Source organism: Bradyrhizobium sp. CAR08 (genome assembly GCF_052871955.1).
This window is the reverse complement of the sequence record NZ_JBIXJX010000009.1, coordinates 57,672-169,697: the sequence shown is the minus strand read 5'-3', so window position 1 is coordinate 169,697 and position 112,026 is coordinate 57,672. Positions and strand designations below refer to the sequence as shown.

The following is a 112,026-nucleotide window of genomic DNA, read 5'->3' as shown; positions in this document are numbered from 1 at the left end:
AACCTGCTGCATCTTATGTTCGATCCGGAGGGCATGCGCCCTTTTATCGCGAACTGGCCGCAGACCGCACGCGGGCTGCTGGCGCGGGTGTATCGCGAGGCAGTCGGACACGTGGTTGACATCAGGACGAAGGCGTTGCTGGAGGAGCTGTCGCAATACCCCGGGGTGAAGCCGGAATGGCGTGCGCCGTCGGCATCCGATGCGATGCCGATGATCCCGTTGTCCTTCGTCAAGGACGGTGTGACGCTGGACTACTTCTCCCTGATCACGACGGTTGGAACGCCGCAGACGGTGACGGCGGAGGAGCTGCGGCTCGAGTGCATGTTCCCCGCCAACGAGGGGACCGAAGCCGAGCACGGCAGGTTCTTGCGCGCGCACGCCGGTTGAGGAGACGTCGCGAGGCTCATCTGTTATTGTTTCTGCGAAAGCGGTCACTCCGCAATGGGAGTTCGAATGAGAGTGCTTGTGATCGGCGCGGGAGCGCTCGGAGGCTACTACGGAGCGCGCCTGGTCCGAGCCGGCGGCGACGTGAACTTTCTGGTGCGGGCCGGGCGTGCGGAGCAATTGCGGCGGAATGGATTGCAGGTCGTGAGCCCGCAGGGCGATTTCGCCGTGCAGCCGAAGATCATCCTGGCCAACGACCTCAAGGAAACGTTCGACGTCGTGCTCGTCGGGGTGAAATCCTACTCGCTCGACGATGCGATGGCCCAGTTTGCCCCGGCCGTTGGCGCCCACACGATGATTTTGCCGATCCTCAACGGGCTGAAACATGTCGACGCCCTGACGGCGCGGTTCGGCGCCGCTCAGGTTCTCGGCGGGCTCGCGAACGTCAGTGCCGGGCTCGATGCGGATGGCCGCGTCGTTCAGTTCATGGCCAATCAGACCATCGTCTTCGGCGAAATCGGGGGGTCGTTGAGCGAGCGTGTGCTCGCCCTGGAGACGCTGCTGCACGTGCCCGGTATCGACGTGCGCGCCAGCGAAGCGATCATGCAGGACATGTGGGAGAAATTCGTCCAGCTCTCGACGCTCGCCGGCATCACCTGCCTGATGCGTGCAAGCATCGGAGACATTCTGGCCGTTCCGAACGGCGAGCAATCCATCTTCCGCCTGTTTGCCGAATGCTGCGCCGTCGCCACGGCCTCGGGTTTTGAGCCGCGAGCGCCTTTCATCGAGTTTGACCGGAAGCTGTTCACGACCCCGGATTCCCCGCTCAAGGCCTCGATGCTGCGTGATATCGAGCGCGGCTCGGTCACCGAGGCGGAGCATATCCTCGGCGATATGGCCAACCGGGCTCGTGCACTCGGCATCGACACGCCCCTGCTGGATCTCGCCCGGGCGCATGTGGCGGCTTATGAGATTGGGCGGCAACGAGCGGCCAGCTAACCCGCTCCGATCAGCGGGATCGCTTCATCCCGCTCATACAGATACAGCAGGCAGCGCAGTGCCTCGCCGCGCTCGCCCTTGAGTTTTGGATCGTCCTTCAGGATGCGCAGCGCCTCGTCGCGGGCCTGCGTGATGAGCTGGCCGTGCACCTCCGAGCGGGCGATGCGGTAGCCGGGCAGGCCGCTCTGGCGCACGCCGAGCACATCGCCTTCGCCGCGCAGCTTCAGATCTTCCTCGGCGATCCGAAAGCCGTCGGTGGTCTCGCGGATCACCTTCAGCCGTGCTTTCGACATCTCGCCGAGCGGCTCGGAGTAGAGCAGCAGACAGGTCGAGGCCTCCGAGCCGCGCCCGATGCGGCCGCGCAATTGATGAAGCTGGGCGAGGCCAAAGCGTTCGGCGTTCTCGATCACCATGATGGTCGCCGCCGGCACGTCGACACCGACCTCGACCACGGTGGTCGCGACCAGCAGACCGATCTCGTGGGCGGCGAACTGGCCCATGACGCGGTCCTTCTCGGTGCCCTTCATCTGGCCGTGGACGAGGCCGACACGGTCGCCGAAACGCTTTTGCAGGGTTTCGAAGCGCTTGGTCGCATTGGTCAGGTGCTCGGTACCCTCGGCCTCGGATTCCTCGACCAGCGGGCAGATCCAGTAGACCAGCTTGCCGGATTCGAGCGCGCGGCCGATGCTGTCGGTGACCTCGCCGAGGCGGCTCATCGATATGGTGCGAGTTTCGATCGGCTGGCGGCCGGCCGGCTTCTCCCTGAGCTCGCTGATGTCCATGTCGCCGAAATAGGTCAGCACCAGCGTGCGCGGAATCGGCGTGGCGCTCAGCACCAGCACGTCGACGGCCTCGCCCTTTGCCGTCAGCGCCAGCCGCTCGCGCACGCCAAAACGATGCTGCTCGTCGACGACGGCGAGGGCGAGATCGCTAAAGATCACGTCGTCCTGGATCAGCGCATGGGTGCCGACGAGCAGGTCGATCTCGCCGGCTTCGAGTTGTGCCAGCAGGTCACGCCGCTCCTTGCCCTTTTCGCGGCCGGTGAGGATCGCGACCCGCATGCCCGCGCGCTCGGCGAGCGGCGCGATGGTCTTGATATGCTGACGAGCCAGAATTTCGGTCGGCGCCATCAAGGCGGCCTGCTTGCCGACCTCAGTGACGGCAGCGGCGGTCAGCAGCGCGACCACGGTCTTGCCGGAGCCGACGTCGCCCTGGAGCAGGCGCAACATGCGCACCGGCTGTTGTAGATCATTGGCGATGGCGGCTACTGCGTCGCGCTGGGAGGTTGTCAGCGCATAGGGCAGGGCATCGATGATTTTGTTGCGGAGGTGCCCGTCGCCGGCGTTGCGCACACCGGCCGGGCGTCGCAATTGGGCGCGGATCAGGGCAAGCGCAAGTTGCCCGGCCAGGAGTTCGTCGAAGGCGAGGCGCGACCAGAACGGCTGGTCGGGCAGAATGTCGGTGAGCTCGACCGGCTGGTGCACGCGGGTGAGCGCCTCGGCGATCGGCGGGAAGCCGCAGCGGCGCAGCACCTCCGGGCTGATCCATTCCGGCAGTGCCGGGAGCTTCTGCAGCGCCTGCGCGACCGCACGGCGCAGCGAGCCGAGTGCAAGGCCCTCGGTCAAGGGATAGACGGGATCGATGCCGGAGAGTTTGGAAATCGCCTCCTCGTCCAGCACCCGGTCGGGATGCACGATCTGCGGGATGGCGTCGTACATCTGGAGCGTGCCGGAGACGAAGCGCTTCTCGCCGATCGGCAGCAGCTTCTCGACATAGCCGGGCTTTGCGCGGAAGAACGTCAGCACGACGTCGCCGGTGTCGTCGCTGGCGTAAACGAGGTAGGGCGCGCGCGCATTGCGCGGCGGGGGCGGGCGGTGGCGGTCGACCGTGACCTCCAGCGTCACCATGGTTCCCTGCACGGCGTCGCGGATCTTCGGCCGGGCGCGACGGTCGATCACCTGGCTCGGCAAATGCAGCAACAGATCGACCAGCCGCGGCGTCTCATTGCGGCTGAGCAGATATTGCAGCAGCTTGTCCTGCTTCGGACCGACGCCGGGCAGGCTGGTCACGGGGGCAAACAGCGGGTTGAGCAGGCTGGGGCGCATCAGGCGAATCTAGGACCGTTTTCGCTCGTCATGCCCGGCTTTATGCTTGGCATCCACGTGTTTTTTCGTGCCCCTGCGGCGGCAGCGGGCCATGACAAATCGAGGGCTGACAGGGCCCGCCCGAGTGGCTATATCACCCCGGCCCGGCACGTCCGGGCTTTTGGCGTTTGACTGGAATTGAGACATGACGGGAACGACACGATCGAGCAACGGGCTGGACGACCGCCGCAAGCGGCTTCTGTTCCGCTGCTGGCACCGCGGCACGCGCGAGATGGACCTGATCCTCGGCCGGTTCGCGGATGCCGAGATTGGCAATCTGTCCGATGACGAGCTGACGCAGCTCGAGACCCTGCTCGAAGAGGCCGATCCCGACCTCTATGCCGCCATCACCGGCGACAAGGTGCTTGCCGCCGACGTCATTGGCCCGCTGTTTGCGCGCATCAAGGGGTTTCCGATCGCGGACCGCGACGTATGAAGCAGGGGATGAAATCGCCGGCCGAGCTGCTCACGCCCGGCCGCGCGCTCACGCTTGCCAATGTTGCCGAGGGTGCCGAGGGCCTCGTCATCTCTGATCTCGCGCGCGCCATCGCGGCGCGGCCGAAGAAGCCGGCTGTCAGCCTCACGGTGATCTGTCGCGACGGGCCGCGGATGCAGCAGCTCGAACGTGCTCTGCAATTCTTCGCGCCCGATTTGCCCGTGCTGACCTTCCCGGCCTGGGACTGCCAGCCCTATGACCGCGTCTCGCCGCATGGTGGCGTCCTCGCCCAGCGCCTGACGACGCTGGCGCGGCTGGCGTCACTGACCGGTAGCGACAAGCCGCTGATCGTGCTGACCACGGTGAACGCCGTGGTACAGCGCGTGCCGGCGCGCGAGCTCGTCGCGGCGCAGGCGCTGTCGGTCGCGCCCGGCAACGTCGTGCCGATGGATACCATCATCGCCTGGCTCGAGCACAACGGCTACAACCGCTCCTCGACCGTGCGCGAGCCCGGCGAATACGCGGTGCGCGGCGGCATTCTGGACCTGTTTCCGGCCGGCCTGGACCAGCCCGTCCGTTTCGATTTCTTCGGCGACAGCCTGGAATCGATCCGCACCTTCGATGCCGAGACCCAGCGCACGCTGCTCGACATGCGCGCGCTCGATCTCGTGCCGATCTCCGAATTCCAGCTCGTCACCGAGACCATCCGCCGCTTTCGCATGGGCTACGTCGCTGAGTTCGGCGCGCCCGAGCGCGACGATGCGCTCTACGAGGCCGTCAGCGAGGGCCGCCGCCATCCCGGCATGGAGCATTGGCTGCCGCTGTTCCAGGACCGGATGGACACGCTGTTCGACTATCTGCAAGGAGCTTGCGTCGCGATCGAGCCGCAGGCCGAGGACGCCATCCGCGAGCGTTTCAAGCAGATCCTCGATTATTACCAGGCCCGCCACGACGCCATGGAGCATCCGGGCGGCGGTGCCATCTACAAGCCGCTGCCGCCTGACAGGCTCTACCTGACCGAGGAGGAGTGGGGCAAGCGTGAGAGCGGGATGCCGTTGGTGCGGCTGACCCAGTTTTCGGTGCCTGCCGATGGTACCAGCGTGGTCGATGCCGGCGCGCGCAAGGGACGAGACTTCGCCCCGGAGCGCAACGATAACAAGATCAATGTCTTCGAAGCCGTCGTCGCACATGTGCATGGGCTGCTGACAAACCGCAAGAAGGTGGTCATCGCGCTCTGGACGGAGGGCTCGAGGGACCGCATGACCTCGATGCTGCGCGATCACAAGCTCACCCCCGTGACCAGCGTCAATAGCTGGCGCACGGTGCAGGCGACCCCGCGCAACGAGACCATGCTGGCCGTGCTCGGCCTCGAAAGCGGATTCGAGACCGACGAGATCGCTGTCATCAGCGAGCAGGATATCCTTGGCGATCGCCTGGTCCGACCGCGCAAGGCGAGCCGCAAGCTCGACAATTTCATCTCGGAGGTGACGAGCCTCGCCGCCGGCGATATCGTGGTCCATGTCGATCACGGCATCGGCCGCTTCATCGGCCTGCAGACGCTGGACGTCGCCGGCGCGCCCCATGACTGCCTCGAGCTGCATTATGCCGCCGAGACCAAGCTGTTCCTGCCGGTCGAGAACATCGAGCTGCTGTCGCGCTATGGCTCCGACCAGACCACGGTCGAACTTGATCGTCTCGGCGGTTCGGGCTGGCAGACGCGCAAGGCCAAACTCAAGAACCGCATCCGTGAGATCGCGGGCGAGCTGATCAAGATCGCCGCCGAGCGCCACCTCCATGAGGCGCCGAAGCTGCCGGTGCAGCCGGGCCTCTACGACGAGTTCTGCGCGCGCTTCCCCTATGACGAGACCGAGGATCAGCTTGGTGCGATCGAGTCCACGCTGAAGGACCTCGAGCTCGGCCGTCCCATGGACCGGCTGATCTGCGGCGACGTCGGCTTCGGCAAGACCGAGGTGGCGCTGCGCGCCGCCTTCGCGGTGGCGCTCGAAGGCAAGCAGGTCGCGGTCGTGGTGCCGACCACGCTGCTCGCCCGTCAGCATCACAAGACGTTCACCGACCGTTTCAAGGGTTTCCCGGTCCAGGTCGCCCAGGCCTCCCGGCTGGTGCCCGCCAAGCAGCTCAATCTGGTCAAGAAGGGCCTCGCCGACGGCTCGGTCGACATCGTCGTCGGCACCCATGCGCTGCTCAGCAAGTCGATCAAGTTCCGGGATCTCGGCCTGCTGATCGTCGACGAGGAGCAGCATTTTGGCGTGACCCACAAGGAGCGGCTGAAGCAGCTCCGCGCCGAGGTGCACGTGCTGACGCTGTCGGCCACGCCGATTCCACGCACACTTCAATTGGCGCTCACCGGCGTGCGCGAGCTCTCGATCATTGCCTCGCCCCCGGTCGACCGCCTCGCGGTCCGCACCTTCGTCGCCCCGCACGACCCCTTGATGATCCGCGAGGCGCTGCTGCGCGAGCGCTATCGCGGCGGCCAGGCGTTCTACGTGGTGCCGCGCATCGACGACCTCGCCGAGGTCAGGGATTTCCTCGACAAGAACGTGCCGGAGATGAAGGTTGCGGTTGCGCACGGGCAGATGCCGCCCGCCGTGATCGAGGATATCATGACGGCGTTCTACGACGGCAAGTTCGATATCCTGCTGTCGACCACGATCGTGGAATCCGGCCTCGACATCCCCAACGCCAACACGCTGATCGTGCATCGCGCCGACATGTTCGGCCTTGCCCAACTGTATCAGCTCCGCGGCCGCGTCGGCCGGTCCAAGCTGCGGGCCTATGCGCTGTTCACGCTGCCGGCGCAGCAGAAGATCACGGCGCAGGCCGAGCGCCGGCTCACCGTGCTGCAATCGCTGGAGACGCTGGGCGCGGGCTTCCAGCTCGCCTCGCACGATCTCGACATCCGCGGCGCGGGCAATATCCTGGGCGAGCAGCAGTCCGGCCATATCAAGGAGGTCGGCTTCGAGCTCTATCAATCGATGCTGGAGGAGGCGATCGTCAACCTCAAGGCTGGTGTGTCCGAGCCCGCGGCCGACCGCTGGTCGCCGACGATCACCATCGGCATGCCCGTGCTGATTCCGGAGGATTATGTCGGCGATCTCTCGGTGCGGCTGTCACTCTACCGCCGGCTCGCCGACCTCGACAGCGAGGAGGAGATCGAGAACTTCGGCGCCGAGATGCGCGACCGGTTCGGCGTGTTGCCGGACGAGGTCCGCTATTTGTTCAAGGTCGCCGCGATCAAGGCGTTCTGCCGCCAAGCCAATGTCGGCAAGATCGATGCCGGTCCGAAGGGCGCCGTCATCGCCTTCCGCGACAATTCCTTCGCCCATCCCGACCGGCTGGTGAGCTTCATCCGCAGCCACGGCCAGGCCGCGAAGGTGCGGCCCGACATGAAGGTGGTGTTCCTGCAGGACTGGGAGACGCCGGAAGAGCGTCTGGCCGGCACCACCGAGATCATGCGCCAGCTGGCGCAGCTCGCGCAGAGCAAGAAGGCGGCGTAGAGGTTTCTGGAGGCGGCGCGAAACGACGCGCCGCACTCGGATCTCGGAACAGCGACATATGATCACTTGCGCAATGATCGAACAGTTGCTAGGTTCGGTCTATCGAGTTTCGGCCGAACGACTTGGCCTCGCCGCTGAAAAGCGCGCCTGACTGACGACCCTCCCTCCAGATCTCGACGACACCCACCGCGCTTCTGAGCGCGGCTAAACGTTTATCTATCTTAAAGGACGATCCCCATGACGACGGGAACTGTGAAGTGGTTTAACAGCCAAAAGGGCTTCGGATTCATTCAGCCGGACGAGGGCAGCCAGGATGTCTTCGTTCACATCAGCGCCGTTGAACGCGCCGGCATGAATACCCTCAACGAAGGGCAGAAGGTTTCTTTTGAAATCGTTGCAGATCGCAAGACCGGCAAGTCTGCTGCTGAAGATCTGCGCGCCGCATAGGCTGTCGCAATCCCAATGACGTTGCTTTGACCACGGATGTACTGGCAGAGCTTCTGATTTTTTGACCCGCGACCGTTTACCGGCCGCGGGTTTTTTGCGCCAGCGGCCGGCCCTCGCGAATGAGAATGCGAACGGTGCGTTTCGCGTAAAGCTTCCACAATGAGCAGTCGAGCTCCGACGGCAGCGAGCGCTCGCGGATGATTACGACGCCGCCCGCGATGCCTCGGCCGACAGCCGCCCAAGCAGCGACCTTGCCGTATCCGAGGGCGACAGCGAATCCACCGAAACGACGGGATCGCTGCGCATCTCGTGCTTGCCGTTCGACGTGTGCCGCATCACCGCGGAGAGGCGGCGGGCGATCATGTGCGCAGTGCGGAAGTCGGTCTCCGCGAACACGACGACGACCGAGCCGTCCTTCTGCGCCACGCCAAAATCCATCTGCCGCATCAGCCGGCTGAGAATGCGCGCGGCATCGAGCTGGGCTCGGGAATTGCCGGGATCGAAGGCGAAGCGTGCGACCGAGAGGCCGCCGCCGCGGGCCAGCGTCTGCTCGACCGCCTTGGCAAAATCGCGCGCAAAAGCTTCCGCCGTGAGCAGGCCGCTGCGCGGGTCGAGCCAGCCGCCGGCATCGATCGAGCGCAGCGTACGGCTCAGCTGGGCTTCCATGGCGTGCTGGCGGATCAGGGGCAGCGCGTTGGCGGCGACCTTCGCCGGCTCGCCCGGGATCAGCTCGAGATTGGGCAGGTCGTAAGTCTGCGTCAACTGATGCGCAGTGACGACCACGGGCAGGCTGCGGAAGCGGGTGTCCTCGGCGAGCACCGTGAGAAAGGCATCGGTCACGCGGGGGGTAAAACCTTCGGCGAGCACGACGCCATCGAGGTCGCGGGTGTTGAGATGCTTGGCCGCTGCCTCGATCGAGAGCGCCCCGATGACGCCGACGCGCTCGCCGAGCGCGACGGAAAGCGCGGGGTAAGCCGCGCCGCGGCCGATCAGAAGCACCGTGGCATCGCGAACGGGATCAGCCTCCGGCAGCGCGACTTTGACCTCGGGCAGCCGGCGCAGCACCGTGGCGTGAAGGGTACGAATCCGTAGAGCGGCGCGAAGCCGCGCGATCAGGCGTTCGGAATGGCCGGCGCGCGAGGAAGAGAAGGGCAGGACGTTGTGCGGGAGCGCGCCCGCCGCATCCAATGCCACGAAGGGAAGGTAAGGGGATTGCTCCGCAATCTTGCTGGCGAGCGGCGCCAGATGCGGCTCGTGCCCGGCATGCATCGCGGCGAGAACCACGGCCGGCTGCACCTCTTCGACCGCGCGCACCGCGCCGGCCCAGCCGGTGTCGATCACGGGAAAGAAGCGCGCCTCGTCCAGCGCCGCAATGAAGGCCGGCCGCTCGCCATTGGACACAAACAGGATCGGGCCGGCCTGGGACATCGAGAGACTCTGATCACGCGACAGGTGCCGCGCAATCTAGTCCGGCCGCCTTAATGCAGCGTCAATGGAACGGTCGAAACTACGCTTAGACCGGCCCGGAGCGGTCGCGAAAAGCTTCGACCATCAGGGGGTTAAGCCCGAGTTCGCTGAGCGCCTCGCGGGCGCGGGCATTGTCCTGGGCGCGGCCCGCGAGCCGGTGACCGGAGAGCCGGTCAGGCAGCGCGGTCAGCAGGGCGCCCTGGCCGAGCCGGCGCGCCCATTCCTGCAGGTCGTTGGAGAGGAAGCGGTAGCCGCCGACGGCCATGATCCCGGAGGGCGGCGCGGTGATGCAGATCGCGCCGCTCGGACGATCGAGCCGCGCGGCATAGCCGGTATCGACATAGTCGCGTGGCGGTTGCGCGATCAGGGTGTCGCCGACCGGCGGCGGCGGCGGGGCGTAGGCCGCGATCGGCACCATAGGGCCGCGCAGCCCGAGCGTGCCCTTCGGCGTCAGCAGAATCTCGCCGGCGATCGACGAACCCGACTGCTCGCGCGGCGCGCCGTGCGGTCCCGGCATCACCGGCACCGGCATGCCGTCCTCGCCACGCCGGGCGCCGAACAATCCGGCCTCGCCGAACAGATAGACGTCCGTGAAAGGCGCATGCGGCGCAATCCATGCCTCGCTCGCCGACACCTGCTCGGGGGCGCGCCACAGGCCGATGACGTTGCGCAAGCTCGGCATCCGCGCCGCCAGCTCGGAATCGCCGAGCCGCTGGGCGAACTGTGCCGGTGCGATCAGCACGTCGCATTCGTGCGCATTGATCTGCTGCTCCAGCACGTCGTTCTCGAAGGGGTGATGCAGCGCCAGCGTGCCGCCGCACAGCAGCCACACCGCGAGCGAGGAGGCGAGCCCTGCGAACGACATCGGCGTGAACGCCGCCATCACGGTTGCGCCTTGCCTGATGTCGGCTTCCAGCGACATCGCGAGCCCCCCGGCGATCAGGCTGAAATGCGGCCGCGGCACGGGACGAAAGCCTTCCGCGGTGACGTCGAAGGAGATCATCGCCGCCTTGCGGCCATCCTGAATCACGGCGCGCGCTGTGCCGGGCGGACGGGCCTGCACGTCGTCGAGCGAGGCCATGCCTTCGGGCAGGTTGGTGCCGAAGCCGCAGACATGGCGAATCGAGAAGGCTTCCGCGGCCGCGTGCATGGCGAGATCGGCATAGCTGACGCCGTCGACCGTGCTCATGGTGACGATGGCGCGCGCCGCGGTACGATTGAGAGCGGCGGTCAGTTCGGCATGGCGCCAGAGCAGCGGCAGCACGGCGACGACAAGACCGGCGCGATGGGCGGCGAGAACGGTGAGCACGAACTCGACCGTATTCGGCAGTTGGATGGCGATGACGGAATTGGCCGGCAGGCCTGATTCGACGAAATAGGCGGACAGCGCCTCGATGGCGGTGTCAGCCTCGGCATAGCTCATCCGCCGCGGCTCGTGCCCGGTCACGCGGAACTTGTTCAGGGGGTCGAGCAGAGCGGTCGCGTGCGGCTGCCGCATCAGCGTGCGCTGAAACAGTGTGTCGAGCGTCGGCGATACGGCTGGCTGGTTCACGGCGTCACTTTGCTTGATGAGCTTGCGGCTGCCCCTTCGACCACCAGGTCTCCGGCAAATAGCCGGACAGCGAGGTGGCCTCTGGCCGTTCTATCCGATTCCAGCGCGCGATCCATTGCTCGGATACGTTAAACAGGGGGATTGTATAGAAACCGGAGATCAAAGCGCGGTCGAGCGCCCGCACCGCGGATACGAAATCCGTGTGTTCACGGGCTTCCAGCAGTGCGGCGATCATCGCATCGACCGCGGGATCCCGGGCCCCCATGTAGTTGCGGGTGCCCGGACTGTCGGCGGCAGCGCTCCCCCAGTAGAAATATTGCTCGTTGCCGGGCGACAGGGACTGGTCCCAGCGGTTCTGGATCATGTCGAATTCGTAGGCGAGCCGGCGCTGGTCGAACTGCACGGGATCGACCGATCGCACGCTGGGCTCGATGCCGGCGCGCCTGAGGTCGCGCTGAAAGGCAAGCGCGACGCGTTCGTGGTCGCGGGTCGTGACCAGGATCTCGAAGGTGAAGGGCGCCTTGGTCGCACGGTTGCGCAGCACGGTGCCGTCGAGATCGTAGCCGGCCTCCGACAACAGCTTCAGCGCCGCGCGCAGCGTGGTCCGGTCGCGGCCCGAACCGTCGGTCACCGGCAGGCGGTAGCTGCCGTCCATGATGTCAGGCGGGATCTGCGCGGCGAACGGCTTGAGCAACTCGCGCTCGCGCGCATCCGCAGGCTTGCCATACGCTGAGAGGTCCGAGCCGGCAAAATAGCCGGCGACGCGCGAGTAGAGGTTGAAGAAGTAGTTGCGGTTCACCAGCTCGAAATCGAACAGCAGCGTCAAGGCCTGGCGCACGCGGATGTCGGCGAATATGGGACGCCTCGTGTTGAACACCAGAAATTCGGAAGGTTGCGGCACGCCCGGCTTGAAGGTGTCGCGGATCACGTCGCCATTCTTCGCCGCGGGAAAGTCGTAGCCGTCGTGCCAGCGCAGCGGCTCGTGCTCGATGCGGAAATCATAGAGGCCGCGCTTGAAAGCTTCGAACTGGCCGTTGGCCTCGCGAAAATAGTCGAGCCTGATCTCCTCGAAATTGTAGAGCCCGCGATTGATGGCGAGGTCACGGCCCCAATAGTCGGGATTGCGGGTGAGCGTCACGCTGGCACCGGGCCTCACGGCGGTGACGCGATAGGGGCCGGAGCCGACCGGGCCCGACAGCGTCGTCTCCTCGAAAGCCGCGACGTCGACCGCATGTTTCGGCAGGATCGGCATCAGGCCGAGGATCAGCGGCAGTTCGCGGTCATTGGCTCCCGCAAGGTCGAAGCGGACGGTGAGGGGATCCGGCGCCTCGGCCCTTGCCACCTTGCCGTAATATTGCCGGTGGTTGGGGCGGCCGTGGTCGCGCAGCAACTGCCAGGAGAACAGCACGTCCTCGGCGCGGACCGGCTTGCCGTCGGAGAAGCGCGCGCGGGGATCGATGTGGAACGTGACAAAGCTGCGCTCGTCATCGGTCTCGACCGATCTGGCGAGCAGTCCGTAGAGCGTGAACGGCTCGTCATTGCCGCGCGCGAGCAGGCTCTCGACCACGTAGTTCCGGACCGGCTGCACGGCCAGTCCCTTGACGATGAAGGGATTGAGGCTGTCGAAGGTGCCGAGAACGCCCCAGGTCAGCCGGCCGCCCTTGGGGGCGTCAGGGTTGACGTAAGGCATGTGGGTGAAACCGGCAGGCATCGCCGGCTTGCCGTGCATGGCGATGGCGTGGGCTTCCTCGGCCTCTGCGCCGCTGGCCGGAAGCCCCAAGGAAAACGGGAGCCCCAAGGCGAAAGCCAGGACACAGAGGCGGACGCAAAGACCTTCAGGACGGCCCTCGAGAAGGCGCTGGAACATGAACATGTGGACACGTTGATTCGAGGACCGCAGGCCTGAATCCTATCACAGGGATTTTCCCGGGGGCGCACGCCGACGCGCGGTCAAAGGCGCTTGTCGGCATTGATCTTTTCGTCGGCCACGTTAAGAAGGCACGCAATCGCGCAAGAGCGCCGAGCCCGTCACTTATCTGCCTCATTTGACGGGGAGAGAGCCGCGCCCAACGCGGCCAGGCTCGGTGCGTCGAAGCGGTTCGGGCACTTCCCGTTCAGAAAGGGTTTTCCGCAATGAATTTCCGTTACTTGGCCGCGTCCGTCCGGCCGCGCGGGCGACTTCTCGCCTTGTTGACGGCGACGGCGTTGGCCGTCCCGTTTGCCGCCGAGGCCCAGGCTCCCGCGCCAGCTCCGGGCACGCCCGCGCCCAAGGCGACCCCGAAGGCCGCTCCGAAGGCTGCCCCCAAGGCTCCGGCGCCGGCCGCTCAGGCACCGGCCCAGCCGGCACCCGCCCAGGGCGCTCCGGCGCAGGGCGCTCCAGCGCAGCAGGGCGCGGCCCAGCCGGCCGATCAGCAAATCCAGCTGATCTACGCCCCCTGGACCAAGTTCTGCCTCAAGGGCCAGGACGCCAATGCCAAGCAGGTCTGCTTCACCGGCAAGGACGGCCGTATCGAGTCGGGCCAGCCGGTCATCGCGGCCGTCATCATCGAGCCAGAAGGCGAGCCGAAAAAGATCCTGCGCGTGACGCTGCCGCTCGGCATGCAGTTGGTGCACGGCACCCGCATCATCGTGGACAACAATCCGCCGTTGCAGAGCCCGTATGTGATCTGCTTCCAGAACGGCTGCATGTCCGACTACGAAGCCACGCCCGAGTTCATCAACAACATGAAGAAGGGCCAGAACCTCGTTGTTCAGGCGATCAATGCCAACGGCGCACCGCTGACGCTGCCGCTGCCGCTCGCCGGCGAATTCCAGAAGGCCTATGACGGCCCGCCGACCGATCCGAAGGTGTTCGAGGAAACCCAGAGGAAGCTGCAGGAAGAGCTCCAGAAGAAGGCTGAAGAGCTGCAGAAGAAGCAGCAGCAAGCGCCTGGCGCCGCTCCGGCCGGACAGAAGTAATCAGGGATCAATCCCGCACATGAAAAAGGCGCTCGGTTCGGGCGCCTTTTTTGCTGGCCAGTTGATGGCTTCGAAACTCAGTTCAGCGAAGGATTGCGCGGGCGATAGCCGGTCTTGTCCTTGACGAAGATCTCGGCGACCTGGGAATGCCGGACCGGCTCGCCGGAATCGTCCGGCACGAGATTCTGCTCGGAGACATAGGCGACGTATTCCGACTCCGAGTTCTCCGCGAGCAGGTGATAGAACGGCTGGTCCTTGTGGGGCCGCACCTCCTCGGGGATCGACAGCCACCACTCTTCGGTGTTGTTGAATTCCGGATCGATGTCGAAGATCACGCCCCGGAACGAGAAGATCCGGTGGCGCACGACCTGTCCGATCTGGAATTTGGCGGTCCGCGCTTTAATCATTCCCCGTCGATAGACCAGGATTGTGGCCGATGCTAGTGCCCTGATCTGGAATTAACCCGCGGTTGCGGGGCAGATAGGCCCCCAATCTTCAGAAAACACTTCATAAATGGTCGATATCCTCAATCTGGCTCTACCATATTTCGGCTTGATCTTCGTTGGATTCGCCTGTGGCAAGGTCAAATCCCTGCCGGAATCGGGCCTCGCCTGGATGAACTTCTTCCTGCTCTATGTGTCGCTGCCGGCGCTGCTGTTTGCGATCATGTCGAAGACGCCGTTTTCGGAATTGAACAACCCGCCGTTCCTGGTCGCGACCACCCTGTCGACCGTTGCGGCGTTCACACTCGCGCTGGTCGTCGGCAAGGTTTTGGGCGGGCTGACGCTGCGCGAGGCGACGCTCGCCGGGCTCTCCGGCGGCTACGGCAATATCGGCTACATGGGACCGGGGCTGGCGCTCGCCGTGCTCGGGCCGAAGGCCTCCGCGCCGACTGCGCTGATCTTCTGCTGCGACAGCATCTTCCTGTTCACGATCGTGCCGTTGCTGATCGAGCTCTCCGACCGCGATCATCCCTCAATCGTGCATGCCTTCGGCGTCGTGCTGAAGCAGATCGTGCTCAACCCGCTGATCATGTCGGCCTGCTTTGGCGCGGCCTTCGCATCGCTGCATATCGAGATGCCCGTCGCACTCGATCGCACCATCACCTTCCTCCAGAACGCAGCCGCTCCGACCGCGCTGTTCGTGCTTGGCGTGACCGTGGCGCTCCGCCCGTTCGATCGGGTCCCGTGGGAGGTGCCGGGCGTGATCGCGATCAAGCTCCTGATCCATCCGCTTGCAGCTTTCGGCCTGATGCTGGCGCTCGGCCCGTTCGCGCAGCCCTGGGCCGCGACCGCCGTGCTGATGGCCTCGCTGCCGCCGGCGCTGAACGTGTTCGTCATCGCCCGGCAGAACGACGCCTGGATCGAGTCTGCCTCCGTCGCGGTGCTGCTCGGGACGTTTGCGTCCGTGGTCACGCTGACCAGCGTGATGTGGGCGATCCAGACTGGCCGGCTGGCGTTTCCTTGAGCGGCGGTTACTTCCGCCAAGTCGGTGTGAGCCCCTCGCGCATCGCAAAACGCCGGAGCGGGCCGATCGCGCCGAGCAGGTGCATGCCGACCGCGCGGACGGGCTGGAGTGGCAGGAAATCGTTGAGCAGCGAGCGGTTGGCAATGTCGATCGCAAAGGTCCGGCTCAGGATGTCCGGACGCCGCGCCCGGTCATAACGCTTGAGCACGTCTGCTGCGCCGGGATCTTGGCCTGATGCGATGGCCTCGCCTGCAAGCCTCGCAATGTCGGCGGCATCGCGGAGGCCGAGATTGAGACCCTGGGCGCCGATCGGGGGAACCACATGGGCGGCTTCGCCGACCAGCGCAATGCGGTCGCCGCCGAAGGATTTGGGACGTTCGATCGCCAGCGGGAACAGATGGCGGCCCGGCTCCACCGTCATGCGCCCGAGGATTGAATGCGACTGCTTCTCGATCGCGGCGGACAATTCCTCATCGCTCAGGCCGCGAAGCCGCTCGGCGTCCGCAGGCGCCGAGACCCAGACGACGCTGGAACGATCGCCGGGCAGGGGCACGAACACGCAAGGACCATGCGGGGTGTGGAACTCGGTCGAGACGTTGCGGTGGGGCCGCGCGTGCCCGACGTTGAAAGTCAGTGCCGTCTGGGTCAGCTCGCGCCGCGTCACCGCGATGCCGGAGGCTTCGCGGCACAGCGAATGCCGGCCGTCGGCCCCGACCACGAGGCGGGCCGAGAGAAATTGCGCAGCGGCCGTGCGGATCGCGACGTCATCGGCTTCGATGACGACAGTTTCGGCCTCGTCGTCGAAACGGACGACATCGGGCAGTTCGGCCGCGCGCGCTTCCAGCGCCAGCATCAGCGAGCGGTTGTCGATGTTGTAGCCGAAGGCATCGAGGCCGATTTCGTGGCAGGAGAACCGGACCTCCGGCGCACGAAACAGCCGGCCGGTGTCGTCGACGAGCCGCATGATTTCGAGCGCGGCCGCCTTGTCCTTGCAGCGCGGCCAGACGTCGAGGCTCTCCAGCAGATCGACGGAGGCACCGAGTAGCGCCGTGGTTCGATTGTCGGCATAAGGCATGCGACGCGCCACCAGCGCGGTCCGTGCGCCCGCCTGCGCCAATGCGATGGCCGCGCTCAGTCCCGCCGGTCCGCCGCCGATCACGGCCGCGTCAAAGAGTGTCGATGCATCTGTCATGGAACGACATTGGACATGCCCCGCGGCAAATTCAAGCCCACTCATATTTCCCTGATTTTATGACGAATTGTGCGACCAGGCGCCGCAATGGCTTATGTGCAAACCGGTGTCATTCTGATAGCAGAAGTCATGGACAGCCAAGAGGATTCCCTGAAGCCCAGGCCCGCGATCCGCGCCGCTGCCTTCTCGGTGCACATCTTCACCGCGTTCGGTGCGGCGATCGCGCTGCTGGCGATGCTTGAGGCCGTGCGTGAGCACTGGGCGGCGATGTTTCAATGGCTGGGCGTCGCCCTCATCATCGACGCGATCGACGGGCCGATCGCGCGCCGGCTCAACGTCAAGGACGTGCAGCCGAACTGGTCGGGCGACGTGCTCGACCTCGTGGTCGATTTCGTCACTTACGTCTTCGTGCCGGCCTATGCGATCGTGGCCAGCGGCTTGCTGCTGCCGGTCGCAGCTCCCCTGCTCGGCGTCGCCATCATCGTCACCAGCGCATTATATTTCGCCGATCTGCGCATGAAAGCGGACGACAATCATTTCCGCGGTTTTCCGGCGCTGTGGAATGCGGCGGCGTTCTATCTGTTTCTGCTGCACTGGCCGCCTCTGCTCTCGACGCTGCTAGTAGCGGCCCTGGTGGTGCTGACCTTCGTGCCGTTCCACGTGCTGCATCCGGTGCGCGTCGTGCGGCTGCGCTGGCTGACGATGTCGCTGATCGCCATCTGGGCTCTGCTCTCCTTCTACACGCTGCAGATGGACTTTCGCGTCGGCACCGGTGTGACTGTCGCGCTCTGCGCGATCGCGCTCTGGATCAGCTTCAGCGACGCATTGATACGGCTGACAAGATCCTTCGCATGATGCACCTGTTGACCAGCCCCGAAGCCTGGGCCGCGCTCCTCACCTTGACCGCGCTCGAGATCGTGCTCGGCATCGACAACGTCATCTTCCTGTCGGTGATCGTCTCGCGCATTCCCGAGAAGCAGGCGCACCGCGCCCGCCAGATCGGGCTCGCGCTGGCGCTGATCTTCCGCATCATCCTGCTCAGCCTCCTGGTCTGGCTGATCGGCCTGACCGCGCCGGTGTTTTCGTTTTCCGGGTACGGCTTCTCCTGGCGCGACCTCATCCTGATCGGCGGCGGTCTGTTCCTGATTGCGAAGGCGACGCACGAGATTCATGGCGAGGTCGAAGCCGATGACGGCGAGGGCGGCGAGAAGTCACCTCGTAACGCTTTCTTCTGGGTCATCGTCCAGATCGTGATCATCGACATCGTGTTCTCGCTGGACTCGATCATCACGGCGATCGGCATGGCGCAGGACCTCGAAATCATGATCGCGGCCGTCGTGATCGCCTGTCTCATCATGTACATTTCGGCCGGACCGGTGTCGCGGTTCGTCGCGGAGCATCCGACCACGAAAATGCTGGCTCTGGCCTTCCTGGTGCTGATCGGCGTCGCGCTGGTTGCGGACGGATTCCAATTCCACATCCCGCGCGGCTACATCTATTTCGCGATTGCGTTCTCGGCAGCGGTCGAGTTTTTCAACGTGCTAGCGAAACGCAACCGCAGGAAGACCGGCAAGCCGTCGGTCTAGGCGTTCCAGCCCGCGTCGAGTTGACAAGGCGGGCGCGATGTCTTTCGCTGGCCCGCGAGAAAAGGAGGTCAGGTGATGACCAAAGCCGTCCGTGTGCACAAGGTCGGAGGCCCCGAAGCCCTGGTCTATGAGAGCGTCGATGTTCCGGCGCCCGGGCCCGGCGAGGTGCGCATCGTCCAGCATGCCGTCGGCCTGAACTTCATCGACGTCTATTACCGCACCGGCCTCTACAAGGCGCCGGGGCTGCCCTTCATCGCCGGCAACGAAGCCTCGGGCGAGGTCGTCGCGGTCGGGCCGGGCGTGACGAATTTCCATCCCGGCGACCGCGTCGCGTACTACCACAATCTCGGCGCCTATACCGGCGAGCGCAACATCCCCTGGGAGCGGCTGGTCAAGCTGCCCGACCACATCACCCACGAGCAGGGCGCCGTGCTGATGCTGAAGGGGCTGACGGTGTGGTATCTCCTGCACAAGACCTTCAAGGTCGAGCCGCATCATCGCGTGCTGATCCATGCCGCGGCCGGCGGCATCGGCCTGCTTGCCTGCCAATGGGCGAGGGCCATGGGTGCCCACGTCATCGGCACCGTCGGCTCGCGCGAGAAGGCTGCGCTTGCCGAGGCCAATGGCTGCGACCATGTGATCCTCTACAACGAGGAAGACTTCGTTGCGCGCGTCAAACAGATCAGCCGCAACGAGGGCTGCGACGTGGTTTATGACGGTGTCGGCAAGGCGACGTTCCCGGGCTCGCTGTCCTGCCTGAAGCCGCGCGGGATGTTCGTCTCCTTCGGCAATGCCTCAGGCCCGGTGCCGCCGTTCTCGATCGCCGAGCTCAACACCCACGGCTCGCTGTTTGCGACCCGGCCCAAGCTCAACGACTATATCGGAACGCGCAAGGAGTTGCTGGAAGGCGCTGACACGCTGTTCGCCGCCGTCATCAACGGCAAGCTGCACGTGCCGATCAACCATGCCTACGCGCTCAAAGACGCCGCCAAGGCGCATATCGATCTCGAAAGCCGCAAGACCACGGGTGCGTCGATCTTGAAGCCGTAAAGAACGTCTTGCCGAAGTCGTCATGCCCGGGCGTGTCCCGGGCATCCACGCTCTTCGTGCCGCGCCTCAAGGCGTAGATGGCCGGGACAAGCCCGGCCATGACGGAGAAGAGAGCGGGCCGTCTACGCCACCCGCCGTGCCGCGCCGGCTCTGGTCAAGATCCCGTCGAGACAATCGATCATCTCGGCGATCTCGGCCCGCGTGACGTTCAGCGCCGGCATGAAGCGCAACGTGTCGACCTGCGGCGCGTTGAGGAGCACGCCGGCCTCGAACGCCTGCGCGACGATGCCGGGCGCGATCGGCAGCTTGAGGTCGAGCGCGAGCAGGAGCCCGCGACCTCGCACTTCGCCGAGCCCATGCCGCGCCGAGACCTTCTGCAGCTCGCTTTCGAGCAGCAGCCCGGTTTCGGTCGCCGTCTTCAGGAACTCCGGCTTGCTGACCTCGTTGAGCACCGCAAGCCCCGCCGCGCACATGATCGGGTTGCCGTTGAACGTGCCGCCCTGGTCGCCGTGCTCGAAGCAGGCCGCGCGTTCGGTCGCGAGCAGCGCCGCGAGCGGCACGCCGCCGCCGATGCCCTTGCCGAGCGTCATGATGTCGGGCGCGATGCCGGTGTGCTCGTAGTGGAAGAGCTTGCCGGTCCGGCCCATCCCGGTCTGGATCTCGTCGAAGATCAGGAGGAGGCCGTGCGCGTCGGTGAGGGCGCGCAACTCCTGCAAGAACTGATCGGTCGCCGGCCATACGCCTGATTCCCCCTGGATCGGCTCGATCATCACAGCGACGGAGTTGTCGTTGATCAGCTTTTCGACCGAGGCGATGTCGTTGAGCTTCGCCTTCTTGAAGCCGGCGACCTTTGGCTCGAACAGCGGCTCAAAGGCCTTCTTGCCCGAGGCCGACATCGTCGCCAAGGTGCGGCCGTGAAAGCCGCCTTCGAAGCTGATGATCTCGTACGCGCCACCTCGATGCAGGCTGCCATATTTGCGCGCGAGCTTGATCGCGCCCTCGTTGGCTTCCGCGCCGGAATTGGCAAAGAACACCTGGTCGAACGCGCTGTCTGCAACCAGCGCCTGCGCGAGCTTCAGGCTTGGCTCGTTGTAGAAGGCGGGGCTTGGCGTCAGCAGCCGCTTGGCCTGCACGGCAAGCGCGTTGGCGATCGCGGGCGGGGAGTGGCCGAGGCAGTTGACCGCCCAGCCCTGTACGAAATCGAGATAGCGCTTGCGGCTGTCGTCCCAGAGGTAGGAGCCGGCGCCGCGAACGAACACGGCCTTGGGCCGAGCGGTGATGTCCATCAACGCGTCATACGGATGGGTGGCGGTGGTCATGTCGAACTCCTCTGGAGGCGGGTGGAAAAGGGGGCGCGAAAAGCAAGAAGGCCGCACCTTGCGGGTGCGGCCTTCTCGAAAACCTACGCTGAATTCAGTGCTTCAGCGGCGTCGTCGGACATGGCGCACCCTCTCATCGTCGCGGAAGCGACGGCGGAGCATTTCGGTGCGCTGATGGGTCCGAGCGTTGATCATGGGGCGCGGCAATACATGCGAATGGCCGGGCTTGTCAAGCGCCGCCTTGCAGACCACACGCCCAGCGTGCATGGGGCAGGAGAGAGATGCGCGCCGGGAAACCATTACGTCTCTAGCGCGTTTGTGATCAGCGAACGCGAATTGGCTCGAACCGAACGCCTGACGGTTCGGACCAAGAGGGGCGGGACCAACCAGATAGTTTTAAGCCTTGTCCGACACGCCTTATTCGATCGACCTCGACAGCATTCGCGGCGCGTTTCCGCCAGGCATGGAGGCGCCGCCGCTGTTACTGGATTTTGCCGGCTGGCTGAAGGGACGGCCCTGGGGCAGTGTCGGGTGTTTCTCGCTGCAGGGCCAGTTTTCGGATCAGGCGCCTATTGTTGACGGCAGTCCCTTGCGCGACAGGTTTTCGCTGTTCATGCGGCTGCCGGATGGCTCGGCTGTTGGCGGCTGGTACGGCGCGGGTCTTGACCGCGACAATCCGCCGATCGTGGGGCTTGGCTCCGAGGGCGATTACGAGCTGCTGGCGCCGAGCCTCGATGGCCTGCTCGCGAGACTGACGTCGCAACAATTCGACAACGCTTGGAGCGATCTGAAGCCGCACGACGAAGTCAAATGTCAGACGGTCGAGCTCGCGCAATGGCTCACCGGACGGCTGGGCAGGGATATGGCGGCGTCCGATGACGATCCGTCGGAGCTGCCCGACTTTCGCGGCTTCATGGAAAGATGGAGCCGGGGTCGCGAAGACTATTGGGCCAATCATCGCCTGATGGCCGAGCTCGGCTGGCGCCTGGCCGCGCATCTCCCCAAGGGCAAGAACGCCTGGGACAAGACGCATTTCGAGGTCGCGATCGTCGGCAAGCAGTACGAGGCGCGCGTCCTCTCGCGCGGGCCGCAGCCGTTCGAGGAAGCCGCCTCGATCGAATCCCTGCTGCGCGATCTGCGTGAGGAGATGCGCCGCGCACAGCCCGAGCTCGGGCTGTGGTACGCCATGAAATTCGATCTCTATGCCGACGGCCGCGTCATGCCGAACTTCGAATATGATGTGCGCCCGACCATCGAGGGCGAGCCCGCGAAGCTGTCGGAGGCGCAAGCCGATCTTGCCCGCGCCCCGCGCCCGGAGCGCTGGGTGCCGAAATGGCTGGCGGAATCTTGAAGCTGGGCATCCAGCGATGCCGCCGCCCAGCCGGCGCCGAAATCTTCCGCTGTCGCGTCATCATGACCTCGCGGGAACGGCACCTTCGATCCCCCTTGACTTAGAGCGCGCTCGAAGGGGTATCTGTACGTGCGTCAGTACGAGAACGGGCACACATGAAGATCGGCGACCTCGCAAAACGGACCGGCCTGTCGACACACACGCTGCGCTACTATGAGCGCATCGGGCTGCTGCCATACGCCGACCGGGATCGCTCCGGCCAGCGCGACTTTGACGCATCGATCCTCACATGGATCGAATTTCTCGGTCGGCTCAAGACCACGGGAATGCCGATCCGGGGCATGTTGCGTTATGCGGCGCTTCGGGATGAAGGCGAAGCCACCGGGCCAGCCCGGCGGCAGATGCTGGAAGTCCACCGGGAACAGGTGCGCACGCAAATTGCCGAACTCCAGGAATGCCTGCTCGTCCTTGATACCAAGATCGCCGGCTATGCCAGCGACGAACAGAGGACGAAGGAAAATGACGCACGCCCAAACACAAGACGAAAGCCGCTTCGATCGCGGCCAGCGGGCCCTGTCGCGCATTGACGGCAGTGCCGGCGAAAAGGTCGTCGCCTCACTCGCCGACATAGCTCCGGATTTCGCACGATACGTGATCGAGTTTCCGTTCGGCGACATTTACTGCCGCCCGGACCTCGGCCTGCGCGATCGAGAGATCGCCACGATCGCCGCGCTGACGGCGCTCGGAAATGCCGCGCCTCAGCTCAAGGTGCATCTCGAGGCGGGTCTGAACGTCGGCCTGTCTCGCGACGAGATCGTGGAGATCATGATGCAGATGGCCGTCTATGCGGGCTTCCCGGCGGCGCTGAACGGGCTGTTCGCAGCCAAGGAAGTGTTCGCCGCACGCGACGAACAGCAGGCGTCGGGAGAAGCGACATGACCTCGTAGTTCGGGCACGCCCAGCCTGAACGCCGGCTGGTGGAAAATGCCTAAGGCGCGCCGGTCTTGCCGGCGTGCCGCGACCGGAATCTCAGAATCCCGCGACGCTGCCGTGGAGGTCGTACTGGTCCGCGCGCTCGATCTTGGCGGTGACGATCTCGCCGACGCGCAAGGGGCGGCGGCTCGACAGGTAGACGGCGCCGTCGATCTCGGGCGCATCAGCCTTGGAGCGGCCCCTTGCGACGGTCGGGCCGACCTCGTCGATGATGATCTGCTGGCGCGTGCCGACCTTGCGCTTCAGCCTGCGCGCAGAGATTTTCTGCTGGCGCGCCATCAGTGCATTGTAGCGCTCCTGCTTGATCTCTTCCGGCACGGGGTTCTCGATCGCATTCGCCGTGGCGCCGGCGACCGGCTCGTACTTGAAGCAGCCGAGCCGATCGATCTCGGCTTCGTCCAGCCAGTCGAGGAGATAGGCAAAGTCCGCATCGGTCTCGCCGGGGAAGCCGACGATGAAGGTCGAGCGCAAAGCGAGATCAGGACATTGCTCGCGCCAGCGCTTGATGCGCGCCAGCGTCTTGTCCTGCGCCGCCGGGCGCTTCATGGCCTTCAGTACTTCGGGGCTCGCATGCTGGAACGGGATGTCGAGATAGGGCAGCACCTTGCCCTCGTTCATCAGCGCGATGACCTCGTCGACATGCGGGTAGGGGTAGACATATTGCAGCCGGACCCAGGCGCCGAGCTCGCCGAGCTCGCGCGCGAGGTCGATGAATTTGGCGCGGACCTGGCGATCCTTCCACGGGCTCTCGGCGTATTTCAGATCGACGCCATAGGCCGAAGTGTCCTGCGAGATCACCAGCAGCTCTTTCACGCCGGCGTCGACCAGGCGCTCGGCCTCGCGCAGCACGTCGTTGGCCGGTCGCGAGACCAGGTCGCCGCGCAGCTTCGGGATGATGCAGAAGGTGCAGCGGTTGTTGCAGCCCTCGGAGATTTTCAGATAGGCGTAGTGCCGCGGCGTCAGCTTGATGCCTTGCGGCGGCACCAGATCGAGATGCGGATTGTGGGCGGGCGGCAGCGCGCGATGCACGGCGTCCAGCACGCTCTCATATTGCTGCGGGCCGGTGATGGAGAGCACGCCGGGATAGGCCTGCTCGATCTGCTCGGGTTCCGCCCCCATGCAACCGGTCACGATCACCTTGCCGTTCTCGGCCATGGCCTCGCCGATCGCCGAGAGCGATTCCTGCTTGGCGCTGTCGAGGAAGCCGCAGGTGTTGACGATGACGATGTCGGCCCCGTCATGCTTGCGGGCGAGCTCGTAGCCCTCGGCGCGCAGACGCGTGATGATGCGCTCGGAATCCACCAAAGCCTTGGGGCACCCGAGCGACACGAAGCTGACCTTCGGCGCAGCCGTCTGATCCATATCCAAATCTGCCTGATTGACAGGGTTGAGCTAGTCCCAATTGCCCATAATTACAACCCTTTGCATGGCTCGCGGGCATGCTATGGATGAATCACTGGTGGTGAGTGAGCAATGAGCGCCGAACAGTCGCCCAAAATCGTGATCGTCGACGAAAGCCCGATCCGGGCTGCGATCCTCGAAGAAGGGTTGCGGGAGGCCGGATTTACGCAGATCGTCCATATCCGCGAGATGCAGAGCCTGCTCGCCCGGATTTATGCGGTCGATCCCGACATCATCCTGATCGATCTGGAAAACCCCAGCCGCGACGTGCTGGAAGCGATGTTCCAGGTCAGCCGCGCCGTGAAACGGCCGATCGCGATGTTCGTCGACCAGAGCGATTCATCCTCGATCCAGGCCTCGGTCGAGGCGGGGGTCTCCGCCTATATCGTCGACGGGCTGAGGAAGGAGCGCATCAAGCCGATCCTCGACCTCTGCGTGTCGCGGTTCAATGCCTTCGCAAAACTCCAGGAGGAACTGGAGCGTACCAAGTCGCAGCTCGAGGATCGCAAGGTCATCGAGAAGGCCAAGGGCATCCTGATGAAGGTGAAAGGCCTCACCGAGGACGAGGCCTATGTGCTGCTGCGCTCCACTGCGATGCGCGAGAAGAAGAAAATCGGCGAGATCGCCCAGTCGATCATCACCGCGTCGGAGATGCTGAAATGACCGCTCCCCTCCGCATCGGGTTCATTCCGCTGGTCGATGCCGCAGCGCTGATCGTTGCCGTCGACAAGGGATTTGCCGCGGCTGAAGGGCTCGAGGTCGAACTGGTCCGCGAGGTCTCCTGGTCCAACGTCCGCGACAAGCTCAATATCGGCTTGTTCGACGCCGCGCATCTGCTCGCTCCCGTCGCGATTGCGTCCTCGCTCGGGCTCGGCCACGTCAAGGTGCCGATCGCGGCGCCCTTCAATCTCGGCATCAACGGCAACGCGATCACGGTCTCGCCGGCGCTTCATACCGCGCTGATGGAGGAGATCGACGGCGACCGCTTCGATCCGCTCGCCACGGCAAAAGCGTTGGCGCGCGTGGTCACCAAGCGGCGCAAGGCTGGGGCCGATCCGTTGACCTTCGGCATGACCTTCCCGTTCTCGACCCACAATTATCAATTGCGGTTCTGGATGGCGGCGGCCGGCGTCGATCCCGACGAGGACGTGCGGCTGGTCGTGCTGCCGCCGCCCTATATGGTCGACAGTCTTGCCAATGGGCATGTCGATGCGTTCTGCGTCGGTGCGCCCTGGAATTCGATCGCGGTCGATCTCGGGATCGGCCACATCCTGCATTTCGTCTCCGACATCCTGGCCCATGCGGCGGAGAAGGTGCTGGCGCTCCGCCAGGTCTGGGCCGACAAGAATCCCGACGTGGTAGCCAGCCTGGTGCGCGCGGCGGTGAAAGCCGCCGAGTTCATCGAGCATCCCGAAAACCGGACGGAAGCGGCGCAGATCCTGGCGCAGCCGGAGCGGATCGGCGTCGATGCCGAAGTCATCCAGCGCACCCTCACGGGGCGCCTCAAGATTTCGCCGGACGGCACCTTTCGCGAGAGCGGCAGCTACCTCCTGGTGGGACGCGAGGAAGCAGGGCGCCCCGATCCGGTCCAGGCCGCCTGGCTCTATGCGCAGATGGTGCGCTGGGGGCAGACGACGCTGACGCCCGATGGCGTCAAGACGGCGATGGCCGTGTTCAGGCCCGATCTCTACGACGGCGCCCTCGGGCGCCGGCCGCCCGCCCAAGCCCCCGCGGCATTCGGCGCATTCGCCGGCCCCGCCTTCGATCCCGCCAATATTCGGCGGCATCTCGAGGCCTTCGAGGTGGGCCGCTGGAAGGTGTGATTCGGGTCTGCATCGTTTTTGAGCGCTGGAGATCCGAGTCTAAATTTTAGGCCGACTGCTCGAATTTCATAAGAGTTCCGGAGCCCAGAGTTCCCCGGCGCGCTCTTAATTACCTGATACCTCACACATTTTCATTTCATCGAAGCTGGCACGCAACTTGAATGTTGCAGTGCGGCCAGCCTGTCACAGATGCCTGCTGCGCCAGTCCCCAGCAACGAAGCTGTTCGGACCGCTGGGTGCGCAGCCGGCTCTCGAGCCAGCCGAGCTCCTCGCGGGTCGTGCACTTTCCGTCGATACCACCCAGGTGGCCGCAGGAGCTTCGTTACTGACCATGAAACTCGACACCGTCTCAGTCGACTTTACCGACGACCAGAAACGCTACCTTGAAGGCTTCACGACCGGTCTGCAGATCAGTCGCGTCGGTCGCGGTCTCGGCGGCGGCGCCGGCAAGGCGAACGCCGAGCCGACCGGTCCCGATGCCGTGCACATCAAGGCGCAGGACAAGGTGATCGCCGCGGGCAAGAAGCTCGCCGACCAGGAGAAGGTCAAGCGCGACGAGCATCCCTTCGATGCCTATCCGCGTCTCCGCCAGCAGGCGCTCGATAATACGCCGCCAAGCCCGGCGGACAATTTCCGCTGGCGCTATTACGGCATCTTCTACGTCGCGCCGACGCAGGACTCCTACATGTGCCGTCTGCGCATTCCGAACGGCATCATGAAGCACTGGCAACTGTCCGGCCTTGCCGACCTCGCCGATGAAACCTGCGGGCCCTACAGCCACGTCACGACGCGTGCCAATCTCCAGCTTCGCGAGATCCCGCCGAAGAACGCCGTGAAGCTGATCGAGGGCATACAGGATCTCGGCCTGTGCTCGCGCGGCTCCGGCGCCGACAACATCCGCAACGTGACGGGAACGCCGACGGCGGGCATCGATCCGCAGGAGCTGATCGACACGCGGCCTTATGCGCGCGAGTGGCACTACCACATCCTGAACGATCGCTCGTTGTATGGCTTGCCGCGCAAGTTCAACGTCGCCTTCGACGGCGCCGGCAAGATCGCGGTGCTCGAGGAGACCAACGACATCGCCTTCACGGCGTATGAGGTGAAGGATGGGTTCGGCGTCGAACCCGGGATCTGGTTCCGCCTCGGCCTCGGCGGCATCACCGGCCACAAGGACTTTGCGAAATATTCCGGCATCGTCGTCAAGCCTGAAGACGCTACCGCCGTTGCCGACGCCATCGTGCGCGTCTTCATCGAGCACGGCGACCGCACCAACCGCAACAAGGCGCGGTTGAAATACGTGCTCGACGCCATGGGCCATAACGGCTTTCTCAAGCTGGTCGAAGAGCGGCTGAAGACGCCGTTCACGCGCGTGACGGAAGAGGCGTTTGCGCCGCGGCCGGCCGCGGACCGCATGGCGCATATCGGCGTGCACAAGCAGAAGCAGGACGGCTTGAACTGGATCGGCGTGTCGCTGACGCTCGGCAAGATCAGCTGCGATCAGATGCGGGGTCTCGCCAAGGTGGCGCTGGACCTCGGTGACGGCGAGATCCGTCTGACCGTCTGGCAGAACCTACTGATATCAGGGGTGCGTGACGAGAATGTCGAGCTTGCCGTTGCGGCGATCAAGCAGATCGGGCTCGCGGCCGAGGCCTCGCACATCCGCGCCGGCCTGATCGCCTGCACCGGCAATGCCGGTTGCCGCTTTGCCGCCTCCAACACCAAGCGTCACGCCGCCGAGATCGGCGAATGGTGCGAGCCGCGCGTCGAGATGGACAAGCCGGTCAACATCCACGTCACCGGCTGCCACCATTCCTGTGCCCAGCACTACATCAGCGACATCGGTCTGATCGGGGCGCGCGTGCCTGTCAACGAGGAGGACACGGTGGAGGGCTATCATCTCTTCACCGGCGGCGGGTTCGGTCCTGACGCCGACGTCGGTCAGGAGGTCTATCACGACCTCAAGGCCGAGGACGCGCCGAAGACGGTCGAAGGGCTGCTCAAGGCCTATATCGCCCATCGCTCGTCTCCTGACGAAACCTTCCTGTCCTTTGCGCGCCGCCACGACGGCGAGACGCTGCGCAAGCTTGCCGATGCCGAGGTGTCCTCATGAACCAGATCAGCCCTCCACCCAAACTCGACATTATTCCCACGAGCGCCCCGTTCTCCGACGCGCAACGCTCCTGGCTGAACGGCTTCTTTGCCGGGCTGCTGTCGCCTGAGGCGGCCACGCCGCTGTCGGCGGAGCAGGGCGCCGCGGTCATGCAGGCTGGTGACGGTGACGACGGTGAAGCGCCGTGGCACGACCAGACCATGCCGATCGCCGATCGGATGAAGCTCGCCGAAGGCCGTCCCGTGCGGCGCAAGATGATGGCGGCGATGGCGCAGCAGGATTGCGGGCAGTGCGGCTACAATTGCCACGACTATTCGGAGGCGATCGCGAGCCGCAGTGAAGCGCGCCTCAACCTCTGCGTCCCCGGTGGCAAGGAAACCGCACGGATGCTGAAGTCGTTGCACGAAGAGCTGGACAAGGCGCCGGCGGCAAAGCCGGCTGACAAGCAAGACGCGGTGGCGGCCCCCGCCGTGACCGTGACGATCGCCGAGCCCGGCCGCTCGCGGGACAACCCCGTTGCGGCGACCTTCCTGTCGCGCCGTCTTCTCAACAAGGGAAAGTCCGAGAAGGAAACCTATCACGTCGAGTTCGATCTCTCCGAGAGCAAACTCGACTACGTCGTCGGTGACAGTTTTGGCGTGTTCGCGCGGAACGAGCTCGGCCTCGTCGACCAGGTCATCGCGTTGCTCGGTGCCTCCCACACCACGAAGGTCAACGGCAAGACGCTGCGCGAGGTGCTGATCGACGACGTCTCGTTGTCGCCGGCGCCCGACACGCTATTCGAACTGCTCTCCTTCATCACCGGCGGCGCGCAGCGCGAGAAGGCGCGGGCGCTGGCACAGGGCGAGGATCCCGATGGCGATGCCGCAACGCTCGACGTCATGGCGGCGCTGCAGAAGTTCTCGGGCACGCGGCCGCATCCCGAAGCCTTCGTGGAGGCGCTCGAGCCGCTGCAGCCGCGGCTCTATTCGATCTCGTCCTCGCACAATGCGACGCCTGGAAAGCTGTCGCTGACGGTCGATTCCGTGCGCTACGTGATCGGCAAACGCAAGCGCATCGGCGTTGCCTCGACCTTCCTCGGCGAGCGCATCGCTGAGGGCGAGAAGCTCAAGGTCTATGTGCAGAAGGCGCACAATTTCGGCCTGCCGCAGGATCCGAAGACGCCGATCATCATGATCGGCCCCGGCACCGGCATTGCGCCGTTCCGCGCCTTCCTGTTCGACCGCAAGGCGACCGGTGCGCCTGGCAAGAACTGGCTGTTCTTCGGCCATCAGCGCAGCGATTGCGACTTCTTCTACCAGGAGGAGCTCAACGCGATGAAGACCTCGGGCCTGCTCACGCGTATGTCGCTGGCCTGGTCGCGCGACGGCGAGAAGAAGTTCTATGTGCAGGACCGCATGCGCGAGGTCGGCCGCGAGGTGTGGACGTGGCTCGCCGAGGGGGCGCATTTCTACATCTGCGGCGATGCCAAACGCATGGCCAAGGACGTCGAGCGTGCACTGGTCGATATCGTCGCCCAATTCGGGGCGCGTTCGACCGACGAAGCCGTCAGTTTTGTCGCAGAACTCAAGAAGACGGGCCGCTTCCAGGCTGACGTCTACTAGATGTCATCCTACGGTCATCCGAGCCGGTTCCAACTGGCTCGGATTTGAGCGAATAAGATTCTCGGAAGTGGCGGGCGAGGAGAATTTGCTCCTGCGATGCGGGGTTTTCAGAGAACCCGCATCGCTATTTCCGCCGGTCTCTTGCCCGCCACCCCGGTTGATCCTTCATAATCGTCCGAATGGGGCGTTGGAGATCGACCATGCGCGAACTATCGGCGGAAGCCAGGCTGCACTTCTACGCACGCTCGCTCTCGCGGCGGACCGGTGCGAGCGTGCATCATGCCGCAATGTACAGCGCCTTCGCCGTCATCGCCGCGATCGTGTTCGGCACGCTGTCGGTACACCCGTTCTGATCACGCTCCGCGCTTGAACGGCGCGACCTCGATCCCTGCATCCTTCAAAGCCTGCCGCAGACCGCGCGCGATGTCGACGGCGCCCGGCGTATCGCCGTGGATGCAGACCGTGTCGGTGCGCATCTTGATGACCTTGCCGGTGACCGAGACCACCGCGCCGTCCTGCACCATGCGCACCACGCGGTCGGCGATGGCCTTGGCGTCATGCAGCACTGCACCGGGCTTCTTGCGCGAGACGAGATTGCCGTCGTCCTCATAGGCGCGGTCGGCGAACACCTCGTGCACCATCGGCAGATTGGCGGCTTCGCCGGCCTTCACCAGCTTGGAATTGGCGAGCACGACGAAAATCAGGCTCGGGTCGACCGCCTTGATGCCGGCGGCGATCGCCTTCGCCGTCATGTCGTCCTCGCAGGCGACGTTGGAGAGCGCGCCATGCGCCTTCACATGCGTTACCTTGTGGCCGGCCGCGGTCGCGATCGCCTGCAGCGCGCCGATCTGGTAGGCGACGAGGTTCTCGATCTCGGAGGCCTTCAGGCCCGCGATCGGATGGCGGCCGAAGCCGTGCAGGTCGCGATAGCCAGGATGCGCGCCGACCGAGACGCCGCGCGCCTTCGCCAGCTCGACCGTTCGGCGCATGATGTCGGGGTCGCCCGCGTGGAAGCCGCAGGCGACGTTGACCGAGCTCGCCAGCTCGATCATGGCGGCATCATTGCCCATCTCCCAAGCGCCAAAACCTTCGCCGAGATCGCAATTCAGATCGATCGTCTTCATGGGTTGCTCTCCGTCTCTGGTCGTCTTGTCGTTTACGGCTCGGCCGCGACCTGCCAGGTCCCGGCGTCGACGGCACTGACAGCATAGCCCGCGACGTTGGCATCGCTGAGCGCTTCGATGTTGAGCGCCACGGTGTCGGCAGAACGCAGGCGATCGGGCAGGTTGCGGATCAGCTGCGCAAATTTCTTCGCCTCGTCCTGCGCCTCGGCCATGCTGACCGCCTTGAAGCGGAACGCCGTTCCCGCTGAGGTCTGCGCGAGACGGCCGACGTCGGCCGTGATCACGGTCGCGATCTTCGGGTAGCCGCCGGAGGTGCCGCGATCCATCATCAGCGCGATCGGCGCGCCGTTGCCGGGCACCTGGATGCTGCCGTTGACCGTGCCGTCGGAGACGATGTTGTGGCCGTGCAGATGCTTGATCGCGGGACCTTCCAGCCGGTAGCCCATGCGATCGGAGGTCGCCGAGATCTTCCACTCGCTGTCGAGGAACAGCGCCTTGTTGGCGTCGTCGAACTCGTCGTCCTGCGGACCCAGCAGGACGCGGATCGGACCGCTCGACGGCTTCGGCAGTTCGATGCGCTGTTCCGGTGCACCGCTTGCGGCATCGACGCTGAATTCGTCGTCGGCCTGCAGCGGGCGCGGGTAGGGGCTGCCGAGACCGGCACGGGCGTTGACTGCGAGACTGCCGAACACCGGCTCGCCCTTGATCCCGCCTTCGATCGCCAGATAGGTGAACGCACCGCCGCGAGCAAAACCCAGCGTCAGCGTCTCGCCGTCTTTCAGCGTCACCGATGTGTCCGTGGCGACCGGACTGCCGGCGATGTCCGCATTGCGCGGCGCGCCTGAGATCGCGACGCGCACGGCACCGTCGCGCGCGGTGAACGCGGCGCCGAACGGGCCGACCTCGACAGCGGCTGCGAACGGTTCGTTGCCGACAAGCGTGTTCGCCGCCGCGAGCGACAGGCGGTCCATCGCTCCGCTGACCGTCAGGCCATAGCGTTGCGCGCCATGGCGTCCGCCGTCCTGGACCGAGCTTGCCGGCCCGATGCTGGCGATCACGAGCCGGCTCATGCCACCACCTGCTCGGCAATGATCTCGCCGGCCTCGGCAGCGCGGTCCTGTTCCTCGAATGTCTTGTGGTCGATCGCGAAAAACGTCACGCGATCGCCGGGTTCGGTGAGGAAGGTCGGATTGCGGTGGAGCTGATAGGTCCGCACCGGCGTGCGGCCGAGCAGGTGCCAGCCGCTCGGGGCCGCCAGGCACTGGATTCCGGCCTGGATGCCGCCGATCGAGATCGTGCCGGCAGGCGTCAGCAGCCGTGGATTCTGCCGCCGCGACATCTGCAGGGATTTGTCGAGGCCGCTGAGATAGGACCAGCCCGGCGTGAAGCCGATCATGGCAACCTTGTAGTCGCCGGCGACGTGGCGCGCGACGATGTCGTCGGGTGTGGTGTTCAGCGCCTTCGCGACGTCCTCGAGGTCGATGCCGTGCTCGCCGCCATAGGCGACGGGAATTCGCCATCGGCGGGCCTTGGTGGCCGGCGGCAGCGGCTGGCTGGCGAGCGCGAGCAGCTTTTCGCCAAGTTCATCGAAGCCGATCTTGCCGGGATCGTAATGCACCAGCAGCGAGCGATAGGTCGGCACGGACTCGGTGATGCCATCGATCGGACTCGCTGCGAGCGCCTTGTCGAGCGCCAGCACGCGCTGGTTGGCGTCGTCGTCGATGGTACGGCTGAACTCGACCGTGACGGCGCTGTCGCCACTGGGCAGCAGGCGGGGCGGGGGAAGCGTCGCGGACATGGGCTGTCGAAATCGGGCTTCTGGAGATACGCGGGCTCGGCCTTGAGCTCCGCTTGTCCCTGCTTCGCGTAAATGCGCCCGCAAGTCCAATAAATTAATGCAGGGGGAGGCGATAAACCCTTGTTATCGCGACGCATAACTGCGCTGCGGCCCTGCATGATTGGTATCCTATTGGCCCTTGACGCAAGGCCCGCACCCCGCAAGATGCGCGCGTTCTTTCCCGCCCATCCGGAGCTCGTCTGTTTCCATGTCGCTGTCCCCCGAAGCCCGCAAGACCCTCGCCGGCATCACCACTGCCACCATCACCACGGTCCTGCTGAAGAAGGGCCTGCGCAACATCTGGATGCGCGGCGCGCGTCCGCTGCGTCCGGGTCTGCCGCGCCTGGTGGGACCGGCCTTCACGCTGCGCTTCGTGCCGGCGCGGGAGGATCTGGCGACGCCGGAGTCATGGTCGTCGCCGATCTCGACCCGCACCGCGATCGAGGCAATGCCGGAGGGCTGCATCGCCGTGGTCGACGCCATGGGCATCACCGACGCCGGCATCTTTGGCGACATCCTATGCGCGCGCATGATGAAACGCGGCGTCACCGCACTCGTCACCGACGGTGTCGTGCGTGACGTCGAGGGCGTGCTCGGCACCAACCTGCCGGTCTGGTGCGACGGCTATGCCGCGCCGCCGTCAGTCGCCGGTCTGACCTTCGTCGGCTGGGGCGAGCCGATCGGCTGCGGCGGCGTTGCGGTGTTCCCGAACGACATCGTTGTTGCCGACCAGGACGGCTGCGTGCTGATCCCGCAGGCGATGCTCGAACAAGTGCTCAACGAGGGTGTCGAGCAGGAGCGGATGGAAGCCTGGATCGTCAACGAGGTGAACAATGGCGCGGTGCTCCCGGGCCTCTATCCCATGAACGCCGAGACCAAGGCGCGCTACGCAGCAAGCAAGAAGTAATCGGGAAAGAAGCGAGGTAATCCCAATGGAGATCACTGTTGCAGGCACGCGGCTGACCCGCCGCGCGCCCAAGGAAAATTTCACCGGCACCGTCTGGCAGGACCCGGTGATCATGGCGCCCGCGCCGGCACGGCTGAACTGCTCGCGTGTCTCGTTCGAGCCTGGCGCACGCACCAACTGGCATCATCATCCGCTCGGGCAGACCCTCTACGTCATCTCCGGTGTCGGCCGCGTTCAGACCAAAGGCGGGCCCGTCAGGGAGATCCGTCCCGGCGACACCGTCTGGATTCCGCCGGGTGAGGTGCACTGGCACGGCGGATCGCCGACCAACGGCATGTGCCATATCGCCATGCAAGAAGCGCTCGACGGCGTCTACTCGACGTGGCTGGAGCCGGTGAGCGACGCGGAGTATGGGGCCGCGTTGGGCTAGCTCTCGTGCCCCGGACAAGACGCATCGCCCCGCGGCGATGCGTCGCCGATCCGGGGCCCAAAACTTTTGACGGCATCAGGACTGCTGAGTCCCGGCTCTGCGCAGCAACGCTTCTCGTCGCTGCTTGTCCGGGGCACGACACCTTACATCCGCTCGGCGGTCCACGTTCCCGTGCACATGCTGCCGCGCCACGTGCCGGAGCCGGAGGTGCCGCTGAGGCGGCCGAAGCCGACGGCGCGCTTGATGCCCGTGCTCAAGGTGACATTGATGCTGCCGGCATCCGCGACGCGGCCCGACGCCGTCACCATTGCGCTGCTCGAGGCGATCTGACCGTTGTTGATGCCGATGGCGACGGTCGAGCCGTTGCCGCAGGTCTCGCTCGATGACGAGATGCGGACATTCCATGCGCCGTCGAATGTGCTGGCGCTGGCCTGCGCGGCCGGCAACGCGATGACTATGATTGTGGCGAAGAGAGCCTTGCGAAATCCGTTCATGACACGCCCCTAGGGTTGATCATGCGGGGATCGTGTCACGGACGCGGAACCGGCGATGTGAGGGCTGTCACGCGCGCGACGGGCTCTGTGATGTCGCGCACATCCCGGAAATCGAGGGGCAAAAGCAAAAGGGCCCGCATTGCGGGCCCTTTGTCTCGGTCAGAGTGTCGCGGGAAGTCAGTTCACCCGCGTCCAGGTCTGGCCGCCGCAGAACATGCCGCCGAAGGCGCAGCCCTGCACGCGCAGGCGATCGGTGCCCTTCAGCGCGATGGTTGAATCGTAGGTCGAGCCGGAGTTCGGATCGAGGATCCGGCCGGACCATTTTGGGTCCTTGTTCTGGTCCTTGCCGGGCTTCATGTTGATCAGAACCTGCTCGCCATTCTGGTTCGATTTCGAATCGACCGAGTAGCCGCAGAGATTGCTGCCGCATTGCTCGATGCGGACCTTGCCTTCCTTCTCCTCGGTGAGCCAGACGCCGAGCGGTGAATTGAGGTCGCGCGTGGCCGCGGTTGGGGTAGCCGGCGGCGCGACGGCGGCCGACTGAACGGGAGCAGGCGCCGGGACGGGAGGCGGAGATGGCGCCGGCGGCGCGACTGCGACCGTCGGGGCGGGCGGTGGAGGCGGGGCGGGCGGTACTGCGGCCACCGTCGGGGCAGCATTTGGGGCCGGCTGAGGCGGCGGCACAAGCGCCTCTTCGGCCGGAGCCTTGTTAGCCGTGGTGGCCGGAGGCGCTGGCGGGGCAGGAGGCGCCACGGCCACGGGGGCTTGGACGGGAGCTTGAACAGGGGCCTGCTCGGCCGCGGGCGGCGCCGTGACAGGTGTTGGGGCCGGCGCCGGATTGGCAGGCGGCTGCGGATCAGCCTTGGCCTGTTGCGGTGCCTGCGGGTCCGCTTTGGGAGCCCCCTTGGCATCGTTCTTGGCTTTCTTCGCCTTGCCCTGGCCGGTGTTGTCGTAGACGCCGGGGATTTGCACCGTGCCGCGGTCGGGATCAATGCGGATGGTGCGCCCGCCATAGTCGAAGGTGTACTGCGCCTGCGCAGCGGTGCTCGCCAAAAGGAATGCGGCCGTGGCCAACAGCTTCCTCATTTCGCATCTCCTGAAACAGGTGGTCCCCGCACCGACGCATACGCCCCGGTTCGATCGCAAAAAGTGATCTAGATCACTGTCACCGTATGAGTCGTGGCTTCTGCGTTTCGGGTTCAATAACACCGGAGCCGGTCCAAAGTTTGGCCGGCACAAGCGACAGGAGGACGCGGCCCTAATCGAACCAGGCGGCGTAGATCTTCTTGTAGCTGCCGTCCTGCATCGAAATATGCAGCCATTGATCGACGAAGGCCTTCAGCGCCATGTCGCGCTGGAGCCAATAGGCCTTCTCGGAAAAATCGAACGGCTTGTCGGGATGCACCGCGCAGAGCACGCCTTGATGCTGCTTCTGCTGGTAGCGCGTCTCCGAGGCGTCGGTCATCATCAGGTCGACATTGCCCTTGGCGATCTCGTCGAAGATCACGGTATTGTTCGGGAAGACGGTGATGTCGGCGTCCTTGATGTTGGCACGCGCGAAGCGCTCGTTGGTGCCGCCGGGATTGACGATCACGCGGGTGCCCTTCTTGTCGATGTCGGTGATGCTCTGGTATTTGCCGACATCGGCACAGCGCGCGATCGGCGTCTTGCCCTCGCGCATGATCGGCGTGGAGAAGAAGCCCTTCTTCTGCCGGTCGAGCGTGACCGAGACGCCGCCCATGGCGATGTCGAACTGATCGGCCTCGAAATCCTTCATCAGCTTCGGCCAGGCCGTCGGCACGAATTCGACCTTGACGCCGAGCGCCTTGCCGAGTGCCTCCGCCATGTCGACATCGAAGCCACTGAATTGCTGCGTCGTCTTGTCGAGATAGGTGAAGGGCTTGTAGTCGCCGGTCATGCCGACGCGCAAAGTGCCGCGCTTGACTATCTCGTCGAGGCGGGACGGCGCCGTCTGCTGTGCGTGGGCCGAAAGGTTTGCCAGCAGGACCACGGCCAAAGTCGCCAGAATTCGAATGGTCATTCGAACGATCATCTCTTTTCCACCCATGTCCAAGCTGTCATTGTGCAGCTCTCAAGGCCTGTCTTGAGGCCTGGATTTAGACCAGATGCCCGTCTCTGGCGAGGCGGAATTGAAGGGAATTTTGAAGTGACGATCTCAATGTATGACGCCTCGGTCGGACTCTTCGTGCCGTATCTGCGCAACCTCTCCGCATTGCTCGACAAGGGCGTTGCCTATGCCGAGGCCCGGAAGTTCAACCCGGCCGTCCTGCTCGGCATGCGCATGGCGCCCGACATGTACGATCTGGCGCAACAGATCGGCGAGGCCTGTCGCCACGCCACGGTCGCCGCGGCCTTGCTCGCCGACCGCGAGCCGGTGGCGCTGCCGGTGCTGGAGCACGACATGGCCGGGCTCCAGGCCCGCATCGCGACGTCAATCGAGTTCATCGAAAGCCTGCCGCGCGCAGAGATCAATGCTGCGGCGGAGCGGAATGTCTTCTTCAGGCTGAAGAACGGGACCGAGTTGCCCTTCACCGGGCGGACGCTGCTGCTGACCTTCAGCGTTCCGCAGTTCTTCTTTCACGTCACGACCGCCTACGACCTGTTGCGGCACGCAGGCGTCGAGCTCGTGAAGAAGGATTATCTCGGACGACGATAAGCCGAACCGGCATCCACTTCGCGCGAGAGCGCGCTAGGCTTCGCCCTTGCGCTCGTAATCGGCGAGCGAGCTGCGGCCGGCGATCTCGCTGCGCAGCTCTTCGAAGCGCCGATGCGCCTCGTCCTCATGCGCGTCGACGAAATGCACCGCGGCTTCGCCGGTCATCGGGCCGCTGACCACGGGCACGGACTGCTCGCCGATGGTCTCGTGGACGTAGAACTGGCCGTCATCGCCGCGATGGACCGTCCATTTCAGACGGATCGCCACCATCGGCCCGGGGCCGACCTTGCTGTAGCCGTCGGCGTCGGCGTGCTCCGGCACCAGCGGCTGCTCCTCGACCACCGGATGCTCGTCGACCATCGGGTGCTCGTCCGCGACCCCATGCTCACCAGCAACCACCATTTCAGTCACGGTGACAGTCTCGGTCTCGCGCACAGTCTCGGTCTCGCGCACGACGAGGACGGGTTCAGGATGCTCCAGGATGCTGGCGATGGTCGCCAACGCGTGGTCGGTCGGGTCGATCTCTGACAAGGGTCCATCCTCCAGCTCGACGCGGCCGGCAAGTCTGTCCCACTGCCGCCGCGGCCGGACCTATTACGCGGGTTTGATTAAGGCTGAGTGAGGGCTCGATCTGCACCAAAATGGGACTCATTCTGGCGTTCCGAAGGCGGCGGGTTGATCGCCCGCCCAAGAGAACCGCCTAGCCCGGAGATGCGCTCAGCCCAGGACATCCTGATTGATGATGTTCTGCCGGATAGGATCGCCGTCCAGCACACTCAGGATGTTGCGCGCGGTCTGCTCGCTCATCCGGCTCACCGCCTCGACCGTCACGCCGGCGACGTGCGGCGCCATGATGACGTTGGGCAGCGCGAACAGCGCGTTGCTGACCGGTGGCGGCTCCGCCTCGAACACGTCGATGCCGGCACCGGCGAGCTTGCCCGAGACCAGCGCGTCGTACAGCGCCGCCTCCTTCACGATGCCGCCGCGTGCGGTGTTGATGAGGTAGGATTTCGGCTTCATCCGGCCGATCCGCGCCGCGTCGAACAGACCGACGGTCTCCGGCGTCTTCGGGCAGTGGATGGTGACGAAATCGGCGTGAGGCAGCGCGGCATCGAGGTCGGCGACCGGCTCGCAGCCTGCTGCCTTGATCTCTGCGGCTGCCTTGTAGGGATCATAGACCTGCACATTCATGTCCATCGCCAGGCAGCGCTTGGCGGTGCGGGTGCCGATGCGGCCGAAGCCGATGATGAGGACGGTCTTGCCGTAGAGATCGAACGGCAGCATGCCGAGACGGTCCGCCCATTTGCCGTCTTTCACGCAGGCGTGCATCTCCTGCGCGCGTTTTGCCAGTGTCAGCATCATGAACAGCGCCTGTTCGGCGACCGAGGGCGAGTTCGCGCTGCCGGCGACCATCAGCGGCACCTTGCGGCGGGAGAGGGCGGGGACGTCGACGGCGTCGTAACCGACGCCGATCCGGGTCACCACCTTCATGTCCTTCGAGGCTTCGAGCTCGGTCTCGCCGAAAGCGGTGGCGCCGAGCGCCACGCCATGGACCGGCGCGTGGCTCTTCAGCAAGGCCTCGAAATCCCTGGCGGAGATCAGGTTCGGAAACTCGATGAGCTCGATATCATCTCGCTGGGTGAGGAGGGCGCGCGCCCCTTGCGACAAAGTTTGCGTGACAAAGATTTTCTTCTTGTTGGTCGACATCGTCCCTACCTGCGCGAGTTTCTTGGCCGGCCGTCACAAGACGGCGCCGGTCGCCTCGTTTAGCAGGTGCATATTGTTGAGGTCCATCGCCAAACGTATGGGTGCTCCGTCCTTGGCGCCCGCATTGGGATCGACACGGCCGCAGACGGGCGTGCCTTCCAGTCCGAAATAGACCAGCGTCTCCATTCCCATCGGCTCGGTGACATCAAGCACGGTGTCGAAGGTCTCGACACCCGGCTCGAGATGCGCATGCGATTCCGTGAGATGTTCGGGACGGATGCCGAGCAACAGGTTTTCAGATCGGGGCAGCGCGCTGTAACGGGCGGCGCGGGCCGGCGGCAACGGGAATGAGATGCGATCCGTCAGGCGGACGTTGAGCTTGCCGCCAACGTCCTCGAGACGGCACGGAATGAAGTTCATCGCTGGCGAGCCAATGAAGCCCGCGACGAAGCGCGTCGCCGGCTTGTGGTAGAGCTCGTTCGGGGTGCCGATCTGCTCGATCCGACCCTTGTTCATCACCACGACGCGATCAGCCAGCGTCATCGCCTCGACCTGGTCGTGGGTGACGTAGACCGTCGTGGTGCGCACTTTCTGGTGCACCTTCTTGATCTCGATCCGCATCTGCACGCGCAGCTTGGCGTCGAGATTGGACAGCGGTTCGTCGAACAGGAAGACCTTTGGGTTGCGCACGATGGCCCGCCCCATGGCGACGCGCTGGCGCTGGCCGCCGGAGAGCTGCTTCGGCTTGCGGTCGATCAGGTCGGTGATGTCGAGGAGGCGGGCGGCTTCCGTCACCCGCGCCTTGATCTCGGCCTTGGGATAGTGCTTGAGCCGCAGCCCGAACGACATGTTCTCCGCGACCGTCATGTGCGGGTAGAGCGCGTAGTTCTGAAACACCATCGCGATGTCGCGATCCTTCGGCGGCACGTCGTTGACGACGTCCCCGCCGATCATGATGTCGCCGTCGGTGATGTCCTCGAGTCCCGCGATCATCCGCAAGGTCGTCGACTTGCCGCAGCCGGAGGGGCCGACGAGCACGATGAACTCATGGTCTGAGATGTCGAGATCGATGCCGCGCACCGCCTCGACGTCGTCGTAACGCTTGACCACCTTCCGCAACGCAACCTCAGCCATAAGACATCAACCCTTTGTGGCGCCGGCGGTCAGGCCGGCAATGTAATAGTCCATCAGGAAGGCGTAGATGACCAGCGGCGGGGCAGCGCCAAGCAGCGCGCCGGTCATGATCTGCCCCCAGTTGAAGACGTCGCCCTTGATCAGCGTGGTGGTGATGCCGACCGGCAGCACGAGCTGGTCGATGGATGTCGTGAACACCAGCGGATAGAGGAACTGCGCCCAGGACACGGTGAAGGCGAAGATGGTCGCTGCGATCAGGCCAGGGAGGGCAACCGGAATGAAAATCCGCGTCAGGGTCTGGAGCCAGGAGGCGCCGTCGATGAGAGCCGCCTCGTCCAGCTCCTTCGGGATCGAGGCGAAATAACCGATCATGATCCAGGTGCAGAACGGCACGGTCAGCGTCGGATAGATGAACACCAGCACGTACCAGCGGTTGAGAAGGGTGATGCCGGTGACGTCCTGGACCACCGCGAGCATCTTGAACAAGGGAATGAACAGGAGGCTGTCCGGGATCAGATAGGTGAGAAAGACCCCGGTCGCGAGCGTCGCCGAGCCCCAGAACTTCATCCGCGCCAATGCAAACGCCGCCGGAATGCTGATCAGCATCGTCACGATCACGACCACGATCGAGATCATCGACGAATTCCAGAAGAATCGCAGGAACTGGTTCGAGGTCAATAGCTCCACATAGTTCGACAGCGTCGGATGAAATACCCACCACGGATTGGTGGCGGCCGAGATCTCCGCGCTGCTCTTGAGCGAGGTGATCAGCATGTAAATCGGCGGGATCAGGAAGAAGATCGCAAACAGCACCAGGAAAAAGTAGGACCAGCGCAGCGCCCAGGTGCGGTCGCGGCTCATGCTTCGAAGCTTGACCTTGCGTGTCGGTCCGGCCTTGTCGATTGCGAGCGTGCTCATCAGGCTTCGTTCCCACGTTTGTTGACATCGCGCAGGATGAAGACCGCTGCGACGGCGAGGATCGGCACCATGAACAGCGAGACGCAGGCGCCGAGCGGAATGTCGCTGCTCTGGATGCCGACCTGGAACGCCCAGGTGGCGAACAAATGCGTCCGGTCCAGCGGACCGCCGGAGGTGAGGATGCGCACGATGTCGAAATTGGCGAAAGTGACGATCAGCGAGAACAGCGTGGTGATGGCGATGATGTTGCGCATCATCGGCAGGGTGATGTGCCAGATCTTCTGCCACCAATTGGCGCCGTCGATCGCTGCGGCTTCGTAGAGCTGGTCGGGTACGGATTTCAAGGCGGCCAGGTACATGATCAGGAAGAACGGCGCGCCGTACCAGACGTTGACGAGGATGACGGAGAAACGCGCCCAGAAGGTGTCACCGAGCCACGGGATCGGACCGATGCCGAAGAACGACAGCGTATAGTTGAAGGCGCTGTAGGAGGGATCGAACAGCCACAGCCATGCCAGCGTGCTCATCGCCGGTGGGATCACCCAAGGCACCAGCAGCATGCCGCGCCATTTACGTTGCTTCTTGCCGGGAATGTTGTGGACGAAATGCGCGACGATGAAGCCGATCAGCGCCTTGAAGACCACGGCGGTAATCGCAAAAATGCAGGACTGTCTCACCACCATCCAGAACGTTTCGCGCTTGAACAGGAAGGTGAAGTTGCTGAGACCGACGAACTTCGTCATCGCCTTGTTCAGCGTCGCCAGGTAGACCGAATAGAAGGCGGGATAGAGCACGAGCAGGGCGATCAGGAGGATCAGCGGCAGCGTCAGGAAGAACGCGACGGTCGATTTCCGTCCCATTGCATTGCGCAGGCTCGCCCGTTTGCGCGGGCTCGCAGCTCGAGCGGGACGGCCTTGCTCAACGACGACATCGGCCATGACGTTAGCCTCTTTTGCAGGACACGTAGCAGGACATGTAGGACGGCGAAGCCGGCGCAGCCGTCGGCTTCATTCGGCAAGCGGATCGAGCGAGTGTGCCTCGGCGGCTCACGCGCGAAGCGTGAACCGCCATGGCACATACCCGGCTCAGGTTCGCATGAAGCCTTCGCACTCGCCTTCGGCCCAGGCGAGCGCGGTTTCCAACTTCTCTCCTTGCGCAAAGCGCAGCGCCATCTTGGTCAGCGTCGCCTGGAAGTAGATCTGCTGGGCGATCTTCGGCGGCGCCGGAGACGCGGCGATCGACATCGTCTGCTGCTTGTAGGGATCCGGATAGTGGAAGAGCGTGCCCTTCGGCGGCCCTTCCTCGGCCCAGGTCTTGAACTTCGTCATGTTCGCGTAGGCCGGCAGATCGTACCCGCCGCTCGCCGCGACGAACTTCTCGATCGCCGCCGGCGAGGACAGGTGAACAAGCAAGCTCTTGGCCGCTTCCTTGTTTTTGCCAAAGGCCCAGACGCCCCAGAAGTACGGCAGGAAGGGCGCAAAACGTCCCTTCGGACCGGACGGGAAGCCGTGCGTCCAGCACTGTTCGGCGACTTGCGGTGCGTCGCGCTTGGCGACCGCCCAGGCACTCGGCGGATTCAGGATCATCGCCCCGCGGCCCGAGATCAGCCATTTGTTGTTGGAGGCATCGTCCCAGGACGGCGCGTCGGTGGGCAGGACGGCGATCAGCTTCTTGTAGAATTCGAGCGCCTGCCGCACTGCATCGGTCTTGACGGTGATATCGCCCTTGGCGTTGACGAGCTCGGCGCCGAACGACTGGAAGATCGCGCCGGCGGTGTCGACGCTGTCGGTGGTCTCGCCGAGACCGATGCCGAAGGGGAAGCCGGCCTTGTGGCAGGCCTCGGCCGCCTTCAGGAACGTCTCCATGGTCCAGTTGTCTGCTTTCGGCGGAGCGCCGACTGGATACATCTCCTGCACGTCGATGCCGGCGTGTTTCTTCATGAGATCTATGCGGGAGCAGGGGCCCTTGATCTGGCTTCCCGGCGTCGCGGGCACTGCGAGCCATTTGCCGCCCGACCGCCCGAGATATTTGACGGTGTCGTTCACCTCGCCGTTCTGCTTGATGAGCGGCTCCATGACGTCGTTGAGCGGTTCGAGATTCTCGGAATAGGCGTGCGGCCACCAGCTCGGCATCTGGAGAATGTCGTGACCGGACTTGGCCTGGGCTTCGGCCGCTGCCGTCAGCTCGATCTTCTTGTTGTTGCTGGTGATGTAGTCGATCGAGACTTCGACCTTCTCCTTCTCGCCCCATTCCTTGACGAGCGCGGTGGAGGCATCGTTGGCGCCGGGCACCCAGTGGTCCCAGAAGCCGATCGAGAGCTTGCCGGCGGCGTAAGCGCCTCGGACATAGGGCGCCGTGATCAGCGCCGCGGAGGACATTGCAGTGGCAGCCACAAATTGACGTCGCGTCAGTGTCTTGCGTGACATCTCGTTTCCTCGCTTGGGTGTTTTATTGTTCTGGCGTTCCTCTGAACTCTTCCGAGTTCTGCTTTTGATTTTCTTTTCGAAAGTTTCTTGTTCGACGTTTCTTGTTGATGCCGTCGGCTTCGAAGGCAAATTGGTAGCGCGATCAGATCATGATTGATTGCGTCTGTCGAGAAAACCGAACGGCTTGCGCCTAGAACTAACGTTGTGTCCGGGAACGCGGCAGCGCCCTCGACCTCATGCGCGGACCATGAACCACGGCCGGTTGTTTTGCGACGCACACTTGGCGCTGGCGCGCCCGACCGACATGTGCGCAATTACGCCGCAGTTTCCAAGGAGCCTGCATAAGCACCTCGCGGCAAACACTTTTCGGGCGTGGATAGCATTTGTCGGCGCCTAGACCTCGAAGCGGTGAAAACGATAGAGTTGCAGCTGGCGGGTGGTTCTCATCCCCAAGAGCCTAATCAGATCGAGATGGAGACCAGAATGATCAACCCGGCGCCGCCCGCGCGGCTTTACCTGCGACGATGGTTCGCGCTGGGGTCCGTTTTCGTGTTGCTGCTCGGCGCAGCCGCGGTGGCGAACGCTCAAGGCCTGGTCAAAGGGGTTCAGGAAGGAGCGGCGGCCGGGAACAAGGCGGCGGGTCCGGTCGGCGGCGTGCTTGGCGGCGCGATCGGCGGCGTGGTCGGTGTGTTCACCGGCGTGCTCGGCGTTGGCAATAATGGCAATCAGGCGCCTGCCGCCAGAGATCCGAGCAAGGATGCGGCCAAGGACGCCAAGCAGGGCGCCGGCAAGGACAAAGATGCCAAGAGCGCCAAGGCGGGCAAGGGCGCCAAGGCGAGCAAGGAGGCGAAGAACGCGCCGCAGGACAAGGATGTCACGGTCCTCACCCAGACCGGCGCGCCGCAATTGACCGCCGACCAGATCGTCACCAACAGCGACTCCTATATCGAGCGGATCAAGACCGAGCTGAACCTCACGCCCGAGCAGGAGAAGCACTGGTACGGTTTCTCGAGCGCCATGCACTACCTCGGGCATAACGGTGCCGAGCGGCTCAACCTGCGGGTTGCGCGCGCCAAGCGGGATCCTCCCGACGACATCGTCGAGCAGATGCGCAACGAGGCCCAATTCCTGATCGACCGCGCTGCCGACCAGCGCAATGTCGCCGACGCCGCCGAGCCCCTCTATTCGAGCCTCGATGACAAACAAAAGCAGGTGTTCGTGCAGGAGATGGTGCGGCTCAGCCACGAACGAGGATTGGATTGATCAAGTGGAATCGGATCGGGCGGGTCGAATTAACGGACCCCGCCACGAATTCGTGAATCCTCTTCGCGATTCGGTTATGATTAGCTTGGGAAGCTGATGGGCGGGGTTGATATGGCGGACGGACTCTCCGTTTTCCTGGTCGAAGACGAGACGTTGATCCGAATGATGATGACGGACATGGTGGAGGAACTCGGCCACCACGTCATCGCGGAAGCGGATAATGTTCGGGACGCCAGCGCTTTCGCCATGACCGCGCAGTACGATCTTGCGATCCTCGACATCAATCTCAAGGGCCTCTACGTCGATCCGGTCGCCGATCTGATCGAGCGTCGCGGGAAGCCGTTTTTGTTCGCCACGGGCTACGGTCCGGAGCTGCTGCCGTCCTTGCTCAGGCGCCGGCCGATCCTGCGCAAGCCGATTTCGATCGATCAGCTCAAGGCGATGATCGATTCGATGTTTCCGGAAGCGGCAGCGAAGACGCCGAACTGAGACCAAAATGAAAATGGCCGCCCATCAGGGGCGGCCATTTCGCGACGGAATTCGTCGCGGCTTCACATCAGGCCGGCGCCGAGATCGATGCCGCGCGCCATCAGGCCGAACGAGGCGACCAGGCCCGTGCAGCAAAACAGCAAGATGGTCTTGAACGAAGAAAACGAAGAATCGGCCAAACGCGTTTCGCTGGTGGCCGGCATCGCGGCGATCGAAATCATGCTCATGTTCATTCCCCCCTTTGTTGCCCCTGAATTGGATCAGGTGGGGAACTCCTAGAGCAAAAAGTTTGACGCGAGCTTTCGAGGGATCGTTAACGAAATCGCAATCGATACCGCATTTTCGGGCACTGGAGTGCGATCACGCGTTTCAGTGGCGCCCGTTCTTCAGCACCGTGGCGATGGTGTGGGCCGTCATGGCGGCGCGGTCCGAAGCGCGCTGGGCTGCGAGGCGGTCACGCGCCTTTTCCTCGATCAAGAGCTCGATCAGGGCCAGCCGCTTGCCCTCGTCGTCCGCCTCGAGCAGCAGGCGGTGATAGCGGTGATAGTCGAAACCCAGATCCTGCTTACGCATGTCACGCCCCCGCAACTACGCCACGCACAAGCTAGGATTGTTTCTCATCCGGGACGTGCGCGCAAGCACGATCCCGCGTCGCGCGCGCGTGCCGCGCAATCAGCTGTGCATGACTGGAACCCGCGGACGGAGGCGCGCGCCGTTTAAGGCTGGTTGTGCTCCGCGAACATCGTCAGGCCGAGGAAACTCGCATCAGGTTTCGTGACCAGTCTGGTCGGGATGTCGCGCAGATAGTCCTGGAAGCGTCCCTTGGCTTCGAAGCGCGCCCGGAATGCGGAGGCTGCGAGGAAGTCAGGAAAGCGCGGCACGATTCCGCCGGCGATATAAACGCCGCCGCGTGCGCCGAAGGTCACCGCGAGATTGCCCGCGACCGAGCCGAGGATGGCGCAAAACATCTCCAGCGTCTTGCGGCTGAGCTCGCAACTGCCTTCCAGGGCGGCCTTCGTGATGGCGGCAGCATCGCGATGCGGCACCTGAGCGCCTTCCACCTCGGCCAGCGCCTCGTACAGGCTTTGCAGGCCCGAACCGGACAACGCGCCACGCTCGATGGAGACATGGCCGAGGCGTCGGCGCATGCACGCGATCACGCGTTCCTCGCGCTCGTCCTCCGCCGGCAGGGTCGCGTGGCCTGCCTCGGTGACGACGGCCAGCCGTGAGCCGTGGCGCTCGACCAGGCAGGACACGCCAAAGCCGGTTCCAGGGCCAACCACCAGCAACGGCTCTCCGGGAAGGCCATCCTGTCCGCCGAGCGGGATCAGGTCGGCGGGCTGCAGGGCGGGCAGGGACCAGGCCACCACCTCGAAATCGTTAAGAACATGGACGCTGTCGAAGCCGAGGGCCGGCTGAAGCTCGTTGCCGTCGATGACCCATGGGCTGTTGGTCATGACGCAGCGGTTGTTGGTCACCGGTCCTGCGACGGCCAGCACGGCCCTTGGGGGCGGTTGGCCGTGGCAGCGACGCGCGAGAACATCGGCAATGGCTTCCCGGACGGTCGGGAAGTCTGCCACTTTGACGTAGTCGATCGGTCCGGTCTGATCGCCCTGACTGAGCGCGAAGCGCGCATTGGTGCCGCCGATATCGGCGAGAAGAATCTGTCCTGTCTTGCCGATGGTCATGTGCGTATGGCTGCCGCAGCCTTTCCGGCTGCGGGAACCGCTTCCTCCGCTCTATCCGATCGCAAGACGCGAACGGCTGTCAGAATCCGTCCCCGGGTGGATCTAGTCAACACGCATCAGCCCAAACCGTTGCATCCCGGGACCGACGGGGCGCATTCGCGCAGATCGCCGCACCTTCTCGTTGGTTGCGAAGCAGCCCGGGAAGATCGACACTGCAGACGTGCCTTCGGCGCCGCTCGCGCGGATGGCCTGGAATGGACCTTGCGATGAAGATTTCCGACCGCGACGTGCTGCTGGTCATCGACGTGCAGAACGATTTTTGCACGGGCGGGGCGCTCGCCGTGCCCGGCGGCGAGAAGGTCGTCCCCGCCATCAATCGGATCGCCCAAAAATTCGCCAATGTGGTGCTGACCCAGGACTGGCATCCCCGCGATCATGTCTCCTTTGCGCCGAACCATGCGGGCAAACAGCCGTTCCAGACCATCGTGCTCGACTACGGCGTCCAGGTGCTGTGGCCGAGCCATTGCGTGCAGGGCACCGCAGGCGCCGAATTTCATCGCGATCTCGACGTCACCCGCGCAAATCTGGTGGTGCGGAAGGGATTTCGGCGCGGCATCGATTCCTATTCGGCGCTGTTCGAGAACGACAGGACAACGCCGACCGGCCTGCTCGGATATTTGCGCGAACGCGAGTTGAACACCGTCTTCGTCGCCGGCCTCGCGTTCGACTTCTGCGTTCGCTTCTCGGCGGACGATGCCCGCAAGGCCGGGTTCGAGGTCGCCGTCATCGAGGACGCCTGCCGCGGCATCGATCTCGACGGCTCGGTGGCCGCGACCCATCAGAGTTTTCGCGAGCGCGGTATTTCGCTCGTCAGCTTCGAGGCCTTCCTGTGAGGACCGTGGGATAGCCATGGCGGAGAAGACCGGCAAACAGCTGCGCGCACCGGAGCCGGTCCCGGATGACCCGCTGCTGTGGCCGTTCGCTGCGGCGCGGATTGCCATGGACGCCTGCTTTGGATGGCTCGAGCGCGGCCCGTCGGAGCTGGCCGACAGCAGCCTGCCTTGGACCACGCCCAACTCCGTCGCGCTGGAGCTTGCGACCATGCGCCTGCGTAATTGCGCGCGGACGGGGGCCGGCCAGCCGGCACTGGTCTGCGCGCCCTATGCGCTGCACCGGGCCCTGATCGCCGACTTCGCGCCCGGCCACAGCGTTGTGCAGTCCCTGCAAAATGGCGGCATCGACCGGGTCTATCTCACCGACTGGCGCTCGGCCGCACCCGACATGCGCTATCTCTCGATCGACAGCTATCTCGGTGATCTCAACGTCGCCATCGACGAAATCGGCGCGCCGGTCGATCTCGTCGGCCTGTGCCAGGGTGGCTGGCTCTCGCTGCTCTATGCGGCGCGCTTTCCCGCCAAGGTGCGGCGGCTGGTACTGGCTGGCGCGCCCGTCGACCTCTCCATTGACTCCAGGCTGTCGCAGCTCGCCCGCAACGCGCCGGAGATGGTCTACGACCAGCTCGTCGCCCGCGGCGGCGGCAATGTCAGCGGCGAAGAGATGCTGCGGCTCTGGTCGAAGGCACCGGGCCGCGACGACATCGCGACGGCGCTGCAGAGCGACCTCTCCGGCGAGGACGGTGCGGCGCTGCTGGCACGCTTCGAGCGCTGGAATGCCGAGCCCCTCAATCTGCCCGGCACCTATTATCTCGAGATCGTCAACTGGATTTTCCGGGAGAACCGGATCGCGCGCGGCCAGTTCACGGCACTCGGCCGCGGGATTGATCTGAAGGACGTCAAGGCGCCGGTCTTCCTTTTGGCCGGACTCGATGACGACATCGTGCCGGCTGCGCAGGCGCTCGCCACCGCCGGCTTGCTCGGCACACCGCCGGCGTTCATTGCGGCGGCCTCCCAGCCCAGCAACCATCTTGGCCTGTTCATGGGCGCGCGGACCCACGCCCATGCCTGGCCCCGGATCGCCGAGTGGCTGCGCGACGATCTGCCCGGCATGCTGGCGCGCAGAGCCTGAGACTGCCTCAAGGGCACGGCCGGGCAGCGAAGCTGCAAATCCGTTATGCATGCCGTTGAATGGCCTGCACGGGGCCATGTCGATGGGTTAAATGGAGTCCAGAGCCGGCGGAGGCCGGTCGCGACGAGACAAAGGGACTGTGCTCGATGAGTTTCCACTCGATCTATGCCCACGGATTTGCGCGCGTGGCGGCCTGCGTCACCACCTCTCATGTGGCTGATCCCACGGCCAACGCAGCTGCGGTTCTGGCGGCGGCGAAGGACTGCCACGCGCAGTCGGTGGCGGTTGCCGTGTTCCCCGAGCTCTGCCTGTCCGGCTATGCAATCGAAGATCTCGTGAAGCAGGATCCGCTGCTCGATGCGGTCGAGCGCGGGCTTGTGGCCATCGTCGAGGCATCCTCGTCCCTGATGACCGTCCTGATCGTTGGCGCGCCGCTGCGCTTTGGCAATCGGATCTACAATTGCGCGGTCGTCATCCATCGCGGCAAGATCCTCGGCGTGGTGCCCAAGAGCTACCTGCCGACCTATCGCGAATTCTACGAGGGGCGGCATTTCGCCTCCGGCGCCGGCATCGTCGGAGAGATGGTCGCCTTTGGCGGGCTGCATGCCCCGTTCGGCGTCGACCTCCTGTTCGCAGCCGAGGACGTTCCGGGCCTGACCATCGGCGTCGAGATCTGCGAGGACATGTGGATCCCGGTAACGCCGGCCTCCGAGCTCGCGCTTGCGGGCGCGAGCGTGCTGATCAATCTCTCGGGCAGCCCGATCACGATCGGCCGCGCCCGCTCGCGCGCGCTCTTGTGCCAATCGACGTCGGCCCGCTGCCTCGCGGCTTACGTCTATTCCGCGGCCGGGGCAGGAGAATCGACCACGGATTTGGCCTGGGACGGCCAGACCTCGATCTACGAGAACGGCGTGCTGCTGGCCGAGGGCGAGCGGTTCCGCCAGGGCGGCCAGATCACGCTGGCCGACGTCGATCTCGACCTGCTCAGGCAGGAACGCGCGCTGATGGGTACGTTCGACGACAATCGCCGGCAGCGCGAAGCCTTCTTCCGAAAAGTCGGCTTCGCCCTGAAGGCGCCGGCCGCCGATATCGGCTTCCTGCGCAAGGTCGAGCGCTTTCCGTTCGTGCCGAGCGACGAGAGCCTGCTCGAGCAGGACTGCTATGAGGCCTACAACATTCAGGTCGCGGGCCTCGTCCAGCGCATGCGTGCGACCGGTACCAAGCGCGTCGTTATCGGCGTCTCGGGCGGACTCGATTCCACCCATGCTTTGATCGTCGCCGCTAAGGCCGTCGACCTTCTTGGCCTGCCGCGAGAGAACATTCTCGCCTACACCATGCCGGGCTTTGCCACCGGCAGCGACAGCAAGACCAATGCGCTGGCGCTGATGAAGGCGTTGCAGACGAGTTGGCAGGAGCTCGACATTCGCACCACGGCGACGCAGATGTTGAAGGACATCGGCCATCCCTTCGGCAAGGGCGAGAAGGTCTACGACGTCACATTCGAGAATGTGCAGGCGGGTCTGCGCACGGACTATCTGTTCCGGCTCGCCAACCATCATGGCGGCCTCGTGATTGGCACCGGCGATCTCTCCGAACTCGCGCTGGGCTGGTGCACCTATGGCGTCGGCGATCAGATGGCGCACTATAACGTCAACGCCGGGGTGCCGAAGACGCTGATCCAGCATCTGATCCGCTGGGTGATTGCCTCCAAGCAGTTCACCGACGACGTCAACCAAACGCTTGGATCGATCCTGTCGGCCGAAATCTCGCCGGAGCTGGTTCCGGCTGAGCCCGGCGAGAAGCCGCAGAGCACGGAAGCTTCGGTCGGCCCCTACGAGCTCCAGGATTTCAACCTGTTCTACACGCTGCGGTTCGGCATGCGGCCGTCCAAGATCGCCTTTATGGCGCTGCAGGCCTGGAAAGACGTTGCCCAGGGCGAGTGGCCGCCGGCATTTCCGACCGACAAGCGCAAGGCCTACGATCTCAAGGAAATACGCCGCTGGCTGGAGGTGTTCTTGCGCCGCTTCTTCGCTTTCAGCCAGTTCAAGCGCTCGGCGATGCCGAACGGACCCAAGGTTTCGGCCGGCGGCTCGTTGTCGCCGCGCGGCGACTGGCGTGCGCCGTCGGATTCGAGCGCTGCGGCGTGGCTTGAAGATCTCGAGCGGAATGTGCCGGTTTGAACGGGAGATGAGCGATGTCGGCCGGCGATGGGCTCGAGCAGGGCGGCAACCCACAGAAGGTCCTCAACGGCCTCTACATCTTTGAGATCGAGATGCGCGACGGCAAGCGCGGCCAGGCCAAAGGCGTCGTCGTGCTCTGCGATGGCCGCATCATGGGCGGCGACAGCTATTTCTACTACACCGGCAGCTACACCTTCCGGAACGGGAAATGGCGTGGCGACATGACCGTCAATCAGCACACCGAGGCCGTCGGCAAGCCGCTCGCGTTCGGCGGCAGGGAAGTGACCTGCGGCTTTTCCGGCGACTATTCCGCCGACGGCGCCGAAGTCGAAGGCATGGCGCTGGTTGGCAAGACCAGCGTGACATTCACGGCGCGGCTCACGCTGAAGGACCCGATGTGAGACCCGCGTGATCAGCCCTCGTTCCTGATCAGGAACCTTCGCACCCACAGAACGTTCGCGTCTGTTGTTGCGAATTTTCCAGGAGAGGGACCATGCGCAAGCACTTGATGTTATCGACCGCGGCTATCGGACTGATGCTTGCTTCCGGCTTCGCCTACGCCCAGGCGCCCGGTGAGCGAAGGGACGAGCCGAGACGGACCGAGGAGCCGGCGAAAGGTGCCGGGCCGCAACGCGGCGGCGCCCAAGAACGGGTTCAAGAGCGCGCGCAGGGCGCCCAGGAGCGATTGCAGGGTGTGGGCCGCGAGGAGAAGGGCGGCGCTGCCAAGCAGGACGCGAGTGACGACAAGCGCCAGCCGGCCAGTTCTGCCGAGCGCAACCAGCCGAAGTCGAAGGATCAGGCCCAGGAATCTCGTGAGCCTTCGCGCGATCGCAACCGTGAGGCGGAGAGCCCGAAACCGGGACGCGACGGCAAGAACAGCGCCGAGACGAAGCAGGACAAGTCCGCGCCGCAGAAATCAACGGCCGAGTCCGAGAAGTCCAAGTCCGGCACGTCTGGCCAGCAGAACGAGCGCACGGGAGCTGCGGCCAACCAGAACGAGCGCAACCAGACCCAGCCGCCGCGCAACGCGGCCGAGCAGCAGCAGCCGGCGCAACAGAACAACCGACCGGCCACAGCGACCGACACGAACCGGACGGCCCCGACCAACAATGCGCAGACCGCGCCTGCCACTTCAGGCACGCAGACCAATCAAGCCAATCAGACGCCCCAGACCAACACGCAGGCCAATCAGCAGACCCAGGTGACGTCCGAGAAGCAGGTGCGGATCTCCGAAACGGTGAGCCGCGCACGCCTGGCGGAGCCGGAGCGTAATCTGAACATCTCGATCCGGGTCGGTGAAACCATTCCCTCGCGCGTGCGCCTCCACAGGCTTCCGCCCGAGATCGTCGCGATCGAGCCCGAGTATCGGGACTACGAATATTTTTCGACGGGCGACGACGTCGTCATTGTGGAGCCGCGGACGCATCGCATCGTCAGCCAGGTGCCCCGCGATCCCTCACGAGCCCGCGCCCAGATGAGCGGCGGCACCTCATCGAGCATGGCGGCCGCCGGGGGCAGCAATGTGAACTGCCAGATCATGCGGCGTGACGCCTCGGGTAATGTGGCCCAGGCAGAACCCTCGACCGTGGGCTCGACCGCGCGAACGGACTCCCTGAGCGTGACTGTCCAGATGCCCGGCGGCGGCTCGTCCGCGCCGATCGCCCTCGGCGCTCCCGCGGGCAACATCGTGGTCGCGACGCAAGGGCAGGGCGATTGCACGGTGACCATCGAGCCGCAGACGCGCTAGCGCCCGTGTCGGCATAACGACGCCAAAACGACTTCGCGCCGCACGGCTGATCAAGCCGGCGGCGCGAAATCACGTTCAATCTAGAAAGTCCCGAGGTCCGGAGTGCCTAGGAGTCCGGACCTCGTAACCTCGCCCCAGCCTTTGATCCCCCGCCCCATGTGGTCCCCCAACCCCGTGGTGCGCGATCAGAGGGTGATGCCCTTGGAAGGCCGCCGATCGATGTCCCGCGATGTACGCGACATCGGAATAGGATTCCATTCCGGATCACTACGGATTTCATCGCGCTTGAATTTTCGCGGTGCATGCGCCTGCACGCGCGATTGCCCGAAACCAATGCAAGCGCGCGACCGCATGTGGCCCTGATCATGCCGGCACCGGCGACCACCATCGTCGTGACCACGCTGCCGGTCTCCGTGATCGGCGACCGGCTCGATCCCGAGCTGCAATAATTCCGTCAGGGCGGGGCTTGTCCCGACCATCCACGACCTTTCCGCATCAAGAACGTGGATGCCCGGGACGAGCCCGGGCATGACGGCTGAGACCGCCGGTGCCCACGCGCCGGGAGCAGGGGAGCCCTGTCCGGCCCAAGTTCCCGTTGCGCGCGTTCCCCCCGTGCGCTATCCGGCCGGAAAGGCCTGAGGCGGCTTCGAAATTTTGCCGCGCCCGGCCAGCCAAACCCGAGGACGGAAACCGCCATGCCAGCCTATCGCTCCCGCACCACCACCCACGGCCGCAACATGGCGGGCGCCCGCGGCCTCTGGCGCGCGACCGGCATGAAGGACGGCGATTTCGGCAAGCCGATCATCGCGGTGGTCAATTCCTTCACCCAGTTCGTGCCCGGCCACGTCCATCTCAAGGACCTCGGCCAGCTCGTCGCCCGCGAGATCGAGCAGGCCGGCGGCGTGGCGAAGGAGTTCAACACCATCGCGGTCGACGACGGCATCGCCATGGGCCATGACGGCATGCTCTACAGCCTGCCGTCGCGCGAGCTGATCGCCGACAGCGTCGAGTACATGGTCAATGCCCATTGCGCCGACGGCATGGTCTGCATTTCGAACTGCGACAAGATCACCCCCGGCATGCTGATGGCGGCGCTGCGGCTCAACATCCCCGCCGTGTTCGTCTCGGGCGGACCGATGGAGGCCGGCAAGGTCACGCTGCAGGGCAAGACCAAGGCGGTCGACCTGATCGATGCCATGGTCGCAGCCGCCGACTCCAAGGTCAGCGACGAGGACGTCAAGGTGATCGAGCGCTCGGCGTGCCCGACCTGCGGCTCGTGCTCGGGCATGTTCACGGCCAATTCGATGAACTGCCTCACTGAAGCCCTTGGCCTTGCGCTCCCCGGCAACGGCACGGTGGTCGCAACCCACGCCGATCGCAAACGCTTGTTCGTCGAGGCCGGCCACACCATCGTCGATATCGTGCGCCGCCACTACGAGCAGGACGACGCTAGCGTGCTGCCGCGCAATGTCGCGAACTTCAAGGCGTTCGAGAACGCGATGACGCTCGACATCGCGATGGGCGGTTCGACCAACACGGTGCTGCATCTGCTCGCCGCCGCCCATGAAGGCGAGGTCAAGTTCACCATGCAGGATATCGACCGGCTGTCGCGCCGCGTGCCTGTCCTTTGCAAGGTCGCGCCGTCGGTTGCCGACGTGCATGTCGAGGACGTGCATCGTGCCGGCGGCATCATGGGCATCCTGGGCGAGCTCGACCGCGCCGGCCTGATCGACACGTCGGTCTCGACCGTGCACGCGCCGACCATGAGCGACGCGCTGGAGCGCTGGGACATCAAGCGCTCCAGGAGCGAGTCTGTCCGCACCTTCTTCCGGGCGTCGCCCGGCGGCATCCCGACCCAGGTCGCCTTCAGCCAGGAGCGCCGCTACGACGAGCTCGATACCGACCGCGAGAAGGGCGTGGTCCGCAACCTCGAGCACGCCTTCAGCAAGGACGGCGGCCTCGCCGTGCTCTACGGCAATCTCGCGCAGGACGGCTGCATTGTGAAGACCGCCGGCGTCGACGCCTCGATCCTGAAATTCTCCGGCCCCGCCCGCGTATTCGAAAGCCAGGACGCCGCCGTGGAAGGCATTCTGGGCGGCAAGGTCGTTGCCGGCGAGGTCGTGGTCATCATCTATGAAGGCCCGCGCGGCGGCCCCGGCATGCAGGAGATGCTGTATCCGACCAGCTACCTGAAATCGATGGGCCTCGGCAAAGCCTGCGCGCTGGTCACCGACGGACGCTTCTCGGGCGGCTCGTCGGGCCTGTCGATCGGCCATCTGTCGCCGGAAGCGGCCGAAGGCGGCAACATCGGTCTGGTCAGGACCGGCGATCGCATCGCCATCGACATCCCGAACCGCAGCATCACGCTGGAGGTCTCCGACGAGGAGCTGGCCAAGCGCCGCGCCGCGGAAGAGGCGAAGGGCGATGCCGCCTGGCAGGCGATCGGGCGCAAGCGCAACGTCTCGACCGCGCTTCAGGCCTACGCTGCGCTTACCACCAGCGCCGCGCGCGGCGCGGTGCGCGAGGTGAAGCGGCGCTCGCGCTAGATCAGAACGCCCAGGAGAATTTGCCCTTGGCGGCGTGATCGGTGACCGTATTGCCGACTTGGCCGACATACGAAAGCCCGACGGTGACGTTGCGGGCGATCGCGAGATCGACGCCGGCTTCGGCAAGCAGCGAGTCGCGTGCTATCGGCACGCCAGCAATCGTGAACGGCGCCGGCGCGACCTGGAATGCCATCACGGCATTAGGCGTCACGTCGTTGAGCGCATGTTGCCAGGCGAAAGTCGCGCGCGGCATCAGCATCATGTCGCCTGGCAGCGGAACGTAGGTGGCCGCGCGCATACCGAGCGTGGAATAACCGGTTTCGAAGCTTTGCGCTCCGACGTTGAGTGCGGCGACACCGCCGCGCTCCGTTGCCGCGTCGGTGTGCACGCGCACCCAGGCGGCGCCAGCGAACGGTTCCAGCGCCAGCCTGCCGAACGCGACGCCGTAGCCGATCTCGCCGAAGATCTGCCCGGTATTGCCGTCGGTCCGCGAGCTCAGGCGATCGGCGAAGCCGACGAAGTTCGCCAACCGGTCGGTATCGATCGAATGGAACGCAAAGGCGCCGCCGCCGCGCAGGTTGATGCTGCCGAAGCGCCATCCGCCGTAGCCGGCGATGTGGGCGGTGTCGACGTTGGAGGAGCCGCGGCCGTCAAGCGTGTTCTTGCTGCCGGTATAGCCCGCCGCCATGCCAACGCGTCCCATACCGCCCAACCGGGTGTCGACGCCTGTGATGAAGCCGGCAAGATCGCGCCGCACGCTGGCCGCATTGCCATCGCCGTTGAAGGTGCCCCGGCCGCCGAACCCCTGGCCCCAGAACACCGTGTCGGAAGTTAGCCCCTTTGGCGCCAGCGGCGCCTTCGTCAGGATCGGTGATTTGGCATAGCCGAGCGCAGTCTCCATCGCGTATGCGGCGAATGCGGTTTGCGATCCGCCGAACGACAGGGCGGCCATGGAGTCGGTGTCGCCTCCATACGACGCCTGCCGTAGCCGCCCCAGGATCGCGCCGCGCATCGCGAGGCTGTCATTCGCCAGCGTGCCGACCGTCGAGGCGTGCACCTCGCCCGAAAGTTGATCGAGCGCGCCGTTGAGCTGCGGAGACGTCAATCCAATCAGTGGGGAGAAAGCGCTGCTGCCACCGAGAAAGGCGGCATCAACCGCTCCCGCGGTCGCGATCTGGTTGCGCGTGCCGTTGGACAGGAACGGCGAGACGAGCGCCTGTTCAAGCACGAGATAGACGTTGTTGGCGTCGTATTCGATGTGTGGCCGCGTGACGCCGAAATTGCCCGAGATCGCCAGCGCGCCGAAGCTGCCGCTGAGTGTGCCTGCTGCGCTGAGGATGGTGTAGTGCGTGCCCGGCGCGTAGGTCCCACCGGTACCGACTGCGCGGAGCGTGCCGGCGACGGTCGCGTTACCAGTCACATTGGTGCGGTCCGCAGTGACCGAAGAGATCTCGACCACGTAATTGCCGCCGCCGGCGAAGGTGAGATTACCGCTCACCGTGAGCGTGCCGATCGAGTTGCCGGGCGCGAGCGAGCCGCCGGCATTGATGATGGTGGACGACACCGTGCCGATGCCGCCCAGCGTGCCGCCGGCATTCACCGTGACGCCGCCGGTCGAGCTGATGTCGCCGTTGACCGACAAGGTGCCGCCGTTGACCGTCACGAATGCGGTTGTCGTGGACGTTCCAGTCAGCGCCCAATTCGAGGAACCTGCCTTGTCGATCAGCCCCCAGCCGGCTCCGATCTGGCTCGCATCGAATGTGTTCGAGCCGGTGCCGGAGAAACGGATCGTATCGGAGCCGCTGCCGACGACTTGGCCGGTGAGCGTAGCGCCGGGCCCCTGCATCTCCAGCAAGCTTCCCGGGCTGCCGAATCGCACGGCTTCAAAAAAACCCGTGATCGCGCCGCCATTGACGATCGTGGTCGCGCCGGTGGCACGGACACCGCCGGCTCCGCTGATCGTGCCGAAATTGTTGATCGTGTTGTTCGTGCCGCTGATCGTGATGCCGTAGAACTGAGAGCCGGTGACGGTCGCGCCCGCCGCAATGTTGATGGCGGCGCCGCCGCTGCCGGATGCGGTCGCCGCGATCCCCGGGGTGAGAAAGCCGGCGGCGCTGCCGCGGACCGTCCCGGCGGTCACGTTCACGGTGATACGCCCGTCGACCGCGTTGGCGACGATGCCGCCGCCCTCGGGGCCGTTAACGATGCCTGATGCCGTGATGCTGATGTTGCCGCTTCCCAGCGTCACAGCGTTGATGCCCTTGAACGAAGCATCGACGGTGCCGCTGCTCGTGACGGTGATGTCGCGAGAATTGGCGGCGTTGAAGATCACCGCATTGATGCCGACGGCGCCGCCCGTGATCGCGCCAGCCTGGTGCACGGTCACGGCACCGGTGCCGCTCGTGCTGGCGTCGATACCGCTCGCCGCCGGATCGGTGAGCGTGATCGCGCTGCCGGACGCCGTGCTGACCGTGACGGACCCCGATCCCGTCGCGCCGATGCTCGCGTTGATACCGTAGTTCGTCGCGAAGATCGTGCCACCGGTCTGATTGACTGTGACATCGCCGCTGCCGGGGGCGGCGAACGCGGACGCGAAGATGCCTATGTTGAACGAAGTCGCAGTGCTGGCGCCGCCGATGGTCGCATTCGACGTCACGGTCATGGTCCCGGTGCCGAAGACGTCGAGACCTCTGGCCGCCGTAGCGCCGCTCGCGTTGACGATGGCGCCGTTGCCGGTCAGTGCGAGGGAGACGTCCCCGCCGCTGATCGTGGCGCCATCGCCGAAGGACGACAGCGTTGTCAGCGAGCCTCCGTTCAGGGCCATGTTGATCGAGCTTGCAGCAATGAGCTGCATGGCAGTCGATCCCTGGAAGTTCGGCGTGACGGGTGTTCCGCTCGTCCCGATCGTGATGGTGCCGGGCCCGTTGGTGTTCATGTTGAGGCCGATTCCGGCGTTGGCCGTGTTGCTGGCGCTGCCGTTGCCTGAATAGACGATGTTCCCGGTGCTGGTGCTGATGTCGAGCGCGTGCACCGCCTGGATGGTGGTCACCGCACCGTTGTTGACCACGTTGATGCCGGCGCCGTTCGCGCTGACCGCAAGGCCATAACCGCTGACCGTCTGGCCCGTATTGATCGTGGCGCTCACGGGCGCCGCGCTGAATGCCTGCGAGCGGTCGACCGACGACGCCGTTGCAGCGTCGGTGTTCGTCGTGTTGGTCGTGACCGTGCTGTTGCAGGTGACCGTGTTGGGACCAGCCGTGACGGCGCAGGCGGCGAGCGCGCTGCCGGCATGCCCGGCAATGACGGCAATGAATGCGCCCGTGAAGGCCGTGCTGGCGAGCAGGGCGCGCCTGTTGCCGAGCGGGAGCTTGCCGCTCAAGGCGCGCTTGGGGCGCCGTGACACTGGTCGATGATGCATCCTTCCATCCCCTGCCGGCGGATTCGCTTAAGTAACGGGCGTGATTCCCGACTACGAATTATGGCAAATCCGGCTGCGGGCGTCAGCAGGACGCGATGCAATCAACGCGCGAGAAATGCACAAGATGCGGTCACGCCCGGGGCTTTTGGCGGGTTTCCGGCGAGTGTGAGCCGGCGGCAACGATAATCCGCACCGAGAGCGGCCGGGCGCGAGCGGCAGCGGAAGGCGTCTAAGCGGGCGTTGCGGATGCGCTAGGGCGGCCTGTGATCGGCGAACCCCGACCATTGCTCGACCGATCGACAGGCGCGCCCGGATGGTCAACGAGTCCTTAGCGGCCGGCGCAAGCCGGCCGTTTGCATTAAGGATGCCCCGATGAACTTCGGCAGCTCAGAATTTTGCGGCGTATACTGCCATCGATCTTCGCAAATCCGTTTCGGGCAATTGGGGCACCACAATAATGTCTCGCACTCTCGCTGTCGTTTTCTCAACAGTCGTCGCTGCGATTTCAATGGCCGGCGCGGCTTCCGCCGGCTGCTACAATTGCTACACGCCGCCGCCGTGCACGACCTGCTACCAGCAGCAATACGTGCAGCCGCAATACCGCACCGTCGACGAGACCGTGATGGTGTCGCCCGGCTCCGTCGTGGCGCACCGCGCACCGGCGCAGTACCGCACCGTGATGGTGCCGCAGACCGTGATGGTGGCGCCGCCGAGCGTCCAGTACGAGCGCATCCCGCCGCAATACGCCACGCGCCAGCGCGTCGAGATGGTCCAGCCGGGCTATTCCTATTACGCCCCGGTGCAGATGAACTGTGCCTCCTGCGGGTACTGAGCCAAGCTAGCTTACGAAGAATTCAAGCGGCGCTCCCAACGGGGGCGCCGCTTTTCTTTGCAGCCAGCAAACGAGGCCCGGAAACGGAGGCGACTCCAAACCGGGCCTCGCAACCGGCGACGCCCTGGGAGATGTCGCCAGTGTCCGGGATCGCCGAGAGGGCATAGGGTAAGGGAACAGGCTGACGCTCGCCTGACAGATCCGATGTCGGGGAAGGGGCGGGCGCCAACTTCGCGTTGCCATGCGCCGTCGACTGCGTTAAGCGACAGCAATTCCGAACTTGGAAGGGTGGCCGAGTGGTTTAAGGCACCGGTCTTGAAAACCGGCGTGCCCGCAAGGGTACCGTGGGTTCGAATCCCACCCCTTCCGCCCGTTCCCATTTCCCAGCTAGTCCCGATTGATCCAAAACCCCTTGATATGACGCTGGTTTTCGGGCCTTCTATGTCCCGAACGGTCCCAGCGCATCCCTCCAAATCCCAGCAAAAGCGGGGTATCGAATGGGGTACCCGGGACGCGAATGGGGGTATTTTCCGATGCTGACGGATACTGCGATCAGGAAGGCGAAGCCTGGCGACAAGCCCTTCAAGCTGGCGGATTCAGGCGGGCTGCACCTGTATGTCTCGACGGCAGGCGGCAAGCTGTGGCGCTTCCGGTACCAGTACGCCGGCAAGGAGAAGTTGCTCAGCATTGGCCCATACCCGGACATCAGCCTCGTAGATGCCCGAGCGGCCCGCGACGCTGCCAAGGCATCGTTGCGCGTCGGTCGCGATCCCGGCGTCATCAAGAAACTGCGGAAGCTCGCCAACGTCACCAGCACTGCCAACACCTTCGAGGCAATCGCGCGGGAATGGTACGACCTGAACAAAGGCCAGTGGGTCGAGCGCCATGCCGACGATGTACTCACCAGCCTAGAGCGCGAAGTCTTCCCTGTGCTCGGCAACATCCCCGTTACGGACATCAAGGCACCTGAGGTCTTGGCGGTGCTGCGGGGCATCGAAACCCGTGCAAAGGAAACCGCCCGTCGTATCCGGCAGCGCATGTCTGCAGTTTTTGTTTACGCGATCAGCTCAGGCCGTGCCGATGCAGATCCAGCCGCCACGGTGCAGAAGGCCATGGCGCCGATGGTCAAGGGACGCCAACCAGCCATTACCGATCTAGATGCGGCCCGCGAGATGTTGGCGAAAGCCGAGGCCGAGAAAGCGCATCCCGCCACCAAGCTGGCCTTGCGAATTATCGCCCTGACCGTCGTTCGGCCCGGCACGCTAATCACCACGCCCTGGTCGGAGTGGACCGGCATGGAGGAGGGCGTCTGGCGCATCCCTGCGGCGCGCATGAAGCTCCGGCTGCAACACAAGGATGACGACGCTCGGGACCATTGGGTGCCGCTATCGCTTCAAGCCCTAGAAGCCATCGAAGCACTGCGGAGCCTGACCGGCCGTGGTCCGATTCCCTTCCCGAATACCCGGCACGCGCACAAGCCGATGTCCGAGAACGCCATCGGCTATCTGTTGAACCGCGCGGGGTACCACCATCGGCATGTACCGCACGGTTGGCGGGCGACTTTTTCTAGTGTGATGAATGAGCGATTTCCGGCCGACAAGCCGATTATCGACCTGATGTTGGCTCACGTTCCGAAAGACAAGGTCGAAGGTGCATACAACCGCGCCCAGCATCTGGAACGCCGCCGAGAGTTGGCGCAGGAATGGGCGGATTTGATCCTAAAGAATGCGCGGCCCGCCAAGGATCTGCTGGTCGGGCCAAGAAAATAGCCCGCGCCCGGTAGGGCACGGGCCGAATGTAACGCTGGCTTTACATTTCAGGCGCGCTCTATTCAGCCGCCTGTAGCACCACCACCGACCGTCTGGCTGCAACCTCCGCACGCTCGTCATCAACCAGTTCGTCGGCGTGACCGAGGGCCTCCTCAAGCTCCGCCTTCACGTGGTCAGCGGTCCAGAGCAACCTGTTGACCATCTCGGTGGTGATCTCCTCCTCTGTCTCGCGAAGGTCGTAGAGCAGTCTGCGCAGGACCTCAAAGCCGTCGCGTAGGTGGGAAATTTCGGCAGCGACCCAGGAGCGGGTGGGTCGGAAGTCGGTGGAGTCGGTGGTCATTGGTGAAGCTTTCAGTGCGGCTTATCAAGGCCGTAGCCGGTGTCAGACCGGGTAGCCGGGAGTTGATAACCTGCGAAAGCGACAGGCGGCTCGCGCTTTTAAGGGTTTCCCCTCTGGACATGGCGCGGCCCTCCCGGCCATAATGGCCAGGTTGGAGCGCACGCCAATGCGCTGCCGTCATTCGACCGCCGCCCCTTCGCTGCCAGGCGAACGGGCAATTCCTACCAGGGAAATGCGGTCTGTAGCTTTCGTCCGGGTTATCAAGCCCACGGACACTTTCACATGATTCGGTAAAAAATCCACCCCTTCTTTCGGGGCGCTTCGGCGCGCGCCGCGCCCCTCCCGCCATGCCGCCCAATTAATCGGCGCTTGCCGGGTTGGGGCATGAAGTCTTGACGCTGCCCCTCACTTCCACCAGCGCCGCGTGCCCTTAAGCTCGCGGCGAAACGCCTTCCAGTCGGTATTGTGTTCTGGCGCAATAACCTCGCCAACCTTGTCGGCGGGCCACCGATGGACCACACGTTGACGAATGCCACCTGCATCAATTGACGTCAGCAACGCATGGCCGCCCACCTTTGACGTCGCTGGCAAACCGGGCCGCAGTGGTTCTTCGCGAAGGCGCTGCATCTGCAGCATGACAACCATGTCGACTTCGGGATCGAGCGTATCCGCCAAGGTCGTCTTGGACGCCTTGAACCCGCATTGCTCGCCAGTCAGCCCGGCAGCGAACGGCGGATTCATGATCACGTCGTCGAGCGGCACCAGTTTGAACGGCTCGTCAGCCACCACGGCCCCTTCGCCGAACTGGGCCTTCTGCTTTTCGTGGGTCTTATGCCAATACTCCAAAGAGTCTGGCGGGATGCAGAGGATCGAATAAGCCTCAGGCCGGTTGCGACCTTCGGACCAGCCCACGATATAGATGCGCGTGTCTGGAATTCCACCTCCGTTTTCGGTCAGCAGACTTATATTAGCGAGGTAGATCTTCGGCATGGCTTCTTCCAAGCCGGCGATCATTTCGTCAAACGACGAAAACCGTTTAGTGAACTCAGCCGCGGTGACGATGTTGGCCAGCGACGGTCCCATACAGGCCACGGCTGCATTGAGCGACGGAAGCGCCCAGCATTTGGGCGATACCTCTACAACGACGCCTTCCTTGTTGTAGGACAGTCCGTCCGTCATGATGTGAACGGCGCGCTTCTGAATGGCGATGTTTACGGCGGTCATGTTACTTCACCTGAAATATCAATGAGTGAGATTCGGTTGATCGTAGAGCATCAGCCACATCCGGATAAAGATCCTTGAGCTGCTGGGCGATCTGAACGTCGCCCGGCGACAAGAATGCAGTCTGTTGACCGCGCGAGATGTCGCTCGCAACCTTCGCCTTAGCTAGCGCCTCAGCTGCAAGCCCAGCATCCTGCGCCAAGTCCTGAATGCTGTCGCGAACCTTATCGGTAATCGGAATCCCGGCCAACCGAGCCGCGTTCAGAAGCTGCGCCTCGGCCTTGGCCTCCTCTGTCGCAGCCGCTCCCTTACCCTCCGTTTCCGCCAGTGCGTTTGTGGTGGCAACATACTTATTCAGGGCCTCTGTAGCGCGATCATATGCGTCTGCGGATTCGTCACCGTCCTTCCGCTTCGGCAAGTGCGCAGCATTTGGATCGGCACTGTTGGCCGACGCCGGGCGCGCACTAGGCGTAGGCACGCCGCCGGGAAATGCAACTTTCGACTCCGCCTCGGCCGCAGCCTTCAGCATCTCTGCCGCGAGTTGCGCCTTGGCGCGGATAAGCTCCAGGCCCGCAACGATCTCAAGATTCTCGGGCTTTCCGGAGGCATTCAGGTGCTCAATTGCGCGGGTGATTTGGTCGACATCTTGCGGCAAGCCTCGCATGGCCTTCTGCATGATGTCCGCCGCATCAGCCCACCGATTGAACGTTTCCTGCCCGCTACCTGGCTGGATATTCTGCGAGGCGAGTGCCGTCTTAACTAGATCGTTGGCTTTATCGATCAGGTCATCCAGCCAGCCGCCAATGTCAGACGACACCGACTTAAACTGCGACGCAAGTTGCGCGGAGGACTGCTTCCACGCGCGATCAAATGCAGCAGCCTTGGCAACGGTGGCCCCATCAATGATAACGCCGGCAGCTTCGGCGCCCTGGGCGATGTCCTCAAACGACTTGCTGCCATTGCGCAGCGCTTCAACCCAACTCTCTGACAAGCCGAGCATCTGCGCCGCCTTCGTTTTCTCCGGCATGGAGTCAAACTTGGTGAGAAGGCCGGCTGCGATCGTCAGCAATTCGTTTAGGCTGATTACCTGCCCATTGCGGTCCTTGTACTTGATGTTGTTCGCATCAAGTAGTTTGGTCAGCGAATTCTCATTCTCCTTGGCATCGGACAGCAGCGATGCCACCTTACGCAAGTCGTTGACAGAGTCCTCGGAGGAAACTCCGCCTTGTCCAGCAGCAAATTGGATTTTCTGGAATCGCTCTGCCGTGAGCCCGGTGAACTCTGCGTTCTTCTGCAGGTCTGCAAGCTGGCTGTTTACTTGGGTGATCGCGGCAAGCAGACCGCCCACAAGACCAGTAACACCAGCCGCCGCGGTGCCGAGTGAAGCGAACCCACCGGCGGTGGGGTTGAGACTGGCGAACGATTGCTCAATTCGGCTTATGGCGCTATCCGCCATATCACCAGCCTGATTCATATCGCTAGCGAATTGATCTAGCTTCGCACCAAGTTGCACGACGAGGTCGTTGGACACTAATAATCTCCTAATTAAAAGCCGCGACGGCCTCTTGCCAGTCGTCGGAATCATACAAGCTCGAAACCGCCGCACTGCCGCCAGCGCTGGCCCGATTCACAGCCATGGCACTACTCACGGCGCCGTCTATGCTCAGCCATTTTTTCTGTTTGGTGAATCGGACGATGTGACCGGCCGCGTTGGTCTCCGCTTCCACGTTCGCGAAACAGAATCGCAGCACAGGGTGGCCACCGTGCTTGAACTTGCGCCCGATAATCGCGCGCTGCAATTCGGCGATGGCTGGCATCATCGATAGGCTGCCTTGCCTGTGCTCGATTGCAGGTAAGCCATCCTCCAGCAAGTTATTGAGCAGGTTGCGCGCCATGGCAGGATCGCAAGCAATCTCCTGCACGCTGAAGCGCTCACACAGTTGCCGGATGCATTCCTCGACGCGGCCGAAGTCAATAACGTTGCCGGGAGTCGCTTCAATTAGGCCGCGTGCAGCCCAATCAAGGTAAGTCGCTCCAGTTGCCTCTTGCCGCTCGCGCAGATTGTCGGTCGGGCAAAAGAAGAATGGCACGACGATGTAGTCGTCGCCATCACGGAAGCAGGCAATAATTACGCTAAGGTCAACACTTGAGCTGAGGTCGACTCCGAGCCAGCACGGTGCGCCTTCCAGCGCCGCCATATCGATCTCGCCAGCGCCTTCGTCGTAAGTCAGCATGTCGACAAATGGAGACGACGAACTGTCCTCCCAGATGTTCAACTTGTACCGCTTCAGACTGCTGCGCTCGGTCGGATTGTCTTGGGCACGCCTTACGTGACGGCGAAATCCCTCAATAGAGGGATAGCCGTGCGGACTACCCGGATTGACGCGGCGCCAGACTTCCTCGCTGGTGTAGTCGCAGTCCGGCTCTGCCTCGAACAGCACGGGCAATGTTGAAGGGTCGATAATCTCGCCACGCGCGATCTTGCGCGCGCGGTCGATTACCTCAAATCCGATATTGTCTGTACCGCGGCCCGCGGTAGTGGTCACAACCAGCAAGCTGTTATCGATCTTGTCCAGCCCATTTGTTAGCACCTTCCAAAGGTCAGTGCCGCGCCACACATGGATCTCGTCGACGAGACAAAACGCTGGCGTACGCCCTTCGGACGATGGCGCGTCAGCAGAGATAATCTCAAGCTCGGTGGAGTCCTTCAGGTAAACAATCTTCTTCGCGCTGTTGAAAGCGTCGTAAACCTTTGTTGCTCTCACGAGCCGCTTGTCGGCCTGGACGATGCCGCGCGCCTCTTTGAACGCGATACCTGATTGTTTTTTGTCACAAGCCGCCAGGACGCATTCACTGCCGGGCATGCGCTCAGGTCCGAGCGTCGATAAAATTGCGAGCGCGGCACCGATGCTGGTTTTCCGGGCGCCTCTAGGAACTAGAATAACGACGGTGTTGACGATGCGTCGTCCGTCCTCATGCCGAGGTCCGTAAATGGCGCGAACAATACGTTCCTGCCACGGATCAAGCTGGAACGCCTTGCCGGGCAGGGTGCTCTTAGGGTGCTTCAGCCTCCGAAGGAACGTAACGGCTCGCTCTCCGAAGCCGAGAGGGTCGGGGATCTCCGAGCCGTCATAGATCCATGTCGGGTATGTGCTGGCGGTCACGACTGCTCGTCGCTCTGCACCAGCAAATCGCACCATTGCAGTCGCGGGTCAGGGGTGATTGCGCGCACGTTGTACTGCTTTCCAGTTCGCACGTTGAGCAGACGCGACGTTGAATCGGCAGTCACAAGCGCAGCCTGGTAGCGGAGCGTGAAGACGATTGTCTCGATGCCTTGAAGACGTCCGGCCAAAACAGTTTCGGACGCTTTCAAGACCTTGATTGCCGCGCGGGCTGTCAGCTGCGGCTGCCAACTCTGCGTGGAGCCGCCAGCACCGTCAGGCACCGTTACTAACGCCAGCAGCGTTACCTTTTCCGTGAGATTTCCTGCCGCCGTCATTCAGCTCACCGCCAGGGGGTTGTCATCACCGTCATCACCATCTTCGGTGGCACCTGCCTTGTTGCGGCTCTTCGGGGTCAATCCCAATTCCGACGCCCACATTTTGCTGTTGGTGGTTGCTTCCCGCAGCGTCGAGAACGCGGGATTGCGCTTCAGCTCGCCCAGCCTGTTTTCAACATAGGCGCCGTGCTCGGCGATAGCCTCGCGCGCATCGACGATATCGGAAACCGCTTCGCAGAAGCGCTCGGCAGCATGAAGGTCGGCAGGGCTAAGCACGCGACGTTCCACGAGCACAGGCATGATCCTACGCCATTCGGCCTTAGCCGCATCAGAGAAATGCCTCGGTGGCTTCGGTACGGCGCGGATGGCGTTTGCGGTAGGCTGGGGCACCGCTTTACGGCCTGCCTGGTGTTTCATGCAGCGACCCGCTCGCCAACCACGTCAGGCCAGCGATGGATGATGCGAGAGGTCACTGCATCCCGCGTGACAGTTGTAAGCTGCGCAAAGCCGCCGATAAAGCACGGCTGGCGCCCCGCCTCAAAGTCACGTCGGGCAATCTCACGCTGCGCCGTTAGCGCGGCAACCGCATGGCCGTCCAGGCTCGCTGGCGCCACAGTCAGCGCCTGTCGGATCTCACGCTCTTCGGCCTCGCTATTGCAGGGGCACGGATTGAATCCGCGCGGCATCTCGACGATTTGCCATGGCTGAACGATCTGCTCGCTGGTTATGGGCGCTGAGAGGGTGGTGATCCGAAATCCGGTTGGCCCATTGCTCTCGGAGATGCCGATCACCGAGACTTCGAACGGGCTGCGGTGGCCAAGCTCTGCCAGCCTCTCATCAAGCTCCATCAGCGTATCGCGGATCTTAGCCCTAAATTCATCGAAGTCCCGAGCAATCATCGTCGACAAAGCAAGCGAGACCGCCTGAAACACCATGAAATGCTCGGCCCGAATGGTCGCAGCAGCCTTCAGTTGGGGAAGCATAATGACCTTGTTGCAGATCGCGGTCACCGTTTGATCTGCTGTGTCCCACACCAGCGAGTCTGAGATAAGATGAGCGCCATCTGACGCCACAATGATGTTAGCCGCCGACATTAACAAAAATCCTCGAATTGAAAGTTGACCATGCGCACGGCGCTGATCTGAAGCGAGCCGCCAATTGCGAGGCCCGCACCGATGGCCGTGCCCACGCCAGCCGATAGCGACAGGGAAGTGGCAATTGCGCCGCCCAATGGACCAGCAAAAGCCGCGACGGCGATCAGCGCCACTAGGCCGATAACTTGCTTTGCCCCGCCGTTGCCGCCGAGCGGATAGGAGACGAACCGCACAGAGTCGCTGACGCGGATGCGACGACGTCTCCAGTCTTTGCGCAGCACCGCCTCGCCATTAATCTCAAGGATGGTCGGCAAGCCTTTTTTGAACTGCCAACCATACTTCCGATCTCGCGTGGCCCAGCCAGAGCGGCGCAGAAAAGCCGTCACGGTCTCCCGCGCCAGTGGCGCAACACGCGCAACCTCAGCGCCTGGCATGACGACATGCAGAACGGGGGTGCGGGCGCAGGTGGTCGGCTTCATCCGAAGGCCCAGCCTCTGACCTGGTTAAGCAACTGCTGCGCGCCGTAGGGGACTTCGTGCAGCGCGTCGGGCGCGGTGGACTCGCGGTTCTGATACCAATCCGCGGCGAGTAGCAGCACCGCCTGGTTGACCGTGTCGGGCACGGTCTCTGGCGGGTCCTGTGCCTCTGGGTCAACCGCGAGGAAGCCGCGGACGTACTCGTCTGCCGCGTCCAGATAGTGCTGAAGCGCGTCATCTTCATCCCCGAATTCGGTGCGGACCTGGGCCTTTAATTGGGCGAGGGTGGCTAGCGCCATCGGTTGGTCTCCAGTGGGGTAATCGACGGCTGGTCGGGGGCGCCATTGCTGCCCTCAATGGCTGCAACAAAGTCCTCGACCTCGGCAACCCGGCCGGCAATGCCGTCAACTTTCGTATGGCCGTCGGCCAGCGCGGTCTCGCCGCGAGAGCCAACTGACTCGATTTTTTCCATGAGCTTGCCGGCACCGTCCTCTAGATTGTGCTCAAGCAGCGCCATCGCTTTTGCGAGGCCCCGAAACTTTGGCGTAGCCATCTTCTCAATTATCTCCGAAGGAAATCAGCCCTATGGCCAACGCGATCAAGCGCTTACGCCCGAAAACAGGCCCCGAGGAAATCAGGGATCAAGCCGCATGACGGTCGGACCTAATTTAAAGGATGATGAAAAACAGGCCTATCTTGCGCGATGGTTGGCCGCCGGTTTCCTGGCAATCGGTCAAAGTCTCGGACTGCCCGGGGGTGGCACCGTCAGCTAGCAGCGCGCGGGCTGTGGACGTTCCAGCCGAGAACGCCTAACACTGTAGCCTCAATCCAACCACGCATCAGCGCGCCTCTATGCGCCTTACGTGAGGGACGCGCATCAGGGTGGTCATGCCTTCGTCATCCTCGAATGAGACCACGAAGCGTGGTGTCTCATCATCACCAACCACACCATGCACGACGCACTGCACCCACTCGCGACCGCATCGGATCTCGGCGTCAAACTGTTCAATGGATATCACTGTTCGTCTCGCTGCTTGTGCCGGTTGTGACAGGGCGAGGCACATAGTGCCTGCCAGTTGCTGCGGTCCCAGAATAACTTCATATCGCCGCGATGCGGAATGCGATGGTCGACAACGTTTGCGGGTCCACCGCAACGAGTGCAGCGTGGATTGGCAGCCAGGTAAGCAGCGCGAGCCTCGCGCCATGCTTGACCATATCCGCGAGCTTGTGCCGTAGGTCGGCGCTTATCGGCATCAGCTTTCCTCTTGACGCTGCATTCGCATCGCTGGCCTGCCTGTACGACGCGATCGCAGGTACATAAGCGCGGTGCGGCGAACGGCACTAAAGATCACGATTGAAAACAAAGCGCCAACCAGCAGCCTCAAGGGCATCGACGATCTCAGCGGCAAGCGTCTCGTCAATGTCAACATGGCGCTCAAGAACGGCGTCGATGATCTGCGATGGTGACATGATTTCCGTCATGATTGACTCCGTATCGGGAGACGGCGGGGGATTCCAAGGTCGCGGAATCCCCCTTGCGCATTACTGCGGCGGGTTAGCGGTCGGCACAGACGCAGCGCGACCGAGCACCCACATGCCAGCAACGAACAGGTTGCCAGTGTTGTTGGCGGGCGTGATGGTGGCGCGAATGTAGCGCTTGTAGCCGATGTAGCCGAGCTTCCGACACTCGTTGTCGTCATCGAAACGGAAGCCGGCCAGCGCCTCGGTGCCGATCATGTCCTTGTCATCGACGGCAACGGCACCGGCCATGGCGGAATCGTTCGACTCCTCCAAGAGGACCGTGAACGTGGCGTCGGCGTCTGACAGCGTGCCGGTGTTGAAGGCCAGCAGCGCCGAACCATAGCCGTAGGTGTCGAGGATCGCCGAAACTTGTGCCGTATTGTCGACGACAGCGGCGCCGGGATTGAAGGCGGGCTTGAAGTGAAGATTGTTCGCGAGATCGCGCATATGAATTCCTTTGAATGAGAGGTGGTGGGCGGCTACGGAGCGCAGCCGCCCAAAATGATTAGGAGACCGAGATCTTGAGCTTGCGCAGCGACTCCGACTTGCCCACGCCGCCGGCCACACGACGACGACCGTGGAATCGGGTCATGCCGTTGGTCGCCTGGGTGTAGGGGTCGCGGAGGATCGACAACGCGATGCGATCGAAGATGCGATAGCCCTGCGAGAAGTCACCGAAGACCACCGGGGTGGCGTTGGCGGCAACATCCGGCAGGTCCGGGGCTTCGACCACCGGACGACCCAGGATGGTCGTAACCGGCGTATTGTCGAGACCCTGAATGTTGACCAGATAGCGGCCCTGACCGTCCTTGAGCTTGCGGATGGTGCCCAGCGTGGTCGCGTTCATCATCCACACACCGTTGGCGCGGTAGGGCGCTTTGATGCCGTGGAAGAGGTCGATGAGAGCATCAGCCGAGGACAAGGCGCTTGCGGCACCGGACGGGGTGTAAGCGACCGTGGTGTCGTTGAGGAAACCGGCCGGCGAAAGCGTGCTCTGGCCGGAGACGAATGCCTTGCCCTCTTCGAAGCCGAACTCTTCACCGAACTCATAGGAGAGCAGGGCGCCGATATCGAAGGTCGAGTCCTCCAGCATGGCGTTGCTGACGTCGACGTACGCTGCCAGTTCGCACACGGCATAGCGGGACTGGCCGAACGTAACGCTCGTTTCCGGTCGCGGCTGCGTCTCGCCAACCCATGCGGCGGTCATGCCACCAGTACGCTTCGGCCAGCGAACCTCCGGCGAACCAGTCGGGAGAACGCGGGCCACCTGGCGCACGGGCGAGAACAGCACGACGTTGCGATCAAGCTCCGTCGAGAACTGGTCGGGAGCGAGATAGCCGCCCGCGGTGTCATCGCTGACCCGCAGTGACTTCACCTCATCGGACTCGAGAGCTTCCTTGCCCTTGCGGATGAAGGTATTGAAGGCCTTCGCCTCCAGCTCTTTCGCCTCATCCTTGGATTCGGAACGGGACATGGACGGGCGAGCGATCTTCGCCTCGGCCGCAGCCAGACGCTTCTCGATGTCGGCAACCGGGGCGGTCTTTGCGTTGACGTCCCTGGTCAGCGCGTCGAGCGCGGACTTGATCTCGGCCGCGCCTTCAACTTCTTCGTTGTCGGCCGCGTTCTTGGTCTCAAGATTACGATAATGGAAAGACATGTATTTTTAGTCCTACTTGTTAAGAGAATGACGCGCTGAATTGATCGCCTCAACCAGCGCGCGGAACTGCGTTGAGTCGGATGATTTCACCGATTGAATGGTGGATTCTGAATTGCTCGGAAATGTCACCGCGGAAATTTCCCAGAGGTCCAGTTCTTCAAGGATGCGCGCGCCCTTGGTGCGATCCATGCGGTCCTTGACGGTGCGGAAGCCGATGGACAAGCCGTCGAGCGCGCCGGCCTTCATGAGGGCGTATGTTTCGCGCCCCCTGGCCGTGTCCAAAATTAGCTGCCCGGCGGCCTTCAATCCGCGATCGTCTTCAACGATGGACTTCCAAACACCAATCGGCTCGCTTTGATCGTGGCCGCGAAGCATCTTAACCTTCGCCGCCGGCCGCTTCGCCAGGGACTTTTGGAAAGATCCGCGCTGTACGCTGTCCTTGTGGCTGTCGATAACATCAAAGACGGAGGCATAGCCGGTGAACGTGCCGTCTTCCGCGATCGCCTTGACGTCGAATTCAACGACGGTGCCTTGCTTAGTACTCAAGCTGCAGATTCCTTCGGTGGTTGGTTGTCATTGGCCGACGCTGCCGATTGCACGTGCGGTGAATCCAACACGTCACCATCTGCGTGCGGCGGGAGGTTCAATTCGCGCCTCACGTCATTCGCCGTCATGACGCCGGCAGACCGATATTGACCAAATGCTGTCGCGCGTGCGGTCGTATCCGCGAGCAGCAGCTGCGACAGATCGAACTCAAAATGCATCGACGCGCGTTCCTCAGGCGACAGCAGGCAACGTGCATAGGCGTCGCACCATGCACGCAGCCAGGGCTGCAAGCCGTACTTTACGAATTGCAAGTCGAGCTGGACGCTGTTGCTCCAAGTCGCGCGGGACATATCGGAAAGCAAAGTCGCCGGAACTCGCGTCAAGCGACTGATTTCGCTTACGGCAAATGCGCGCTGTTCAGTTGCCTGGCTGTCGACCGAACTAAAAGCAATCGGGGTGTAGCTGCCCTCGTTGTCGATAACGGCAACGCCGCCGGCCTTGTCCCCGCCATGTGCAGAGCGCCACATCTGGGCAATGCGACCGGCTGCCGTAGCATTCAGGTTACCCTTAAAGCTCAGCACGCCACCCGGCCGCGAGTTGTTCTTAAAAAGTTGGGACGCGCTACGCTCCAGCAAGATAGCCAGACCAATCGCATCACGTCCGGTTTGCAGCAATCCGAGACCTCGATGTTGCATCGGATTGCTTGGGTTTGGCACCTGCAGATGGATGACATCACGCGGGCCATAAGCCTGACCATCGATCTTGTAGACCGGCTCGCCGTCAGATTTGTATTCGAGCACGACCACATTGCGCGGCGCGTACAGGATCTCGGCCGGATGTCCACCAGCGCGCGTCACCAAAGCAACACCGTCACCGAACAGGACGGCATCTTGCGTTACACGGCGACGAATTTCCGCACCGCTAGACCACTCGTTGCTGAATCCGTTGACCAGCTTAAAGGCAGGATGTTCTTTCGCGGCGGTTTCACCGTCGTCAGCGTCGTCGCGAAGTAGCCGGCATGGAAGCGTGGCCGTGGATTCGGACAGGATGTTGACGGCGGCGTTGACCGGAGCGCAACGCATTGCAGAGTCAGCCGTAACGCTCACGCCAGATGAAGACACCGTGAAGGCGTCGCAGAGCGCGGCCCAAGTATCTGACGTCGCGTCCGTCAACTCGGATTTTGTTTCCGGCACAGGTGCCGATTTGCGGAAGAGCGGCCACATCAGTCGGCAGCCCTCCACGCGCGGATTTTAGTTTCCTCTTCCGCCGCGGCGCCCCAGTTTGATTGCTGCGACATCGCATCTTCGAATGAAACGAGTTCGCCGGCCCACACAGTGCGGACCTCAATCTCGCCGTCGCGACCAATCCAAACGATATCGGCATCGCTGCCGTTAATCGCGGCGATCTTTACCAAGCGGCCATTCCAGGCCGCTGGGCTATTCACTCGAATTGTCATTGGGCAATCTCAGTAATGGATGATCTGGCAGGGCGTGGCGAGGCGGTCGCCGAGCGTGTCAGCGTTGCCGGTGTCGAACACCGTTGCGTCGAGAGAGACAGGCCACGCCACACTGCCGAACACGCGCGCACGCGCCAGCTTGCGGCCCTTGGTTCGGATCTCGTCGACGGTGATCTCGCCTTCGAGAAACGCGAGAATGATTTCGCTGGTGACGTCTTCGCGGTCTTCGGGATCTAGGCCAGCAGCCGCACGGTCGGCGCTTCGATACATGTCCAGTGCCAAGCAAGCTTGGCGCAGCAAACCTTCCGCGTACTCGCGCGGCGCCTGCTTCTTGAGGCCGGCACGGCGCTTCGCGCGCTCGCCAACAACCTCGATCAGCCGTTCGCGGAAGACCGGATCGCGTTTAGCCTTGTCGAGTACGAGGAAGGGGGTAGGGAATCCTTCACCGAGGACGCGCTGCATGCCGACCTTTGGAGCCGCGCGCAACGCATCAAGGGCGCGATCAAAGTCGGCCTCGGACCATCTGCCCGTCGCGGATTTACCGATGGCGTTCTGGCCGTCCTCACGGTCTGCAGTCGCGGCGATGAAGCGCGCCTTGAGCGCGGCGTCGGTTTTGATGACCTTGAAAAAGCTGGCGCCTGTGCCGCCGAAACTCTCAACAGCACCTTCAGCGGTGGCGCCGTTGCGGATGGCAGTGAGAATGTCTTCGAACCGTGCGCGGACCAGAGCTTGGCCAGACAGCGGCTTAGCAGCATCGAGGCGGGCGCGGAGGTCAGGGTGACGGCGCAGCCAGGCATCGAAACCGGACTTGCCGGGAAGGTCGAGCGCACGGAGCGTGGCGGTCAGCGTTTCGCCGGCAGCAACGCGCGCGATGATGGCTTCGAACTGCGAGGCGAATGCGGACAAATGCTACCGAGCTGCTGGGCACAAAATGATGCCCCGGCGCAGGGCTGGCCTGGCGCGGGGCTAAAAGGGGGAGGGAAATCCGTAACCGGATTATTGGCCTCCTAGGATATCGTACGAAGCCGGTTACTTAGCAATATCAATATGTTAGGCTATAAAAGTAGCATATTTGAGCGGCCAATGCGGCGGACTGCGACAATCCGCCGCACCGGAGTGTTTATGCGGCTGCGGCGTAGTCGGAATAGGCGTCATCACGCATCCAGTTAAGGATGGCGTGGTCAACATATCGGTCGATATCGTCGCTGTCGGGCTGCTTGACCGCCGCGGCAATCTCAGCGCGTGTCGAGTCGCCAGAGGCCAGGTCGAGCAATCGGGTGCAGACGTGGCCGAGCCGCACGCGGGCAGCTGACTCGTCCAACTTGCGGTTCGCCTCGTCTTCTGCGCCGGCAGCAGCTTGGTCCAGCGTCGTGCCGTTCATGGTGTACGTGCCAGCCGGCATTGACCTGCCAGGCTGGTTGCGGCGCGGCTGGGTGAAGCGCTCCTCTTCTGGCAGCCACTCCTTGCCGGTGGCATGCAGGGCCACGGTGCGTTCGGCAGTGTCGTGTAGAAGCCTGTTGTCGTGATTGAACGGGACAAGCTCCTCGGTGCCCTCATAATCGTCGCCGGCAAAGTTGTCGTTGGCGACGCACAGCTTGGGTTGCGCCGTGAACGCCCGCCAGCCGAGCGCGGCATGGGTCATGAACTTGCCGCCGTCCTCGGTTGCGTGGCGCTCGGCCGTGGGCCAGCGGTTGCCCCTGTGTGGCCTCGGGTTGCCACGGGGCTGTTGAGTGGCCTGGGTCTCGACAATGGCCCTGTGGGCCACGGGCGCGCGGTTGTCGTTAGCTGCAAACATGCAGTCTCCTAGTCGGTAGTGCTGGGGTGCCGCTCAAAGCCCGGCCGGGCTGGAAGGCTGCTGCGCAGCTGCCCCCTCGCGCGCCGGAGGGGATGGCATGGTGGCTGCCCTGATGCAGCCTCCGTCATGGATTCGGACCGTGAACGGGCGGGACTGGCGGCCCGCGCGGTGAAGCCAGTTATCTACTATTGTTGTTTTGGGCCGCGGATACTAAGGGCGACCACCAGCTAAATATGGTGGAGCAGGCCGGGAAACAGGGGGAATTCTTTTTGAGCGGTGCCGCGCAGGCAAATGTTCAATCGGACGAACTTCGTCCGGTTGAATTTACCTCACACCACCCTTTGCAACGTAACCTCCCTCCCACCCCCTTAAAGGGGGGGGTGGTAGAGGGTTATAACGTATGCGCGCGCAACCACTTAGGAGGGGGGTTGCGCAAGGTTGCGCAGGGTTGCGCAACCAACGCGATGATTTTCTAACTTGCAACCTCAACGTGATCAAAGGCTTTTCGTTTTATCGGGTCCAAACGGGAGACATTCACTAGCCGGCCCAGCGTGATCAAGGCGTCGAGAAGCGCCTGAACCCGCTCCTTCTCGGGTGTGAGTTTCTTGCTTTCGTCCAGCTCGATACTGAGAACGCGGGCGATCTCATTCCCCGCCCATGTCGACGATTGGTAATTGTATCGGCACTCGCGGTTCTTGATGCCCACCATGATGGCGTCAATCTGCCAAGGCTCAATCCCGGAAAGGGTCATCTCGGCGCGCTCCTCGGGAGACGCATCAGGAGCCATCCACCGCTTGACGGCTGGCGCATGCTCCTGAGGACTGGTCATGCCGTCGCCGTTACCGAGCGGGATGTTTTCGATGTGGTACCAACCGCCAGTACCGACCTTCGTTATGTTGCCTTTATCGACCGTCGCGTTGAAGTACTCCCGGCGGCGCCCCTCAGGAATGCCCCACTTCTTAGCCTTGTCCTCACTTAGCGGATTGATGACACGCACAATGCGCGCCTTGTCCTTCAGCGCGCCACCACCGCGGCCAGAGTTCGCCGTGACGGGTCCGTCAGACTTCACGACATGGTGTGCAAGGTCGACTGAACAGTTCAACTTGTCAGCGATTTCGACCCACAGCGTCGCCACCCGTTGAATTGCGCCGTTATCGTTTTCGTTCACTTGGTGGGTGGACACAAACGGGTCGACGATGATCGCATCAGGTTTGAACTCGGCTGCAACCTGGACGATTCCGTCGACGATGGGCTGATTGATTTTGAAGCCAACCTTGCGGTCATCAGTCGCGACAACGAAGCTCGAATCGCGGCCGCTCGACCACATCATCCTGTCTCCAATGTCCTCGTTGGAAAGGCCATACAGCGCGGCAGCAGTCTCGAATTGGCGCTGGATGAGTTCCGGCGGATCTTCCGTGTTTATGTACCAGACGTTTAGCTTGTTCCTGTGCCCCACACCGAGCAGGTCGCGACCCGTGACCATATCTAGCGACTCGGCGACGAGCAGAGATGACTTACCGCCACCGCCCGGCGAAAATAGTGCGGACACATATTTGCGAACGCGGACTCGGCCGTAGACAAACTCAAGCTGCGGCAAGGCCGCCGTTCCCATTAACTTGAGGATCGCGGTCTTAGGTCTGCTGTCCCTCGGCACGTTGTCGTTGGCGGCGGCCGTCAGGAAGGAGTGCATCACGGGGCCGTGGGCGTCGCCGTCGTCGTAGTTGGCGCAGACACGAGCGCCTATGACCTCGCGCACTGTCGCGAGTCCCCATGATGGATGTTCAACTCGGTCGCCAACTTTGAAGGGGTTTTGAGACTCGGGCTTAGCTTGCGAAGCGATATTCATTGCACGAATGTCCGTCCAATTTGTTATAGGAAATTGCTGCGTGCGCGATGGCGTCAACCACCGCGGGATCAAAAGACATGGATCGGCCGGCGCGGTCGGTGTTAGGGCCGAAGACTCTGAACGAGCGGTCTGGCATCTGTGCGACGCGCAGCCCGAACAGTCTGACGCCAGCGACGATCTCAACGTCGACATGGCAAAGCGTAGTGCCGCCACCGGATGGCGCCGGCCGGTAACTCAGGATTCTCATTGTGGTCTCGGGGTTGGTCAGTAATCACACCCGGCTAAAGCCAGTCGTGCTGTCGTTACGTTCATGCCAATTGGAATGAACTGTCGCGATATCGAGTCTGCCGTTCGGCGTTGGTCAGTGCCATGCCGCCACCGCCTGCTTGGTGTTGCTGTTGGCTGCGGTCGGTAGCGCATCGCGCCATGCCTGAAGATGGTCTGCGTCCCATCGGACGCAGCCGGGAGAGAGTGTCAGGGGTGAGGGGAAAGTGCCTTCGGAGATTTTCCGATAAATCGTAGAGCGGCCGAGGCTGGTTGCCTTGACCACTTCAGTCAACTTCAGGAGTTGCATTAAAAATCCACTTGACTGGATTTTTGGGCCCGCTATGTTGTGGCTGCCGAGCTAGGCCCGTGTCGCTCGCAGAAGGCAATCTTATGCCTTCTTGGGGAATTGTCCATAGCAATCCCGTACACTCCCAAGCCTTCCCACAAGTTTAGTTTTAGACCGTAGCTTTCTAGCAACGGACGCTTTTGGGTATGTTGCGGGGTACTATTGGCAACTCTGTCAAAACTTTTATTGTACTAACAATGGGTTAGGCGTATTCAGCGCACGGACACCCCTTCCGCCAAAACACCAGCAAATCAGCTACTTAGACTTGTAGATTGGCTCCAGCGCACAATCGAACGTACAATCAGCGCGCGCTATCGCGAGCCCGACATTGAGTCAATCTGCCGCACGTTGGCGGCCCAGACTGACGATCCGGTAGAGCGCGCGGCGCTGCTGGAGATCGCCGGCAACTACAGGAAAGCCCCGCCATGTTGAGGCGGCGCGAAGGGCCGCCAGGTGAGGCAACAGGGGTCCTCTGAAGGGCCGAGAACCTACGGCGAATTGACTATCTATTCTTACGGAACCGGCGCCTAGTAATTCCATCACCGGCCCATCACGGCATATATCGGTGACTGAGAGCCACGTGCTCCCGCCAAATACGCGGAGCCATCTATGGTCAAGCTCATCCCTTCTCTCACTGAACGCCTAACTCAAATGGCGAGCGCCGCTCGAACCCGGGCCGAAGCAACGCCTCCGGGGCCAAAGCGGGAAGCTCTTTTGAAGGCCGCGCAGCTCAGTGAGAACGCGCTGCATATTCAGCAATGGCTGAGCTCCACGAGCTTGCGAAAGCCAACGTAACGATGGGTTCGCAAAGGCCCGCCAGCGTGAACCGGCGCATACGGCCGCCAACTAAGGCAACGTACTTCTACGTGTTCCGCTTATAAATACACGCGCAAGGAACAAACGAAGATTTATTATTAGCGCAATCTGTTCTCGCCCGGAGAACAACGGGCCCGCCGTGAACCGGCGGGCCTGGAGGCTCAGGCTTCGCCCTTCGTCGGGGCAGCCATTGCGGCCAGATCCATCGCGACGGAAACTGAAATCACCGGATCGACATGGCGTAGGTGCGGCTGCCTGACGTCCTCAAAGACATAGATCATGCAAGCTTTGAGGCACAATTCGGCAAGGTCGCGGACCTTGACGTTCGCCAAGGCAAGTTGTGCGGCCTTGAAGGCGTCGCGCGCCTTCTGATGCGCATCGAAGACCGCATCATAGTTGATCTCGTCCATGTGCTTATCGTAGCGCCGGCAATACTTCTTGTGAGCGCGGTGGGCGCCCGGCTGCGGATTGGCTTTTTGCCATTCGCCGCAAGCCTTCCATACCCTTTGGAAGTCCGCAGCCGTCAGCTTCAAGGCCTCGTTCGCTTCATCGAGCTTGTAATAGGCCTCGCGCATTGCGTCGCCGCATTGGGAGCCATCGAAGGCAAGCTTTGGCACGCTGGCTGGAAGCGGCGAGGCCAGCGCTTCTAGAGGCATGCTGGCTACGGAGGCTGCTGCTGCGCCGACGAATACGTTCATGATTGATCGCCCGCATGGGGCGAGATCAGCACGACACCGACGAACTCCCGGCAATGGAGCGACTGTGCCGCGACCTGGTGGAGGAGAGCAGGGTGACAGGCGAGGCCGGCGCGCTGCTTAAGATGGCCGAAAACTTCGGCCGTGAGGTTGCGAGACTAACCGTGGATAGGACCGTAGATTGTTCTCGGCGCAGGTGGAAAAGACGAGCGATTCAGCGAGGTTGAGCGGGCACCCCTTCCGCCACCTCCTAGTCCAATAGTGCCCAATCCGTCTTTCTGTTTCGAAGAAGCGCTTGATCTAAAACGGTTGGGTTCGTTGCTTGGGCTTGGTGGCAGCGCGGGCTCCAGCAGCGTGCCCACGTGGTCTGGTGCCGCTCTCGGCGCCGGAGCGGGCGGCCTCTCCATTCCCATGTTCGCAAGCGGCACCAGTTCGGCCCCGGGTGTACTCGCCATGGTGGGCGAGAAAGGTCCCGAGCTGGTCAACCTTCCGGGCGGCGCGCAGGTTTTCAAGCCGTCAAGCGCGGAGAATGCTGGAGGATCAGAGCGGCCCTGCTGTGGTCATGCAGGACGGTGTGCTGGGAGTAGCTGCCGAACTTGTGGACTGGCCGCTCCGCCGCTACGATTTGCGGCATGGGACAGACCAAAAAGCTGATCGATTGCCACGACTGTGACCACCCGGTTTCACCGAGTGCGTCGGCCTGTCCAAATTGCGGCTCGAAGGTGCCGTTCGGTCCTCCCGTTCTTCACCGCAAAAGGCCCCCGGTCTATAACATCGAGGCGCGCAACGACCGCAACATGGTCGTCTTTGCCGTGACGCTGGGAGGCTTAGGCGCAGCTTACGGATTTGCGACAAGCGCAGGGCCGCTTAGCGCTGCGCTGCTGGTCACATCGTACGGCATGCTGGGTGTGTTGGTAGGCGTCCCGCTTGCGGCGTTGTTCAACGTCACGCGCCGGCTGTGGCGGTAGCGACCTCCGGAATCTGGGAAGTCTACGTACCAGCCCAGCGTCGCTCCCGGCGCTCTCATCCGCAATGAGCATGGGCCCTAGTAAGGAAGCGGTGCCATTTCCACACCCGAGTGACAATCCGGGCCACCCCGAATTCCGGTAGTCTTACGGAATCCTTTTTCGGAACACGGTGTTCTACTGTGAGAACACCGGCGAGATTTAAGTACCAGTTTCTAATTTGCCCGGGATGGCCGCAGTGGGGGCTGGAACCACCCTGCGGCCTTTCGCTTTAGCGAAACCCATTTCTAAGTTGAGCCGTACCGTCTCGGAGGCGAAGTCGGCGGAGAATTCGTGAGCATTCAAATCATTATAGCCGCCATGTTGGAGCGCGAGCTAGCGGCGCGCGGCGTGCAATCGTTGGGACCTTCCGATTGCATGGAGATCGTCGAGAACCTGCTTGAGCGCTTGAAAGATCTGGATCGGGAGTTAGCTGCGCGAGGCGCAACGCGGCGGTAGGCTGATGGACAGACGGCCCCGGGGTCGGAAGGGCCGGGGACTGGTTAGACCGAGGCCGCTACGCGGGAGCTTTGGCATTCTCTTGTTCACGATGCAGGTCCGCAGGAGTCGCAATCGATCGCGGATCGACATTTGCGATTGCGGTCTGGCAGGCGAGCAATCCGGTCATCGGGACGCGTCGCGCCGTGAGCACGATGAGTTTTAGATCGTCTTCCGGTGTCCAATGGTCAGTCCGTATTTGTCCGCTCCAGGCTCAAGATGCTGAGGCCAGTCAATTGCCGTGCAGAACAAGCCGCGTCGCTCGATTTCCCGTGCAAGAGCTTCCGCGCGCAGCCTCGCTGGCAATCCGACAAAACGCGCGCCGGCTAGCCTATCTGCTTGAACCTCTTGGCGAATGAACTCGTGCATCCGCAGAATGAAGTGGTCAGATAGGCCTTCGAATTCGCTCATGCCAGCCAATCGCGTCAGTCAAAGATATAGGCAACCAGAAAGGTGGCTGGCTGCCAAGCGATGAACCCAATCGCCTCCAGCGAAACAGCTGTGGCCAGGAGGGCTACAGCGCTGAAGGTGAGGGGAATGACGAGATCAAAAAAGTTGTGGGGCTCGTCTGCATCTGCAGTTTGAAATGCGGTTCTATTGGACATTCGAATATTCCTCTATTCGGGGTCATATCGAGTTCGACGCTCTCAGCCAAACGTTCGCTGGGGTTAACCTGACCGCTAAACCTTAACAGCGGGTCCAGTCCCTATGTGTCGCGGCACAAAACCGATCGACGGCCTTGATCAGTGCGTCCTTCAATCCACCACTCTGCTGCGGCTAACCTCAACAAGCGCAGGGATCAAAGCCGGCTGGCTGCAAGCTCGAAATACTGTGAACACGACGCCGCCGCCAAAGCCAAGGCGCTCACGCAACCCCGTTCGGCTTGTGGTGGTCTGCTCCCGACAGTGATTTGTCAGTTGCGGTGGAAATCGAGCGAGAGCGCGATTGTAGTGAAGCCTCGTCTCTGCATTTTATGGTCAGTGCCGCGAGGTCGTGCACCGCACGTAGAAGGAGTGAGGTCCGTTCGAAAAAAGTCGAAGATCAATACAGTTGACAAGAGACCCCTTCCGCCGGTCTATCCGACCGGGTTCTATCCGTCGGGTTTACCCGGACAGGTGATCGGTGAATCAGACATCCAATCCAGCTGCACTCGACAAGCTGAAGCTCCGCATTCAGGCGTTGCGTTCCAAGACCATCGCCAATGGCTGCACCGAGGACGAGGCGCTGTCTGCGGCCGCCAAGGTCGCCGAACTGCTGGATCGCCACGATTTGTCGCTGTCCGACGTCGAACTGCGGGCGTCGCCGTGCGAGCGGAAGGTCTACGAGACTTTTCGCAAGAAGCGAATTCCCCTGGACGACTGCATCGGGGCGATCGCTCGTTTCTGCGATTGTCGGGTCTGGCGCGAGAAGAACACGGCCGGCGAGAGCAGCTATGTGTTCTTCGGCCTCGGCGCGGACATCGAGGTCGCGCATTATCTGGCCGAATTGATCGACGGCGCCGTCCGCGCCGAGCTCGGCCGCTTCAAGACCTCGGTCGACTACAGCAGGTTCCGGCACCAGGAGCGGCATCTGGCCAATGCCTCCTTCGCGCTCGGGATGGTGGGGTCCATCGCGGACAGGCTGGTGGCGATCAAGGCCAGTCGCGATCAGATCAACGAAAGCACCGGCCGCGGGCTGGTGGTTCTCAAGACGTCGGTGGTCGATGCGGAGTTCGACAAGCTCGACCTGAAGATGCGGACCCAGCGCAGCAGCAGCCGGATGGTGTCGATGACGGCCTATGAAGCCGGCGGCGCCGCCGGCGCGTCGCTGGCCATCAATCCCGGGCTTGCAGGATCGCAGTCAAGGACCGCTCCCAAAGGGAGCTGAGCGCGTCGGGGGAGGGCGTGCAGCGTCACCGTCATTGCAGTTCAGTCGATCGACTTCTCGAGCTTCTGGGCTGCCCGGAAGTCGTCCATGTGCTGCAGGTTGGGCCCATACGCAGCCTCCTTGGTCAGCAGGTGATAGATCCGGGCCACGACCGTTTGCAGATGTTTCATTCGTCCGCGCGGCATCGCCCTGGCCTTGCAAAGCGCTCGGACCGCATGCGCTCGGAAATAATCAAAAGCGTCTGACATCGTGGACTTAACGCTCCGCCTGATGATTGGTTCTTGGATTGGTTCTTGTTCGCGTCCCAAAACGCCTCCAGGAACGCTGTCGAATGGGAGAACTTAGCCCGGCACGAACCTTCAGGATCGGCGAGGCATGTTCTTCTTTTTCTCGAATAGGCTGGGATGTCTCGGCTCGCTGCTGGTCTCCGGGCTGGTCACTCTTGCGTTGCTTGTCCTGTTCGGGATCGTTCGGTTCTAAACGCCCGCGCGTTCAGGAACCTGGTCCTCGCTGGCCTGTTGTTCGCACTCTGGTCCAGCCGCGGAGGGCGCCCTTGGAAAGTACGATCATCGGAGAATTCGACACGCGCCGCGGCGCCGAGCTTGCGGTTGAGCATGTCGTGCAGGAATGCGGCGTGCCGCGAAGCGACGTCTTCGTGCAGGCCGCCGGCGAGGCGAACACGTCGGGGACACGCGCGGCCGGTCCTGACGCCAAAGCCGCGCCTGCGCCGGAGGGGCATCAGAAGCTGGAAGGTCGGATCGAGGTCTCCGTGGATTTTCACGGCGATGCACCTGAGAAGATCGCGGACGCCTTGAAAGGCGCAGGTGCAAAGACTGTCCGAACCAAGTAGCGGAAATGGGCGACTTCGGCGCCGGATCGCACGCACCGAACAGTCGCTTCTGATTTCTGAAGTGGGGAACCCGTTGCGCGTTCAGCGCGTTTCAACGCAAACGCAAGTTGCGAGGTTTCCCTGCTTCAGAGCTCATCGACCCTGATCCCCGGCGACACCGTCTGGCGGCGGTGCGAGGCGCGGCGTGTGGCGGTTCTGAACGATGCTGCCGCTTATTTCGCGGCCCTGCGGCAGACCCTGCTGCAGGCGCAGGACCTCGTCTATATCGTCGGGTGGGATATCCATAGTGAGACCAGGCTGGTCGGCGAGTCCGGGCGAGCGGATGATGGCTTGCCGGAGCAACTCGGCCCATTCTTGCGCGCGCTGGTCCACCGCCGTCCCACCTTGCACATCAATATTCTCGTCTGGGACTTCGTCTCGTTCTACGCCTCCGAGAGGGAATGGAATTCCGCGGCCAAATTTTCCGCCGACACAGATGGCCGCGTCCGGTTTCACCTGGATGCCACGCTTCCCTTTGGGTCGGCCCAACACCAGAAGATCGTTTGTGTCGACGGCTCACTGGGGTTCGTCGGCGGGCTCGATCTGACGATCAGGCGCTGGGACACGAGTGATCATCGCGCCGATCACGCATCGCGCTGTGATCCCCAGGGCAAGCCGTACCTGCCGTTTCATGATGTTCAATGCATGGTCGATGGGGATGCGGCGGCGCAGTTGTTCGACCTCGTGGAGCAACGCTGGCGCGCGGCGGGCCAACAGATTGATGATCGGCGCCCGCTGAAAAGCTTGCGCTGGCCGGCGATTGTGCCGGTGGAAGCTGAGCATATGCCGGTGGGTATCGCCAGGACCGAGGTGGTCTGTCCGGCAGGTTCGACACTCCGGGAGGTCGAACGCTCGCTGATTGCAGCGATCCGGTCCGCGACGAGCTTCGTGTACATCGAGAACCAGTTCACCAGCGCCATCAAGATCGCGCGCGAATTGGCGGAGCAAATGCTGCGCGTACCTTCGCTTCGGGTTCTGGTCGTCACCCCAAAACTGCATTCCTCGTGGCTGGAATCCCAGGCCATGCAGAACGGCCGGGGCACCTTCATCGACTGCTTCAGTTCGGCCGGCGTCGCCGACCGCATCCGCTTCGTCTACCCGGTGTCGGGGAACGGGGATACGGAAGCGGCCGTGATGGTGCACAGCAAGCTCATGATCGTCGACGATCGGATCTTGAGGATCGGTTCGGCCAATTTGAACAATCGATCGATGGGTGCCGATAGCGAATGTGACCTGATCTTCGAAGCCGCATCAGACGAGCATCGGGAGTTCATCGCCTCGGTCCGCCGTCGCCTGATCGCCCATTTCTGCGGTCTCGATGAACAGACCGTCGCGCAAAACGAAGATCGTCTTTTTGCGCTCCTGGACGACGTCGCAAGCGGGACGAAGGCGCTGCGGGACGTTGAATCTTCGGTCCTGACCAGCGCTCTGGCCACGATGGTTCAGCCGGTGGCGGACCCTGAGGCGCCTCTTCATCTGGAGCGGGCGGCATCGCGGATGTGGAGCACGAAGACGATCATCGGGATGGTCTCGATCGCCGTGGCGCTTTTTGGACTGGCGATGGCCTGGTCCTACACGTCGTTGAGCGATTTCGCCGACGCGGGCCGGATGTCGACGCTTCTGTCTGCCTATTCGCAGTCCGTCTGGGGTCCGCCATTCGCGATTGCAGCTTTCGTCGTCGGCGGGTTGGTCGTGTTTCCGGTTCTCGTGCTCATTGCGGCGACTGCTGCCGCACTGGGACCATGGCTAGGCTTCGTCACCGCCATGACGGGGGTCGTGCTCAGCGCCTTTATCCTGTTTGCGATCGGACGGGCACTCGGGCGCGAACGCCTCCAGCGTTTGCTCGGACGACGTACCGCGCGCATCCAGGAACGTGTTGTCGGCAAGGGCATTCTGGCTGTCGTCGTCATCCGGATGATCCCGATCGCGCCGTTCTCAGTGGTGAATGTCGTGGCTGGCGCGAGCACGCTGCCTCTGCGTGACTTCCTGGTCGGAACGCTGCTCGGCATGACGCCCGGCATTCTCGCCATGGCAGTTTTGGGGGCTCAGATCGCTGATCTCGCCAGGAACGCGTCCTGGGTCAACATGTTGCTGCTCGCACTGGCGTTCCTGGGCTGGCTCGCGATCTGCGCCGGCGCGCAATTCGTCGCGACGTGGCTCGCCGGGAGGCGCTGATGCGCTTCATGACGTGGAATGTGCATGGCACCTTCAATCTCAATCCGAAGTTCGATCTGGAAGGGATCTGTTCCATCATTCGCAAATGGGCTCCCGATGTCGTCGCGCTTCAGGAGGTGGATTCGCGATCGCGATCGGACGATCCGTTTGCGAAGCTGGCGAGCGTCGTCGGCGATCACGGTGTTCACGCCAAGTCGATCGTCACGGCCGATGGCGACTACGGCCAGACGCTCCTGAGCCGCTTTCCATTCTCCGGCCCGCCCGAGATCGTCGACGTGTCGTATCGTGAGCGGGAGCCGCGCCGAGCGATCGCCGCGGGACTGCTGACACCGGTTGGCGATGTTCGCGTGGTGGCCACGCATCTCGGCCTGAGCATCCACGAGCGCCACGCGCAGGCTCAGGCGCTGGTGAGCCTGGTGAAACCTGGAAGGACCGTCGTCCTCGGGGATTTCAACGACTGGTTCTGGATCAAATCGGTGCGGCGCGTGCTCGCGCAGGTCTGCCCAAACCGTACGCGGCTGCGAACTTTCCCGTCGCATTTGCCCCTGCTGCGGCTTGACCGGATCTATGCGACGTCCGACAGCCCGATCGGGAAGGTTTGGACCGACGAAGGCGCGAGGGCCTATTCAGACCATTTGCCTGTTATTGCAGACATCGAGATCCCTGCGGGGTCAAACGCATCGAAAGTGCGATAAAAAAAGTGCTGTCTGCAGAAGGACTTGGCTACTGTGCATGGGGTTGTTTTCGCACATTATGCAGTCGGCCCGCAGTGCCGCTCAGCGGGACCACGAGGAACTCTTTCCTCACCTCAGCATTATCTGGCCATGACGGAAGACATTTCCTACCGGCGCAAGCCCTTGACTCCCGAGCAGCGGCAGGCGCGCGATGCGACACGCCGTGTCGAAGCCGAAAAAGCCATGCGCGATCATGAAGCTGCGCAGAAGGCGTTTTATGCCAACAAGGAACGGCTGAGGGCCGAACGGTTGGCACGTGAACAGACGGAGGCGAAGGGCTGACCGTACGCGGTCGCCCCGTCAAGGATGTCCTTGCCCGCGAGCGCCGGTCTCAGTGCCGGTGAGGGATGCGGGTCACGCTCAACGCCTGCTTCAGCGCCTGAACGGCACTTGCGAAAGGTCTGCGAGGCGATTGCGCCTCGATCGCTTCCGCTGCGACGCGACAATCGTCAGCGACCTTGAGCAACCCGCTTCGCGCGAGGTCCATGGTGGAGAGGGCTGCCTGCTCCAGGCAGACCCGTTCAAGCCGTCGAAACTCCCGCAGTTCTTTGTTCATGCGTCAGCTCTCGATGTCCCCGGCCATGCGGCGCTGAGTCTGCTTAATGAACAGTAAACATCTCTGCCTAGCCGGGTTGGCTGGCGTAGAGCTGGTGGGTGCCTTGGGCACGCCCAGCGGGCTTGACGGCGTTTGGCTTCCGCCGGAAGCTTCCAACGACCCTGATTTGAACCACGGAGACGTTCGCTTCCAGCCAGTCCGATCCCGATCAGCGAAAAACGAAATGGAGCTGACCATGACCACGTTCGACAAGCGCGAGCAGGGCTTTGAGGCCAAATTCGTCCACGACGAGGAGCTCATGTTCAAGGCCACGGCCCGGTCCAACAAGCTGCTCGGGCTCTGGGCCGCAACCCAGCTCGGCCTCAGCGGCGATGCCGCGGCCGGCTATGCGACGGCGTTGGTGACGGACCATCTGGAGAACCACTCGATGGACGAGATCCTCGACAAGGTGGCAGGCGATCTTGCCGCCAAAGGCGTCGCGCGCGAACAGGTCGCAGCCAGGCTTCAGGAATGCATGCACCAGGCGTTGCAGCAACTCGAAGCGGACAAGTGAAAGCAGGCCGGCCCTCGACGGCTGGGATCGGGAGGCGGGTGGTGTCTTGCGGAATATCTTGCGGAGTATCTTGGAGCAGCTTCCGCAAATGGGCCGGCGCGATCGCACTCGCTGCTACGATCCTGGTCGGCTGCTGCGGCGCTGAGGTATCGGCCACGCCGCTGACGCCATTTCGCTACGAGGCGCAGGCGCAGCGTCACTGCCCGCACGACCGGGTTGTCTGGCTCGATTTCAGCAAAGGTGTCTATTACGGCAATGGCCAGAAGCGGTACGGCCAGGGTTTTGACGGCAGCTTCGTCTGCCTGAGCGAAGCCCGTGACAGCCTCTATCGGCGTTCGCTGCTTGGACTGCGGTAAGCGTATTGTTCGGGAAGTGCTGGGTGCTCAGGCGAAGGCCAATGCCACGAGGCTGGAGCACAGCAGGACCAGACCACCGGCGGTCAATGCCAGGAAGCCATCGGATACGAGGTCATGGTTGCGCATGGGACACCTGCCGCTCTCGTCTGCGATGCTCGATCGGATCGATTAAAAATGTCCGAACGCGCCGTCTTGAAAGGGTGATGCTTGCCGTCCGCGCGAGTGCCTCAGGCCCTCGTGCGGTAACCTTCAAACGCATGGGCCAGGAAGATCCCCGCGCTTACCAAACCCATCAGTGCCGAAACCGTCTCGATCATCGTCTCATTCCATTCCGCCCTGCACTCGAGAAAACGCGGGCGGCCTTGCACAGTCAAAAGAATTCCAGTGAGCGGCGCGACAATGGGGGTGGAGTGAGGATTTGGCGCAACAGAATGTCCAGGCGTGGCACAGAGCAGGGCACCGGCGCCCCGTAGTTCAACGGGGCGAGCGCATACGCCCTGTTTACCATCCCGGCGTGAACGCCGTGCGCTCCCCATTTCCGCCGTGTTCGGATTGCGTTATCGTTACCACTTCCGACGCGGTGGTGGGCCGCCTCGGAGCAAAGGACCGGACAGCGCTACCCGTAGCCAAAGCGGGTTAGGTACGCCTCCGGCAAAGTGGTATTTGGGGTGAATGGGGATCCGACGGTCAGATTCGGTTTTGCGGGCCGCGCGCGCTGCTGCGATGGCCGCGACCTGCCTTGCGCTCGCCAATTGCGCCTCCTCCAACAAATTCGCCAGCCGGGTCGATCCGAAATACGGCGTGTCCTCGAGCCCCCGGGTCGTGGCTTTGGGCGATCCGGTCCCGAAGGGCGGCGGCGCCTATCGCGTCGGCAAGCCCTATGTGGTGGGTGGCCGGACCTATGTGCCCGAAGAGGACGTCAACTACCGAGCCGAGGGCATGGCGTCCTGGTACGGCGACGATTTCCATGGCCGCCTGACCGCCAATGGCGAAGTGTTCGACATGGGCTCGCTGACCGCGGCGCATCCGACCCTGCCGATGCCGTCCTATGCGCGGGTGACCAACGTCTCGAACGGCAAGTCGCTGATCGTCCGCGTCAATGACCGCGGGCCCTATCACGGCAACCGGCTCATCGACGTCTCGAACAAGGCCGCCGAACTGCTTGAATTCAAAGGCAATGGGATCGCCAAGGTCCGTGTCGAGTATGTCGGCCGGGCGCCGCTGGAAGGCTCCGACGACCGCCAGCTGATGGCCACCTTGCGCACCGGGACCCCGGCGCCGTCACCGTCGATGGTCCGGGTCGCCTCGGCGAGACCCTTCGTGCCGGAGCTGCCATCGTCGAACCGCGGCGCCATGCGCGGCGAAGTTCCGACGCCGGAGGGACGGCCCTACAATCTCGGCAACACCTCCGCCGACATGGCTTCACTCAGTGCGACCTCGGAAATGTCGGCCTCGAGCCGCAACCGGGGCCGGGCGCTCCAGAACGCGCGCGCCGTGTCCTATGACGGGGACGGCCGCTATGCGACCGAGAGCACTCCGTCCGGCGCCTACGCCTCGGATGGCGCTGCCGAGGCCCGCGGCATCCTGAGCGGCCGCGGCCTCTACTGAGCCGCGCTTTCCTTCAGGAAACTCATCAACGCCGCATTCACCTCGTCGGGCCGCTCCTGCTGGACCCAATGGCCGGCGCCCTCGATGATCAGCTTTCGCTTCAGATTGGGCAGCACGCGCTCGAGTTCGTTGACGCGCTTGGTTCCGATCAGGCCGGTGATGACGGCGTCTTTCGAACCGGCAATGAAGAGCGACGGCTGATGGATTTGCGCGTCCTGCCAGGGCGCCGTCAGCTCCCAATTGCGATCGAGGTTGCGATACCAGTTCAGCCCGCCGCGGAAGCCGGACTTGCGGAAGGTTTCGGTGAAATAGGCAAGGTCAGTCTCGGTGAGCCAGGCCGGCAGAGGCTCCTCCGGGTTGCCGTGGCCGAGGAATCCCTTGCCCTCCAGCACGAACATGGCCGCGGAGGGATCGGCAAGGCCGCGCCCGCCGAGCACGATGCGCATGGTGCGCGCGACGTCACGCTCGAATTCGGCTTCGGCAACGCCCGGCGCCTGGAAGTACTGCCAATAGAAATTGGTGATGCCGCCCTGGCGCAGGAGTTCGAGCGGCTTGCCGCGGCCGCGGAACGGCGGTGGCACGCTCAGGCCGGCGACCGCCGTGAAGATGTCGGGCCGGAACAGCGCCGCGTGCCAAGCCACCGGTGCACCCCAGTCGTGGCCGACCACCATGGCCTTGGTCTCGCCAAGCGCCTGCACGAGGCCGACGATATCGCCGACCGTGTCGAAGATCGAATAGGCCGTCGCCTCGGGCGGCGCTGAGCTCTGGCCATAGCCGCGCATGTCGGGGGCGACGACGCGAAACCCGGCCTGCGCCAGCGCCGGGATCTGGTGGCGCCAGGAGTAGGAGAGTTCCGGCCAGCCGTGGCACAGCACCACCAGCGGCCCCTGACCGGCTTCGCGGATGAACAGGTCGATCCCGTTGGCCTTGATCACGCGGGTGGATGACATCGCTTTTCCGCCTTGTTTCAGGGGTTTGGTCAGAAAATCTGAGGTGCCACGATAGGGGCGGGATGAGAATCGTGCAATCTCGGGACAAGCGGCCACCCCGTGTTGTTTGCACCGGCTCCAACTGTTAGAACGCCGCTCTCAGGGCTTGGCCATGGAATTTCATCTTTCCTCGTTTAGGCGCACCCGGTTTACCGCCGGAGCGCTGGCGCGCGGGCTGATCGCGACGGCTCTGGTGGCGGCCATTGGCTGGAGCGGGGCGCTCTACGCCGCCAACCAGAGCGTCCAGGGCGCCAAGAAAACAGATGATTCCGGCTTCGACGGCGACGCCCCGACCGCGATCCTGATCGAGGCCTCCAGCGGCAGTGTGCTGTTCGAGAAGAACGCCGACGAGCTCCGCGCGCCCTCGAGCATGATGAAGCTGATGACCGCCGAGGTCGTCTTCAACGCCATCAAGAAGGGCGACATCAAGCTGACCGACGAATACCGGATCAGCGAGAACGCCTGGCGCAAGGGCGGCGCACCCTCCGGCGGCTCGACCATGTTCGCCGCCATCAACAGCAAGGTCACGGTCGACGATCTCCTGCACGGGGCGATCATCCAGAGCGGCAACGACGCCTGCATTGCGCTGGCCGAGGCCATGGCGGGCAGCGAGCGGATTTTCGCCGCCGACTTCATGACCAAGCGAGCTCGCGAGCTTGGCCTCACGAAATCGACCTTCGGCAATTCCAACGGCCTGCCGGACCCCGCCAACAAGATGACGGTGCGCGAGCTCGGCATTCTCGCCCGGCACATCATTCTCGACTTCCCCGAATTCTACAAACTGTTCGGCGAGAAGGAATACACCTGGAACAAGATCCGCCAGCCCAACCGCAATCCGCTGCTCAATTCGATGGAAGGCGCCGACGGTCTGAAGACCGGCTACACCAAGGAAGGCGGCTACGGCATGGTCGGCTCGGCGGTGCAGAACGGCACGCGGCTGATCGTTGTCATTAACGGGCTGGAAGACCCCGACGATCGCGCGACCGAAGCCAAGAAGATGCTTGAATGGGGTTTTCGCAATTTCGAGACCCGCACCCTGATCGCGGCCGATCAGCCGGTCGGCTACGCCAAGGTGTTCGGCGGCGAGAGCCGCTCGGTCAAACTGGTCGCCAAGACGCCCGTGAAGGTGATGGTGCACAAGAACGGCAGCGACAAGCTGATCGCGCGCGTCGTCTATAACGGCCCGGTGCGCGCGCCGGTCGAGGCCGGGCAGAAGGTCGGGCTGGTCAGGGTCTGGCGCAGCGGCAACATCGCAGTGGAGACGCCGGTCTATGCCGCTGACGCGATCGGCACCGGCTCGACCGTGCGCCGCGCGATCGACGGCGCCAGCGAGCTGGTGATCGGCATGTTCCGTGCGGGCGCCGAGAAGCTCTGATCATGAGTGAAAGCGCGGTAAAGTGGCCGTCCGGACGCGGGCGTTTCGTCACCTTTGAAGGCGGCGAGGGGACGGGCAAGTCGACCCAGATCAAGAAGCTCGCCGACCGTCTCAAGGCCGCCAGGATGCGTATCCTCGTCACGCGCGAGCCGGGCGGCTCGCCGGGCGCCGAGATCATGCGCCATCTGGTGCTGTCAGGCATGGGCAAGCTGCTCGGACCCGAAGCCGAGACGCTGCTGTTCGCGGCCGCCCGCGACGATCATGTCCACACCGTGATCCAGCCAGCGCTCAACCAGGGCACGTGGGTGCTGTGCGACCGCTTCGCCGACTCGACGCGGGCCTATCAGGGCAGCCTCGGCCGCGTGCCGGCCGCGCTGATCAACGCGATGGAGCGGGTCACGATCGGCGATCTCAAGCCGGACCTCACCATCATCCTCGACCTGCCGGTCGAGATCGGCCTGCAGCGCGCGGCCGCGCGCCGCGGCAGCGGCACGCCGGACAGATTCGAGGCCGAGAAGCTCGGTTTCCATCAGGGCCTGCGCGAAGCCTATCGCAAGATCGCGGCGGACGATCCCGCGCGCTGCGTGCTGATCGACGCCAATTCCGACCCCGACACGGTTGCCGGACGCATCTGGATCGCGATGCGTGATCGCCTGCTCCCGACGCCGGCAACGGTGGTGTCCATATGAGCCCGCGTCAGACCGAGCGCGAAACTGCCATGTCTCATCCGCGCGAGACGAGCGTTCTGTTCGGCCATCGCGAGGCCGAGACCGCGCTGCTCGCCGCCTATCGCAGCGGGCGCATCCCGCACGCCTGGCTGATCGGCGGGCCGCAAGGCATCGGCAAGGCGACGCTGGCATATCGGATGGCGCGCTTCGTGCTCGCTCACGGCCAGCCGCTGGCGCCTTCCGTGCAGCGCGCCGAAGACCTCGCCATCAATCCCGATCACGCCGTGGCACGGCAGGTTGCTGCGAGTTCGCACGGTGGCCTGCTGACGCTGGAGCGCACCGCCAACGACCGCGGCGTAATGCGCACCGTGATCACCGTGGACGAAACGCGCGAGACGATCGGTTTCTTCGGCTCGACCGCGACAGCCGAAGGCTGGCGCGTCTGCATCGTCGACACCGTCGACGAGCTCAATCCGAATGCCGCCAACGCGCTGCTGAAAATTCTCGAGGAGCCGCCGCAGCAATCGCTGTTCCTGCTGGTGAGCCACGCGCCGGCGCGCGTGCTCGCCACGATCCAATCGCGCTGCCGCAAGCTGCGTCTCCGCGCGCTCGCAACCGACGACGTGATTGCTGCAGCCGCAACCGCTGCCGATCTCGACCCGAACGATCCGGCGTTGCGCGAGGCGGCGGAGGCGTCCGAGGGCAGCGTCGCGCGGGCGCTGACGCTGCTCGGCGGTGACGCCCTGAAGCTTCAGCAGCGCACGGCCGCGCTGCTGGCGCGACTGCCGCAGGTCGATCCGCGCGAATTGCATACGCTCGGCGAATCGCTCGGCACCAGCGACCGCGTTGCGCTTGCCGCCTTCATCGACGGCATCGATCGCTGGATCGCGGAACGCCTGCACGCCGACGAGGCCAATGCCAACCAGAACCTGCCGCGCCTTGCGCGCCTAGCTGAGGTATGGGAAAAGATCGTCCGCGCCGCGCGCGACACCGAAACCTATAATCTGGAGCGAAAGCCCTTGGTCTTCTCGGTGTTCGGCTGGCTGGCGGACGCAACGCGCTAGAGCATGATCCGGAAAAGTGTGCAGCGGTTTTTCCGATAGGATCGTGCTCAAGACAATAAACTAACGCAGGTTCGTTTCCCAATTTCGAGAAGCCGGTAAAGGAATTCGTCGTGGCAGCGCGAGCTAAGAAAATCGCTAAAGGCAAGAGCAGCAAGAAGAAGGCTGCCACCAAGGCCGTCAAGAAAGGCGCGAAGAAGGCCGTGAACGCGCGCGCGCGCAAAGCTGCCAAGAACGTCAAGAAAGCCACGAAGACCAAAAAGACGGCCGCCAAAAAAACCGGGAAGAAGAGCGCCGCGAAGACGGCAAAGAAGGCAGCGAAGAAGCAGGTCGTCGCCAAGAAGACGGTGAAGACAGGAACCAAAAAGCCAGCCAAGGCTTCGGCGAAGAACAAGGCCTCGGCGAAAAACAAGGCCCCGGCGAAGAAGATAGCCAAGACGGCGAGGGTGGCTGCGCCCGCAGTGACCGCCGCACCAGCTCCTGTCGCGACGCCGCCGAAGACTGCGAAGCCCGATGTATCGAAACCCAAGGCCCCGCGCGCGCCGAAGTCCATCGCAGCGCCGCACGCCAACACGCCCGTGGCCGTCCCCGCGCGCGACAACGTCTTCTACATCACGACTGCGATCGCCTATCCCAATGGCAGCCCGCATATCGGCCACGCCTATGAGGCGATCGCGACCGATACGTTGGCGCGCTTCGCGCGACTCGACGGCAAGGATGTGTTCTTCCTGACCGGCACCGACGAGCACGGCCAGAAGATGGTTCAGACCGCGGCCGGCGAAAAAATGTCCGTCTCGGAGCTCGCCGCCCGCAATGCCGGCCGTTTCAAGCAAATGGACGAGCGCCTGAACGTGTCGTTCGACCGCTTCATCCGCACCACCGAGGAGCAGCATCACCGCTCCAGCCAGGAGATCTGGCGGCGCATGGAAGCGAACGGGGATATCTATGCCGACATCTATGCCGGCTGGTATTCCGTGCGCGACGAAGCCTATTACGCGGAGGACGAGACGCGCCTGAACGAGGACGGCGTGAGGCTCGGGCCGCAGGGCACGCCGGTCGAATGGGTCGAGGAGAAGAGCTACTTCTTCCGCCTGTCGGCCTATCAGGACAAGCTGCTCAAGCTGTACGAGACGCAGCCCAATTTCATTGGGCCCGACTCCCGCAAGAACGAGGTGGTGAGCTTCGTCAAGGGTGGCCTGCGCGACCTCTCGATCTCGCGCACGACGTTCGACTGGGGTGTCAAGGTGCCCGGCGACGAAGATCACGTGATGTATGTCTGGGTCGACGCGCTCACCAACTACATCACCGGCGTCGGCTTCCCCGACGAGAGCGACAACAACTGGCGTTATTGGCCTGCCGACGTGCACATCATCGGCAAGGACATCATCCGCTTCCATGCGGTGTACTGGCCGGCTTTCCTGCTGTCGGCCGGGATCCCCCTCCCGAAGCGGGTCTATGCCCATGGCTTCCTGTTCAGCAGGGGCGAGAAGATGTCGAAGTCGGTCGGCAACGTGGTCGATCCCTTTAACCTCGCCGACCAGTACGGCGTCGACCAGATGCGCTATTTCTTTCTGCGCGAGGTGCCGTTCGGCCAGGACGGCAACTACAATCACGAGGCCATCGTCGCGCGCATCAATGCCGATCTCGCCAACGATCTCGGCAATCTCGCGCAGCGCTCGCTGTCGATGATCGCCAAGCAGCTCGGCGGCGTGCTCCCGGAGCCCGGCGAATTCAGCGATAACGACAAGGCGATCCTGTCACAGGCTGACGACATGCTCGCGGCGTCCCGCGAAGCGATGGCGACGCAGCAAATCCATCACTGGCTCAATGCCGTGTGGGCTGTAGTCGCGGAAGCCAACCGCTATTTCGCGGGCGAAGCGCCGTGGGCGCTCGCCAAGACCGATCCTGTCAGGCAGAGGACGGTGCTCTACGTCACCGCCGAAGTCGTGCGCCAGATCGCAATCCTGGCCCAGCCGGCGATGCCGACGGCCTCGGGATTGCTGCTGAACAGCCTCGGTATCCCCGAAGCGGAGCGCAACTTCGCCGCGCTTGGTGGCGCAACGCGCATCGCGCCCGGTACGACGCTGCCCGCGCCGACGCCGGCCTTCCCGCGCTACATCGAGCCGGCAGCCTAAAGGCGTTCGCACCATGCTGGTCGACAGCCACTGCCACTTGGATTTTCCGGACTTCGCGGAGGATCTCGACGGGATCGTGTCGCGGGCGCGAGCGGCCGGTATCGGCCGCATGGTCACGATCTCGACGCGGGTGAGAAAGCTGAACCAGCTTTTGGCCATCGCCGAGCGCTATGACGACGTCTATTGCTCGGTCGGCACCCATCCGCATAACGCTGATGAAGAAGACGGCATCGCGCCGGACGAGCTGATCGCGTTGACGCAGCATCCCAAGGTCGTCGCGCTCGGCGAAGCCGGGCTCGACTATTTCTACGACAACGGCTCGCCGGAGGCGCAGGCGAGGGGCTTTCGTGCCCACATCGCCGCCGCCCGCGCCACCGGCCTGCCGCTGGTGATCCACACCCGCGAGGCTGACCAGGATTGCGGCCGTATCCTTGAAGAGGAGACGGCAAAGGGATCGTTTCGCGCGGTGTTGCATTGTTACACCGGCGGGCGCGAGCTGGCGCTGAAGGCGGTCTCGCTCGGGCTCTATATCGGCTTCACGGGCATCCTGACCTTCAAGAAGTCCGAGGCCTTGCGCGCGCTTGCGGCCGAACTGCCGTCCGACCGTATTCTGGTTGAAACAGACTCGCCCTACCTTGCGCCGGGCAAGTTCCGGGGCAAGCGCAACGAACCGGCCTATGTGGTCGAGGTCGCAAAAGTGCTCGCCGAAACACGCGGCGTGTCGTTTGACGAGATCTCGCGCCAGACAAGCGAAAACTTCTTTCGCCTGTTCTCCAGGGTGAAACCTTAGAACTGGGAGCCGCATGACGCTGACGCTGACGATCCTGGGCTGCGGCTCCTCCGCCGGCGTGCCGCGTCCGGCACTCGGCTGGGGTGCCTGCGATCCCAACAATCCCAAGAACCGCCGTCGCCGCTGTTCGCTGCTGGTCGAGCAGACATCGGGCGAGGGCACCACGCGTATCGTGATCGACACCTCGCCTGACCTGCGCGAGCAATTGCTCTCGACCAATGTCGACCACATCGATGCCGTGTTCCTGACCCACGAGCACGCCGATCAGACCCACGGCATGGACGACCTGCGTTCGGTCGTGATGCACATGCGCCGGCGGATTCCGACCTATCTCAATCAGACGACTGCGAACGACATCATGTCGCGGTTCTCCTATTGCTTCGTCTCACCGGCGGGCAGCGACTATCCGCCGATCCTGACGGCGCAGTCGATCGAGGCCGGTGACAGCCAGACCATCCAGGGGAAGGGCGGCCCGGTGACGATGACGGCCTTCCTGGTGCAGCACGGCAACATTCCCGCGCTGGGCTATCGCATCGGCGATGCCGCCTACACGCCCGATCTCAACGACATCCCACGCGAGAGCTGGAGCGCGCTGGAAAATCTGGATCTCTGGATCGTCGATGGCCTGCGCTACACCAGCCATGTCAGCCATTTCAGCATCAACGACGCGTTGTCCTGGATCGAGCGCTTCAAGCCGAAGCGCGCCGTCATCACCAACATGACGGCCGACGTCGATTATGAGGTGATCCGGCAGTCGCTGCCGGCGGGAGTGGTGCCCGCGTATGACGGGCTGCGGCTGGAGACCCGCTGAACCTGCGGGGGAAATTCCGGCGAGAGCCGGCATACTCCTTGCTTGCGCTAGCCCCATCATGTTGATCTAACGTCTGAAAGACAGGCGCCGGGCAGGGGCGATATTCATGCAGGACCGGCGCGCGACGTGCGATCGCCGGGACCTTCTGAATCGCTTCGTATGAGGATGGGGATCGCGTTGGCAGGGGACGATGTCACGAGCCGGGGGCCGGTGCGACGCGCGCTAGATCTCCTTTATCTCGGTGCGGGCTACGCCGCCGGAGCCTTCATGGTTGCGATCTTTGCAATCATGATGATCATGTCGATCGGGCGCCAGTTTGCGGTCAACATTCCCGCCGGCGATGATTTCGCCTCATGGTGCATGGCCGCGATGGCATTCCTCGGCCTCGCTCACACCTTCAAGCGCGGAGAGATGATCCGGGTCGGCCTGTTGCTGGAGCGTCTGCATGGGCGCTCCAAACAGGTGGCGGAGGTCGTGGCCCTTGGTATTGCCGCCGCTTTCATCCTCTATTTCACCCGGCATGCCGTGCAGATGACCTACGATTCCTGGCGCTTCAACGACGTGGCGCAGGGCGTCGTCGCGCTTCCGCTCTGGATTCCGCAGCTCGGGTTTTCCGGCGGACTCGTGATCCTCTCGATCGCGCTCATTGATGAAATGGTCAGTGTCATCAGCGGCAACCGGCCGAGCTACGAGAAGGGCTCGCCGGACGAGACTCCGGACGAATTCATCGAGCGGATATCGCAGGGCGGCGGAGGTTGACGATGGCCAATCTCGGCATGATCGAACTATCGTTCATTCTGCTCGGCGTCATGATCGTGCTGCTGGGAAGTGGCATCTGGATCGCGGTTTCGCTGGGGCTTGTCGGCTTCGTGGCGATGGCGCTGACCACGAGCCTGCCGCTCGGCTCCGTGCTTGCGACCACGACATGGAGCGCAAGCTCGTCATGGACGCTGGCTGCGCTGCCGTTGTTCATCTGGATGGGCGAGATCCTCTTCCGCACCAAATTATCCGAGGAAATGTTCCGGGGCCTGTCGCCCTGGGTGCAGTGGCTGCCGGGGCGTCTGACCCATGTCAACGTGATCGGCTGCGGCATCTTCGCGGCAGTGTCGGGTTCGTCGGCGGCGACCTGTGCGACCATCGGCAAGATCGCGCTGCCCGAACTGGACAAGCGTGGTTACGATAAGGGCTTGAGTCTAGGCTCGCTCGCGGGCTCCGGCACGCTCGGCCTGCTGATCCCGCCGTCGATCCCGATGGTGGTCTATGCGGTCACGGCGAATGTCTCCGTGCTTCAGGTGTTCCTCGGCGGCTTCCTGCCGGGCGTGCTCGTGATGGTGCTCTATTCGGGCTACATCATCATCTGGTCGCTGCTGAACCCGAAGAAGATTCCGCCGCGCGATCCCCCGATGCCGTTCCGCCAGAAGCTGCGCGAGTCGGCCAGGCTTGCGCCCTGCCTGTTGCTGATCCTGGCAGTCTTCCTCTCCCTCGTGCTCGGCTTCGCGACGGCGACGGAATGCGCCGCCTGGGGCGTTTCGGGCGCGCTGCTGCTGGCGTGGTGGAGCCGCACGCTCACGCGCAAGAACTTCCTCGAGAGCATCATGAGCGCGACGCGCCTGACCTGCATGATCATGCTGATCCTGGCAGGCGCTGCCTATACGACCGCAGCGATGGCCTATACGGGCATTCCGGCGGCGCTCGCCACCTGGGTCCAGGGCCAGCAGCTGACGCCGGGCATGCTCGCGCTGTATCTGAGCATCATGTACATCATCCTGGGATGCCTGATCGACGGCATCTCGATGATCGTTCTGACCGCCGTGATCGTGCTGCCGATGGTCAAGCAGGCCGGTCTCGACCTGGTCTGGTTCGGCGTCTATCTCATCATCCACGTGGAGATGGCGCAGATCACGCCGCCGGTCGGTTTCAATCTGTTCGTGCTCCAGAACATGAGCGGGCGTGATACCTTGACCGTCGCGCGGGCGGCGTTCCCGTTCTTCGTCCTGTTGCTCGCCGCCGTGTTCATCATCACGGAATATCCGCAGATCGTGATGTTCCTGCCCAAGCTTGCTTTCCCAGACTGAGCGTACCGGTTTTGAAATTGACTGTGAGGAGAAGCCCGATGATGTCTCGTTTATTCCGCGCATCCTTGATCGCCAGCGCCGTGCTGGCTGCGACACCCGCTTTGGCTCAGACCAAATGGAATCTGCCGGCGGCATATCCGGCCGACAATCCGCACTCCGAGAATCTCGTCGCGTTCGCCAAGGACGTCGAAGCCGGCACGTCCGGCAAGCTCCAGATCACGGTTCATCCGGGCGCCTCACTGTTCAAGGCGCCCGACATCAAGCGCGCGGTGATGACCGGGCAGGCGCAGATGGGCGAAGTCTTGCTGTCGATCCACGAGAACGAGGATCCGGTATTCGGCGTCGACGTCGTGCCATTTCTGGCGACCAGCTTCCCGGATGCCATGAAGCTGTACCAGGCGTCGAAGCCGCTGATTACGAAGAAGCTGGAGGCGCAGGGGCTCAAGCTGCTGTTCGTCGTGCCGTGGGCGCCGCAGGGCGTCTATGTCAGCAAGCCGCTTGCGACCATCGAAGACATGAAGGGCCTTAAATGGCGGGCCTACAACGTTGGGACCGCGCGCATCGGCGAACTGGTTGGCGCGCAGTCGGTCACCATTCAAGCCGCCGAGCTGCCGCAGGCACTTGCGACCGGCGTCGTGAACTCCTTCATGTCGTCAGGCGGCACGGGCTACGATGCGAAGGCATGGGAGTCGCTGAAGTACTTCTATGACGTGCAAGCCTGGATCCCGAAGGACTACACCTTCGTCAACAAGGCTGCGTTCGAGGCGCTCGACAAGCCGACCCAGGAGGCCATCCTCAAGGCCGCCGCGACCGCGGAAACCCGCGGCTGGAAGGCCTGGCAGGACAAGAGCACCTGGTACATCGATCAGCTCAAGGCCAAGGGCATGACGGTCGAGCCGCCGAGCCCGGCCCTGAAGGCTGGCTTCCAGAGGATCGGCGAACAGCTCACCGCCGACTGGCTCAAGAAGGCGGGAGCCGACGGCCAGGCCCTGGTTGACGCCTATAAGAAGATGTGAGGTCGAGGGGGCCCGGCGAATCCGACTAGTCGAAACTGCGCAACGACTTCGCGGCGACACCCAACCGCCGCGGAGGTCGAGACAAGCGGCTCTCAGCTCGAGATTGCCTTCGCCGATCCCGCTTCGTTGCGCAGCAGGAATTTCTGGATCTTTCCCGTCGACGTTTTCGGGATGGGCCCGAACACCACGGCCTTCGGCGTCTTGAAGCCGCTCATATGCGAGCGGCAGAAGGCGATGATATCGGCTTCGCTCGCGCTTGCGCCGTCCTTCAGCTCGACGAAGGCGCAGGGCACTTCGCCCCATTTCGGATCGGGCTTTGCGACCACGGCGGCAAACAGCACGGCCGGGTGCTTGTAGAGGATGTCCTCGACCTCGACGGAGGAAATGTTCTCGCCGCCGGAGATGATGATGTCCTTGTAGCGATCCTTGATGATGACGTAGCCTTGCGCGTCGAGCACGCCGAGATCGCCGGTGTGAAACCAGCCGCCCTCGAAGGCTTCCTGCGTCGCCTTGTCGTTCTTGAGGTAACCCTTCATCACGATGTTGCCGCGGAACATGACCTCGCCGATAGTCTCGCCGTCGCGCGGTACTTGCCTCATGGTCTGCGGATCGATGACGGTGACGGCTTCCTCAAGCGGGTAGGGCACGCCCTGCCGCCGCTTCAGGCTGGCGCGCTCGGCTGCGGGCAGATCATCCCAGCCAGGCTGCTCGGCGCAGACGGAAGCGGGGCCGTAGACCTCGGTCAGGCCATAGACGTGCGTCAGCTTGATGCCGATGCTCTCGGCGCCCTCGAGCACCGCGACCGGCGGCGCGGCACCGGCGATCAGGCCGACGACGCGGCGCGCGGCATCGCCCTTCGGTGCATCGGGCGCGTTGATCAGCGTGTTGTAGACGATCGGCGCGCCGCACATATGGGTGACGCCGTGCTGCTTGATCAGCTCGAAGATTTTCGTCGGCTCGACCTTGCGCAGGCAGACGTTGATGCCGGCGGCGGCTGCGATGGTCCAGGGGAAGCACCAGCCGTTGCAGTGGAACATCGGCAGGGTCCAGAGGTACACCGGATGCTGGCCGAGTTGGCCCGCGAGAATATTGCTGACGGCGTTCAGATAGGCGCCGCGATGATGGGTGACGACGCCCTTGGGATTTCCCGTGGTGCCCGAGGTGTAGCTCAGCGCGATTGCGTCCCATTCATCGCCCGGCAGGATCGCCGCGAAGTCAGGATCGCCTTGCGCGAGCGCGGCCTCGTACTCGATCTCGCCGATGCGCCCGCCGCCCTTGAAGGCGGTGTCGTCGACGTCGATCACGAACGGTTTTGGGCCACTCATCTGTGACAGCGCATCGGTGATCACGCCGGAAAATTCGGGGTCGACCAGAATGATCCTGGCGCCGCCATGGTCGAGCTGAAATGCGATCGAAGGTGCATCCAGCCGGATGTTCAGCGCATTGAGCACCGCACCCGTCATGGGGACGGCGAAATGCACCTCGTTCATCGCCGGAATGTTCGGCAGCATCGCCGCGACGGTGTCGCCGACGCCGATGCCCTTGCCGGCAAGATACGAAGCAAAGCGCTTGCAACGCTCATGCGTCTCGCGCCAGGTGAAGCTGCGCCCCTCGTAGACCGTGCTGACGTGATCGGGATAGACCGCGGCGCTGCGTGTGAGAAAGCTCAACGGGCTCAGCGGCACGTAGTTGGCGGGCGTCTTGTCGAGGCCGATATTGTACTGGTTCTGCCGCTCGCTCATCGACACCTCCCTTACGCGCCGGCCTACAGGAATCCGATGGAGATCCACGGAAAGACGGCGACCACGATCAATCCTACCAGCAGCGCCAGCAGATAGCCCCAGATCGGCCTGATGCCTTCGGCCGGATCGACGCGTCCGATGGCGCAGGCGGCATAATAACCGACCCCGAAGGGCGGGGCGAATAGCCCGATACCCATGGCGAGAATGATGACCATGGCATAGTGCACCTCGTGGACGCCGACGGCGCGCGCAATCGGAAACAACAGCGGCCCGAACAGCACGATCGCCGGGATGCCCTCGAGCACGCTGCCGAGGATGGTGAAGGCCAGGATCGAGACGGCGATGAAGGTCGCCGCGCCGCCCGGCAATCCGGTCATGGCGGATGCCAGCGCCCGCGAGAAGCCTGATTGCGTCAGGCCCCAGGCCATGCCGGTCGCCGTGCCGATGATCAGCAGGATCGCGCCCGACAGCGCCGCGGTTTCGACCAGCATCGGAAACAGCCGCCGCCAGTCGAAGCGGCGGTAGACGAGGAGGCCGACCAGGGCGCCATAGACGATGCCGATCGTGGATACTTCGGTGGCGGTGGCGATGCCTTCGACCACGGCGTAGCGGATCACGAAGGGCAGCGCGAGCGCGGGCAGGGCGATGACGAAGGTCTTGCCGATCTCGCCGCCTGTGGCGCGGCGGACATGGCTCATGTCCTCGTGGCGATAGCGCCACCACACCAGCATGCACAGCGTTATGGCCAGCACCACGCCGGGCAACAGGCCGCCGGTGAACAGCGCGGCGATCGAGACGCCGGTGACCGATCCGATCGTGATCAGCACGAGACTCGGCGGAATGGTTTCGGTCTGCGCGCCGGTGGCCGCAAGAAGCGCGACGAGATCGCCGGGCTTGGCGCCGCGCTGTTTCATCTCCGGGAACAGCACGGGCGCGACCGCGGCCATGTCCGCGGCCTTGGCACCTGAGATGCCGGAGACCAGGTACATCGCGCCGACAAGCACGTAATGCAGCCCACCGCGGACATGGCCGAGCAGGCTGGCCAGGAACGCCACCATGGCCCGTGCCATGCCGGTCATTTCAATCAGGAGCCCCAAAAATACGAACAGCGGCACCGAGAGCAAAATGAGGTGGCTCATGCCCTCGTCCATCCGCCCGACCAGTACCATGACCGGCGTGCGCGTGGTCAGTGCCAGATAGCCGAAGATCGCGAGCCCGAAGCCGAACGCGATGGGAACGCCGGCAAAGACGCAGAAGCCGGCGACGCCGACGAAGAAGATGACGAGGTTGAGATTGCCGAGCGGCCGCAGATATGGCTGCGCCAGCCAGAACAAGCCGACGACGACGGCAACGGCGACCGCGGCCGTCAGCACCATGCGGTAATCGACTGCGCGCAGCAGCCGCAACAGCGCGAACGCCGCCATCAGGCAGATGCCGGCCGGCAATGCCGCGGCGCGCCACATATTGGAGATCTGCAGCGCCGGCGTGGTGATGAAGCTTTCCTCGTAGGCGTAGTCCCAGGACGGCCAGACGATCAGCGCCAGGAAGGCCAGCGCCGCGCAGGTCGCGACCAGATCGAGCCAGGCCCGCGTGGCCGGCCTGGTGCTGGCGACGACCGCGGTCATGCGCATGTGCTCGGAACGGCGGAACGCCACCGCCGCGCCCAGCATGGCGAGCCACAGGAACAGGATCGAGGCCAGCTCGTCCGACCAGATCAGCGGCCGGTGCAGGCCGTAGCGCGCGACCACGCCGGCAAACAGGATCGCAATCTCGGCGACCACCAAAATGGCCGCCGGAATTTCGACGAGGAGACCGAGTGCGCGCTCCGTCGAGGCCAGCAAGGAAGGCCGGCGAGGGGACCGAACAGCCGCCTCGCCCGCCACTCCGCTCACTTCGACCTCAAGATGAGCCATGACGGCTCCAACGCGTTACGACAGCTTGCCGACGGCTTTTTCCAGCAGGTCCCAGGCCTGGTCGCCATATTTGCCTTTCCACTCGGCATAGAAGCCGGCGGAGCGCAGCTTGTCGCGGAACGGCGCGACCGCGGGCTGATTGAAGGTCAGGCCCTTGCCCGCGAGCTCCTGCTGCAGATTGGCATTGAGCTTGGCGGTATCCTCACGCTCCTTGAGCGCTGCGGCATTGATGTTCTTGGCGACGATGGTGCGCACATCCTCGGGCAGGCTGCTCCACGCCTTGCGATTAGCCAGGAACCAGAAGCCGTCCCACATGTGGTTCGTCAGCGAGCAGTATTTCTGCACCTCATAGAGCTTGGCGGTCGAGATGATCGCCAGCGGGTTCTCCTGGCCCTCGACGATCCTGGTCTGCAGCGCGGAATAGACCTCGGCGAAATTGATCGAGGCGGGCGCCGCATCGAATGCCTTGAACATTGAGGTCCATAGCGGCGACACCGGCACGCGGATCTTGAAGCCCTTGAAATCGTCCGGATGGGTGATCGGCTTGCTCGACGACGTGGTCTGGCGGAAGCCGTTGTCCCAAATCTTGTCCATGACTTCGAGCCCGGCCTTCTTGATCTCGCCGCGGACAAAGGCGCCGAGATCGCCGTCCATCGCCTTCCAGACCGTGCCGTAGTCCGGGAACGCGAAGCCGATGCCGTTGATGGACGCCGCCGGTACCAGGGTCGACAGGATCAGCCCCGACAGCGTGAAGAACTCGACGCCGCCGGACCGGATCTGGCTCAGCATGTCGGTGTCAGACCCGAGCTGGTTGTTCGGGAAGATCTGGAGGTCGAACTTGCCGCCTGTCTCGGCCTTGATCGCCGCGGCCATCTCCTTGGCGCGCACGTTCAGCGGATGCGTGTCCGGCAGGTTATTGGCGTATTTGTAGGTGAACTCGGCGCTCTGGGCGCGGGCCACATGGGGCGCACTGAGGCCGCCCAGGACCGCGGTCGCGGCGGAGGCCTTGAGAAGCGTGCGGCGGGAAAAGCTCATGGGTCTGCTTCCTCGGAAAGTTTGTTGTTGTTCTGAGATGCAAACCTATACGGACGGAAGGTCAGAAGGTCATCTGCGATCTCGCGAAGCCTCGCTTATTGCAGCCGGACATCCTCACGGCAATATCGGCTTTCGGCGGCATCGGCCCGATTCAAAAACCGAAAAACAACCCCATGCACAGTAGCCGTCGAAAGTCGGGACCACGTCCGACGGCCAGCCTGGAAAAGGACCGGGAACGAAGGTGCGATGAGAGGAATTCTAGCTAAATAACTGATCTGATTTGATATAATGATATTCCATAATATACCTTATGCGAATCGTGGATATGGCTGTGCAGGTCAGGCCAGATCATTCCGCAGCTACCCAGAACCCCTCTTTCGGATCAAACTTGTGCCAACAAATCCCCGGGCAAACCGACGCAGCGGTTGTCGCCACGGCAGCATTGGGAGGTTCGTCATGCAGGAGAACGTCGCCCGCGCAGACCGCTCGCGCGCCATTCCATTCGACGCCGCCAAGCTCGACCGCCTGATGGAGGCTGCCGGCCTCGACGTCCTGGTCGCGACCTCCAAGCACAATGTGCAGTACCTGCTGGGTGCCGAGCGCGCGATCTTCTTCGACTACATGGATGCGCTCGGCGTCAGCCGCTATCTGCCGGTGCTGGTCTATCCCAAGGGCGCACCCGACAAGGCGGTTTATGTCGGCCACCGTCTGGAAACCCATCAGCGCGCCGTGGCGCCGCCATGGGTGGCGCAGGTGCGGACCGAGTCCAACGGCTCGGTCGATGCGATTACGCGGGCCGTAAGCCTGATCCGCGATGCCGGCGTGCCCCTGAAGCGGGTCGGGGTCGAGATGGCGTTCCTGCCGATGGATGCGGGCCGGGCGCTCAGTGACGCCCTGTCCGGCGCCGAGCTCAAGGACGCGCTGCTGGTGCTGGAGCGGCTGCGGGCGGTGAAGTCGGCGGACGAGCTTGCGAAGCTCAAGACGGCGTCCGAACTGGTGATCGCCTCGATGCTGGCGGTGATCGCCGGGCACGGGCCGGGCACGACCAAGCAGCAATTGTCGGACGCCTTGCGGCTCGCCGAAGCCAATCGCGGGCTGACCTTCGAATACTGCTTGCTCGCCTGCGGCAACAGCCACAACCGGGCGCCCTCGGCGCAGCGCTGGGAGCAAGGTGACGTGCTGTCGCTCGATTCCGGCGGCAATTATCACGGCTATATCGGCGACCTCGCGCGCATGGCCGTGCTCGGCGATCCCGATGCCGAGCTGAAGGACTGTCTGGCCGAGATCGAGGCGGTCCAGCGCGCCGCCTTCGCGGCGGTCAGGCCGGGCGCCATGGGCGGCGACATCTACGTCGCGGCCGAGCGGCAGCTCGCGAAGATCACCCAGCGCGACTGCACGGAGTTTTTGGCCCACGGCATGGGCCTCGTCAGCCACGAGGCCCCTCGCCTGACGGCCAAAGGTCCGATCCCCTACGACGACACGGATGCGCGGCTGCCGCTCGAAACTGGCATGGTGGTGTCGATCGAGACCACGATGAAGCATCCGAAGCGCGGGTTCATCAAGCTCGAGGACACGGTTGCGGTGACGGCGACGGGTTACGAGATCTTTGGCGAGGGTGGTCGCGGCTGGAATTTGGGTGGCAGTTCGCTGTAGGCTGGGACCGCGCGCACAGCAAACATCTCGCTCTCGGCCCAAGCCCAGCCGGGTCGTCAACCCCTGTCCTACACCGCCATGATCTAGACTTCCGCGGAAGCGGTAGCTCGCGGCATGCGCATGACCTGCTCGAGGGCGTGTGGGTGCTTCAGCACGGCAAGCGTCTCGCGTGCGCTGAGGCTGCTGACGACTTCCTCGAAATCGTCGCTCTGCTCAATCTTGGCCCGGCCGATCGCGAGATCTATGTCGATTTGGCCCGATTTGCGCGGCGGCGTTTCGAGGGACTGCATGTGCGGTCCCAGCAACGCGGGATTCTGTCTAAGTTCGATCAGGGCCCCGTGTGGCTCGATCCGATCCAGGCTGGCAAGCTCTCTCGCCCTCTGCAGCAGCGCCGGCACGCGATTGTCCTCCGGGGTTGCAAACAGGCGCGCCATTCGCGGTGCCGTCGAGGTGACGAGACCGATCGGAATGGCGCAAACCAGGCCGATGATCACCGGTGACATCCAGAGCAGCAGCGGAAGCGACACGGCGTAGGCGCTTGCCGCCATGGCCAGACCGCATAGGGTCGGCACCGTGAACTTGCGATAGACTTCGTCGCGCGTGATCCTGCCATCGCTTCGCCGTTGCACTTGCCAGCCCGCGTCACGTCCCAGCAGGATCTCCGCCACGGCGGTGGATTGAAAGATCATCATGGAGGGGGCGATCAAGGCGGCAAGCAGGCTCTCGGCGACCACCGCCAGCAGCACGCGAAATCCGCCGCCGAATGCCTGCCGTTCCGCACGCTTGGTGAGCAAAACGAGGTAGGCCAGCAATTTGGGCACGATGAGCAGCCCCATTGTCGCGGCAAAGACCCAGGCGGCGAGCACGGGATCCTGTGCGGGCCACGTTGGAAACAACGAGAAGCCCTTGGGAAAGTACTCCGGCTTGACGAAATAGGCCTGCAAGGAGGTCAGGATTCCGAGCAATAGAAACAGCAGCCATAGCGGCGCGGTGAGGTAGGATCCGATCCCGGTCAACAGGTGAAGCCTGGAGACCCAGTGCAGGCCTCGAGCCGGTAGAACGGCAAGATGCTGGAGATTGCCCTGACACCAGCGGCGGTCGCGCGCCGCGAAATCCAGAAGCGACGGGGGCACCTCCTCGAAACTCCCGCCGAGACCTGGAGCCATGAAAATTCCCCATCCCGCTCGTCGCATTAGTGCGGCTTCGACAAAATCGTGGCTGAGGATATGGCCGCCGAAAGGCTTCCTCCCGCGCAATTCGGGCAGGCCCGCCTCTTGCGCAAAAGCCTGCACCCGGATGATGGCGTTATGTCCCCAGTAGTTGCCCTCTGAGGCGTGCCACCAGGTGTTCCCGGCCGCGATCAGCGGGCCGTACAAACGACCCGAGAACTGCTGAAGCCGGCTAATCAGGGTTCGCGCATTGACGACGATCGGAAGCGTTTGAATCAGCGCGGCTTGCGGGTTCGATTCCATCGCGCCCGCCAGCCGCACGATGGTCTCTCCGCTCATCAGACTGTCCGCGTCGAGAATGATCATGTAGTCGTAGGCGCCACCGAACCGCCTCACCCATTCGGCGATGTTGCCGGACTTTCGGGCGGTGTTGTCGGATCGGTGACGATAGTAGAGATGGCCCGAACCGCAGTTGCGCTGCAGTTCCAGAAACGCAAGCTCCTCGGCAATCCAGATGTCCGGATCTGTCGTGTCACTGAGCAGAAACCAGTCGAACAATGGGGCCTGTCCGGTTTCGCCGACCGACTCGTACATGGCGCGGAGTCGCGCCATGAGATGGTGCTGATCCTCGTTATAGGTCGGCAACAGCATCGCCGTTCGGCCGGTGATCGCAGGCAGCGGACCCTGGCTGTCAATTGGCAGCACATCCGGCCGTCCCCGCAGGAGCACAAAAAAACCGGCGACTGAAGACACGAACGAAAACGCGATCCAGGCAAGCAGCACGAGAAACAACCCGAACACCATGCCTTCGAGGACCGTGACGCCACCAACCTTGAGAACATCGTACATCTCAACAGCGCCCGCAGCGGTAATCGCGACCGTTCCGCCAAGAATGAACAGGCGCCGCGCTGCAACGGCAGGGGCGGTCCGCAGTCGCCCCGGATCGGCACGGTTAGTCCGGTCCAATCGGCAAGGCTGCATGGGGAGAGGCGTTTCGTCGGGAAGATACCGAATGCCAAGCTCAAGCGAGAGCGCGGGCGAGGTCGTCAGGGCGCCCATCGGTAAACCCAGACTTCAGAGATCGGCTGTTCGCCCTGCATCAAGATCGCCCTCAACTCGATCGGCGCGTCCTTCACGGCGCACTGGAAACTCAGGCGCCAGCCGCCGGTTTCCGGGTTTGGCTGTGTGACGACGTTCTTGATCTCGGATTTGTCGGCGCTGACGGCACCCCTTACCTTGTTGGGATCGACCGCCTTCAGTCCGTCGCCGACGAGTTCGAGCACGAACAATTTGCTGTCCTCGCCCCGCGCGCCAACGCCTGTGCGGGTGAACCGGGCCAGCGAATTGGGCTTCGGCGCGTCCGGACCCCAGTGCAGACGGTAGGTGTAGTTGTTTTCGCTCTTGGCCTGGAGAGCTGTTTTCGGGCGCCAGAAGGCGGCGATGTTGTCGTGAACTTCCTCCTTGGTCGGGATCTCAAAGAGGACCACACTGCCCTCTCCCCAATCTCCGATCGGTTCGACCCAGAGGCTTGGACGACGCTCAAAGCGCGATTCGATGTCCTCGTAGGCAAAGAAGTTTCGTTCCCGCTGCATCAGGCCGAAGCCGCGAGGATTGAGATCATTGAATGTGCTGGCTTGCAGATCGCGCGGATTGTTGAGAGGACGCCAGAGTTGCTCGCCCTTTCCGTTGAACACGGCGAGCCCATCGGAGTCGTGCACGGCAGGGCGGAAATCGTCGACATCGTGTCGGTCGTTCGGACCGAAAAAGAACATGCTTGTCATGGGCGCCAGGCCGGCATGCTGCAGCTCGATCCGCGGATAGAGCGACATCTCCACGTCGAAGACCGTCGGAGCGCCCGGCCTGATCGTGAAGCGATAGCTTGCCGTAGCGCTCTTGCTGTCAAGCAGCGCATGGACCACCACAGATGTGGCACCCGGCGCGGGCTTCTCCAGCCAGAACGCCTTGAAGAAGGGAAATTCCTCCCCCTTGCTCTCGCCGGTATCGATCGACAGACCGCGCGCGGACAGGCCATACGTCTCGCCTTTGGCAACGGCACGGAAGTAGCTGGCGCCGAGAAACGCGCAAACCTCGTCGTAATAGTCGGGGCGATTGATCGCGGCGTGAATGCGAAACCCGGCAAACCCGAGATCGGCGTCCGGTACCTGGCCGATATTGTCGCCGAATGCAAAATCGTCGCGCCGGTACCTGATCGGTACGGCTCGTCCGCCGGCGACCTCGTAAATGTCGACCCTGTTCTTATAGAAAAAGCCGCGGTGGAAAAACTGAACCTCGAAGGGCAGCTTCTCGCTACGCCAAGCCGCGCGCTCCGGCAGAAAGCGAATTGACCGGTACTGGTCGTAGGTGAGATCTTTGAGCGCGTCCGGGACCTTTTCCTCTGGTGGCGCAAAGGGCTTACTCGCCAAATTGCGGGCAAGGTCGCGGACATAAGAGGGACCAAACGGCAACTCCGCCGCCGATGCCGCAGAGACTGCGCCAGGTAGTAATGTCGCCAATGGCGTCAATGCCGAGGCTTCCAGGAATTGCCGGCGATTCAACTGTGCTACCCGTTCGGTTCCAACCGCAGTGCAACCCCCTCGTCGCGAACGAGTTCCACGAGCGCCGCCGAATCCGGGCGGAGTGTGGCCGACGACCTCGTCGAGCGGGCTTGGGGCGATTTCGCGCTGCTTGGCCTTGGTTGCGCCTGCAGGACAAGCTGCAATTTCCGATTGCGCATTCTTGAGCCAGGGCGGCGCGCAACGTTGTAGCCCCGAAGGTAACTGGATGATCGCTCTAGCGCACGAGCAGCAACTCCAGCTGACTCTGCGCTTTCTTGACCGCCGTCGCATACCAGCTCTGGCTTGGTGCCTCCTTGGCGAAGCACGCCGTGTACGCGGTCATCGCGTTGTCTTCGCGGGTGATGTCGCCGCGGGGGTCTTTCTTGTCGATGGGTTTGGCCATCATCTGCTTCCAGACCTTTTCGCAGGCCGGGATCTCAGCCGTCTTCACCGCGTCGCTTGCGGCGAGAAAGAAGACCTTGTCGCCCTGAATCGCGACGACGTCGATTTCATGCGGCGGTCCCTTCAGGTCGCCATTGCCGCGCACGCCCAGCACGGCGACGGCCGCGCTCGCTCCCGCGGGCTTCGTGATCGGCAGTTCGGCGTATTTGGCGAAGGCGGAGTCCTGGATCGCCTGATAGTAGAAGCGGTCCGATTTGAAGGCCGCGCCGATCTCCTGCGGCATGCCGTCCTCGCGGTGCTCGCGAAGCCAGTGCCTGAGCAAGCCGGTCGTGGTCGCCACCGCTTGCATCTTGTCGCCTTCGGAGGCGAAGCCGAGGCCGTCGAGATGGCCAAAGCCGGAGTCGCCCTTGAAGAGCGTGTCCGCATTCGTCTTGCCGTCGGCCGGCAGTCCCTTGATCACGACGGGGCCCACCAGGCCGCGCAGGACGCCCGTCAACTCCTTGAGCGCCGCATCGTGCTGCTTATAGGTCTCGTCGTTCTCCGCAGCTTTCGAGAACTTTGCGATGTAGCGATCGCGCAGGTCGAGATAATGCTGCTCGGGCGTGGCCGCATCGGCGGGCGTAGCAAAGACGAGCAGGCAGAGCAAGGCAAGCGATCTCATGCGATTTCCGGAAAGGCGGGGAGTGATCTCCAGTCTTTGTGCCGGTGCCGGGCCGTAAGGTTCATCCGCGCCGGACGAACGCCCTACTCCGCCGGCGTCAGTTGCTGCCGGCTTGGGCGCATCGCAGCCGTCGCCCGCACGCGGACACGGGCGCGGCGCTTGCGCCACCAGATCACGATTCCGGTGACCGAGAGCGCCGCCACCACCAGCCCCATGACCGAGATAAGAATGCGGCCGAACAGCCCGACGATGCGGCCCGAATGCAGCGGGAATTGCGCCTGTACGAAGATGTCGGCGGCGGTGCCGACCCAGGGCAGCCGTTCGCCGATCGGACGACCGTCCTCGCTGTCGTAATAGAGCTGCGCCGGGCCGACGCCGCCGGCGCCGTGATCGTCGCCGGGGTGGAAGAAGGCCGCGGCATAGACGCCGTGGGCCGGGCCGTAATTGACCGAGCCGACCGGGATGGTCCACCCTCGCCCCTTGCCGTCGACCGCCGCGCGCGCGGCGATGTCGGCGAAGCTGACCTTGGGCTCGATGGGGTCGTCGAGATCGCGATACGGCCGCTGCTCATAGGGCGTCGGCGTGTAGTTCGACACCATTTTCATCAGCGGCGAGAACACCTCGAAATAGAGGTTCAGCGAGAACGCCGTGAAGGCGATGATGAAGAGCACGCCCCAGGTCCACAGGCTGAAAGCGCGGTGGATGTCGACATTGATCCGGTAGGCGCTGCCCGACGTCTTGATGGTCCAC

General features: G+C 63.6%; 111 protein-coding genes, 1 tRNA gene and 1 pseudogene (2 of these 113 running past the window's edge). 53 read left to right on the top strand and 60 right to left on the bottom strand.

Going from position 1 to position 112,026, the window contains the following annotated elements; genetic code table 11:
* Both ACIPUD_RS20310 and panE read left to right on the top strand, forming a co-directional pair.
* Positions 1–387: the final stretch of a helix-turn-helix domain-containing protein gene (locus ACIPUD_RS20310; protein ID WP_377790927.1), read on the top strand. 444 nt of this gene lie to the left of the window's left edge; 387 of the gene's 831 nt are visible here — the last part of the coding sequence; the start codon falls outside the window, past its left edge; it ends in the stop codon at positions 385–387.
* A gap of 66 nt (positions 388–453) precedes the next feature.
* Positions 454–1,383, top strand: coding sequence for a 2-dehydropantoate 2-reductase (gene panE, locus ACIPUD_RS20305; protein ID WP_018457936.1), 930 nt, complete (start codon positions 454–456; stop codon positions 1,381–1,383).
* On the opposite strand, the gene recG is transcribed toward panE, so the two are convergent.
* Positions 1,380–3,488, bottom strand: a complete 2,109-nt coding sequence (recG, locus tag ACIPUD_RS20300) for an ATP-dependent DNA helicase RecG (RefSeq protein WP_446481427.1) — start codon at positions 3,486–3,488, stop codon at positions 1,380–1,382. The two genes, panE and recG, sit on opposite strands and share 4 nt — an antisense overlap.
* Before the next feature lie 184 nt (positions 3,489–3,672).
* Between recG and ACIPUD_RS20295 the strand changes: the two genes are divergently transcribed.
* The 3 genes from ACIPUD_RS20295 to ACIPUD_RS20285 all read left to right on the top strand — a co-directional run bounded on the left by ACIPUD_RS20295 (position 3,673) and on the right by ACIPUD_RS20285 (position 7,925).
* Positions 3,673–3,963 carry an FAD assembly factor SdhE gene (locus ACIPUD_RS20295; protein WP_018457934.1) on the top strand — a complete coding sequence of 97 codons (291 nt, stop codon included), beginning with the start codon at positions 3,673–3,675 and terminating at the stop codon, positions 3,961–3,963.
* Positions 3,960–7,478 (top strand): transcription-repair coupling factor, encoded by a 3,519-nt coding sequence (gene mfd, locus ACIPUD_RS20290; RefSeq protein ID WP_446481426.1) that lies wholly within the window; start codon positions 3,960–3,962, stop codon positions 7,476–7,478. The genes ACIPUD_RS20295 and mfd overlap by 4 nt, the downstream gene beginning before the upstream one ends.
* A gap of 237 nt (positions 7,479–7,715) precedes the next feature.
* Positions 7,716–7,925, top strand: a complete 210-nt coding sequence (locus ACIPUD_RS20285; RefSeq protein ID WP_018457932.1) for a cold-shock protein — start codon at positions 7,716–7,718, stop codon at positions 7,923–7,925.
* A gap of 201 nt (positions 7,926–8,126) precedes the next feature.
* Here ACIPUD_RS20285 and ACIPUD_RS20280 read toward each other — a convergent pair whose 3' ends face one another.
* The 3 genes from ACIPUD_RS20280 to ACIPUD_RS20270 all read right to left on the bottom strand — a co-directional run bounded on the left by ACIPUD_RS20280 (position 8,127) and on the right by ACIPUD_RS20270 (position 12,817).
* On the bottom strand, positions 8,127–9,353 hold the full coding sequence (locus ACIPUD_RS20280; RefSeq protein ID WP_446481425.1) for a GGDEF domain-containing protein: 1,227 nt from the start codon (positions 9,351–9,353) through the stop codon (positions 8,127–8,129).
* An 85-nt stretch (positions 9,354–9,438) separates the two neighbouring features.
* A complete protein-coding gene (locus ACIPUD_RS20275) occupies positions 9,439–10,944 on the bottom strand; it encodes an AMP-binding protein (RefSeq protein WP_446481424.1) in 1,506 nt (501 codons plus the stop codon).
* Positions 10,945–10,948: 4 nt separating this feature from the next.
* A complete protein-coding gene (locus tag ACIPUD_RS20270) occupies positions 10,949–12,817 on the bottom strand; it encodes an extracellular solute-binding protein (protein WP_446481423.1) in 1,869 nt (622 codons plus the stop codon).
* Positions 12,818–13,077: 260 nt separating this feature from the next.
* Here ACIPUD_RS20270 and ACIPUD_RS20265 point away from each other — a divergent pair, with 260 nt between their 5' ends.
* Positions 13,078–13,902, top strand: coding sequence for an invasion associated locus B family protein (locus ACIPUD_RS20265; RefSeq protein WP_018457928.1), 825 nt, complete (start codon positions 13,078–13,080; stop codon positions 13,900–13,902).
* A gap of 77 nt (positions 13,903–13,979) precedes the next feature.
* On the opposite strand, the gene hspQ is transcribed toward ACIPUD_RS20265, so the two are convergent.
* Positions 13,980–14,309, bottom strand: a complete 330-nt coding sequence (hspQ, locus tag ACIPUD_RS20260) for a heat shock protein HspQ (RefSeq protein ID WP_018457927.1) — start codon at positions 14,307–14,309, stop codon at positions 13,980–13,982.
* Positions 14,310–14,415: 106 nt separating this feature from the next.
* On the opposite strand from hspQ, the gene ACIPUD_RS20255 reads away from it, so the two are divergent.
* Complete coding sequence (locus ACIPUD_RS20255; protein ID WP_204511255.1) at positions 14,416–15,369, top strand: AEC family transporter; 954 nt, start codon at positions 14,416–14,418, stop codon at positions 15,367–15,369.
* A 7-nt stretch (positions 15,370–15,376) separates the two neighbouring features.
* Here ACIPUD_RS20255 and ACIPUD_RS20250 read toward each other — a convergent pair whose 3' ends face one another.
* Positions 15,377–16,561, bottom strand: coding sequence for a UbiH/UbiF family hydroxylase (locus tag ACIPUD_RS20250; protein WP_018457925.1), 1,185 nt, complete (start codon positions 16,559–16,561; stop codon positions 15,377–15,379).
* Positions 16,562–16,648: 87 nt separating this feature from the next.
* On the opposite strand from ACIPUD_RS20250, the gene pcsA reads away from it, so the two are divergent.
* From pcsA to ACIPUD_RS20235, 3 genes are all read left to right on the top strand, one after another.
* Positions 16,649–17,416, top strand: a complete 768-nt coding sequence (gene pcsA, locus ACIPUD_RS20245; protein ID WP_085353096.1) for a phosphatidylcholine synthase — start codon at positions 16,649–16,651, stop codon at positions 17,414–17,416.
* A complete protein-coding gene (locus ACIPUD_RS20240; RefSeq protein WP_018457923.1) occupies positions 17,413–18,147 on the top strand; it encodes a TerC family protein in 735 nt (244 codons plus the stop codon). Before pcsA ends, ACIPUD_RS20240 begins: the two co-directional genes overlap by 4 nt.
* A gap of 75 nt (positions 18,148–18,222) precedes the next feature.
* Positions 18,223–19,197, top strand: a complete 975-nt coding sequence (locus ACIPUD_RS20235) for a quinone oxidoreductase family protein (RefSeq protein ID WP_018457922.1) — start codon at positions 18,223–18,225, stop codon at positions 19,195–19,197.
* A 122-nt stretch (positions 19,198–19,319) separates the two neighbouring features.
* Here the strand turns inward: ACIPUD_RS20235 and ACIPUD_RS20230 are convergent, their stop codons facing one another.
* Positions 19,320–20,516 carry an acetylornithine transaminase gene (locus tag ACIPUD_RS20230; RefSeq protein ID WP_085353094.1) on the bottom strand — a complete coding sequence of 399 codons (1,197 nt, stop codon included), beginning with the start codon at positions 20,514–20,516 and terminating at the stop codon, positions 19,320–19,322.
* A 403-nt stretch (positions 20,517–20,919) separates the two neighbouring features.
* On the opposite strand from ACIPUD_RS20230, the gene ACIPUD_RS20225 reads away from it, so the two are divergent.
* The 3 genes from ACIPUD_RS20225 (at position 20,920) to ACIPUD_RS20215 (ending at position 22,806) form a co-directional block, all read left to right on the top strand.
* On the top strand, positions 20,920–21,867 hold the full coding sequence (locus tag ACIPUD_RS20225; RefSeq protein ID WP_446481422.1) for a hypothetical protein: 948 nt from the start codon (positions 20,920–20,922) through the stop codon (positions 21,865–21,867).
* A 155-nt stretch (positions 21,868–22,022) separates the two neighbouring features.
* A complete protein-coding gene (locus ACIPUD_RS20220) occupies positions 22,023–22,454 on the top strand; it encodes a MerR family transcriptional regulator (protein WP_085353092.1) in 432 nt (143 codons plus the stop codon).
* The gene (locus ACIPUD_RS20215) at positions 22,387–22,806 is read left to right on the top strand and encodes a carboxymuconolactone decarboxylase family protein (protein ID WP_026233462.1); all 420 of its coding nucleotides are present in this window, start codon (positions 22,387–22,389) and stop codon (positions 22,804–22,806) included. Before ACIPUD_RS20220 ends, ACIPUD_RS20215 begins: the two co-directional genes overlap by 68 nt.
* A gap of 90 nt (positions 22,807–22,896) precedes the next feature.
* Here ACIPUD_RS20215 and rimO read toward each other — a convergent pair whose 3' ends face one another.
* A complete protein-coding gene (gene rimO / locus ACIPUD_RS20210) occupies positions 22,897–24,222 on the bottom strand; it encodes a 30S ribosomal protein S12 methylthiotransferase RimO (protein ID WP_018457917.1) in 1,326 nt (441 codons plus the stop codon).
* A 111-nt stretch (positions 24,223–24,333) separates the two neighbouring features.
* On the opposite strand from rimO, the gene ACIPUD_RS20205 reads away from it, so the two are divergent.
* From ACIPUD_RS20205 to ACIPUD_RS20185, 5 genes are all read left to right on the top strand, one after another.
* Positions 24,334–24,924 carry an ANTAR domain-containing response regulator gene (locus ACIPUD_RS20205; protein ID WP_007590901.1) on the top strand — a complete coding sequence of 197 codons (591 nt, stop codon included), beginning with the start codon at positions 24,334–24,336 and terminating at the stop codon, positions 24,922–24,924.
* On the top strand, positions 24,921–26,084 hold the full coding sequence (locus tag ACIPUD_RS20200; protein ID WP_446481421.1) for a CmpA/NrtA family ABC transporter substrate-binding protein: 1,164 nt from the start codon (positions 24,921–24,923) through the stop codon (positions 26,082–26,084). Before ACIPUD_RS20205 ends, ACIPUD_RS20200 begins: the two co-directional genes overlap by 4 nt.
* Before the next feature lie 331 nt (positions 26,085–26,415).
* Complete coding sequence (locus ACIPUD_RS20195) at positions 26,416–28,197, top strand: NirA family protein (RefSeq protein WP_377830267.1); 1,782 nt, start codon at positions 26,416–26,418, stop codon at positions 28,195–28,197.
* The gene (locus ACIPUD_RS20190; RefSeq protein ID WP_018457914.1) at positions 28,194–29,801 is read left to right on the top strand and encodes a sulfite reductase subunit alpha; all 1,608 of its coding nucleotides are present in this window, start codon (positions 28,194–28,196) and stop codon (positions 29,799–29,801) included. The genes ACIPUD_RS20195 and ACIPUD_RS20190 overlap by 4 nt, the downstream gene beginning before the upstream one ends.
* Positions 29,802–30,001: 200 nt before the next feature.
* Positions 30,002–30,154, top strand: coding sequence for a hypothetical protein (locus tag ACIPUD_RS20185; protein WP_007590908.1), 153 nt, complete (start codon positions 30,002–30,004; stop codon positions 30,152–30,154).
* Here ACIPUD_RS20185 and ACIPUD_RS20180 read toward each other — a convergent pair whose 3' ends face one another.
* Genes ACIPUD_RS20180 through pxpB form a run of 3 tightly spaced genes read right to left on the bottom strand, consistent with a single transcriptional unit; the run spans position 30,155 to position 32,723 of the window.
* Positions 30,155–30,925 carry a LamB/YcsF family protein gene (locus tag ACIPUD_RS20180; RefSeq protein ID WP_018457913.1) on the bottom strand — a complete coding sequence of 257 codons (771 nt, stop codon included), beginning with the start codon at positions 30,923–30,925 and terminating at the stop codon, positions 30,155–30,157. It lies immediately after the preceding gene.
* Between the two features lie 32 nt (positions 30,926–30,957).
* Positions 30,958–31,995, bottom strand: a complete 1,038-nt coding sequence (locus ACIPUD_RS20175) for a 5-oxoprolinase subunit C family protein (protein WP_018457912.1) — start codon at positions 31,993–31,995, stop codon at positions 30,958–30,960.
* Positions 31,992–32,723 carry a 5-oxoprolinase subunit PxpB gene (gene pxpB / locus ACIPUD_RS20170; protein ID WP_085353084.1) on the bottom strand — a complete coding sequence of 244 codons (732 nt, stop codon included), beginning with the start codon at positions 32,721–32,723 and terminating at the stop codon, positions 31,992–31,994. The genes ACIPUD_RS20175 and pxpB overlap by 4 nt, the downstream gene beginning before the upstream one ends.
* Before the next feature lie 247 nt (positions 32,724–32,970).
* On the opposite strand from pxpB, the gene ACIPUD_RS20165 reads away from it, so the two are divergent.
* Both ACIPUD_RS20165 and ACIPUD_RS20160 read left to right on the top strand, forming a co-directional pair.
* Positions 32,971–33,669 carry a ribonuclease activity regulator RraA gene (locus ACIPUD_RS20165; RefSeq protein ID WP_018457910.1) on the top strand — a complete coding sequence of 233 codons (699 nt, stop codon included), beginning with the start codon at positions 32,971–32,973 and terminating at the stop codon, positions 33,667–33,669.
* 25 nt (positions 33,670–33,694) lie between these two features.
* Positions 33,695–34,099, top strand: a complete 405-nt coding sequence (locus ACIPUD_RS20160) for a (R)-mandelonitrile lyase (protein WP_018457909.1) — start codon at positions 33,695–33,697, stop codon at positions 34,097–34,099.
* A gap of 143 nt (positions 34,100–34,242) precedes the next feature.
* Here ACIPUD_RS20160 and ACIPUD_RS20155 read toward each other — a convergent pair whose 3' ends face one another.
* From ACIPUD_RS20155 to ACIPUD_RS20145, 3 genes are all read right to left on the bottom strand, one after another.
* Positions 34,243–34,593 (bottom strand): hypothetical protein, encoded by a 351-nt coding sequence (locus ACIPUD_RS20155; RefSeq protein WP_007590916.1) that lies wholly within the window; start codon positions 34,591–34,593, stop codon positions 34,243–34,245.
* A gap of 177 nt (positions 34,594–34,770) precedes the next feature.
* Positions 34,771–35,679: a DUF2147 domain-containing protein gene (locus tag ACIPUD_RS20150; RefSeq protein ID WP_446481420.1), complete on the bottom strand. Its 909-nt coding sequence runs from the start codon at positions 35,677–35,679 to the stop codon at positions 34,771–34,773.
* A 172-nt stretch (positions 35,680–35,851) separates the two neighbouring features.
* Positions 35,852–36,634, bottom strand: a complete 783-nt coding sequence (locus tag ACIPUD_RS20145) for a transporter substrate-binding domain-containing protein (RefSeq protein ID WP_446481419.1) — start codon at positions 36,632–36,634, stop codon at positions 35,852–35,854.
* Between the two features lie 138 nt (positions 36,635–36,772).
* On the opposite strand from ACIPUD_RS20145, the gene ACIPUD_RS20140 reads away from it, so the two are divergent.
* Complete coding sequence (locus tag ACIPUD_RS20140; RefSeq protein ID WP_018457906.1) at positions 36,773–37,270, top strand: DUF1993 domain-containing protein; 498 nt, start codon at positions 36,773–36,775, stop codon at positions 37,268–37,270.
* 33 nt (positions 37,271–37,303) lie between these two features.
* On the opposite strand, the gene ACIPUD_RS20135 is transcribed toward ACIPUD_RS20140, so the two are convergent.
* The 6 genes from ACIPUD_RS20135 to ACIPUD_RS20110 form a co-directional block, all read right to left on the bottom strand.
* Positions 37,304–37,801, bottom strand: a complete 498-nt coding sequence (locus ACIPUD_RS20135; protein WP_085385225.1) for a hypothetical protein — start codon at positions 37,799–37,801, stop codon at positions 37,304–37,306.
* Positions 37,802–37,987: 186 nt separating this feature from the next.
* On the bottom strand, positions 37,988–38,977 hold the full coding sequence (locus ACIPUD_RS20130) for a hydroxyacid dehydrogenase (protein WP_085353081.1): 990 nt from the start codon (positions 38,975–38,977) through the stop codon (positions 37,988–37,990).
* Between the two features lie 33 nt (positions 38,978–39,010).
* A complete protein-coding gene (locus ACIPUD_RS20125) occupies positions 39,011–40,111 on the bottom strand; it encodes an ABC transporter ATP-binding protein (RefSeq protein ID WP_018457903.1) in 1,101 nt (366 codons plus the stop codon).
* Positions 40,112–40,117: 6 nt separating this feature from the next.
* Positions 40,118–41,029, bottom strand: a complete 912-nt coding sequence (locus ACIPUD_RS20120) for a carbohydrate ABC transporter permease (RefSeq protein ID WP_018457902.1) — start codon at positions 41,027–41,029, stop codon at positions 40,118–40,120.
* Complete coding sequence (locus ACIPUD_RS20115) at positions 41,029–41,967, bottom strand: carbohydrate ABC transporter permease (RefSeq protein ID WP_007590928.1); 939 nt, start codon at positions 41,965–41,967, stop codon at positions 41,029–41,031. The genes ACIPUD_RS20120 and ACIPUD_RS20115 overlap by 1 nt, the downstream gene beginning before the upstream one ends.
* A gap of 147 nt (positions 41,968–42,114) precedes the next feature.
* Positions 42,115–43,455 (bottom strand): ABC transporter substrate-binding protein, encoded by a 1,341-nt coding sequence (locus tag ACIPUD_RS20110; RefSeq protein ID WP_026233460.1) that lies wholly within the window; start codon positions 43,453–43,455, stop codon positions 42,115–42,117.
* Positions 43,456–43,938: 483 nt separating this feature from the next.
* Here ACIPUD_RS20110 and ACIPUD_RS20105 point away from each other — a divergent pair, with 483 nt between their 5' ends.
* Positions 43,939–44,718 (top strand): Spy/CpxP family protein refolding chaperone, encoded by a 780-nt coding sequence (locus ACIPUD_RS20105; RefSeq protein WP_446481418.1) that lies wholly within the window; start codon positions 43,939–43,941, stop codon positions 44,716–44,718.
* 111 nt (positions 44,719–44,829) lie between these two features.
* On the top strand, positions 44,830–45,207 hold the full coding sequence (locus ACIPUD_RS20100) for a response regulator (protein WP_026233459.1): 378 nt from the start codon (positions 44,830–44,832) through the stop codon (positions 45,205–45,207).
* Positions 45,208–45,269: 62 nt separating this feature from the next.
* Here ACIPUD_RS20100 and ACIPUD_RS20095 read toward each other — a convergent pair whose 3' ends face one another.
* The 3 genes from ACIPUD_RS20095 to glk all read right to left on the bottom strand — a co-directional run bounded on the left by ACIPUD_RS20095 (position 45,270) and on the right by glk (position 46,895).
* Positions 45,270–45,434 carry a hypothetical protein gene (locus ACIPUD_RS20095; protein WP_162847220.1) on the bottom strand — a complete coding sequence of 55 codons (165 nt, stop codon included), beginning with the start codon at positions 45,432–45,434 and terminating at the stop codon, positions 45,270–45,272.
* 142 nt (positions 45,435–45,576) lie between these two features.
* A complete protein-coding gene (locus tag ACIPUD_RS20090; protein WP_018457896.1) occupies positions 45,577–45,780 on the bottom strand; it encodes a hypothetical protein in 204 nt (67 codons plus the stop codon).
* A gap of 143 nt (positions 45,781–45,923) precedes the next feature.
* Entirely contained in the window at positions 45,924–46,895 is a 972-nt protein-coding gene (gene glk / locus ACIPUD_RS20085; protein ID WP_018457895.1) for a glucokinase, read from the bottom strand.
* Positions 46,896–47,149: 254 nt separating this feature from the next.
* On the opposite strand from glk, the gene pncA reads away from it, so the two are divergent.
* The 7 genes and pseudogenes from pncA (at position 47,150) to ilvD (ending at position 55,393) form a co-directional block, all read left to right on the top strand.
* On the top strand, positions 47,150–47,788 hold the full coding sequence (gene pncA / locus ACIPUD_RS20080; RefSeq protein WP_018457894.1) for a bifunctional nicotinamidase/pyrazinamidase: 639 nt from the start codon (positions 47,150–47,152) through the stop codon (positions 47,786–47,788).
* A gap of 16 nt (positions 47,789–47,804) precedes the next feature.
* A complete protein-coding gene (locus ACIPUD_RS20075) occupies positions 47,805–48,920 on the top strand; it encodes an alpha/beta fold hydrolase (RefSeq protein WP_446481417.1) in 1,116 nt (371 codons plus the stop codon).
* Between the two features lie 146 nt (positions 48,921–49,066).
* Positions 49,067–51,100: an NAD(+) synthase gene (locus ACIPUD_RS20070; RefSeq protein ID WP_085353075.1), complete on the top strand. Its 2,034-nt coding sequence runs from the start codon at positions 49,067–49,069 to the stop codon at positions 51,098–51,100.
* Between the two features lie 14 nt (positions 51,101–51,114).
* Positions 51,115–51,501, top strand: a complete 387-nt coding sequence (locus ACIPUD_RS20065; RefSeq protein WP_018457891.1) for a GrlR family regulatory protein — start codon at positions 51,115–51,117, stop codon at positions 51,499–51,501.
* 92 nt (positions 51,502–51,593) lie between these two features.
* A complete protein-coding gene (locus tag ACIPUD_RS20060) occupies positions 51,594–52,847 on the top strand; it encodes a DUF1236 domain-containing protein (protein ID WP_446481416.1) in 1,254 nt (417 codons plus the stop codon).
* A 362-nt stretch (positions 52,848–53,209) separates the two neighbouring features.
* Positions 53,210–53,296 (top strand): annotated as a pseudogene (locus ACIPUD_RS20055) (ABC transporter permease); the annotation flags it as partial.
* Positions 53,297–53,542: 246 nt separating this feature from the next.
* Positions 53,543–55,393 (top strand): dihydroxy-acid dehydratase, encoded by a 1,851-nt coding sequence (gene ilvD / locus ACIPUD_RS20050; RefSeq protein ID WP_446481415.1) that lies wholly within the window; start codon positions 53,543–53,545, stop codon positions 55,391–55,393.
* Between the two features lies 1 nt (position 55,394).
* Here ilvD and ACIPUD_RS20045 read toward each other — a convergent pair whose 3' ends face one another.
* Positions 55,395–58,811 carry an autotransporter outer membrane beta-barrel domain-containing protein gene (locus ACIPUD_RS20045; RefSeq protein ID WP_446481414.1) on the bottom strand — a complete coding sequence of 1,139 codons (3,417 nt, stop codon included), beginning with the start codon at positions 58,809–58,811 and terminating at the stop codon, positions 55,395–55,397.
* A 508-nt stretch (positions 58,812–59,319) separates the two neighbouring features.
* Here ACIPUD_RS20045 and ACIPUD_RS20040 point away from each other — a divergent pair.
* The 3 genes from ACIPUD_RS20040 (at position 59,320) to ACIPUD_RS20030 (ending at position 61,412) form a co-directional block, all read left to right on the top strand.
* On the top strand, positions 59,320–59,643 hold the full coding sequence (locus ACIPUD_RS20040; protein WP_446481413.1) for a hypothetical protein: 324 nt from the start codon (positions 59,320–59,322) through the stop codon (positions 59,641–59,643).
* A 282-nt stretch (positions 59,644–59,925) separates the two neighbouring features.
* A tRNA-Ser gene (locus ACIPUD_RS20035) sits at positions 59,926–60,012 on the top strand.
* Positions 60,013–60,176: 164 nt separating this feature from the next.
* Positions 60,177–61,412, top strand: a complete 1,236-nt coding sequence (locus ACIPUD_RS20030) for a tyrosine-type recombinase/integrase (RefSeq protein WP_446481412.1) — start codon at positions 60,177–60,179, stop codon at positions 61,410–61,412.
* Between the two features lie 58 nt (positions 61,413–61,470).
* Here ACIPUD_RS20030 and ACIPUD_RS20025 read toward each other — a convergent pair whose 3' ends face one another.
* From ACIPUD_RS20025 to ACIPUD_RS19910, 24 genes are all read right to left on the bottom strand, one after another.
* Positions 61,471–61,752, bottom strand: coding sequence for a hypothetical protein (locus ACIPUD_RS20025; protein ID WP_446481411.1), 282 nt, complete (start codon positions 61,750–61,752; stop codon positions 61,471–61,473).
* Between the two features lie 405 nt (positions 61,753–62,157).
* Complete coding sequence (locus ACIPUD_RS20020; protein WP_446481410.1) at positions 62,158–62,976, bottom strand: hypothetical protein; 819 nt, start codon at positions 62,974–62,976, stop codon at positions 62,158–62,160.
* Position 62,977: 1 nt separating this feature from the next.
* Positions 62,978–64,504, bottom strand: a complete 1,527-nt coding sequence (locus tag ACIPUD_RS20015; RefSeq protein ID WP_446481409.1) for a hypothetical protein — start codon at positions 64,502–64,504, stop codon at positions 62,978–62,980.
* Positions 64,505–64,514: 10 nt separating this feature from the next.
* Positions 64,515–66,173, bottom strand: a complete 1,659-nt coding sequence (locus ACIPUD_RS20010; RefSeq protein WP_446481408.1) for a terminase large subunit — start codon at positions 66,171–66,173, stop codon at positions 64,515–64,517.
* Positions 66,134–66,472 (bottom strand): phage head closure protein, encoded by a 339-nt coding sequence (locus ACIPUD_RS20005; RefSeq protein WP_446481407.1) that lies wholly within the window; start codon positions 66,470–66,472, stop codon positions 66,134–66,136. The genes ACIPUD_RS20010 and ACIPUD_RS20005 overlap by 40 nt, the downstream gene beginning before the upstream one ends.
* A complete protein-coding gene (locus ACIPUD_RS20000; protein ID WP_446481406.1) occupies positions 66,473–66,889 on the bottom strand; it encodes a phage terminase small subunit P27 family in 417 nt (138 codons plus the stop codon).
* Positions 66,886–67,566 carry a hypothetical protein gene (locus tag ACIPUD_RS19995; protein ID WP_446481405.1) on the bottom strand — a complete coding sequence of 227 codons (681 nt, stop codon included), beginning with the start codon at positions 67,564–67,566 and terminating at the stop codon, positions 66,886–66,888. Before ACIPUD_RS19995 ends, ACIPUD_RS20000 begins: the two co-directional genes overlap by 4 nt.
* Complete coding sequence (locus ACIPUD_RS19990) at positions 67,566–68,045, bottom strand: hypothetical protein (RefSeq protein ID WP_446481404.1); 480 nt, start codon at positions 68,043–68,045, stop codon at positions 67,566–67,568. The genes ACIPUD_RS19995 and ACIPUD_RS19990 overlap by 1 nt, the downstream gene beginning before the upstream one ends.
* On the bottom strand, positions 68,042–68,341 hold the full coding sequence (locus ACIPUD_RS19985) for a head-tail connector protein (protein WP_446481403.1): 300 nt from the start codon (positions 68,339–68,341) through the stop codon (positions 68,042–68,044). Before ACIPUD_RS19985 ends, ACIPUD_RS19990 begins: the two co-directional genes overlap by 4 nt.
* Positions 68,332–68,595 carry a hypothetical protein gene (locus ACIPUD_RS19980; protein WP_446481402.1) on the bottom strand — a complete coding sequence of 88 codons (264 nt, stop codon included), beginning with the start codon at positions 68,593–68,595 and terminating at the stop codon, positions 68,332–68,334. Before ACIPUD_RS19980 ends, ACIPUD_RS19985 begins: the two co-directional genes overlap by 10 nt.
* A gap of 462 nt (positions 68,596–69,057) precedes the next feature.
* Positions 69,058–69,144, bottom strand: coding sequence for a hypothetical protein (locus ACIPUD_RS19975; protein ID WP_446481487.1), 87 nt, complete (start codon positions 69,142–69,144; stop codon positions 69,058–69,060).
* Positions 69,141–69,296 carry a hypothetical protein gene (locus tag ACIPUD_RS19970; protein WP_446481491.1) on the bottom strand — a complete coding sequence of 52 codons (156 nt, stop codon included), beginning with the start codon at positions 69,294–69,296 and terminating at the stop codon, positions 69,141–69,143. The genes ACIPUD_RS19975 and ACIPUD_RS19970 overlap by 4 nt, the downstream gene beginning before the upstream one ends.
* Positions 69,297–69,383: 87 nt before the next feature.
* Positions 69,384–69,524, bottom strand: coding sequence for a hypothetical protein (locus ACIPUD_RS19965; RefSeq protein WP_446481401.1), 141 nt, complete (start codon positions 69,522–69,524; stop codon positions 69,384–69,386).
* A gap of 60 nt (positions 69,525–69,584) precedes the next feature.
* Positions 69,585–70,010: a hypothetical protein gene (locus tag ACIPUD_RS19960; RefSeq protein WP_446481400.1), complete on the bottom strand. Its 426-nt coding sequence runs from the start codon at positions 70,008–70,010 to the stop codon at positions 69,585–69,587.
* 58 nt (positions 70,011–70,068) lie between these two features.
* Positions 70,069–71,220, bottom strand: coding sequence for a phage major capsid protein (locus ACIPUD_RS19955; protein ID WP_446481399.1), 1,152 nt, complete (start codon positions 71,218–71,220; stop codon positions 70,069–70,071).
* Positions 71,221–71,232: 12 nt separating this feature from the next.
* Positions 71,233–71,766, bottom strand: coding sequence for an HK97 family phage prohead protease (locus ACIPUD_RS19950; protein ID WP_446481398.1), 534 nt, complete (start codon positions 71,764–71,766; stop codon positions 71,233–71,235).
* Positions 71,763–72,989: a phage portal protein gene (locus tag ACIPUD_RS19945; protein ID WP_446481397.1), complete on the bottom strand. Its 1,227-nt coding sequence runs from the start codon at positions 72,987–72,989 to the stop codon at positions 71,763–71,765. The genes ACIPUD_RS19950 and ACIPUD_RS19945 overlap by 4 nt, the downstream gene beginning before the upstream one ends.
* Entirely contained in the window at positions 72,989–73,180 is a 192-nt protein-coding gene (locus ACIPUD_RS19940) for a hypothetical protein (protein WP_446481396.1), read from the bottom strand. The genes ACIPUD_RS19945 and ACIPUD_RS19940 overlap by 1 nt, the downstream gene beginning before the upstream one ends.
* Positions 73,181–73,231: 51 nt before the next feature.
* Positions 73,232–74,128, bottom strand: coding sequence for a hypothetical protein (locus ACIPUD_RS19935; RefSeq protein ID WP_446481395.1), 897 nt, complete (start codon positions 74,126–74,128; stop codon positions 73,232–73,234).
* A gap of 214 nt (positions 74,129–74,342) precedes the next feature.
* A complete protein-coding gene (locus ACIPUD_RS19930) occupies positions 74,343–75,017 on the bottom strand; it encodes a hypothetical protein (RefSeq protein WP_446481394.1) in 675 nt (224 codons plus the stop codon).
* A gap of 472 nt (positions 75,018–75,489) precedes the next feature.
* The gene (locus ACIPUD_RS19925) at positions 75,490–76,863 is read right to left on the bottom strand and encodes an AAA family ATPase (protein WP_446481393.1); all 1,374 of its coding nucleotides are present in this window, start codon (positions 76,861–76,863) and stop codon (positions 75,490–75,492) included.
* The gene (locus tag ACIPUD_RS19920) at positions 76,841–77,110 is read right to left on the bottom strand and encodes a hypothetical protein (RefSeq protein ID WP_446481392.1); all 270 of its coding nucleotides are present in this window, start codon (positions 77,108–77,110) and stop codon (positions 76,841–76,843) included. The genes ACIPUD_RS19925 and ACIPUD_RS19920 overlap by 23 nt, the downstream gene beginning before the upstream one ends.
* A gap of 114 nt (positions 77,111–77,224) precedes the next feature.
* Entirely contained in the window at positions 77,225–77,437 is a 213-nt protein-coding gene (locus tag ACIPUD_RS19915) for a helix-turn-helix transcriptional regulator (RefSeq protein ID WP_446481391.1), read from the bottom strand.
* A 1,016-nt stretch (positions 77,438–78,453) separates the two neighbouring features.
* Positions 78,454–78,990 (bottom strand): hypothetical protein, encoded by a 537-nt coding sequence (locus ACIPUD_RS19910; protein ID WP_085358631.1) that lies wholly within the window; start codon positions 78,988–78,990, stop codon positions 78,454–78,456.
* Positions 78,991–79,619: 629 nt separating this feature from the next.
* Between ACIPUD_RS19910 and ACIPUD_RS19905 the strand changes: the two genes are divergently transcribed.
* Together ACIPUD_RS19905 and ACIPUD_RS19900 are read left to right on the top strand one after the other, a co-directional pair.
* Positions 79,620–79,955 carry a hypothetical protein gene (locus ACIPUD_RS19905; RefSeq protein ID WP_018457874.1) on the top strand — a complete coding sequence of 112 codons (336 nt, stop codon included), beginning with the start codon at positions 79,620–79,622 and terminating at the stop codon, positions 79,953–79,955.
* A 330-nt stretch (positions 79,956–80,285) separates the two neighbouring features.
* Positions 80,286–80,450, top strand: a complete 165-nt coding sequence (locus tag ACIPUD_RS19900) for a hypothetical protein (RefSeq protein ID WP_198957648.1) — start codon at positions 80,286–80,288, stop codon at positions 80,448–80,450.
* 201 nt (positions 80,451–80,651) lie between these two features.
* Here ACIPUD_RS19900 and ACIPUD_RS19895 read toward each other — a convergent pair whose 3' ends face one another.
* Entirely contained in the window at positions 80,652–80,900 is a 249-nt protein-coding gene (locus ACIPUD_RS19895) for a hypothetical protein (protein WP_446481390.1), read from the bottom strand.
* Between the two features lie 14 nt (positions 80,901–80,914).
* Complete coding sequence (locus ACIPUD_RS19890; protein WP_446481389.1) at positions 80,915–81,094, bottom strand: hypothetical protein; 180 nt, start codon at positions 81,092–81,094, stop codon at positions 80,915–80,917.
* Positions 81,095–81,611: 517 nt separating this feature from the next.
* Between ACIPUD_RS19890 and ACIPUD_RS19885 the strand changes: the two genes are divergently transcribed.
* A complete protein-coding gene (locus ACIPUD_RS19885; protein ID WP_018457870.1) occupies positions 81,612–82,355 on the top strand; it encodes a DUF7168 domain-containing protein in 744 nt (247 codons plus the stop codon).
* Positions 82,356–82,396: 41 nt separating this feature from the next.
* Here the strand turns inward: ACIPUD_RS19885 and ACIPUD_RS19880 are convergent, their stop codons facing one another.
* The gene (locus tag ACIPUD_RS19880) at positions 82,397–82,603 is read right to left on the bottom strand and encodes a hypothetical protein (protein ID WP_007591053.1); all 207 of its coding nucleotides are present in this window, start codon (positions 82,601–82,603) and stop codon (positions 82,397–82,399) included.
* A gap of 305 nt (positions 82,604–82,908) precedes the next feature.
* Between ACIPUD_RS19880 and ACIPUD_RS19875 the strand changes: the two genes are divergently transcribed.
* The 4 genes from ACIPUD_RS19875 to ACIPUD_RS19860 all read left to right on the top strand — a co-directional run bounded on the left by ACIPUD_RS19875 (position 82,909) and on the right by ACIPUD_RS19860 (position 86,435).
* Positions 82,909–83,205 carry a hypothetical protein gene (locus ACIPUD_RS19875; RefSeq protein ID WP_446481388.1) on the top strand — a complete coding sequence of 99 codons (297 nt, stop codon included), beginning with the start codon at positions 82,909–82,911 and terminating at the stop codon, positions 83,203–83,205.
* Between the two features lie 354 nt (positions 83,206–83,559).
* On the top strand, positions 83,560–85,419 hold the full coding sequence (locus ACIPUD_RS19870) for a VTT domain-containing protein (protein WP_446481387.1): 1,860 nt from the start codon (positions 83,560–83,562) through the stop codon (positions 85,417–85,419).
* Positions 85,419–86,114, top strand: coding sequence for an endonuclease/exonuclease/phosphatase family protein (locus tag ACIPUD_RS19865; RefSeq protein ID WP_039800285.1), 696 nt, complete (start codon positions 85,419–85,421; stop codon positions 86,112–86,114). Before ACIPUD_RS19870 ends, ACIPUD_RS19865 begins: the two co-directional genes overlap by 1 nt.
* A 129-nt stretch (positions 86,115–86,243) precedes the next feature.
* Entirely contained in the window at positions 86,244–86,435 is a 192-nt protein-coding gene (locus tag ACIPUD_RS19860; protein ID WP_018457865.1) for a hypothetical protein, read from the top strand.
* 49 nt (positions 86,436–86,484) lie between these two features.
* Here the strand turns inward: ACIPUD_RS19860 and ACIPUD_RS19855 are convergent, their stop codons facing one another.
* On the bottom strand, positions 86,485–86,709 hold the full coding sequence (locus ACIPUD_RS19855; protein WP_007610373.1) for a hypothetical protein: 225 nt from the start codon (positions 86,707–86,709) through the stop codon (positions 86,485–86,487).
* A 235-nt stretch (positions 86,710–86,944) separates the two neighbouring features.
* Between ACIPUD_RS19855 and ACIPUD_RS19850 the strand changes: the two genes are divergently transcribed.
* The 3 genes from ACIPUD_RS19850 to ACIPUD_RS19840 all read left to right on the top strand — a co-directional run bounded on the left by ACIPUD_RS19850 (position 86,945) and on the right by ACIPUD_RS19840 (position 89,226).
* Positions 86,945–87,262, top strand: coding sequence for a DUF1476 domain-containing protein (locus ACIPUD_RS19850; RefSeq protein WP_162847233.1), 318 nt, complete (start codon positions 86,945–86,947; stop codon positions 87,260–87,262).
* 41 nt (positions 87,263–87,303) lie between these two features.
* Entirely contained in the window at positions 87,304–87,618 is a 315-nt protein-coding gene (locus ACIPUD_RS19845; protein ID WP_446481386.1) for a hypothetical protein, read from the top strand.
* 672 nt (positions 87,619–88,290) lie between these two features.
* Positions 88,291–89,226: a septal ring lytic transglycosylase RlpA family protein gene (locus ACIPUD_RS19840; RefSeq protein WP_247296742.1), complete on the top strand. Its 936-nt coding sequence runs from the start codon at positions 88,291–88,293 to the stop codon at positions 89,224–89,226.
* On the opposite strand, the gene ACIPUD_RS19835 is transcribed toward ACIPUD_RS19840, so the two are convergent.
* Positions 89,220–90,176, bottom strand: coding sequence for an alpha/beta fold hydrolase (locus ACIPUD_RS19835; RefSeq protein WP_247338001.1), 957 nt, complete (start codon positions 90,174–90,176; stop codon positions 89,220–89,222). The genes ACIPUD_RS19840 and ACIPUD_RS19835 overlap by 7 nt on opposite strands.
* 151 nt (positions 90,177–90,327) lie before the next feature.
* On the opposite strand from ACIPUD_RS19835, the gene ACIPUD_RS19830 reads away from it, so the two are divergent.
* The 9 genes from ACIPUD_RS19830 to ACIPUD_RS19790 all read left to right on the top strand — a co-directional run bounded on the left by ACIPUD_RS19830 (position 90,328) and on the right by ACIPUD_RS19790 (position 100,146).
* Complete coding sequence (locus ACIPUD_RS19830) at positions 90,328–91,590, top strand: D-alanyl-D-alanine carboxypeptidase family protein (protein WP_204511195.1); 1,263 nt, start codon at positions 90,328–90,330, stop codon at positions 91,588–91,590.
* Between the two features lie 2 nt (positions 91,591–91,592).
* Positions 91,593–92,279, top strand: coding sequence for a dTMP kinase (gene tmk / locus ACIPUD_RS19825; protein WP_018457857.1), 687 nt, complete (start codon positions 91,593–91,595; stop codon positions 92,277–92,279).
* Positions 92,276–93,322 (top strand): DNA polymerase III subunit delta', encoded by a 1,047-nt coding sequence (locus ACIPUD_RS19820; protein ID WP_247296747.1) that lies wholly within the window; start codon positions 92,276–92,278, stop codon positions 93,320–93,322. Before tmk ends, ACIPUD_RS19820 begins: the two co-directional genes overlap by 4 nt.
* A gap of 110 nt (positions 93,323–93,432) precedes the next feature.
* Complete coding sequence (gene metG, locus ACIPUD_RS19815) at positions 93,433–95,454, top strand: methionine--tRNA ligase (RefSeq protein ID WP_446481385.1); 2,022 nt, start codon at positions 93,433–93,435, stop codon at positions 95,452–95,454.
* A gap of 13 nt (positions 95,455–95,467) precedes the next feature.
* Entirely contained in the window at positions 95,468–96,244 is a 777-nt protein-coding gene (locus ACIPUD_RS19810) for a TatD family hydrolase (RefSeq protein ID WP_247338006.1), read from the top strand.
* A 13-nt stretch (positions 96,245–96,257) separates the two neighbouring features.
* On the top strand, positions 96,258–97,055 hold the full coding sequence (locus tag ACIPUD_RS19805; RefSeq protein WP_247296751.1) for an MBL fold metallo-hydrolase: 798 nt from the start codon (positions 96,258–96,260) through the stop codon (positions 97,053–97,055).
* Positions 97,056–97,220: 165 nt separating this feature from the next.
* The gene (locus ACIPUD_RS19800) at positions 97,221–97,814 is read left to right on the top strand and encodes a TRAP transporter small permease (protein ID WP_018457852.1); all 594 of its coding nucleotides are present in this window, start codon (positions 97,221–97,223) and stop codon (positions 97,812–97,814) included.
* Positions 97,815–97,816: 2 nt separating this feature from the next.
* Positions 97,817–99,130: a TRAP transporter large permease gene (locus tag ACIPUD_RS19795; RefSeq protein WP_007591091.1), complete on the top strand. Its 1,314-nt coding sequence runs from the start codon at positions 97,817–97,819 to the stop codon at positions 99,128–99,130.
* Positions 99,131–99,168: 38 nt separating this feature from the next.
* Positions 99,169–100,146 carry a TRAP transporter substrate-binding protein gene (locus tag ACIPUD_RS19790; RefSeq protein WP_018457850.1) on the top strand — a complete coding sequence of 326 codons (978 nt, stop codon included), beginning with the start codon at positions 99,169–99,171 and terminating at the stop codon, positions 100,144–100,146.
* Between the two features lie 92 nt (positions 100,147–100,238).
* On the opposite strand, the gene ACIPUD_RS19785 is transcribed toward ACIPUD_RS19790, so the two are convergent.
* Genes ACIPUD_RS19785 through ACIPUD_RS19775 form a run of 3 tightly spaced genes read right to left on the bottom strand, consistent with a single transcriptional unit; the run spans position 100,239 to position 104,836 of the window.
* The gene (locus ACIPUD_RS19785; protein ID WP_446481384.1) at positions 100,239–101,888 is read right to left on the bottom strand and encodes an acyl-CoA synthetase; all 1,650 of its coding nucleotides are present in this window, start codon (positions 101,886–101,888) and stop codon (positions 100,239–100,241) included.
* Positions 101,889–101,911: 23 nt separating this feature from the next.
* Positions 101,912–103,801: a TRAP transporter large permease gene (locus ACIPUD_RS19780; RefSeq protein ID WP_247296759.1), complete on the bottom strand. Its 1,890-nt coding sequence runs from the start codon at positions 103,799–103,801 to the stop codon at positions 101,912–101,914.
* Between the two features lie 15 nt (positions 103,802–103,816).
* Positions 103,817–104,836 (bottom strand): TRAP transporter substrate-binding protein, encoded by a 1,020-nt coding sequence (locus ACIPUD_RS19775; RefSeq protein WP_446481383.1) that lies wholly within the window; start codon positions 104,834–104,836, stop codon positions 103,817–103,819.
* A 456-nt stretch (positions 104,837–105,292) separates the two neighbouring features.
* Between ACIPUD_RS19775 and ACIPUD_RS19770 the strand changes: the two genes are divergently transcribed.
* Positions 105,293–106,489 (top strand): M24 family metallopeptidase, encoded by a 1,197-nt coding sequence (locus ACIPUD_RS19770; protein WP_446481382.1) that lies wholly within the window; start codon positions 105,293–105,295, stop codon positions 106,487–106,489.
* An 83-nt stretch (positions 106,490–106,572) separates the two neighbouring features.
* On the opposite strand, the gene mdoH is transcribed toward ACIPUD_RS19770, so the two are convergent.
* From mdoH to fsrB, 4 genes are all read right to left on the bottom strand, one after another.
* Entirely contained in the window at positions 106,573–108,717 is a 2,145-nt protein-coding gene (gene mdoH / locus ACIPUD_RS19765) for a glucans biosynthesis glucosyltransferase MdoH (RefSeq protein ID WP_446481381.1), read from the bottom strand.
* Positions 108,705–110,213: a glucan biosynthesis protein G gene (locus tag ACIPUD_RS19760; RefSeq protein WP_446481486.1), complete on the bottom strand. Its 1,509-nt coding sequence runs from the start codon at positions 110,211–110,213 to the stop codon at positions 108,705–108,707. The genes mdoH and ACIPUD_RS19760 overlap by 13 nt, the downstream gene beginning before the upstream one ends.
* A 235-nt stretch (positions 110,214–110,448) precedes the next feature.
* Positions 110,449–111,276, bottom strand: a complete 828-nt coding sequence (locus ACIPUD_RS19755) for a hypothetical protein (protein ID WP_446481380.1) — start codon at positions 111,274–111,276, stop codon at positions 110,449–110,451.
* A gap of 83 nt (positions 111,277–111,359) precedes the next feature.
* On the bottom strand, positions 111,360–112,026 hold the 3' portion of the coding sequence (fsrB, locus tag ACIPUD_RS19750; protein ID WP_247390664.1) for a siderophore utilization protein FsrB. It continues 626 nt past the right edge of the window; only the last 667 of its 1,293 coding nucleotides appear in the window; its start codon lies off the right edge, out of view; the stop codon is at positions 111,360–111,362.

Bases quoted from the DNA above. Each gene is read 5' to 3' on its own strand.
- panE (WP_018457936.1), top strand. From the start codon at position 454: ATGAGAGTGCTTGTGATCGGCGCGGGAGCGCTCGGAGGCTACTACGGA.
- recG (WP_446481427.1), bottom strand. From the start codon at position 3,488: ATGCGCCCCAGCCTGCTCAACCCGCTGTTTGCCCCCGTGACCAGCCTG.
- ACIPUD_RS20295 (WP_018457934.1), top strand. From the start codon at position 3,673: ATGACGGGAACGACACGATCGAGCAACGGGCTGGACGACCGCCGCAAG.
- mfd (WP_446481426.1), top strand. From the start codon at position 3,960: ATGAAGCAGGGGATGAAATCGCCGGCCGAGCTGCTCACGCCCGGCCGC.
- ACIPUD_RS20285 (WP_018457932.1), top strand. From the start codon at position 7,716: ATGACGACGGGAACTGTGAAGTGGTTTAACAGCCAAAAGGGCTTCGGA.
- ACIPUD_RS20280 (WP_446481425.1), bottom strand. From the start codon at position 9,353: ATGTCCCAGGCCGGCCCGATCCTGTTTGTGTCCAATGGCGAGCGGCCG.
- ACIPUD_RS20270 (WP_446481423.1), bottom strand. From the start codon at position 12,817: ATGTTCATGTTCCAGCGCCTTCTCGAGGGCCGTCCTGAAGGTCTTTGC.
- ACIPUD_RS20265 (WP_018457928.1), top strand. From the start codon at position 13,078: ATGAATTTCCGTTACTTGGCCGCGTCCGTCCGGCCGCGCGGGCGACTT.
- hspQ (WP_018457927.1), bottom strand. From the start codon at position 14,309: ATGATTAAAGCGCGGACCGCCAAATTCCAGATCGGACAGGTCGTGCGC.
- ACIPUD_RS20255 (WP_204511255.1), top strand. From the start codon at position 14,416: ATGGTCGATATCCTCAATCTGGCTCTACCATATTTCGGCTTGATCTTC.
- ACIPUD_RS20250 (WP_018457925.1), bottom strand. From the start codon at position 16,561: ATGACAGATGCATCGACACTCTTTGACGCGGCCGTGATCGGCGGCGGA.
- pcsA (WP_085353096.1), top strand. From the start codon at position 16,649: ATGGCTTATGTGCAAACCGGTGTCATTCTGATAGCAGAAGTCATGGAC.
- ACIPUD_RS20240 (WP_018457923.1), top strand. From the start codon at position 17,413: ATGATGCACCTGTTGACCAGCCCCGAAGCCTGGGCCGCGCTCCTCACC.
- ACIPUD_RS20235 (WP_018457922.1), top strand. From the start codon at position 18,223: ATGACCAAAGCCGTCCGTGTGCACAAGGTCGGAGGCCCCGAAGCCCTG.
- ACIPUD_RS20230 (WP_085353094.1), bottom strand. From the start codon at position 20,516: ATGACCACCGCCACCCATCCGTATGACGCGTTGATGGACATCACCGCT.
- ACIPUD_RS20220 (WP_085353092.1), top strand. From the start codon at position 22,023: ATGAAGATCGGCGACCTCGCAAAACGGACCGGCCTGTCGACACACACG.
- ACIPUD_RS20215 (WP_026233462.1), top strand. From the start codon at position 22,387: ATGACGCACGCCCAAACACAAGACGAAAGCCGCTTCGATCGCGGCCAG.
- rimO (WP_018457917.1), bottom strand. From the start codon at position 24,222: ATGGATCAGACGGCTGCGCCGAAGGTCAGCTTCGTGTCGCTCGGGTGC.
- ACIPUD_RS20205 (WP_007590901.1), top strand. From the start codon at position 24,334: ATGAGCGCCGAACAGTCGCCCAAAATCGTGATCGTCGACGAAAGCCCG.
- ACIPUD_RS20200 (WP_446481421.1), top strand. From the start codon at position 24,921: ATGACCGCTCCCCTCCGCATCGGGTTCATTCCGCTGGTCGATGCCGCA.
- ACIPUD_RS20195 (WP_377830267.1), top strand. From the start codon at position 26,416: ATGAAACTCGACACCGTCTCAGTCGACTTTACCGACGACCAGAAACGC.
- ACIPUD_RS20190 (WP_018457914.1), top strand. From the start codon at position 28,194: ATGAACCAGATCAGCCCTCCACCCAAACTCGACATTATTCCCACGAGC.
- ACIPUD_RS20185 (WP_007590908.1), top strand. From the start codon at position 30,002: ATGCGCGAACTATCGGCGGAAGCCAGGCTGCACTTCTACGCACGCTCG.
- ACIPUD_RS20180 (WP_018457913.1), bottom strand. From the start codon at position 30,925: ATGAAGACGATCGATCTGAATTGCGATCTCGGCGAAGGTTTTGGCGCT.
- ACIPUD_RS20175 (WP_018457912.1), bottom strand. From the start codon at position 31,995: ATGAGCCGGCTCGTGATCGCCAGCATCGGGCCGGCAAGCTCGGTCCAG.
- pxpB (WP_085353084.1), bottom strand. From the start codon at position 32,723: ATGTCCGCGACGCTTCCCCCGCCCCGCCTGCTGCCCAGTGGCGACAGC.
- ACIPUD_RS20165 (WP_018457910.1), top strand. From the start codon at position 32,971: ATGTCGCTGTCCCCCGAAGCCCGCAAGACCCTCGCCGGCATCACCACT.
- ACIPUD_RS20160 (WP_018457909.1), top strand. From the start codon at position 33,695: ATGGAGATCACTGTTGCAGGCACGCGGCTGACCCGCCGCGCGCCCAAG.
- ACIPUD_RS20155 (WP_007590916.1), bottom strand. From the start codon at position 34,593: ATGAACGGATTTCGCAAGGCTCTCTTCGCCACAATCATAGTCATCGCG.
- ACIPUD_RS20150 (WP_446481420.1), bottom strand. From the start codon at position 35,679: ATGAGGAAGCTGTTGGCCACGGCCGCATTCCTTTTGGCGAGCACCGCT.
- ACIPUD_RS20145 (WP_446481419.1), bottom strand. From the start codon at position 36,634: ATGACCATTCGAATTCTGGCGACTTTGGCCGTGGTCCTGCTGGCAAAC.
- ACIPUD_RS20140 (WP_018457906.1), top strand. From the start codon at position 36,773: ATGTATGACGCCTCGGTCGGACTCTTCGTGCCGTATCTGCGCAACCTC.
- ACIPUD_RS20130 (WP_085353081.1), bottom strand. From the start codon at position 38,977: ATGTCGACCAACAAGAAGAAAATCTTTGTCACGCAAACTTTGTCGCAA.
- ACIPUD_RS20125 (WP_018457903.1), bottom strand. From the start codon at position 40,111: ATGGCTGAGGTTGCGTTGCGGAAGGTGGTCAAGCGTTACGACGACGTC.
- ACIPUD_RS20120 (WP_018457902.1), bottom strand. From the start codon at position 41,029: ATGAGCACGCTCGCAATCGACAAGGCCGGACCGACACGCAAGGTCAAG.
- ACIPUD_RS20115 (WP_007590928.1), bottom strand. From the start codon at position 41,967: ATGGCCGATGTCGTCGTTGAGCAAGGCCGTCCCGCTCGAGCTGCGAGC.
- ACIPUD_RS20110 (WP_026233460.1), bottom strand. From the start codon at position 43,455: ATGTCACGCAAGACACTGACGCGACGTCAATTTGTGGCTGCCACTGCA.
- ACIPUD_RS20105 (WP_446481418.1), top strand. From the start codon at position 43,939: ATGATCAACCCGGCGCCGCCCGCGCGGCTTTACCTGCGACGATGGTTC.
- ACIPUD_RS20100 (WP_026233459.1), top strand. From the start codon at position 44,830: ATGGCGGACGGACTCTCCGTTTTCCTGGTCGAAGACGAGACGTTGATC.
- ACIPUD_RS20095 (WP_162847220.1), bottom strand. From the start codon at position 45,434: ATGAGCATGATTTCGATCGCCGCGATGCCGGCCACCAGCGAAACGCGT.
- ACIPUD_RS20090 (WP_018457896.1), bottom strand. From the start codon at position 45,780: ATGCGTAAGCAGGATCTGGGTTTCGACTATCACCGCTATCACCGCCTG.
- glk (WP_018457895.1), bottom strand. From the start codon at position 46,895: ATGACCATCGGCAAGACAGGACAGATTCTTCTCGCCGATATCGGCGGC.
- pncA (WP_018457894.1), top strand. From the start codon at position 47,150: ATGGACCTTGCGATGAAGATTTCCGACCGCGACGTGCTGCTGGTCATC.
- ACIPUD_RS20075 (WP_446481417.1), top strand. From the start codon at position 47,805: ATGGCGGAGAAGACCGGCAAACAGCTGCGCGCACCGGAGCCGGTCCCG.
- ACIPUD_RS20070 (WP_085353075.1), top strand. From the start codon at position 49,067: ATGAGTTTCCACTCGATCTATGCCCACGGATTTGCGCGCGTGGCGGCC.
- ACIPUD_RS20065 (WP_018457891.1), top strand. From the start codon at position 51,115: ATGTCGGCCGGCGATGGGCTCGAGCAGGGCGGCAACCCACAGAAGGTC.
- ACIPUD_RS20060 (WP_446481416.1), top strand. From the start codon at position 51,594: ATGCGCAAGCACTTGATGTTATCGACCGCGGCTATCGGACTGATGCTT.
- ilvD (WP_446481415.1), top strand. From the start codon at position 53,543: ATGCCAGCCTATCGCTCCCGCACCACCACCCACGGCCGCAACATGGCG.
- ACIPUD_RS20045 (WP_446481414.1), bottom strand. From the start codon at position 58,811: ATGCATCATCGACCAGTGTCACGGCGCCCCAAGCGCGCCTTGAGCGGC.
- ACIPUD_RS20040 (WP_446481413.1), top strand. From the start codon at position 59,320: ATGGCCGGCGCGGCTTCCGCCGGCTGCTACAATTGCTACACGCCGCCG.
- ACIPUD_RS20030 (WP_446481412.1), top strand. From the start codon at position 60,177: ATGCTGACGGATACTGCGATCAGGAAGGCGAAGCCTGGCGACAAGCCC.
- ACIPUD_RS20025 (WP_446481411.1), bottom strand. From the start codon at position 61,752: ATGACCACCGACTCCACCGACTTCCGACCCACCCGCTCCTGGGTCGCT.
- ACIPUD_RS20020 (WP_446481410.1), bottom strand. From the start codon at position 62,976: ATGACCGCCGTAAACATCGCCATTCAGAAGCGCGCCGTTCACATCATG.
- ACIPUD_RS20010 (WP_446481408.1), bottom strand. From the start codon at position 66,173: ATGGTGCGATTTGCTGGTGCAGAGCGACGAGCAGTCGTGACCGCCAGC.
- ACIPUD_RS20005 (WP_446481407.1), bottom strand. From the start codon at position 66,472: ATGACGGCGGCAGGAAATCTCACGGAAAAGGTAACGCTGCTGGCGTTA.
- ACIPUD_RS20000 (WP_446481406.1), bottom strand. From the start codon at position 66,889: ATGAAACACCAGGCAGGCCGTAAAGCGGTGCCCCAGCCTACCGCAAAC.
- ACIPUD_RS19995 (WP_446481405.1), bottom strand. From the start codon at position 67,566: ATGTCGGCGGCTAACATCATTGTGGCGTCAGATGGCGCTCATCTTATC.
- ACIPUD_RS19990 (WP_446481404.1), bottom strand. From the start codon at position 68,045: ATGAAGCCGACCACCTGCGCCCGCACCCCCGTTCTGCATGTCGTCATG.
- ACIPUD_RS19985 (WP_446481403.1), bottom strand. From the start codon at position 68,341: ATGGCGCTAGCCACCCTCGCCCAATTAAAGGCCCAGGTCCGCACCGAA.
- ACIPUD_RS19980 (WP_446481402.1), bottom strand. From the start codon at position 68,595: ATGGCTACGCCAAAGTTTCGGGGCCTCGCAAAAGCGATGGCGCTGCTT.
- ACIPUD_RS19975 (WP_446481487.1), bottom strand. From the start codon at position 69,144: ATGAAGTTATTCTGGGACCGCAGCAACTGGCAGGCACTATGTGCCTCG.
- ACIPUD_RS19970 (WP_446481491.1), bottom strand. From the start codon at position 69,296: ATGCCGATAAGCGCCGACCTACGGCACAAGCTCGCGGATATGGTCAAG.
- ACIPUD_RS19965 (WP_446481401.1), bottom strand. From the start codon at position 69,524: ATGACGGAAATCATGTCACCATCGCAGATCATCGACGCCGTTCTTGAG.
- ACIPUD_RS19960 (WP_446481400.1), bottom strand. From the start codon at position 70,010: ATGCGCGATCTCGCGAACAATCTTCACTTCAAGCCCGCCTTCAATCCC.
- ACIPUD_RS19955 (WP_446481399.1), bottom strand. From the start codon at position 71,220: ATGTCTTTCCATTATCGTAATCTTGAGACCAAGAACGCGGCCGACAAC.
- ACIPUD_RS19945 (WP_446481397.1), bottom strand. From the start codon at position 72,989: ATGTGGCCGCTCTTCCGCAAATCGGCACCTGTGCCGGAAACAAAATCC.
- ACIPUD_RS19930 (WP_446481394.1), bottom strand. From the start codon at position 75,017: ATGTTTGCAGCTAACGACAACCGCGCGCCCGTGGCCCACAGGGCCATT.
- ACIPUD_RS19925 (WP_446481393.1), bottom strand. From the start codon at position 76,863: ATGAATATCGCTTCGCAAGCTAAGCCCGAGTCTCAAAACCCCTTCAAA.
- ACIPUD_RS19920 (WP_446481392.1), bottom strand. From the start codon at position 77,110: ATGAGAATCCTGAGTTACCGGCCGGCGCCATCCGGTGGCGGCACTACG.
- ACIPUD_RS19915 (WP_446481391.1), bottom strand. From the start codon at position 77,437: ATGCAACTCCTGAAGTTGACTGAAGTGGTCAAGGCAACCAGCCTCGGC.
- ACIPUD_RS19910 (WP_085358631.1), bottom strand. From the start codon at position 78,990: ATGAACGTATTCGTCGGCGCAGCAGCAGCCTCCGTAGCCAGCATGCCT.
- ACIPUD_RS19905 (WP_018457874.1), top strand. From the start codon at position 79,620: ATGGGACAGACCAAAAAGCTGATCGATTGCCACGACTGTGACCACCCG.
- ACIPUD_RS19895 (WP_446481390.1), bottom strand. From the start codon at position 80,900: ATGAGCGAATTCGAAGGCCTATCTGACCACTTCATTCTGCGGATGCAC.
- ACIPUD_RS19890 (WP_446481389.1), bottom strand. From the start codon at position 81,094: ATGTCCAATAGAACCGCATTTCAAACTGCAGATGCAGACGAGCCCCAC.
- ACIPUD_RS19880 (WP_007591053.1), bottom strand. From the start codon at position 82,603: ATGTCAGACGCTTTTGATTATTTCCGAGCGCATGCGGTCCGAGCGCTT.
- ACIPUD_RS19865 (WP_039800285.1), top strand. From the start codon at position 85,419: ATGCGCTTCATGACGTGGAATGTGCATGGCACCTTCAATCTCAATCCG.
- ACIPUD_RS19860 (WP_018457865.1), top strand. From the start codon at position 86,244: ATGACGGAAGACATTTCCTACCGGCGCAAGCCCTTGACTCCCGAGCAG.
- ACIPUD_RS19855 (WP_007610373.1), bottom strand. From the start codon at position 86,709: ATGAACAAAGAACTGCGGGAGTTTCGACGGCTTGAACGGGTCTGCCTG.
- ACIPUD_RS19850 (WP_162847233.1), top strand. From the start codon at position 86,945: ATGACCACGTTCGACAAGCGCGAGCAGGGCTTTGAGGCCAAATTCGTC.
- ACIPUD_RS19840 (WP_247296742.1), top strand. From the start codon at position 88,291: ATGGGGATCCGACGGTCAGATTCGGTTTTGCGGGCCGCGCGCGCTGCT.
- ACIPUD_RS19835 (WP_247338001.1), bottom strand. From the start codon at position 90,176: ATGTCATCCACCCGCGTGATCAAGGCCAACGGGATCGACCTGTTCATC.
- ACIPUD_RS19830 (WP_204511195.1), top strand. From the start codon at position 90,328: ATGGAATTTCATCTTTCCTCGTTTAGGCGCACCCGGTTTACCGCCGGA.
- tmk (WP_018457857.1), top strand. From the start codon at position 91,593: ATGAGTGAAAGCGCGGTAAAGTGGCCGTCCGGACGCGGGCGTTTCGTC.
- ACIPUD_RS19820 (WP_247296747.1), top strand. From the start codon at position 92,276: ATGAGCCCGCGTCAGACCGAGCGCGAAACTGCCATGTCTCATCCGCGC.
- ACIPUD_RS19810 (WP_247338006.1), top strand. From the start codon at position 95,468: ATGCTGGTCGACAGCCACTGCCACTTGGATTTTCCGGACTTCGCGGAG.
- ACIPUD_RS19805 (WP_247296751.1), top strand. From the start codon at position 96,258: ATGACGCTGACGCTGACGATCCTGGGCTGCGGCTCCTCCGCCGGCGTG.
- ACIPUD_RS19800 (WP_018457852.1), top strand. From the start codon at position 97,221: ATGGGGATCGCGTTGGCAGGGGACGATGTCACGAGCCGGGGGCCGGTG.
- ACIPUD_RS19795 (WP_007591091.1), top strand. From the start codon at position 97,817: ATGGCCAATCTCGGCATGATCGAACTATCGTTCATTCTGCTCGGCGTC.
- ACIPUD_RS19790 (WP_018457850.1), top strand. From the start codon at position 99,169: ATGATGTCTCGTTTATTCCGCGCATCCTTGATCGCCAGCGCCGTGCTG.
- ACIPUD_RS19785 (WP_446481384.1), bottom strand. From the start codon at position 101,888: ATGAGCGAGCGGCAGAACCAGTACAATATCGGCCTCGACAAGACGCCC.
- ACIPUD_RS19780 (WP_247296759.1), bottom strand. From the start codon at position 103,801: ATGGCTCATCTTGAGGTCGAAGTGAGCGGAGTGGCGGGCGAGGCGGCT.
- ACIPUD_RS19775 (WP_446481383.1), bottom strand. From the start codon at position 104,836: ATGAGCTTTTCCCGCCGCACGCTTCTCAAGGCCTCCGCCGCGACCGCG.
- ACIPUD_RS19770 (WP_446481382.1), top strand. From the start codon at position 105,293: ATGCAGGAGAACGTCGCCCGCGCAGACCGCTCGCGCGCCATTCCATTC.
- mdoH (WP_446481381.1), bottom strand. From the start codon at position 108,717: ATGGGCGCCCTGACGACCTCGCCCGCGCTCTCGCTTGAGCTTGGCATT.
- ACIPUD_RS19755 (WP_446481380.1), bottom strand. From the start codon at position 111,276: ATGAGATCGCTTGCCTTGCTCTGCCTGCTCGTCTTTGCTACGCCCGCC.